The 111719-nt window shown below is 63.9% G+C and carries 107 protein-coding genes, 3 pseudogenes and 1 riboswitch (1 of these 111 cut by a window edge); of the genes and pseudogenes, 55 read left to right on the top strand and 55 right to left on the bottom strand.

What is annotated here, in order from left to right; translation table 11 throughout:
- Positions 1–123 precede the first annotated feature (123 nt).
- The 7 genes from AACG97_RS14535 (at position 124) to AACG97_RS14565 (ending at position 7216) form a co-directional block, all read left to right on the top strand.
- A complete protein-coding gene (locus AACG97_RS14535) occupies positions 124–603 on the top strand; it encodes a GNAT family N-acetyltransferase (RefSeq protein WP_029885123.1) in 480 nt (159 codons plus the stop codon).
- Positions 604–674: 71 nt separating this feature from the next.
- Positions 675–897: riboswitch (cobalamin riboswitch) on the top strand.
- A 93-nt stretch (positions 898–990) separates the two neighbouring features.
- Positions 991–1179: a CbtB domain-containing protein gene (locus AACG97_RS14540; RefSeq protein ID WP_009682288.1), complete on the top strand. Its 189-nt coding sequence runs from the start codon at positions 991–993 to the stop codon at positions 1177–1179.
- A gap of 10 nt (positions 1180–1189) precedes the next feature.
- A complete protein-coding gene (locus AACG97_RS14545) occupies positions 1190–1876 on the top strand; it encodes a CbtA family protein (RefSeq protein ID WP_009682289.1) in 687 nt (228 codons plus the stop codon).
- Complete coding sequence (locus AACG97_RS14550; protein ID WP_009682290.1) at positions 1876–2262, top strand: cobalamin biosynthesis protein; 387 nt, start codon at positions 1876–1878, stop codon at positions 2260–2262. The genes AACG97_RS14545 and AACG97_RS14550 overlap by 1 nt, the downstream gene beginning before the upstream one ends.
- Positions 2263–2295: 33 nt before the next feature.
- Entirely contained in the window at positions 2296–3048 is a 753-nt protein-coding gene (gene cobM, locus AACG97_RS14555) for a precorrin-4 C(11)-methyltransferase (protein ID WP_029885125.1), read from the top strand.
- Between the two features lie 273 nt (positions 3049–3321).
- Positions 3322–3936 carry a response regulator transcription factor gene (locus tag AACG97_RS14560; RefSeq protein WP_009682293.1) on the top strand — a complete coding sequence of 205 codons (615 nt, stop codon included), beginning with the start codon at positions 3322–3324 and terminating at the stop codon, positions 3934–3936.
- Positions 3937–3949: 13 nt separating this feature from the next.
- On the top strand, positions 3950–7216 hold the full coding sequence (locus AACG97_RS14565) for a transporter substrate-binding domain-containing protein (protein ID WP_197885253.1): 3267 nt from the start codon (positions 3950–3952) through the stop codon (positions 7214–7216).
- On the opposite strand, the gene AACG97_RS28055 is transcribed toward AACG97_RS14565, so the two are convergent.
- The 3 genes and pseudogenes from AACG97_RS28055 to AACG97_RS14575 form a co-directional block, all read right to left on the bottom strand.
- On the bottom strand, positions 7191–7685 hold the full coding sequence (locus tag AACG97_RS28055; RefSeq protein ID WP_370593812.1) for a methyl-accepting chemotaxis protein: 495 nt from the start codon (positions 7683–7685) through the stop codon (positions 7191–7193). The genes AACG97_RS14565 and AACG97_RS28055 overlap by 26 nt on opposite strands.
- Positions 7686–7727: 42 nt before the next feature.
- Positions 7728–8510, bottom strand: a pseudogene (locus tag AACG97_RS28060) (PAS domain-containing protein); the annotation flags it as partial.
- Positions 8511–8659: 149 nt separating this feature from the next.
- Complete coding sequence (locus tag AACG97_RS14575) at positions 8660–9679, bottom strand: LacI family DNA-binding transcriptional regulator (protein WP_054913263.1); 1020 nt, start codon at positions 9677–9679, stop codon at positions 8660–8662.
- A gap of 207 nt (positions 9680–9886) precedes the next feature.
- On the opposite strand from AACG97_RS14575, the gene AACG97_RS14580 reads away from it, so the two are divergent.
- The 6 genes from AACG97_RS14580 (at position 9887) to AACG97_RS14605 (ending at position 18307) form a co-directional block, all read left to right on the top strand.
- The gene (locus AACG97_RS14580) at positions 9887–10426 is read left to right on the top strand and encodes a gluconokinase (RefSeq protein ID WP_009682299.1); all 540 of its coding nucleotides are present in this window, start codon (positions 9887–9889) and stop codon (positions 10424–10426) included.
- Positions 10427–10535: 109 nt separating this feature from the next.
- Entirely contained in the window at positions 10536–11888 is a 1353-nt protein-coding gene (locus tag AACG97_RS14585; protein WP_029885131.1) for a GntP family permease, read from the top strand.
- A 94-nt stretch (positions 11889–11982) separates the two neighbouring features.
- Positions 11983–12285, top strand: a complete 303-nt coding sequence (locus AACG97_RS14590; protein ID WP_029885132.1) for a hypothetical protein — start codon at positions 11983–11985, stop codon at positions 12283–12285.
- A gap of 176 nt (positions 12286–12461) precedes the next feature.
- Positions 12462–13703 carry a multidrug efflux RND transporter periplasmic adaptor subunit MexE gene (mexE, locus tag AACG97_RS14595; RefSeq protein ID WP_009682303.1) on the top strand — a complete coding sequence of 414 codons (1242 nt, stop codon included), beginning with the start codon at positions 12462–12464 and terminating at the stop codon, positions 13701–13703.
- 12 nt (positions 13704–13715) lie between these two features.
- Complete coding sequence (locus AACG97_RS14600) at positions 13716–16895, top strand: efflux RND transporter permease subunit (protein WP_125854659.1); 3180 nt, start codon at positions 13716–13718, stop codon at positions 16893–16895.
- Entirely contained in the window at positions 16892–18307 is a 1416-nt protein-coding gene (locus AACG97_RS14605; protein ID WP_225786397.1) for an efflux transporter outer membrane subunit, read from the top strand. Before AACG97_RS14600 ends, AACG97_RS14605 begins: the two co-directional genes overlap by 4 nt.
- A 75-nt stretch (positions 18308–18382) precedes the next feature.
- On the opposite strand, the gene AACG97_RS14610 is transcribed toward AACG97_RS14605, so the two are convergent.
- Entirely contained in the window at positions 18383–19567 is a 1185-nt protein-coding gene (locus AACG97_RS14610) for a M20 aminoacylase family protein (protein ID WP_197885257.1), read from the bottom strand.
- 1 nt (position 19568) lies between these two features.
- The gene (locus AACG97_RS14615) at positions 19569–20870 is read right to left on the bottom strand and encodes an MFS transporter (protein WP_177433794.1); all 1302 of its coding nucleotides are present in this window, start codon (positions 20868–20870) and stop codon (positions 19569–19571) included.
- 333 nt (positions 20871–21203) lie between these two features.
- On the opposite strand from AACG97_RS14615, the gene AACG97_RS14620 reads away from it, so the two are divergent.
- Complete coding sequence (locus tag AACG97_RS14620; protein ID WP_125854656.1) at positions 21204–22334, top strand: porin; 1131 nt, start codon at positions 21204–21206, stop codon at positions 22332–22334.
- On the opposite strand, the gene AACG97_RS14625 is transcribed toward AACG97_RS14620, so the two are convergent.
- From AACG97_RS14625 to AACG97_RS14635, 3 genes are all read right to left on the bottom strand, one after another.
- Entirely contained in the window at positions 22311–23249 is a 939-nt protein-coding gene (locus AACG97_RS14625; RefSeq protein WP_125854655.1) for a LysR family transcriptional regulator, read from the bottom strand. The two genes, AACG97_RS14620 and AACG97_RS14625, sit on opposite strands and share 24 nt — an antisense overlap.
- A gap of 6 nt (positions 23250–23255) precedes the next feature.
- Positions 23256–23381 carry a hypothetical protein gene (locus AACG97_RS14630; RefSeq protein WP_263975082.1) on the bottom strand — a complete coding sequence of 42 codons (126 nt, stop codon included), beginning with the start codon at positions 23379–23381 and terminating at the stop codon, positions 23256–23258.
- A gap of 101 nt (positions 23382–23482) precedes the next feature.
- Positions 23483–23623 (bottom strand): hypothetical protein, encoded by a 141-nt coding sequence (locus AACG97_RS14635; protein ID WP_009682311.1) that lies wholly within the window; start codon positions 23621–23623, stop codon positions 23483–23485.
- A gap of 470 nt (positions 23624–24093) precedes the next feature.
- Here AACG97_RS14635 and AACG97_RS14640 point away from each other — a divergent pair, with 470 nt between their 5' ends.
- The 6 genes from AACG97_RS14640 (at position 24094) to AACG97_RS14665 (ending at position 30439) form a co-directional block, all read left to right on the top strand.
- Positions 24094–25077, top strand: coding sequence for a DUF1852 domain-containing protein (locus AACG97_RS14640; RefSeq protein ID WP_197885259.1), 984 nt, complete (start codon positions 24094–24096; stop codon positions 25075–25077).
- Between the two features lie 27 nt (positions 25078–25104).
- On the top strand, positions 25105–26142 hold the full coding sequence (locus tag AACG97_RS14645) for a methionine synthase (protein WP_029885138.1): 1038 nt from the start codon (positions 25105–25107) through the stop codon (positions 26140–26142).
- A gap of 361 nt (positions 26143–26503) precedes the next feature.
- Complete coding sequence (locus AACG97_RS14650; protein WP_029885140.1) at positions 26504–27913, top strand: circularly permuted type 2 ATP-grasp protein; 1410 nt, start codon at positions 26504–26506, stop codon at positions 27911–27913.
- 3 nt (positions 27914–27916) lie between these two features.
- On the top strand, positions 27917–28867 hold the full coding sequence (locus AACG97_RS14655; RefSeq protein ID WP_009682316.1) for an alpha-E domain-containing protein: 951 nt from the start codon (positions 27917–27919) through the stop codon (positions 28865–28867).
- A complete protein-coding gene (locus AACG97_RS14660) occupies positions 28864–29643 on the top strand; it encodes a transglutaminase family protein (protein WP_029885141.1) in 780 nt (259 codons plus the stop codon). The genes AACG97_RS14655 and AACG97_RS14660 overlap by 4 nt, the downstream gene beginning before the upstream one ends.
- A gap of 73 nt (positions 29644–29716) precedes the next feature.
- Positions 29717–30439: a proteasome-type protease gene (locus AACG97_RS14665; protein WP_029885142.1), complete on the top strand. Its 723-nt coding sequence runs from the start codon at positions 29717–29719 to the stop codon at positions 30437–30439.
- A gap of 102 nt (positions 30440–30541) precedes the next feature.
- On the opposite strand, the gene AACG97_RS14670 is transcribed toward AACG97_RS14665, so the two are convergent.
- The 10 genes from AACG97_RS14670 to pedF form a co-directional block, all read right to left on the bottom strand.
- Entirely contained in the window at positions 30542–32206 is a 1665-nt protein-coding gene (locus AACG97_RS14670) for a PAS domain-containing hybrid sensor histidine kinase/response regulator (protein ID WP_115294306.1), read from the bottom strand.
- Positions 32190–33353, bottom strand: a complete 1164-nt coding sequence (ercA, locus tag AACG97_RS14675) for an alcohol dehydrogenase-like regulatory protein ErcA (protein WP_009682320.1) — start codon at positions 33351–33353, stop codon at positions 32190–32192. The genes AACG97_RS14670 and ercA overlap by 17 nt, the downstream gene beginning before the upstream one ends.
- A gap of 88 nt (positions 33354–33441) precedes the next feature.
- On the bottom strand, positions 33442–33714 hold the full coding sequence (gene pqqD, locus AACG97_RS14680) for a pyrroloquinoline quinone biosynthesis peptide chaperone PqqD (RefSeq protein WP_029885144.1): 273 nt from the start codon (positions 33712–33714) through the stop codon (positions 33442–33444).
- A 52-nt stretch (positions 33715–33766) separates the two neighbouring features.
- Positions 33767–33838: a pyrroloquinoline quinone precursor peptide PqqA gene (pqqA, locus tag AACG97_RS14685; protein ID WP_003243383.1), complete on the bottom strand. Its 72-nt coding sequence runs from the start codon at positions 33836–33838 to the stop codon at positions 33767–33769.
- 258 nt (positions 33839–34096) lie between these two features.
- Positions 34097–35617: an acetaldehyde dehydrogenase ExaC gene (gene exaC, locus AACG97_RS14690; protein WP_054912999.1), complete on the bottom strand. Its 1521-nt coding sequence runs from the start codon at positions 35615–35617 to the stop codon at positions 34097–34099.
- Between the two features lie 119 nt (positions 35618–35736).
- Positions 35737–37524, bottom strand: coding sequence for a PQQ-dependent alcohol dehydrogenase PedH (pedH, locus tag AACG97_RS14695; RefSeq protein ID WP_173889374.1), 1788 nt, complete (start codon positions 37522–37524; stop codon positions 35737–35739).
- Between the two features lie 242 nt (positions 37525–37766).
- Positions 37767–38699, bottom strand: coding sequence for a quinoprotein relay system zinc metallohydrolase 1 (locus tag AACG97_RS14700; protein WP_115294305.1), 933 nt, complete (start codon positions 38697–38699; stop codon positions 37767–37769).
- Positions 38700–38737: 38 nt separating this feature from the next.
- A complete protein-coding gene (locus tag AACG97_RS14705; protein ID WP_197886643.1) occupies positions 38738–39505 on the bottom strand; it encodes a quinoprotein dehydrogenase-associated SoxYZ-like carrier in 768 nt (255 codons plus the stop codon).
- Positions 39506–39540: 35 nt separating this feature from the next.
- Complete coding sequence (locus AACG97_RS14710; protein ID WP_054905455.1) at positions 39541–40416, bottom strand: substrate-binding periplasmic protein; 876 nt, start codon at positions 40414–40416, stop codon at positions 39541–39543.
- 5 nt (positions 40417–40421) lie between these two features.
- Complete coding sequence (gene pedF / locus AACG97_RS14715; protein WP_009682327.1) at positions 40422–40883, bottom strand: cytochrome c-550 PedF; 462 nt, start codon at positions 40881–40883, stop codon at positions 40422–40424.
- A gap of 254 nt (positions 40884–41137) precedes the next feature.
- Between pedF and exaA the strand changes: the two genes are divergently transcribed.
- Positions 41138–43033 carry a quinoprotein ethanol dehydrogenase gene (gene exaA, locus AACG97_RS14720; RefSeq protein ID WP_054905457.1) on the top strand — a complete coding sequence of 632 codons (1896 nt, stop codon included), beginning with the start codon at positions 41138–41140 and terminating at the stop codon, positions 43031–43033.
- Between the two features lie 77 nt (positions 43034–43110).
- A complete protein-coding gene (locus AACG97_RS14725) occupies positions 43111–43770 on the top strand; it encodes a pentapeptide repeat-containing protein (RefSeq protein WP_225786399.1) in 660 nt (219 codons plus the stop codon).
- Between the two features lie 152 nt (positions 43771–43922).
- Here AACG97_RS14725 and AACG97_RS14730 read toward each other — a convergent pair whose 3' ends face one another.
- Together AACG97_RS14730 and AACG97_RS14735 are read right to left on the bottom strand one after the other, a co-directional pair.
- Positions 43923–44561 (bottom strand): response regulator, encoded by a 639-nt coding sequence (locus AACG97_RS14730; protein WP_029885149.1) that lies wholly within the window; start codon positions 44559–44561, stop codon positions 43923–43925.
- Positions 44561–45835 (bottom strand): sensor histidine kinase, encoded by a 1275-nt coding sequence (locus tag AACG97_RS14735; protein ID WP_029885150.1) that lies wholly within the window; start codon positions 45833–45835, stop codon positions 44561–44563. The genes AACG97_RS14730 and AACG97_RS14735 overlap by 1 nt, the downstream gene beginning before the upstream one ends.
- A 150-nt stretch (positions 45836–45985) precedes the next feature.
- Here AACG97_RS14735 and AACG97_RS14740 point away from each other — a divergent pair, with 150 nt between their 5' ends.
- The 6 genes from AACG97_RS14740 to AACG97_RS14765 all read left to right on the top strand — a co-directional run bounded on the left by AACG97_RS14740 (position 45986) and on the right by AACG97_RS14765 (position 51149).
- The gene (locus AACG97_RS14740) at positions 45986–47179 is read left to right on the top strand and encodes an ABC transporter substrate-binding protein (RefSeq protein WP_009681774.1); all 1194 of its coding nucleotides are present in this window, start codon (positions 45986–45988) and stop codon (positions 47177–47179) included.
- A 30-nt stretch (positions 47180–47209) separates the two neighbouring features.
- Positions 47210–48199 (top strand): YVTN family beta-propeller repeat protein, encoded by a 990-nt coding sequence (locus tag AACG97_RS14745; protein ID WP_009681773.1) that lies wholly within the window; start codon positions 47210–47212, stop codon positions 48197–48199.
- Positions 48196–48936 (top strand): ABC transporter ATP-binding protein, encoded by a 741-nt coding sequence (locus tag AACG97_RS14750; protein WP_009681772.1) that lies wholly within the window; start codon positions 48196–48198, stop codon positions 48934–48936. Before AACG97_RS14745 ends, AACG97_RS14750 begins: the two co-directional genes overlap by 4 nt.
- Complete coding sequence (locus tag AACG97_RS14755; protein WP_197886470.1) at positions 48933–49724, top strand: ABC transporter permease; 792 nt, start codon at positions 48933–48935, stop codon at positions 49722–49724. Before AACG97_RS14750 ends, AACG97_RS14755 begins: the two co-directional genes overlap by 4 nt.
- Before the next feature lie 140 nt (positions 49725–49864).
- On the top strand, positions 49865–50425 hold the full coding sequence (locus tag AACG97_RS14760; protein WP_047149590.1) for a PQQ-dependent catabolism-associated CXXCW motif protein: 561 nt from the start codon (positions 49865–49867) through the stop codon (positions 50423–50425).
- 58 nt (positions 50426–50483) lie between these two features.
- A complete protein-coding gene (locus AACG97_RS14765; protein ID WP_009681769.1) occupies positions 50484–51149 on the top strand; it encodes a response regulator transcription factor in 666 nt (221 codons plus the stop codon).
- 52 nt (positions 51150–51201) lie between these two features.
- Here the strand turns inward: AACG97_RS14765 and AACG97_RS14770 are convergent, their stop codons facing one another.
- The 9 genes and pseudogenes from AACG97_RS14770 to pstS all read right to left on the bottom strand — a co-directional run bounded on the left by AACG97_RS14770 (position 51202) and on the right by pstS (position 61237).
- Positions 51202–53097 (bottom strand): PAS domain-containing hybrid sensor histidine kinase/response regulator, encoded by a 1896-nt coding sequence (locus AACG97_RS14770; protein WP_182389278.1) that lies wholly within the window; start codon positions 53095–53097, stop codon positions 51202–51204.
- Positions 53066–54229, bottom strand: coding sequence for a nitric oxide-sensing protein NosP (gene nosP, locus AACG97_RS14775; RefSeq protein ID WP_009681767.1), 1164 nt, complete (start codon positions 54227–54229; stop codon positions 53066–53068). The genes AACG97_RS14770 and nosP overlap by 32 nt, the downstream gene beginning before the upstream one ends.
- 138 nt (positions 54230–54367) lie before the next feature.
- Positions 54368–55553, bottom strand: a pseudogene (locus AACG97_RS14780) (porin).
- A gap of 456 nt (positions 55554–56009) precedes the next feature.
- Positions 56010–56648 (bottom strand): HAD family hydrolase, encoded by a 639-nt coding sequence (locus AACG97_RS14785; RefSeq protein ID WP_223809593.1) that lies wholly within the window; start codon positions 56646–56648, stop codon positions 56010–56012.
- Positions 56648–57346: a hypothetical protein gene (locus tag AACG97_RS14790; RefSeq protein WP_125855743.1), complete on the bottom strand. Its 699-nt coding sequence runs from the start codon at positions 57344–57346 to the stop codon at positions 56648–56650. The genes AACG97_RS14785 and AACG97_RS14790 overlap by 1 nt, the downstream gene beginning before the upstream one ends.
- Positions 57347–57437: 91 nt before the next feature.
- On the bottom strand, positions 57438–58199 hold the full coding sequence (pstB, locus tag AACG97_RS14795; RefSeq protein ID WP_017148287.1) for a phosphate ABC transporter ATP-binding protein PstB: 762 nt from the start codon (positions 58197–58199) through the stop codon (positions 57438–57440).
- 78 nt (positions 58200–58277) lie between these two features.
- Complete coding sequence (pstA, locus tag AACG97_RS14800; RefSeq protein WP_009681761.1) at positions 58278–59171, bottom strand: phosphate ABC transporter permease PstA; 894 nt, start codon at positions 59169–59171, stop codon at positions 58278–58280.
- Positions 59168–60136 (bottom strand): phosphate ABC transporter permease subunit PstC, encoded by a 969-nt coding sequence (pstC, locus tag AACG97_RS14805; RefSeq protein ID WP_009681760.1) that lies wholly within the window; start codon positions 60134–60136, stop codon positions 59168–59170. The genes pstA and pstC overlap by 4 nt, the downstream gene beginning before the upstream one ends.
- A 69-nt stretch (positions 60137–60205) precedes the next feature.
- Positions 60206–61237, bottom strand: coding sequence for a phosphate ABC transporter substrate-binding protein PstS (gene pstS, locus AACG97_RS14810; RefSeq protein WP_054904403.1), 1032 nt, complete (start codon positions 61235–61237; stop codon positions 60206–60208).
- Positions 61238–61671: 434 nt separating this feature from the next.
- On the opposite strand from pstS, the gene AACG97_RS14815 reads away from it, so the two are divergent.
- Both AACG97_RS14815 and AACG97_RS14820 read left to right on the top strand, forming a co-directional pair.
- The gene (locus AACG97_RS14815) at positions 61672–62667 is read left to right on the top strand and encodes an IS110 family transposase (RefSeq protein WP_029887815.1); all 996 of its coding nucleotides are present in this window, start codon (positions 61672–61674) and stop codon (positions 62665–62667) included.
- Between the two features lie 358 nt (positions 62668–63025).
- Positions 63026–63406: a termination factor Rho gene (locus AACG97_RS14820; protein ID WP_125854316.1), complete on the top strand. Its 381-nt coding sequence runs from the start codon at positions 63026–63028 to the stop codon at positions 63404–63406.
- Positions 63407–63446: 40 nt separating this feature from the next.
- Here the strand turns inward: AACG97_RS14820 and AACG97_RS14825 are convergent, their stop codons facing one another.
- Positions 63447–63680, bottom strand: coding sequence for a hypothetical protein (locus tag AACG97_RS14825; RefSeq protein ID WP_009682142.1), 234 nt, complete (start codon positions 63678–63680; stop codon positions 63447–63449).
- 258 nt (positions 63681–63938) lie between these two features.
- Between AACG97_RS14825 and AACG97_RS14830 the strand changes: the two genes are divergently transcribed.
- Positions 63939–65165, top strand: a complete 1227-nt coding sequence (locus AACG97_RS14830; RefSeq protein ID WP_197886332.1) for an MFS transporter — start codon at positions 63939–63941, stop codon at positions 65163–65165.
- A gap of 56 nt (positions 65166–65221) precedes the next feature.
- Here the strand turns inward: AACG97_RS14830 and AACG97_RS14835 are convergent.
- The 3 genes and pseudogenes from AACG97_RS14835 to AACG97_RS14845 all read right to left on the bottom strand — a co-directional run bounded on the left by AACG97_RS14835 (position 65222) and on the right by AACG97_RS14845 (position 67922).
- Positions 65222–66193, bottom strand: a pseudogene (locus AACG97_RS14835) (biotin-dependent carboxyltransferase family protein).
- The gene (locus AACG97_RS14840) at positions 66190–67077 is read right to left on the bottom strand and encodes a 5-oxoprolinase subunit B family protein (RefSeq protein WP_054904401.1); all 888 of its coding nucleotides are present in this window, start codon (positions 67075–67077) and stop codon (positions 66190–66192) included. Before AACG97_RS14840 ends, AACG97_RS14835 begins: the two are co-directional and overlap by 4 nt.
- A gap of 86 nt (positions 67078–67163) precedes the next feature.
- A complete protein-coding gene (locus AACG97_RS14845; protein WP_197886327.1) occupies positions 67164–67922 on the bottom strand; it encodes a 5-oxoprolinase subunit PxpA in 759 nt (252 codons plus the stop codon).
- 121 nt (positions 67923–68043) lie between these two features.
- Here AACG97_RS14845 and AACG97_RS14850 point away from each other — a divergent pair, with 121 nt between their 5' ends.
- From AACG97_RS14850 to AACG97_RS14865, 4 genes are all read left to right on the top strand, one after another.
- A complete protein-coding gene (locus AACG97_RS14850) occupies positions 68044–68961 on the top strand; it encodes a LysR family transcriptional regulator (RefSeq protein WP_009682147.1) in 918 nt (305 codons plus the stop codon).
- Positions 68962–69067: 106 nt separating this feature from the next.
- The gene (treS, locus tag AACG97_RS14855) at positions 69068–71134 is read left to right on the top strand and encodes a maltose alpha-D-glucosyltransferase (RefSeq protein WP_225786213.1); all 2067 of its coding nucleotides are present in this window, start codon (positions 69068–69070) and stop codon (positions 71132–71134) included.
- Positions 71135–71259: 125 nt separating this feature from the next.
- The gene (locus AACG97_RS14860) at positions 71260–71889 is read left to right on the top strand and encodes a riboflavin synthase (RefSeq protein ID WP_009682149.1); all 630 of its coding nucleotides are present in this window, start codon (positions 71260–71262) and stop codon (positions 71887–71889) included.
- A 9-nt stretch (positions 71890–71898) separates the two neighbouring features.
- Positions 71899–72600 (top strand): YoaK family protein, encoded by a 702-nt coding sequence (locus AACG97_RS14865; protein ID WP_033690228.1) that lies wholly within the window; start codon positions 71899–71901, stop codon positions 72598–72600.
- Here AACG97_RS14865 and proP read toward each other — a convergent pair whose 3' ends face one another.
- The 3 genes from proP to AACG97_RS14880 form a co-directional block, all read right to left on the bottom strand.
- A complete protein-coding gene (gene proP / locus AACG97_RS14870; protein WP_009682151.1) occupies positions 72601–74103 on the bottom strand; it encodes a glycine betaine/L-proline transporter ProP in 1503 nt (500 codons plus the stop codon). It abuts the gene before it with no gap.
- A gap of 140 nt (positions 74104–74243) precedes the next feature.
- A complete protein-coding gene (gene hemB / locus AACG97_RS14875) occupies positions 74244–75218 on the bottom strand; it encodes a porphobilinogen synthase (protein ID WP_029887703.1) in 975 nt (324 codons plus the stop codon).
- 174 nt (positions 75219–75392) lie between these two features.
- On the bottom strand, positions 75393–76286 hold the full coding sequence (locus tag AACG97_RS14880) for a PA4780 family RIO1-like protein kinase (RefSeq protein WP_054881106.1): 894 nt from the start codon (positions 76284–76286) through the stop codon (positions 75393–75395).
- Between the two features lie 181 nt (positions 76287–76467).
- Here AACG97_RS14880 and AACG97_RS14885 point away from each other — a divergent pair, with 181 nt between their 5' ends.
- Positions 76468–77148, top strand: coding sequence for a response regulator transcription factor (locus AACG97_RS14885; protein WP_047149773.1), 681 nt, complete (start codon positions 76468–76470; stop codon positions 77146–77148).
- Entirely contained in the window at positions 77126–78517 is a 1392-nt protein-coding gene (locus AACG97_RS14890; protein WP_029887701.1) for a sensor histidine kinase, read from the top strand. Before AACG97_RS14885 ends, AACG97_RS14890 begins: the two co-directional genes overlap by 23 nt.
- A gap of 424 nt (positions 78518–78941) precedes the next feature.
- On the opposite strand, the gene cysS is transcribed toward AACG97_RS14890, so the two are convergent.
- Positions 78942–80324, bottom strand: coding sequence for a cysteine--tRNA ligase (gene cysS / locus AACG97_RS14895; RefSeq protein WP_009682157.1), 1383 nt, complete (start codon positions 80322–80324; stop codon positions 78942–78944).
- Between the two features lie 9 nt (positions 80325–80333).
- The gene (locus tag AACG97_RS14900; protein WP_009682158.1) at positions 80334–82037 is read right to left on the bottom strand and encodes a glutamine--tRNA ligase/YqeY domain fusion protein; all 1704 of its coding nucleotides are present in this window, start codon (positions 82035–82037) and stop codon (positions 80334–80336) included.
- 248 nt (positions 82038–82285) lie between these two features.
- On the opposite strand from AACG97_RS14900, the gene AACG97_RS14905 reads away from it, so the two are divergent.
- Together AACG97_RS14905 and AACG97_RS14910 are read left to right on the top strand one after the other, a co-directional pair.
- Positions 82286–82786: a peptidylprolyl isomerase gene (locus tag AACG97_RS14905; protein ID WP_009682159.1), complete on the top strand. Its 501-nt coding sequence runs from the start codon at positions 82286–82288 to the stop codon at positions 82784–82786.
- The gene (locus tag AACG97_RS14910) at positions 82783–83505 is read left to right on the top strand and encodes a UDP-2,3-diacylglucosamine diphosphatase (protein ID WP_197884958.1); all 723 of its coding nucleotides are present in this window, start codon (positions 82783–82785) and stop codon (positions 83503–83505) included. Before AACG97_RS14905 ends, AACG97_RS14910 begins: the two co-directional genes overlap by 4 nt.
- A gap of 100 nt (positions 83506–83605) precedes the next feature.
- On the opposite strand, the gene pvdQ is transcribed toward AACG97_RS14910, so the two are convergent.
- The gene (pvdQ, locus tag AACG97_RS14915; RefSeq protein ID WP_115294297.1) at positions 83606–85915 is read right to left on the bottom strand and encodes a bifunctional acylase PvdQ; all 2310 of its coding nucleotides are present in this window, start codon (positions 85913–85915) and stop codon (positions 83606–83608) included.
- A 196-nt stretch (positions 85916–86111) separates the two neighbouring features.
- Between pvdQ and AACG97_RS14920 the strand changes: the two genes are divergently transcribed.
- Positions 86112–86486, top strand: coding sequence for a hypothetical protein (locus AACG97_RS14920; protein ID WP_009682163.1), 375 nt, complete (start codon positions 86112–86114; stop codon positions 86484–86486).
- Between the two features lie 36 nt (positions 86487–86522).
- Here the strand turns inward: AACG97_RS14920 and AACG97_RS14925 are convergent, their stop codons facing one another.
- Complete coding sequence (locus AACG97_RS14925) at positions 86523–86711, bottom strand: hypothetical protein (protein ID WP_003248064.1); 189 nt, start codon at positions 86709–86711, stop codon at positions 86523–86525.
- Between the two features lie 151 nt (positions 86712–86862).
- On the opposite strand from AACG97_RS14925, the gene AACG97_RS14930 reads away from it, so the two are divergent.
- The 4 genes from AACG97_RS14930 (at position 86863) to AACG97_RS14945 (ending at position 89357) form a co-directional block, all read left to right on the top strand.
- Complete coding sequence (locus tag AACG97_RS14930) at positions 86863–87321, top strand: hypothetical protein (protein ID WP_197884957.1); 459 nt, start codon at positions 86863–86865, stop codon at positions 87319–87321.
- A gap of 249 nt (positions 87322–87570) precedes the next feature.
- Positions 87571–87951, top strand: coding sequence for a Mor transcription activator family protein (locus tag AACG97_RS14935; protein WP_029884845.1), 381 nt, complete (start codon positions 87571–87573; stop codon positions 87949–87951).
- 59 nt (positions 87952–88010) lie between these two features.
- Positions 88011–88718, top strand: a complete 708-nt coding sequence (locus tag AACG97_RS14940; protein ID WP_054904393.1) for a DUF2589 domain-containing protein — start codon at positions 88011–88013, stop codon at positions 88716–88718.
- A gap of 84 nt (positions 88719–88802) precedes the next feature.
- Positions 88803–89357 carry a DUF2589 domain-containing protein gene (locus tag AACG97_RS14945; protein WP_009682168.1) on the top strand — a complete coding sequence of 185 codons (555 nt, stop codon included), beginning with the start codon at positions 88803–88805 and terminating at the stop codon, positions 89355–89357.
- Positions 89358–89376: 19 nt separating this feature from the next.
- Here AACG97_RS14945 and AACG97_RS14950 read toward each other — a convergent pair whose 3' ends face one another.
- From AACG97_RS14950 to AACG97_RS14960, 3 genes are read right to left on the bottom strand one after another with little or no spacing between them, the layout of a single operon-like run.
- Positions 89377–93051, bottom strand: coding sequence for a translocation/assembly module TamB domain-containing protein (locus AACG97_RS14950; RefSeq protein ID WP_225786214.1), 3675 nt, complete (start codon positions 93049–93051; stop codon positions 89377–89379).
- Positions 93048–94790: an autotransporter assembly complex protein TamA gene (locus AACG97_RS14955; RefSeq protein WP_115294294.1), complete on the bottom strand. Its 1743-nt coding sequence runs from the start codon at positions 94788–94790 to the stop codon at positions 93048–93050. Before AACG97_RS14955 ends, AACG97_RS14950 begins: the two co-directional genes overlap by 4 nt.
- Before the next feature lie 52 nt (positions 94791–94842).
- Complete coding sequence (locus AACG97_RS14960; RefSeq protein ID WP_009682173.1) at positions 94843–95493, bottom strand: GNAT family N-acetyltransferase; 651 nt, start codon at positions 95491–95493, stop codon at positions 94843–94845.
- A gap of 162 nt (positions 95494–95655) precedes the next feature.
- Between AACG97_RS14960 and xthA the strand changes: the two genes are divergently transcribed.
- On the top strand, positions 95656–96468 hold the full coding sequence (xthA, locus tag AACG97_RS14965; protein WP_009682174.1) for an exodeoxyribonuclease III: 813 nt from the start codon (positions 95656–95658) through the stop codon (positions 96466–96468).
- Positions 96469–96537: 69 nt separating this feature from the next.
- Here xthA and AACG97_RS14970 read toward each other — a convergent pair whose 3' ends face one another.
- Together AACG97_RS14970 and AACG97_RS14975 are read right to left on the bottom strand one after the other, a co-directional pair.
- Positions 96538–97290 (bottom strand): anti-sigma factor family protein, encoded by a 753-nt coding sequence (locus AACG97_RS14970; protein WP_054881108.1) that lies wholly within the window; start codon positions 97288–97290, stop codon positions 96538–96540.
- Entirely contained in the window at positions 97287–97808 is a 522-nt protein-coding gene (locus AACG97_RS14975) for a sigma-70 family RNA polymerase sigma factor (RefSeq protein WP_009685428.1), read from the bottom strand. The genes AACG97_RS14970 and AACG97_RS14975 overlap by 4 nt, the downstream gene beginning before the upstream one ends.
- 128 nt (positions 97809–97936) lie before the next feature.
- Here AACG97_RS14975 and AACG97_RS14980 point away from each other — a divergent pair, with 128 nt between their 5' ends.
- The 5 genes from AACG97_RS14980 (at position 97937) to AACG97_RS15000 (ending at position 101740) form a co-directional block, all read left to right on the top strand.
- Complete coding sequence (locus tag AACG97_RS14980; RefSeq protein WP_054913653.1) at positions 97937–98983, top strand: catalase family peroxidase; 1047 nt, start codon at positions 97937–97939, stop codon at positions 98981–98983.
- Entirely contained in the window at positions 98980–99513 is a 534-nt protein-coding gene (locus tag AACG97_RS14985) for a cytochrome b (RefSeq protein ID WP_009685430.1), read from the top strand. The genes AACG97_RS14980 and AACG97_RS14985 overlap by 4 nt, the downstream gene beginning before the upstream one ends.
- Positions 99514–99585: 72 nt before the next feature.
- Positions 99586–100791 (top strand): MFS transporter, encoded by a 1206-nt coding sequence (locus AACG97_RS14990; RefSeq protein ID WP_115294293.1) that lies wholly within the window; start codon positions 99586–99588, stop codon positions 100789–100791.
- A gap of 81 nt (positions 100792–100872) precedes the next feature.
- On the top strand, positions 100873–101418 hold the full coding sequence (locus AACG97_RS14995) for a cupin domain-containing protein (RefSeq protein WP_003248033.1): 546 nt from the start codon (positions 100873–100875) through the stop codon (positions 101416–101418).
- Between the two features lie 4 nt (positions 101419–101422).
- Entirely contained in the window at positions 101423–101740 is a 318-nt protein-coding gene (locus AACG97_RS15000) for a DUF7693 family protein (protein WP_082437891.1), read from the top strand.
- Here AACG97_RS15000 and AACG97_RS15005 read toward each other — a convergent pair.
- Positions 101677–102291 (bottom strand): 2-hydroxychromene-2-carboxylate isomerase, encoded by a 615-nt coding sequence (locus AACG97_RS15005; protein WP_009685431.1) that lies wholly within the window; start codon positions 102289–102291, stop codon positions 101677–101679. The two genes, AACG97_RS15000 and AACG97_RS15005, sit on opposite strands and share 64 nt — an antisense overlap.
- 26 nt (positions 102292–102317) lie before the next feature.
- Complete coding sequence (locus AACG97_RS15010; protein WP_115295329.1) at positions 102318–103049, bottom strand: SDR family NAD(P)-dependent oxidoreductase; 732 nt, start codon at positions 103047–103049, stop codon at positions 102318–102320.
- Between the two features lie 89 nt (positions 103050–103138).
- Between AACG97_RS15010 and AACG97_RS15015 the strand changes: the two genes are divergently transcribed.
- Positions 103139–103699: a TetR/AcrR family transcriptional regulator gene (locus AACG97_RS15015; RefSeq protein WP_115294292.1), complete on the top strand. Its 561-nt coding sequence runs from the start codon at positions 103139–103141 to the stop codon at positions 103697–103699.
- Here AACG97_RS15015 and AACG97_RS15020 read toward each other — a convergent pair whose 3' ends face one another.
- Entirely contained in the window at positions 103700–104734 is a 1035-nt protein-coding gene (locus AACG97_RS15020) for a bile acid:sodium symporter family protein (protein WP_009685435.1), read from the bottom strand.
- 119 nt (positions 104735–104853) lie between these two features.
- Here AACG97_RS15020 and ampC point away from each other — a divergent pair, with 119 nt between their 5' ends.
- The gene (ampC, locus tag AACG97_RS15025) at positions 104854–105996 is read left to right on the top strand and encodes a class C beta-lactamase (RefSeq protein ID WP_029884830.1); all 1143 of its coding nucleotides are present in this window, start codon (positions 104854–104856) and stop codon (positions 105994–105996) included.
- Between the two features lie 300 nt (positions 105997–106296).
- Positions 106297–106629, top strand: a complete 333-nt coding sequence (locus AACG97_RS15030) for a hypothetical protein (protein ID WP_029884829.1) — start codon at positions 106297–106299, stop codon at positions 106627–106629.
- A gap of 46 nt (positions 106630–106675) precedes the next feature.
- Here AACG97_RS15030 and AACG97_RS15035 read toward each other — a convergent pair whose 3' ends face one another.
- From AACG97_RS15035 to AACG97_RS15055, 5 genes are all read right to left on the bottom strand, one after another.
- Positions 106676–106987, bottom strand: a complete 312-nt coding sequence (locus tag AACG97_RS15035; RefSeq protein ID WP_054904382.1) for a hypothetical protein — start codon at positions 106985–106987, stop codon at positions 106676–106678.
- Positions 106988–107116: 129 nt separating this feature from the next.
- Complete coding sequence (locus AACG97_RS15040; RefSeq protein WP_003253897.1) at positions 107117–107305, bottom strand: hypothetical protein; 189 nt, start codon at positions 107303–107305, stop codon at positions 107117–107119.
- Between the two features lie 138 nt (positions 107306–107443).
- On the bottom strand, positions 107444–107764 hold the full coding sequence (locus AACG97_RS15045; protein ID WP_009685439.1) for a YbjQ family protein: 321 nt from the start codon (positions 107762–107764) through the stop codon (positions 107444–107446).
- A 131-nt stretch (positions 107765–107895) separates the two neighbouring features.
- On the bottom strand, positions 107896–108780 hold the full coding sequence (locus AACG97_RS15050; protein WP_225786215.1) for an EamA family transporter: 885 nt from the start codon (positions 108778–108780) through the stop codon (positions 107896–107898).
- 252 nt (positions 108781–109032) lie between these two features.
- Positions 109033–109644, bottom strand: coding sequence for an FMN-dependent NADH-azoreductase (locus AACG97_RS15055; RefSeq protein ID WP_009685442.1), 612 nt, complete (start codon positions 109642–109644; stop codon positions 109033–109035).
- A 133-nt stretch (positions 109645–109777) separates the two neighbouring features.
- Between AACG97_RS15055 and AACG97_RS15060 the strand changes: the two genes are divergently transcribed.
- Complete coding sequence (locus AACG97_RS15060) at positions 109778–110680, top strand: LysR substrate-binding domain-containing protein (RefSeq protein ID WP_115294290.1); 903 nt, start codon at positions 109778–109780, stop codon at positions 110678–110680.
- Between the two features lie 8 nt (positions 110681–110688).
- Positions 110689–111033, top strand: a complete 345-nt coding sequence (locus AACG97_RS15065; protein ID WP_009685444.1) for an MmcQ/YjbR family DNA-binding protein — start codon at positions 110689–110691, stop codon at positions 111031–111033.
- A 32-nt stretch (positions 111034–111065) separates the two neighbouring features.
- On the opposite strand, the gene AACG97_RS15070 is transcribed toward AACG97_RS15065, so the two are convergent.
- Entirely contained in the window at positions 111066–111479 is a 414-nt protein-coding gene (locus AACG97_RS15070) for a DUF1294 domain-containing protein (RefSeq protein WP_115294289.1), read from the bottom strand.
- Positions 111472–111719, bottom strand: the end of a protein-coding gene (locus tag AACG97_RS15075) for an undecaprenyl-diphosphate phosphatase (RefSeq protein WP_009685446.1). It continues 583 nt past the right edge of the window; 248 of the gene's 831 nt are visible here — the last part of the coding sequence; the start codon falls outside the window, past its right edge; it ends in the stop codon at positions 111472–111474. The genes AACG97_RS15070 and AACG97_RS15075 overlap by 8 nt, the downstream gene beginning before the upstream one ends.

The raw sequence follows: 111719 nt of genomic DNA on the forward strand, positions 1-111719 counted from the left end.
TCCACTTTCATTGAGGGTGCTGCCACACTACCGGAGTCGTCCTCCTCGGCGACCAATACAGTTAAAACAAATTATGCAGATACACTTCACTGTACTGCCATCCTGGATCAAGGAAACCGTCTCATGAGCCTTTCCATTCGCCCTGCCGCGCCTGCCGATGCCGCGCAGATCCTCAACTTCATCACCGAGCTGGCCGAGTACGAGCGCGCGCGCCACGAGGTGGTCGCGACCCTGGCCGATATCGAGCACAGCCTGTTCGGTGCAGGCAGTACCGTGCACAGCCTGATCTGCGAACGCGATGGCCAGGCGATCGGCTTTGCCGTGTATTTCTACAGCTACTCCACCTGGCTGGGGCGCAACGGCATCTACCTGGAAGACCTGTACATCACCCCCGAACAGCGCGGTGACGGGGCTGGCCGCCAGTTGCTGCAGCACATCGCCCGCGAGGCGGTGGCCAACAACTGTGGGCGCCTGGAGTGGAGCGTGCTGGACTGGAACGAGCCGGCAATCGGCTTTTATCAGAAGCTGGGCGCCGAGGCCCAGGATGAGTGGGTACGCTACCGCCTGGACGGGGACAAGCTGGCGGCATTCGCGCGGGGCTAACGGTTGCTCCACCCGGCCCAGGCACATGCGCAGCCCACCGGGTAATTGACGCCAGGGCCGCCCCATGCTCTCCTTACGCCTCACGTTCAGGTGCCCCTTCATGGGGTGAAACGGGAAACCGGTGCGTCGCAGGCCCTGACCAGGGCCCGACAATGCCGGTGCTGCCCCCGCAACGGTAAGCGAGCGAAGCGTCTGTACCACTGTGCCATGTAGTGCGGCATGGGAAGGTGACGCTTGCCAGGAGCCCTGCTCCTCCTCGCAAGCCCGGAGACCGGCCTGGCGTTCATGAACAACCCGCGGTGGGCGGGCGCTGTTGCATTCCCCTGGGTAACCGCGCCCGGGGCTGCCGCGCCTGCCCATTGCCCACAAAAAGCAGAGGAACGCGTCATGCCCGTCGCCAGCACCAAGCCACACAGCCTTGCCACCCCCGCTACCCTCAGCCAGCGCGTCATCATTGCCGTCGGTGCCAGCTTGCTGGGCCTGTGCCTGGTCTACTTCGCCGGGTTCTCGCACATCGAGGCGGTGCATAACGCCGCCCACGACACCCGCCACAGCGCCGCCTTCCCCTGCCACTGAGTACGCCCCCATGATCATGCGCATTGCCCGCACTGCGGGTTTCAGCGGGCTGCTCGCCGCCCTGCTGCTGACCTTGCTGCAAAGCTTCTGGGTGGCCCCGCTGATTCTTCAGGCGGAAACCTACGAGTCCTCGGCACCTGCCGCGCACCATGAGCATGGCAGTGAAGTGCCTGCCCATGAACACAGCGCCGAGGCCTGGTCGCCGGAAGATGGCTGGCAACGGGTGCTCGCCACCACGGGCGGCAACCTGGTGGTTGCCGTCGGCTTCGCCCTTGTTCTCGCCGCGCTGTACAGCTTGCGCGCGCCCACCCGCGCCAGTACCGGTGCCTTGTGGGGGCTGGCCGGGTTCGCCGTGTTCTGCCTGGCCCCGACCTTGGGCTTGCCGCCCGAACTGCCAGGCACCGCTGCAGCAGACCTGGGGCAACGCCAGGCCTGGTGGGTCGGCACCGCCAGCGCCACCGCGCTCGGCCTGGCCTTGTTGGTGTTCGCCCGCCACGGGCTGCTGAAAGTGCTGGGCGCGGTGCTGCTGGTAATTCCGCATGTGCTCGGCGCCCCGCAGCCCGAGGTTCACCAAAGCCTGGCCCCGCAGGCCCTGGAAACCCAGTTCAAGCTGGCCTCGTGGCTGACCAATGCGGCGTTCTGGCTGGCCTTGGGCCTGCTCAGCGCCTGGTTGTTCCGCCGTTCCAGCCAGGCCTGATGGGCACTTTCTATGCCGGTTTTGGCTGCCGCCGGGGTTGCCCGGCGGCCACCCTGCACACCCTGTTGTGCCAGGCCCTGGCCAACCACGGCCTGGCACTGGCAGACCTGCGCGGCATCGCCAGCATCAGCCTGAAGGCTGACGAGCCGGGTTTGCAGCAGCTGGCCGAGCACCTGGGTGTGCCATTGGTGCTGTACCATAGCCAGCAACTGCACGCTTACCAGCCACTGCTCAGCCACCGCTCCGCCGCCGCCCATGCCCACACCGGGTGTTGGGGCGTGGCCGAGAGCACCGCACTGGCCCTGGCCGATCGGCAACAAGGCAGCCCACGGCTGTTGCTCAAGCGCCAGGTGCTCGGCCCGGCGACACTCGCCCTGGCCTGCTGAACGCGCCATACCCTTTTTTTGCAAGGACATTGCATGACCGTCTACTTCATCGGCGCCGGCCCCGGCGACCCCGAACTGATCACGGTCAAGGGCCAGCGGCTGATCCGCCAATGCCCGGTGATCATCTACGCAGGCTCGCTGGTGCCGGCTGCCGTGCTCGAAGGCCACCAGGCCAGTACCGTGATCAACAGCGCCGAACTGCACCTGGAGCAGATCATCGCAGCCATGCGCACCGCCCACGAACACGGCCAGGATGTCGCCCGCGTACACAGCGGCGACCCCAGCCTGTACGGCGCCATCGGCGAGCAGATCCGCCACCTCAAGGCACTGGGTATCGACTACCAGATCATCCCCGGGGTCACTGCCACGGCCGCCAGCGCTGCCCTGCTCGGCTGTGAACTGACCCTGCCGCAAGTGGCGCAGACCGTGATTCTGACCCGCTACGGCGACAGTTCGCCAATGCCACCCGGGGAACAGCTGGCCGACCTGGCCCGCCACGGCAGCACCCTGGCGATTCACCTGGGGGTCAAGCACCTGCCACGGATCGTTGAAGCGCTGCTGCCCCACTACGGCACCGAGTGCCCGGTGGCCGTGGTGCACCGCGCCACCTGGCCAGACCAGGACTGGGTGCGCGGCACGCTGGGCAACATCGTCGAGCGCAGCGCCGCCAAGCACTTCCGGCGCACGGCACTGATCCTGGTAGGCCATGTACTGGGGGATGCGCCGTTCGCCGAATCCGCCTTGTACCGTGCCGGTCACGCCCACCTGTATCGGCCTGGCGACTGAGCACGCCCAGGCTTGCCCTGCACAGGGTCGAAACCGCGCTGGCTGCGCCTGAGCGCCCTTTCCTGTCTGACATCACCACTGTGGCAGTGGTGATGTTTTTCCACTACTTGTAGGAATTTTCGACAAGTAATCCGGAAACTTTCAACACTTCTATACTCGGGATTACCAAACGTCAGGTTTGGCCGTATGGTGCTGCGCTTCCGATTAACCCGCTTGCAAACGTATTCCTGAGTGTTCCAGGAAGCGGACCACATCCTGACAGGAGTTTTCCCCATGACAACCGTGCTGATCGTCGACGACCACCCTATCGTGCGGTTGTCGTTGCGCCTACTGCTCGAGCGTGAGCGCTTCCATGTCGTCGGCGAAGTCGGCAATGGCAGCGAGGTGGCGCAGGTGGCCCGTGAACTGCGCCCGGACGTGGTGGTGCTGGATATCGGCCTGCCTGGCCTGGACGGCATGGAGGTCATCAAGCGCCTTCAGTGCCTGGAGCCAACCCCCAAGATCATGGTGCTCACTGGCCAGGCCACCGACTTGTACGTGCGCCGTTGCCTGGATGCCGGTATCGGCGCGTTCGTCACCAAGGAAGAGGACCACGAGGCCCTGCTGTTCGCCCTCAAGGCGTTGGTGAAGGGCTATTCGACGTTTCCGCAGATGTCGGTCAACAGCAACTCCCTGGAGAGCGAACCGGTGCGCCTGGCCAGCCTTTCCAACCGTGAGATGGAAGTGCTGCGGCGCCTGGCACGCGGCGAGAACAACAAGAACATTGGAACCTGCATGAACCTGAGCGCCAAGACCATCAGCACCTACCGGGGCCGCATCATGGAAAAACTCAAGACCGAATCGCTGGTCGAGATGGTCGACCTGGCCAAGCGCAATAGCGTCTACTGAGCGGCTGGCGAGCATGAAGTTCCTGCTGGCGAGCGCCTTCATGATCATCAGCCTGGCCAATGCCAGCGGGTTGCAGGCCAGCAGCGAACCCCGGCAGTTGTTGGCGCGCTCGGTCAGTGCTGCCGCGCCGCTGGCGCTCTCGGCCGAAGACCGCCAGTGGCTGCAGCAGCACCGGCAACTGGTGCTGGGCAGCTCGCGGCCGGACTACCCGCCCTTCGAGATCAATGTCAGCCCCCGTGACTACGAAGGCCTGAGCGCCGATTACGCCGGCCTGATCGGCGAGCAGCTTGGCATTGGCATCGAAGTGCGCCGTTTTGCCAGCCGCCACGAGGCCATCACTGCCCTGCATGAGGGGCGCATCGACCTGCTGGGCAGCTCCAACGCCTTCGAGGCAGCAGACGCCCACCTCAGCCTGAGCTCACCCTATGCCGACGACCTGCCGGTGGTCGTGACCCGGGAGGGGCGCAGCCTGAAGGGCACGCCCGACCTGGCCGGCCTGCGCCTGGCCATGGTTGATCACTACCTGCCCGCCAATACCGTACGCAGCCTGTACCCCAAGGCGCAACTGAGCCTGTACCGCTCCACCCTGGCCGGGCTGGCCGCTGTCGAACTGGGCGAGGCCGACGCCTACCTGGGCGACGCCATCAGTACCGACTTCATGATCGGCAAAAGCTTCCAGGGCACGTTGAAGATCGACCACTTTTCCCCGGCCGCCCCCGAAGCGTTCGCGTTCGCCCTGTCCAGCGACAACCTGCACTTGCGCCAGCTGGTCGACAAGGCACTGGCCCGCATCAGTGAAAGCGAACGGCTGAACATCCTGCGCCGCTGGAGCGGTGGCAATACCAGCCTGTTGTTGCAGCGCCACCTGACGGCCCTCAGTGCCGAAGAGGAAACCTGGATCGCCGAGCACCCCGTGGTCAACGTGCTGATCAACACATCACTGGCGCCCTTGACCTTCAACGACGCCCAGGACAACGCCAACGGCATCACCCTGGATCTGCTCAAGCAGATCGGCTTGCGCACTGGGTTGCAGTTCAAGACCGTTGAAAGCACATCGGCCTACCACATGGTCGAGCGGCTGAACCAAGGTGATGCGCTGATGATCGGCGCCTTGGGCTACGGCGCAGACCGCGCCAGGCAACTGCGCTACACCCGGCCTTACCTGGTCAGCCCAAGGGTGTTGGTCACCCGCAGCGACACCACCGCACCCGCCCCTTTGAAGGCCCTGGACGGCCAGCGTATCGCGGTGGTCAAAGGCTCGCCGCAACGCGCCTTGCTGCAGCAACGCTACCCGCAGGCCCGCCTGGTCGAGGTGGACAACCCGCTGGGCCTGATGGAGGCCGTGGCCAATGGCCGTGCCGACGTCGCCCTGAGCAACCACATCAATGCGGCGTACTACATCAGCCATGTATTCAAGGACCGCCTGCGCATTGCCAGTGTGCTCGATGAAGACCCGGCCCTGGCCGCCTTCGCCGTGGCCGCCGACCAGCCCCAGCTCCAGGCCATTCTCGACAAGGCACTGCTGAGCATTCCGCCTGAAGAACTGGCGCAGTTGATCAACCGCTGGCGCACCAGCTCACTGGTCAGCGACAGCCCGTGGCGCGACTACCGCACCCTCGCCCTGCAAGTGCTGGTGCTGTCGGCGCTGCTGCTGGCCGGCGTGGTGTTCTGGAACAGCTACCTGCGCAAGCTGATCAACCAGCGCACCGAGGCTCAACACGCCCTGCAGGACCAGCTCGCGCTGAGCCGCGGGCTGCTGGAGCAATTGCGCCAGGCCAAGGACGACGCTGAACAGGCCAGCCAGACCAAAAGCACGTTCCTGGCCACCATGAGCCATGAAATCCGCACCCCGATGAATGCCGTGATCGGGTTGCTGGAACTTGCGCTGGAGGACTGCCGTAGCGGCCGCAGCGATATCCATACGCTGCAGACGGCCCATGATTCAGCGCTTGGCCTGCTGGAACTGATTGGCGACATTCTCGATATTTCCCGGATCGAGTCCGGGCACATCACCCTGCAACCCGTGCCCACGGACCTGCGCGAACTGGTGCGCGCCACCTTGCGCGTGTTCGAAGGCAACGCCCGGGCCAAGGGCCTGCACCTGCACGGCGAACTGCCCGCTGAACCGGCCTGGGTGCTGGCGGACCCGCTGCGGCTCAAGCAAATCCTGTCGAACCTGATCAGCAACGCCATCAAGTTCACCGACCGTGGCGAGGTGCAGGCCAACCTGCTTCTGCCGGTTATCGCCGGCCATGACATGTTGCCGGTGGAGCTGGATGTGCGCGACACCGGCATCGGTATCAGCCCTGCCGACCAGGCCCGCCTGTTCAATGCCTTTGTCCAGGCCGACGGCCCCAGGGCCCGCCAGGGCGCAGGCTTGGGCCTGGTCATCAGCCGCACGCTTGCCGAGCTGATGGGCGGCACGCTGAAGCTGCAAAGCGTCGAAGGCGTCGGCACCCGGGTGCAAGTGAACCTGCAGCTGCCCACCTGCGCGCCCCCGGCAGCCGTGCCCGAGGACCCGGCCCAACTGGAAAACAGCGACGGCCCTTTGAATGTGCTGATCGTCGACGACTACCCTGCCAACCTGCTATTGCTGGAACGGCAATTGCACACCCTTGGGCACCAGGTGAGCCTGGCGCAGAACGGTGAAGTCGCCTGGGGCCGCTGGCAAGCGGGGCGCTTCGATGTGGTGATCACCGATTGCAGCATGCCGGTCATGGATGGCCATGAACTCACCCGGCGCATTCGCCAGTTCGAGGCCGAGCGCAGCCTGCCCAGGTGCCGGATTCTGGGCATCACCGCCAATGCCCAGGCCGAGGAACGTACCCGCTGCCTGGCCAGCGGGATGGACGTTTGCCTGTTCAAGCCGATAGGTTTGCGAACCCTCAAAGCCCACCTGCCCCAGGCCCGCCCACCTGCGCCAACAGCGCGCGCGGGCGGCTTGAACCTGGATGAGCTACGCCACCTGACTCAGGACGACGCGCAGCTCACCAGGCATTTGCTCGAGCAACTGTCGATCAGCGTTGGTGAAGACCTGGCGGCCCTGCATGCGCTGGCGGCGGACGCGCCAAAAGAGGCGCTGCGTGCCTTGGCCCACCGCATCAAGGGCGGTGCCAAGATGATCAGGGTACGCACCGTGGTCCAGGATTGCGAAGCGATCGAAGCGGCCCAGGCGCAAGGCTCGCCGACCGACGAGCCGCGCGCACGGCTGCAAGCCAGCCTGCAGGCCCTGCTGGACGATATGCGTGCTGCGCTCAATGCAATTGCAGCGTCGAACTGATCTGGCTGATGGCATCGACCACGTGCCTTGAGCCTTGCTGAATCTCCATGATCACCGTGCCGGCTTCATTGGCCAGCGCCACGCCATGGCCGGTGCGGTTCAGGCTTGACTGCATGCTGGCCACAGCCAGCAGCGACAGGTCGTGGTTCTGCCGCACCACATCGACGATTTCCAGGGTAGCCTTGCTGGTGCGCGCGGCCAGGTTGCGCACCTCGTCGGCGACCACGGCAAAACCGCGCCCGTGTTCGCCGGCACGGGCGGCTTCGATGGCCGCATTCAGCGCCAGCAAGTTGGTCTGGTCGGCGATACCACGAATGGTCAGCACAATCTGCCCGATCACATCCGACTGTTTGCTCACCGCATCGATGCTGCGCGCTGCGTCGTTGAGCTCCACGGAAATCTGCTCGATCACCTGCACGGTCTGCTGTACCACTTCGGTGCCTTTGCGCGCGCAGGCATCGGTCTGCACCGAACTGGCATGGGCCGCATCGGCGGCACTTTGCTGGGTACAGACCTGGTCGGTGATGTCGCTGGCGAACTTGACCACCTTGTACAGGCGGCCCTTGCTGTCGAAAATCGGGTTGTAGGAGGCTTCCAGGTACACCGTCTGGCCTTGCTTGTTCACCCGCTCGAAGCGGTGCGAGTGGTATTCGCCACGGTTCAGCGAGGCCCAGAACTGGCGGTACTCGGCCGACTCACGCTCGTGCGGCAGGCAGAACAGGCCATGGTGGCGGCCTACCACCTCGTCGAGCCGGTAACCCATGGTGTCCAGGAAGTTCTGGTTGGCCTTGATCACCCGCCCTTGCGGGGTGAACTCGATCACTGCCATGGCGCGGCTGATCGCCTTCAGCAGGCTTTCGCTTTCATGCTCAAGGGCGACGCGCTGACTGATGTCGGACGCCACCTTGATCACGCTGCTGACCTGGCGCTGGGCATCCAGCACGGGCATGTAGCTGGCCTCCAGCCAGACTTCACGGCCGGCCTTGTCGACGCGCTCGAATGTGCCGCTGATGGCCTTGCCCTGGCCGAGCTCATGCCACAGTTGCTGGTACTCGGCGCTCTGGGCATAGCCCGGCTCACAGAACAGCCGGTGGTGCTTGCCGCGCAGCTCTTCAGCGCTGTAACCCATGGCCTGGCAGAAGCGGTCGTTGGCGTCGAGAATGGTGCCATCCGGGGCGAATTCGACCATTGCCATGGAGCGACTGATGGCAGCCAGTTTGGCCTGTGCGTCGGCCAATGCCTGATGGCTGCGCTGGATCTCGACCAAATCGGATTTGCGATGGAAATCGAACATGACGCCGGGCCTCCTTTATGCGCGGTTTCATGAGCATAGATGGCCGTATGCGCGGTGCAAGCACAGTGCCATCGCTTTGTGATTACTCCATTTCTGTTACGCCGGCATGTCGCCAGGGCGTGGTCAACGCCATTGCACAGGGGAGCGAATCAGGTACTTTCCCGCACCATCAGCTCAAAACCCAGGTCCTGTTGGGCACTGGCCACCCGTTTGCCGTCCAGCAACGCGAGCAAGGCCTGGGCCGCGCCCCGACCGACGGCAGCCCGCGGGGTACGGATAGACGTGAGGCGCGGCACCATGTGCGCCGAAGCCGGCAGGTCGTTGAAGCCCACCATGGCCACCTGGCGAGGCACCTCCACACCTTGGCGCAACGCCTGCAAGACAGCGCCCTGGGCCAGGTCGTCGTTGCAGAAGAAGATGCCGTCCACATCCGGGGCCTGCTGCATCAGGCGGCTGAACAGTGTGCTGCCCAAGGCAATCGAAGAAGGCTCCGGGGCCAACACTTCCAGTTCCGCAGCGTGCAGGCCCGCCTCGGCCAGGGCCTGGCGGAAGCCCTCGGCCCGCTGCATCACCCGCGGGTCGAGTTGCGCGGCTATGAATGCCAGGCGCTTGCGCCCGCGCTCGATCAGGTGCCGCGCGGCAGCCCGCCCCGCCTGCTCCTGGGAAAACCCGACCGATACTGCCCCCGGCTCGCCCTTGAGCTCCATCATGTGCACGCAGGGTACACCGCTGGCGGCCAGCATCTGGCGGGCCGCATCGCTGCGCTCGAACCCGGTCAGCAACATGCCGCAGGGCTGATAGGCCAGGTAATTGCGGATCAGGTTCTCTTCTTCGGCCAGGTCATAGTGATAGTTGCCGATCAGCACCTCGAGCCCACGCGGGCGCATGACGTCGTGGATGGCCTCCAGGGTATCGATGAACAGCTGGTTGGACAGCGACGGGATCAGCACCACGACAGACTGGCTGCGCGCCGAGGCCAACGCCCGGGCCGCAGGGTTGGCCACGTAGCCCAGGCTGGCGGCGGCAGCCATGACCTTTGCGGCCAGCTCTGGCGCAACCGTGCTCACGCCGCGCAGCGCGCGCGAAGCGGTGATCGGGGAAACCCCGGAAAGCCTGGCCACTTCAGCCAGGGTAGGACGACCTGTGGTACGGGAGCCGGTGCGGGACATGGATGTTGTAATTTTACTACTTGCAAGGATGGGGAACGGCCACTAAGGTAGCGCTGTCTCAGGATGCAGGCAATGTAATCTTTGGTAGCTGCCGCTACACGCGTGCTGCCAGGCGTCCATACTGCGTAAGGACAAGACCAATAACACCGGGGAGGTGGCTGTTCGTCAGCGACGAGACAGCGCTACCTCACCCCGCAGGAGGTACTGATGAATTCTCCCCTGTCCGCCATCGTGGTGATGGGCGTGGCCGGTTGCGGCAAAAGCTGCATCGGTGCTGCCATCGCTGCCCGAAGCGGCGGTCGCCTGATCGAAGGCGACGCTTTCCACCCTGCCGAAAACATCCGCAAGATGAGCGCGGGCATCCCCCTGGACGACGCCGACCGCGCCGGCTGGCTGGTGCGCCTGGGCGAAGAGTTGCAAACCATCAGCCAGGCCGGCGAACGCCCGATCCTGACCTGCTCGGCGCTCAAACGCCGCTACCGGGAAACCCTGCGCCAGGCCATGCCTGGGCTGGTGTTCGTTTTCCTCGAACTGTCGGCTGCCGAAGCCGAAAAGCGCGTGCTGGCACGCCCTGGGCATTTCATGCCGGCCAGTCTGATCGACAGCCAGTTCGCAGCCTTGGAATCGCCCCGTGGCGAGCCCCTGACCCTGGCCCTGGACGCTACCCAGCCCATCGAAGCCCTGGCCGAAGCGGTAGACCGCTGGCTAAAGCGCTGCGGTGAGCAGGGCCTGGCGCAGACCGCCTGACCCAGCGGTTTACCGGCTCACCAAAGACAGCGCTACCCGACCCCGCGAAAGCGCGGAAAGTTCCCAAAACGCTACGCCAAAACAACGATAAGACCGAGGCCTTGAAACCATGTTCGGACTGGCTACTGATACCTTCCTGTTGCTCGACGCGCTCGTGACGATCGTCGGGCTGATCCTGCTGATCACCCACTTCAAGGTTCACCCCTTCGTCGCCCTTACCCTGGCGGCCGGCTTTCTGGGCCTGACCTCCGGCATGCCGGTGGCCAAGGTCATGAAGTCGTTCCAGGACGGCTTTGGCGGTGTGCTGGGCTTCGTCGGCATCGTGCTCGCCCTGGGCACCATGCTTGGCAAACTGATGGCCGACTCCGGCGGCGCCGACCAGATCGCGCAAACCCTGATTCGCGCCTTCGGCAAGAAGAACGTGCACTGGGCCATGATGTTCGCCGCTTTCCTGGTGGGCATTCCGCTGTTCTTCGAAATCGGCTTCGTGCTGCTGATTCCACTGGTGTTCATCGTGGCCCGGCGCTCCGGGGTTTCACTGGTGAAAATCGGCATTCCATTGCTGGCCGGCCTGTCGGTCGTGCATGGCCTGGTACCGCCGCACCCGGGCCCGTTGCTGGCGATCGGCATCTTCCACGCCGACATCGGCAAGACCATTTTCTACGGCCTGATCGTGGCGCTGCCTACCGCCATCATCGCCGGCCCGCTGTTCGGTAACTTCATCTCCCGCTACATTCCCGGCAACCCGTCGCAGGAGCTGATGGACCAGATCGCCAAGGAGTCCGACCAGGGCAACCTGCCGAGCTTCAGCATCACCCTGATCACCGTGCTGCTGCCGGTGGCCTTGATGCTGCTGAAAACCTTCGCCGACGTGGTGCTGCCTGCCGAGCACATCGTGCGCCAGTGGATGGACCTGATCGGCCACCCGATCACCGCCCTGCTCGCTGCCTTGCTGCTGGCCTTCTACACCTTTGGCTCGGCCCGCGGTTTCAACCGCCAGCAAATCATGAAAATGCTCGACCAGAGCCTGGCGCCAACCGCTGCGATCGTGCTGATCGTCGGTGCCGGCGGCGGTTTCAAGCAGATGCTGGTGGACACCGGGGTGGGCAATGTGATCGGGCAAATGGCCGTGCAAGCGGAAATTTCGCCGATCCTGCTGGCCTGGCTGGTAGCGGCGGTGATCCGTATCGCCACCGGTTCGGCCACCGTCGCGACCATCACCGGCGCGGGTATCGTGGCACCGGTGATCGACCTGGTACCGGGGGTGAACCGTGAGTTGCTGGTGCTGGCCACCGGCGCCGGGTCGCTGATCCTGTCGCATGTGAACGACGCCGGCTTCTGGCTGGTGAAGCAGTACTTCAACATGACCGTGGCCGAAACCTTCAAGACCTGGAGCATGATGGAGACGATTCTTTCCATCGTCGGCATCATCTTCATCATGTTGTTGTCGATGGTGGTGTAACCGCTGATCGGAACAATGAGCGCAACAATGGCACGTTAGCGCCACGGGTGGGGCCGAAAAGGAGTACGCCCCACCCGACGCAATGGAGACTGCCATGAACCGCTCAAGCGTGCTGCTGATTGCCCTGCTCGCCTCGCCACTGGCGCTTGCCGCCGGCACTGGCCCGACCTACCCCGACGACCCGCACAACAACGCGCCGCAGCCCGGCGTGGACAGCACCCTCAACCCGATCGAAAAACCCATGCCGCGGGATACCGACCCGCGCATCAAGGGCAATGACCCGGACAGCCCGCCAGCCCAGCAGAACGACAGTCGTGACTTGCCAGGCATGGACGGCACAGGGTCCGAAGGGACCGGTGGTGCCGACGCAGGCGGCGCTGGCGGCAGCCAACGCTAAGCCCGTGGCAGCGGGCCCTGGCACCGGCTTCGGGTGCAGGCCCGCACCCTCGATTCACCACCCGCTGATCCCGACCTATCATTCAGCGTGATAATAGATTTCGGCCCGTTCGATTCGTGCCTCTCGCGCAAGACACTCACACTCCGCCCATCACTAATACATTGGCGGAGTTCTCCATGGAACAATCACTCAAACCCTTGCGCTTCCCCCTCGCAGCCCTGGCTGTGGTGGTGATCAGCGCTTGCGGCCGAACCCCCGACGCCGTGCAGGCTCCCGCCGCGCCGAAAGTCACCGTGGCCAAGGTGATCGAGCAACCGATCAATGAATGGGACGAGTTCACCGGCCGCCTCGAAGCCCCGGAAACCGTCGAGGTGCGCCCGCGGGTGTCCGGCCAGATCGACCAGGTCGCCTTCACCGAGGGCGCCCAGGTCAAGAAAGGCGACCTGCTGTTCCAGATCGACCCACGCCCGTTCCAGGCAGAAGTCCGCCGCCTCGAAGCCCAGTTGCAACAAGCCAAGGCCACCGCCATCCGCAGCGCCAATGAAGCCCGCCGTGGTGAGCGCCTGCGCGACAGCAACGCCATTTCCGCCGAGCTGGCCGAATCGCGCAGCAGCGCCGCTGCCGAAGCCCGGGCCGGGGTCGACGCCATCCAGGCTCAACTGGACCTCGCCCGCCTGAACCTCAGCTTTACCCGGGTTACCGCGCCGATCAGCGGCCGGGTCAGCCGCGCCGCGTTCACGGCCGGCAACATCGTCAGCGCCGACGTGACCCCGCTGACCAGCGTGGTCTCCACCGACAAGGTCTACGCCTACTTCGACGCCGACGAGCGCGTGTACCTCAAGTACACCCAGCTGGCGCGCGAGGGCCAACGCGGCCAGAGCACCCCGGTGTACCTCGGCCTGACCAATGAAACCGGCACCCCTCACCTGGGCCAGATGAACTTCGTCGACAACCAGGTCAACCCGCGCACGGGCACCATCCGTGGCCGCGCCGTGTTCGACAACCGCGACGGCCAGTTCACCCCGGGCCTGTATGCCCGGCTGAAGCTGGTGGGCAGCGCCCAGTACGACGCCGTACTGATCAACGACGAGGCCGTGGGCACCGACCTTGGCAAGAAGTTCGTGCTGGTCATGGACAAGGACAACAAGGCCGCCTACCGCGCTGTGGAACTGGGGCCAAAACTCGAAGGCCTGCGCATCGTGCGCAGCGGCCTGGGCAAGGACGAGCGCATCGTGGTCAAGGGCCTGCAGCGCGTACGCCCGGGTTCGCCGGTAACGCCGCAGGAAACCCAGATGGCCAGCGAGCAGACCCTGGCCGCCCTCGCCCAACAGCGCCAGGCCTTGGAGGCCAGCAACCCGGCGCCCAAAGTGGCGGGCAACAACGTGAAAAACGCCAGCGCCCAGGCGCCACGCGGTTAAGGGACCAGACCGATGAACTTCTCCAAATTCTTCATAACCCGGCCGATCTTCGCCGCCGTGCTGTCGCTGGTGCTGCTGATTGCCGGCTCGATCTCGCTGTTCCAGTTACCCATCAGCGAATACCCCGAGGTAGTGCCGCCAACCGTGGTGGTACGCGCCAACTTCCCGGGTGCCAACCCGAAAGTCATCGGCGAAACCGTGGCTGCGCCGCTGGAGCAAGCCATTACCGGTGTGGAGAACATGCTGTACATGTCTTCCCAGTCCACCGCTGACGGCAAACTGACGCTGACCATCACCTTCGCCTTGGGCACCGACCTGGACAACGCCCAGGTGCAGGTGCAGAACCGCGTCACCCGCACCCAGCCCAAGCTGCCGGAAGAAGTAACCCGCATCGGTATCACCGTCGACAAGGCCTCGCCCGACCTGACCATGGTCGTGCACCTGACCTCGCCGGACAACCGCTACGACATGCTCTACCTGTCCAACTACGCCATCCTCAATATCAAGGACGAGTTGGCACGCCTTGGCGGCGTGGGTGATGTGCAGCTGTTCGGCATGGGCGACTACTCGCTGCGCGTCTGGCTCGACCCGAACAAAACTGCTTCGCGCAACCTCACCGCCAGTGACGTGGTCGCAGCCATTCGCGAACAGAACCGCCAGGTCGCCGCCGGCCAGTTGGGCGCCCCGCCCGCCCCGGGTTCGACCAGCTTCCAGCTGTCGATCAACACCCAGGGCCGCCTGGTCAACGAGGAAGAGTTCGAGAACATCATCATCCGCGCCGGCGCCGACGGCGAAATCACCCGGCTGAAAGACATCGCCCGGGTCGAGCTCGGCTCCAGCCAATATGCCCTGCGCTCGTTGCTGAACAACCAGCCGGCAGTGGCACTGCCGATCTTCCAGCGCCCAGGCTCGAACGCCATCGAGATCTCCGACGAAGTACGGGCAAAAATGGCCGAGCTGAAGAAGGACTTCCCCGAAGGCATGGACTACAGCATCGTCTATGACCCGACCGTGTTCGTGCGCGGCTCCATCGAGGCGGTGGTGCACACCCTGTTCGAAGCGCTGGTGCTGGTGGTGCTGGTGGTCATTCTGTTCCTGCAAACCTGGCGCGCCTCGATCATCCCGTTGCTGGCGGTGCCGGTATCGCTGATCGGCACCTTTGCGGTCATGCACCTGTTCGGCTTCTCGCTCAACGCCCTGTCATTGTTCGGCCTGGTGCTGGCCATCGGTATCGTGGTGGACGACGCCATCGTGGTGGTGGAAAACGTCGAGCGCAATATCGGCTTGGGCCTCAAACCCCTGGAGGCGACGCAGAAGGCCATGGCCGAAGTGACCGGGCCGATCATCGCCACCGCCTTGGTCCTGTGTGCGGTGTTCGTGCCTGCTGCCTTCATTTCCGGCCTGACCGGGCAGTTCTACAAGCAGTTCGCGCTGACCATCGCCATTTCCACGGTGATCTCGGCATTCAACTCGCTGACCCTGTCACCGGCGTTGGCTGCCGTACTGCTCAAGGAACACCATGCGCCCAAGGACCGTTTCTCGCGGTTACTGGAAAAACTCCTGGGCAGCTGGCTGTTCGCCCCGTTCAACCGCTTTTTCGACCGTGCCTCGCACCGCTACGTGGGCGGCGTGCGCCGGGTCATTCGCTCCAGCGGCATCGCCCTGTTCGTGTACGCCGGCCTGATGGGCCTGACCTACCTGGGTTTCTCGTCTACCCCCACCGGCTTCGTACCGGCCCAGGACAAGCAATACCTGGTGGCCTTCGCCCAGTTGCCCGACGCCGCCAGCCTCGACCGCACCGAGGCGGTGATCAAGCGCATGAGCGAAATCGCCCTCAAGCAACCTGGCGTGGCCGACTCGGTCGCCTTCCCTGGCCTGTCGATCAACGGCTTCACCAACAGCCCGAACAGCGGCATCGTGTTCACCCCACTCAAGCCGTTTGACGAGCGCAAGGACCCAAGCCAGTCGGCTGCCGCCATCGCTGCCGCGCTCAATGCCCAGTTCGCCGACATTCAGGACGCCTACATCGCGATCTTCCCGCCACCGCCGGTACAAGGCCTGGGCACCATCGGCGGCTTCCGCCTGCAGATCGAAGACCGCGGCAACCTGGGCTACGAAGCGCTGTACAAGGAAACCCAGAACATCATTGCCAAAAGCCACGAGGTGCCGGAGCTGACGGGCCTGTTCACCAGCTACCAGGTCAACGTGCCGCAGGTCGATGCTGCCATCGACCGGGAAAAGGCCAAGACCCATGGCGTGGCGATCAGCGACATCTTCGACACCCTGCAGGTCTACCTGGGCTCGCTGTACACCAACGACTTCAACCGCTTTGGCCGCACTTACCAGGTCAACGTCCAGGCTGAGCAGCAGTTCCGCCTCGATGCCGAGCAAATCGGCCAATTGAAGGTGCGCAACAACCTGGGCGAGATGATACCGCTGGCGACCTTCCTCAAGGTCAGCGATACCTCCGGGCCGGACCGTGTGATGCACTACAACGGTTTCATCACCGCTGAAATCAACGGTGCCGCAGCGCCCGGCTACAGCTCTGGCCAGGCCGAGGCGGCCATCGAAAAACTGCTGAAAGCGGAACTGCCCAACGGCATGACCTTCGAGTGGACCGACCTGACCTATCAGCAGATCCTGTCGGGCAATACCGCGCTGTTCGTCTTCCCGCTGTGCGTGCTGCTGGCCTTCCTGGTACTGGCTGCCCAGTACGAAAGCTGGAGCCTGCCGCTGGCAGTGATCCTGATCGTGCCGATGACCCTGCTGTCGGCGATCACCGGTGTGATCGTATCGGGTGGCGACAACAACATCTTCACCCAGATCGGGCTGATCGTGCTGGTGGGCCTGGCGTGCAAGAACGCGATCCTGATCGTCGAGTTCGCCAAGGACGAACAAGCCAAGGGCCTCGACCCGCTGGCTGCCGTGCTGGAAGCGTGCCGCCTGCGGCTGCGGCCGATCCTGATGACCTCCATCGCCTTCATCATGGGTGTGGTGCCGCTGGTCTTCAGCTCGGGTGCAGGCTCGGAAATGCGCCATGCCATGGGTGTGGCGGTGTTTTCCGGGATGATCGGCGTGACCGTATTCGGCTTGTTCCTCACCCCGGTGTTCTTCTTCCTGATCCGCCGTTTCGTCGAGCGTCGCCAGGCCCGCAAGGCCGAACGCGTGCAAGTGCTGGAGAACCACGCATGAACCTGCTCAAACCCCTGACGCCAAGCCTGCTGGCCCTGGCCCTGGCCGCCTGCGCGGTCGGCCCGGACTACCAGGCCCCCGCCACCGCACCTGCCCCGCTGGGCGCTGATGCGCAGGCCAAGGCCTATGACCGCAGCCACTTTGAAAGCTTGTGGTGGAAGCAGTTCGACGACCCGGTACTGAACCAGCTGGTGCAGGCTTCGTTGACCGGCAACCGGGATCTGCGCGTGGCCTTCGCCCGCCTGAAGTCGGCCCGCTCGATCCGTGAAGACGCCGAGAACGACCCGTTCCCGGTGGTCACCAGCCGTGCCAGCAGCGATATCGGCAAAGGCCAGGTTCCTGGCCAGACCGAGCAACGGGTGAACAGCGAACGCTATGACCTGGGCCTGGACATGGCCTGGGAGCTGGACCTGTTCGGCCGCATCCAGCGCCAGATCGAAGCCAGTGAAGCGCAGGAAGCGGCCGCTGCCGCCGACCTGCAGCAGTTGCAGGTCAGCCTGATCGCCGAACTGGTCGATGCCTATGGGCAATTACGCGGTGCACAGCTGCGCGAGAAGATTGCCCTGGCCAACCTCAAGACCCAGCAGCAATCGCGCAGCATCACCGAAACCCTGCGCGACGCCGGGGTCGGCAACGACCTCGACGTGGTGCGCGCCGATGCCCGCCTGGCCGGGGTCGAAGCGACCGTGCCGCAACTGCAGGCCGAACAGGCCCGGGCGCGGCACCGCATCGCCACTCTCCTCGGCCAGCGCCCCGACGCCCTCAGCGTAGACTTGTCGCCCAAGGCGCTACCGGCCATCGCCAAGGCGCTGCCGGTGGGCGACCCCGGCGAACTGCTGCGCCGCCGCCCGGACATTCGCAGCGCCGAACGCCAGCTGGCAGCCGCCACGGCCAACGTCGGCGTCGCCACCGCCGACCTGTTCCCGCGGGTCAGCCTCAGCGGTTTCCTGGGCTTTACCGCCGCGCGCGGGTCGCAGCTCGGCTCATCGGCGGCCAACGCCTGGGCCTTGGGCCCCAACATTACCTGGGCGGCGTTCGACCTGGGCAGCGTGCGGGCCCGCCTGCGCGGGGCCAAGGCCGACGCCGAAGGCGCCATGGCCAATTACGAGCAACAGGTGTTGCTGGCACTGGAAGAGTCGGCCAACGCCTTCATCGACTACGCCAAGACCCAACAACGGTTGCTGTCGTTGATGCGCCAGAGCGAAGCCAGCCGCAAGGCGGCGCAACTGGCCTCGATTCGCTATCGCGAGGGGACCGTGGACTACCTGGTACTGCTCGATGCCGAACGCGAACGGTTGAGTGCCGAAGATGCGCAAGCGCAAGGCGAGGTCGAGCTGTACCGCGGCATCGTTTCGATCTACAAAGCCCTGGGTGGCGGCTGGCAACCGCAGACCGTGGCCAGCGCGCACTGACCCCAGGCACGACCATGGCCTGTGGCGCCACCACCGTGTGGCCGCCACCGGCCAGGCGGTAGTACCCGGCCCGGCTCAGCGCAACGCGTCCTGCACCCACTTGACCCAGCAATCGGCGCCGATCTTCACCAACGCATCGTTGAAGTCATAGTAAGGGTTGTGCACCGAACACCCATGGAACTCGCCGGTGCCGTTGCCGAGCATGAAGTAACAGCCTGGCCGCGCCTGCAGCATGTAGGCGAAGTCTTCGGTACCCATGACCTTTTTCGGCAGCTTGTCCAGCAGTGCGCCATCGGCGAACAGCGGTCGCAGGCTCTCGCGCAGCAGCGCACTTTCTTGCTCGCTGTTGCACAACGCCGGGGCCAGCTGGGTAAACTGCACATCGATCTCAACGCCAAAAGCTTGCGCGTGGCCCCTGGCCAACGCCTCTATCCGGCTGTTGATCTTCTGCTGGGTCTCGGCCGTGTCGGTGCGCACGCTCAGCAGCATGCAGGCCTCGTCGGGGATGATGTTGTACACCGTACCAGCCTGGATCATGCCGATGCTGATCACAGCATGGTCGTCGACACTCAGGTTGCGCGACTTGATGGTCTGGATCGCACCGATCAGGCTGTGCAACGCCATTATCGGGTCTACCGACAGTTCCGGCATCGCCCCATGGCCACCTTTGCCGGTGATGCGAATGCTGACCCGCTGCGAAGAGGCCATGGTCGGCCCGGCCTGTACCACGCACGTGCCCACCGGCAGGCCGGGCATGTTGTGCAGGGCATACACCGAATCACACGGGAAGCGTTCGAACAGCCCGTCGTCGATCATCGCCCTGGCGCCGGCCAGGCCCTCTTCGTCCGGCTGGAAGATCAGGTTCAACGTGCCGTTGAACTGGCGGGTAGCCGCCAGTTGCGCTGCAGCCGCCAGCAGGATTGCGGTGTGCCCGTCATGACCGCAGGCATGCATTCGCCCGGGCACCTTGCTGGCATGGACGAAAGCGTTCTTCTCGGTCATGGGCAAGGCGTCCATGTCGGCACGCAAACCGATACTGCGCGGGCTGTCACCCACCTTCAGCACCCCCACCACCCCGTGCCCACCCACCTGCCGATGCACCGTATAGCCCAGCGCCTGCAGTGTGTCGGCTACCAGCGCCGCCGTTCCCGGGGTGTCGCCGCCTATCTCCGGCGCGGCGTGGATCTGCCGGCGCAGCATGACAAACGCATCGAGCGCTGCAGTTGGTTGCAACGGCTGATCACTCTGCAAAGTACCCATGTCACTCGCATCCTTTGTTTTCAGGGAAGTAGTTGAGGCAGACCAGGCTGACTGCACCACCGGCCAACAAGAAGTAGGCCGGGGCCAATGGCGTACCCAGCGCAGCGATCAGCCAGGTGGCCACCAACGGTGAGAACCCCCCAAACAGGGTTACCCCCAGGCTGTAGCTGACCGAAGTGCCGAAAGAGCGCTGCGCCTTGGGGAACCCCTCCATCATCAGGGCAAAGAACGCACCGGCGCCCATGCAGGTGGGCAGGATCAGCACCGCCACGCACATCATTGCCAGCCCCATGTGCTGGATATGCCCGAGCAGGTAGAACACCGGCAGGGTCAGCACCACCGGCGTGGCGACCGTCCATACCAGCAGGCGCTTGCGCAGTTGGTGCTTGTCGGCGAACTTGCCCGCCAGTGGGCAGATGAGCGCCATGCAGCCGCTGCTGATGCAGGCGATCGCCATCGCGCTGCCTGGCGGGTAATGCAAGGCGGTGGTCAGGTAGGTGGGCATGTAGAACACGAACAGGTACATGCCGATGGTCGAGCTGGCCATCAGGCCAATGCCCAGGGCGATTCGCTTGAGCAGGACGGCATCCAGCACCGGCTCGCCTGAACGCGCCGCTTCGGCGGTATGGGTTTCCGGCAACCGCGTGCGAATGTACCAGCCGACCGGGCCGATCAGCAGGCCGAAAATGAACGGGATGCGCCAACCCCAGCTTTCCAGCGCGTCCGGCTCGAGCCATTGGCTGAGCGCCAGACCGAACCCTGCCCCCACCAGGGCGGCATAGCCCTGGCTGGCCGCCTGCCAACTGACGCTCTGGCAGCGCTTGCCAACAGCGCTGGACTCCATCAGGAACACCGATGCGGTACCGATCTCGCCGCCGGCCGACAGGCCCTGAATCAGCCGACCGGCCACCAGCAGCAGCGTGGCGCAGATACCGATCTGCGCATGGGTGGGGGTGAACGCGATCAATGCCGTACCCAGGGTCATCAAGCCAATCGTCAGCGACAAGGCCGCCTTGCGCCCATGCCGGTCGGCGTAACGGCCAATGACCATGGCCCCGACCGGCCGCATCAGAAAGCCGACGCCGAAGGTGGCCAGCGACATCAACAGCGAAGCCATTGCCGAATCGGACGGGAAGAAATGCTTGCCGATCAATACAGCGAAAAAGCTGTAGATCGTGAAGTCGTACATTTCCAGCGCATTGCCCAGCGAGCAGGCAATCAAGGTTTTACGCGAGGACGATGAGTGCGCACTGCAAGGCGCATCCGCCTGCAGAACTGGCGGTGCGGGTAGCGGTGTTGTCATTGTTTTTCTCCGTTGGCGAATCGCGGCGTGCAACGAATATCGGCCAATCGGGCAGTCAATACACTTGCAGTTTCGGCAATTGGTTAACCCGGGGTTAATCAGCCCAGCGCCCTGGGGTCGGCACCCCGACAGGCATGCAACCGATGCTGCAGGCGTTGCCCGATGGCCGCAGGTCAGCCGTTGCCAAGGGCATGAGCACCGGTCATGCGCCACCGCAAAGGCGCCCATTGGCTTAACCAAACGGCATGCACTGGCCGAATAAGCAATCACACTGCAACGGGTTATTCACCGACGCTACAGCCACCCCATCATCGTGCTGGCCTGGAGTCGTGAATGAACACTCGCACTACATCGTTGCTGTTGATGATCCAAAGCGCTTGCCTGGCCGCTGAGGCACAGGCAGAGGGCTTTCCGGCACTCGCCCGGATCGCGCCTGGTTTCGGTTATTACGGGGTGGACTACGGCTTTGATGACACGTTCAAGGTCTACGGCACCGTGGACGCCTTTGCCAGCTACCACGACTCGCAGCGGCACGCGGGCTTCAGGCTGGCCGGCGGCGGTGCCTGGACCAACAAGCTTGGGCTGTATGCGCGCAAGGGGCTAAGCGCTGACAGCGCGCTGGAACTGATCGCCGAAGAAGGCTTCAACCTCAATGGCCAGGCACTGGAAGGCAGCTGGGACACTGTCGGCAGCCTGCGCCTGGCGGCTGTGGCCCTACGTTCGAAAAGCCTGGGTAAACTGGAGTTCGGCAAGACCTACAGCATGGGCACCCCCACCTACGCCGACCCGTTCCTGGCCACATACGGCTCGCCCTACACCTACCTGGCCCTGCCAGCAGCCGGCAAGGGCGCCTATTACCTGGACCTGCGCCCCAAGCACACACTGGCCTACACCACCCCGAACCTGAACGGTTTCAGCCTGGGCACGGCAGTGAGCCTTGGTTTCGACGATGCCGCCAGCCAGGGGCGCACCCTGCGAGGCGGTGGCGCGCGCCTGCAATACCGCAACGAGCGGGTGATGCTGCTGGGCTCCTACAACCTGTACTACAGCGACCCATGGGACGACGCTGGCAACACGCGCCAGACCGCCAACCGCTACAAGAGCCTGTCGGCGTTCTACGACTTCGGCCCGCTGGCCACCAGCCTGACCTGGCAACGCCAGGACGTGGACCAGGCCGGCAGCCCCAGCACCACGTTGATCACTGCAGGCGCAATGGTGCCGGTTGGCGAACGCGATGTGCTACGCCTGGCAATCATGCAACGCCAGGTCACCGCCAAGGACCAGGACGCCTTCGCGGCAATGGTTGGCTACGACCACTTCGTGACCCCGCGCTGGGCCGTGTATGGTCGGGTCGGCCTGATCGCCAACCAGCCCGCTTCGGCGGTCACCTACGCAGGTACCCCGCTCGAGCAAGCGGGCGACGACCCGGTCAACGTCGCGCTAGGCATGTACTACCACTTCTGACGCCCCTGCCCGGGCTTGCCTCAGCACCCGCCCGCGCAAGCTGTGATACAGCTCCTGCGCAGGTGTGGTGAGGCTATGGCGGTCGATGCAAACCAGGTTGATCGGGTAATCCGGGATCAGCTCTTGCACCGGCATGACCACGAAGTCGCTGCCAATGCCGTACCTGAAACTCTGGTCCACCGCCAGTTGGCTGATGGTCATCAGCGCCTCGGTATTCTGCAGCAGCTTGAGCGCCATCATTACCGAGGTGCACTCCACGGTATTTTGCGGCACGGGCAGGCCGTTGGCCTCGAACAGCTGGTGAAACTGCGAAGCCTGATCGGCCAATTCGTCTAGGCTGATCCAGTGGGCGTACTGCAATGTGCGCAGCGATTTGCTGAACTGCTGCTGGTTCGACACATGGCAGATCACGCTGCCCTTGATGCTGCCAAGCGCCTCCCAGTCCAGGCTCAGGCGGCTGAGCGGCTGCTGCGATGTGATGGCGAAGTCCAGGCTGCCATCGCGCAAACGTTGCAGGATCTGGCTAGGGCGCAGGTCGGTGATGGTGAGTTTGACCCGCGGGTATTTACGCCGGAACGCCAGGATACTTTCATCCACCCCGTCAAGCATGGCCGTGAGCGAGGTGACGCCGATCGACACCGCGCCCAGCGTGGCGTCCTGGATGCTCGCCGCTTCGAGCTGCAGGCGGCGAATACTTTCGACCACCAGGTTGGCATGGCGGATCACGCGCTTGCCTTCCTCGGTCAGGGCCATGCCCTTGGGTGAGCGTTGCAGCAAAGCGAAGCCCACCTCGCGCTCCAGCTCCTTGATCGAACGGCTCAGGGCAGGTTGGGTAATGTGCAGGAGCTTGGAGGCTTCGAGGATGCTACCGGCATTGTGAATGGCGACAAGCGCCCGGAGCTGGTGAAGTTTCAACCGTCTTTACCTTGTGCGCTGCTGGTGACGCTGGCCAATGGCAGAAGCGTTCGGGCCCTGGGTGCAGGCGCCAGCATGGTTGTTGGACGGGTACAGGTTCACGTCGGGCAGTCGCTCGCCAACTTTGCGCATTGCAGCATCCTGGGTCAGTGGGTGGCCGAGCGGCTATGATGCCGCAGGTCAGCCAGCCAGGTACACAACTGCCTGTACAGGCACCTGAGCGTCTGCGCCACTCACAGGCGCAGTATGGCGTGCTCATGGTCGATGGCGGGCACCGGCACCTGCCCACGCCGCACGACCAGCCATTGGCGCATGCGCTCAGTGTCGAAGATCTGCCCCTCTTCCATCATCAACAGGATCAGCGACTGGGACATTCGGTAACACCCGCATTGGGCACAGCGCCGCTCCTCCCATCCAAGGGTGCATTCGACGGAATCCGCGTGCCCTGCGCAAATCAGACAACTCATGTTAGCCCCCTTTCTTGTTCTTCCGTGGAGGTGATGGAGGTAGTGCAGTAGGTGGAGACTGGACTCCCGACTAACATGGGATATTCATGCCAACTTGAAAATTCCGTACCTTTAGTCTGGAAAGTTGCGAGCAAGATCACAGGGCCAACCGCCCGCGCTCGACCGCATACACAAGCTTTCCTTCCCGTTGCCTACTCCCGACACCCCAGCATCATGAGCGGTTCTAAATCATTAGTGATTTATCTTCAATATCATTCATGTAGGGATCCTGCCTAGAATACGGCCTGAACACGGACATCACGTCGCTCGCGCCATGGCAATAGTTGCCTGCTTGCACTACCCAACGGCACGAGCCAGGCATCAGGACACCGTACAACATGGCTTACGCACCGCAATTCACTGTGCAGCGCATCGCTTTCGACGAGCACTACCAGCCCGGCGAAAACACCCGCATCACCACCAATTTCGCCAACCTGGCGCGGGGGGAAAACCGCCAGGAAAACCTGCGCAACACCTTGCAGATGATCGACAACCGCTTCAACGCCCTGGCGCACTGGGACAATACTTATGCAGACCGTTACAGCGTAGAGCTGGATATCATTTCGGTGGAACTGCACCTGCACAGTGAACAGCGCAGCAGCGGCCTGCCGATGATCGAGCTGTTGCAGACCCATATCGTCGACCACACCACCAACCGCCGTATCAACGGCATGGTCGGTAACAACTTTTCCTCGTACGTGCGGGACTACGACTTCAGTGTGTTGTTGCTGGAACACAACAAGGGTCGGCCAAGCTTCAGCACGCCGGACAACTTTGGCGAACTGCATGGCAAGCTGTTCAAGTGCTTCATCAACTCGGCCACCTACAAGGCGCACTTCGACAAGCCGCCGGTCATCTGCCTGAGTGTGTCGAGCAGCAGGGTTTACCACCGCACTGAAAACCAGCACCCGGTGCTGGGCGTGGAGTATCACCAGAACGACCACTCGCTGACCGACGAATACTTCAGCAGGATGGGGCTCAAGGTGCGCTACTTCATGCCGCCCGGCAGCGTGGCGCCATTGGCTTTCTACTTTGCCGGTGACCTGTTGGCCGACTACAGCAACCTGGAGCTGATCAGCACCATCAGCACCATGGAAACCTTTCAGAAGATCTACCGCCCCGAGATCTACAACGCCAATGCGGCAGCCGCAATGGCCTACCAACCGAGCCTGCAGCACCAGGACTATTCGCTTACACGCATTGTCTACGACCGCGAAGAGCGCAGCCGCCTGGCGCTCGAACAAGGCAGGTTTGCCGAGGAGCGCTTCGTCAAACCGTACCAGACCACCCTGGAGCAATGGTCCGCTCAATACGCCGGCTGATCACCTCAACGCACAAGGTAACCGCTGATGAACACGCTACTTCCCACCTCCACTGCCGGCAGTTTGCCCAAGCCTACCTGGCTGGCGGAGCCTGAAACACTCTGGTCACCCTGGAAATTGCAGGGCGCGCAGCTGGCCGAAGGCAAACAGGACGCCTTGCGCCTGGCCTTGCAGGAACAGCAGCACGCGGGCATCGATATCGTCAGTGACGGCGAACAGACCCGCCAACATTTCGTGACCACGTTCATCGAACACTTGAGCGGGGTCGATTTCCAGCAACGCCAGACCGTGCGCATTCGCGATCGCTACGACGCCAGCGTGCCCTCGGTGGTGGGTGCTGTCGCGCGACAGGCACCGGTGTTCGTCGACGATGCCAGGTTCCTCCGCCAGCAAACTGCCCAGCCAATAAAGTGGGCGCTGCCGGGCCCAATGACCATGATCGACACGCTGTATGACAGCCATTACAAAAGCCGGGAAAAACTGGCCTGGGAATTTGCCAGGCTACTCAACCAGGAAGCACTGGAACTGGAAGCGGCGGGCGTCGATATCATCCAGTTCGACGAACCGGCGTTCAATGTGTTCTTCGATGAGGTCAACGACTGGGGCGTGGCCGCCCTGGAGCGCGCCGTTCAAGGGCTCAAGTGCGAAACCGCGGTGCACATCTGCTATGGCTACGGGATCAAGGCCAACACCGATTGGAAACAGACCCTGGGGGCGCAATGGCGGCAATATGAACAGGTGTTCCCGACGTTGCAGCAGTCGAGCATCGATATCATTTCGCTGGAGTGCCACAACGCCCATGTGCCGATGGAACTGCTTGAGCTGATTCGGGGCAAGAAGGTCATGGTCGGTGCCATCGATGTCGCCAACCCTGCCATCGAAACGCCCGAAGCCGTGGCCGACACCCTGCGCAAGGCGTTGCAGTTCGTCGACGCCGACAAACTCTACCCCTGCACCAACTGCGGCATGGCCCCACTGCCGCGCGCGGTCGCCAGCGGCAAGCTCAAGGCGTTGAGCGCCGGTGCTGCCATCGTTCGCCAGGAACTGACCGCCAACGCGGGTTGAGGTGTTGAACCGCCTGCCTAGCCTGGCCGGCATGGCGGTACGCACCAACTCGGTTCAAAAAACGCGGCTGCACACCAGGCGCCCTGTTTTGATGCATGCCGGCCGGTCAGCCGGCCGCCACCTCACCCCGCCTGGACCAGGCGCCGCCCAGCAAAACCGCTGCCCACCGCCCATTCCCTGGCCTGCCCGGCACTGCACCGGGTTTTCGGCACTTTCATTGCAATGCTGGTTGGTGAACGGAATGCACCCGCAACCCAACGCGACCGAGGCTGAAGACACCCCCACTTACCAGCAAGGCAGCACCCTGAAAGACGCAGATGAACGGCAATGAAGCTGCCGGTAACGGCGGCAAGGAGTGGGTATGTCCCGGGCTTTTTTCAATGAAATGTACGACGCGAACGGCAGCTGCCGCCCGCACTACCAAGAGTTCGCCCGCTGGCTGGCGAACACCCCGCTGGAGCTGCTGGAGCAGCGCCGGCGCGAGGCCGACCTGCTGTTCCACCGCGCCGGTATCACCTTTACCTTGTATGGCGACAAACAGGACACCGAGCGGCTGATCCCCTTCGATATCATCCCGCGCAGCATCCGCGCCAGCGAGTGGCGTACGGTCGAGCGCGGCTGTATCCAGCGCGTGCAGGCCCTGAACCTGTTCCTGGAAGACATCTACCACGACCAGCGCATCCTCAAGGCCGGGATCATCCCACCAGAGCAGGTCCTGGCCAACGAGGGTTATCAGATCGCCATGCAGGGCCTGGACCTGCACCGGGGCCTGTATGCGCACATCGCCGGCGTGGACCTGGTGCGCGATGGCGATGGCAGCTATTTCGTGCTGGAAGACAACCTGCGCACCCCCAGTGGTGTCAGCTACATGCTCGAAGACCGCAAGATGATGATGCGCCTGTTCCCCGAGCTGTTCGCCGCCCAGCGCATCGCGCCCATCGACCACTACCCCAACCTGCTGCTGGACACGCTCAAGAGCGCCAGCCCGCTGGATAACCCCACCGCTGTGCTGCTTACCCCAGGGCGCTTCAACAGTGCCTATTTCGAGCATGCCTTCCTGGCCCGCGAAATGGGCATCGAGCTGGTCGAAGGCGCCGATCTGTTCGTGCGCGACGAGCATGTGTACATGCGCACGACCGCCGGCCCGCAACGGGTCGATGTGATTTACCGCAGGCTGGACGACGACTACCTCGACCCCCTCTCGTTCAACCCCGACTCGATGCTGGGCGTGCCCGGGCTGATTTCGGTGTACCGCGCCGGCAACGTAGTGCTGGCCAACGCGGTGGGCACCGGCGTAGCCGACGACAAGTCGATCTACCCCTATGTCGCCGACATGATCCGCTTTTACCTGGGCGAGGAGCCGATCCTCAACAACGTACCGACGTGGCAGTGCCGCAAGCCGGCCGACCTGTCCCATGTACTGGCCAACCTGCCCGAACTGGTGGTCAAGGAAACCCAGGGCTCCGGCGGCTACGGCATGCTGGTCGGGCCCGCCGCCACTGCCGCGCAGATCGAGGACTTCCGCGCCCGCATCAAAGCGCGTCCACATGCCTATATCGCGCAACCGACCTTGTGCCTGTCCACCTGCCCGACCTTCGTCGACAGCGGCATCGCGCCGCGGCATATCGACCTGCGCCCGTTCGTACTGTCGGGCAGCGAAACCCGCCTGGTGCCAGGCGGCCTGACCCGCGTGGCGCTGAAGGAAGGCTCGCTGGTGGTCAACTCGTCACAAGGTGGCGGTACCAAAGACACCTGGGTGGTGGAGGACTGAACCATGCTTTCGCGAACTGCTTCTGATCTGTACTGGATGTCCCGCTACCTGGAACGTGCGGAAAACCTGGCGCGCATGCTCGAGGTCAGCTACTCGCTGTCACTGATGCCGCAGGCGGGGCGCAGCGACGGCCATGCCGAACTGGCCATGTCACTGTTGGCCTCGGGCACGCTCGACGACTACATCCGTCGCCACGCCGAGCTCGACACCGAGCGCATGCTGCATTTCTTCGCCCTCGATGCCACCAACCCCGGCAGCATCTACTGCTGCCTGCAGGCGGCCAGAACCAACGCCCATGCAGTGCGCGGGCGGATAACGGCGGACATGTGGGAGAACATCAACGCCACCTGGATCGAAATGCGCAACATTGCCAGCAACGGGCTGGGCCGCTACGGCATCAGCCAGTTCTGTGACTGGGTCAAGGAGCGCTCGCACCTGTTCCGCGGCGCCACCTCCGGTACCATCATGCGCAACGATGCCTACAGCTTCATTCGCCTGGGCACCTTCCTGGAACGGGCCGACAACACCCTGCGGCTGCTCGATGCGCGCTATGAAATGTTCGGCGAGGCCTCCGACGAGGTCAGCGACGACTCGGCCAGGGGTTTTTACCAGTGGAGTGCCTTGCTGCGCGCCCTGACCTCCTACGAAGCCTTCAATGAAATCTACCGCGCCGCGCCCAGTGCCGGGCCGGTTTCCGAATTGCTGTTGCTGCGCGTCGACGTGCCGCGCTCGCTGCATGCCTGTATCGAGGAGCTGGACCAGATCCTGGCCGGCCTGCCTGGCAGTACCGGGCGAGCGGCCCAGCGGCTGGCCGCCGAGCTCAACGCGCGGCTGCGCTACACCGCCATCGACGAAATCCTCGACGCCGGGCTGCATCCCTGGCTCAGCGATTTCATCGGCCGCGTCAACCAACTGGGCCAGGCGGTCCATCACTCCTACCTGGAGGTTGTATGAAACTGTCCATCCGCCACGACACCACCTACAGCTACGCCAGTGATGTGTCCAACAGCATTCAGTTCCTGCGCCTTACCCCGCGCAGCAGCGAACGCCAGCGCATCGTCGAATGGCAACTGGACCTGCCTTGCAAGGTGAAGAGCCAGATCGACCCGTACGGCAACATCCTGCATGTGCTGACGCTGGACAAGCCCCATGGGCACCTGGCCCTTACTGCCAGCGGCCAGGTCGAAATCGACCCGGCCTGCGAACAGGAGGCAGCCTGCCAGTCACCCCTGCCGTTCTTGCGTGGCAGCCACCTGACCCTGGCCGATGACGCGCTGGTGGCCTTCGCCGCCCAGCAATGCGGCACGCACCGTGACCGCGCCGCATTGATCGACCTGATGCAGGGGCTGGCCGAGCGCATGCCCTACAGCCCAGGGTCGACCTCCGTCGGCACTACGGCCAGCGAAGCGTTCAATGCCGGTGCGGGCGTGTGCCAGGACCATACCCATGCCTTCCTGGCCTGCGCCCGTAGCCTGGGGGTGCCGGCCCGCTATGTTTCCGGCTACCTGTGCACCGAGGATGAACAGCACCTGGCCAGCCATGCATGGGCCGAAGCCTGGGTCGACGACGCCTGGTACAGCTTCGACATCACCAACCGCCTGACCCGGCCCGAGCGGCACCTGAAGCTGGCCGTGGGCCTGGACTACCTCGACGCCTGCCCGGTCAGGGGCGTGCGCCGCGGGGGTGGCACCGAGTCCATGCAAGCCAGTGTTCACGTGCATCGCCAGTGACGCCTGGCCCTCAAGCCAGCCTTGCTGCGCGCCTGCAGCAAGGCCACTACCTCTGCCACACAAGGGAACTTGCATGACTTACTGTGTCGCCATGCACCTGCAAGACGGGCTGGTTTTCATCAGCGACTCACGCACCAATGCCGGTATCGACCAGATCTCCACCTTTGCCAAGTTGTTCGTCTTCAGCGTACCCGGTGAGCGCCTGATCGTGCTGCAGACGGCGGGCAACCTGGCAACCTCGCAGTCAGTGGTCAACCTGCTGCAGCAACGCAGCCAGGGCAGCGGCCCGCACCTGCTGAATGTCGCCACGCTCTACGATGCCACCGTGCTGGTGGCCGATACCCTGCGCGAGGTGGTGTGCCGCGACCGCAGCAAGCTGACGGCCGGTATCGACCTGAGCAGCTCGTTCATCGTCGGTGGCCAGATTGCGGGCGGGCCGATGGCGATCTACAACGTCTATGCCCAAGGCAACTTTTTCCAGGCCACGCGCGACACGCCTTTCCTGCAGTTGGGGGAAAGCAAATACGGGCGGCCCATACTCGACCGCAACCTGGAGTACCGCACCCCGCTGGATGAGGCGTTGCGCTGTGGCCTGATCTCGTTCGACTCCACCATCCGCAGCAACCTGTCGGTAGGCATGCCGCTGGACTTGCTGGTGTACCGAGCCGATGCCCTGGAGGCACCGCAGCCCATCCGCATCGCCAGCGACGATGCCTATTACCAGCAGATTCGCCGGCAGTGGGGCGAAGGCCTGAAAACCTTGCTGGCCGAGCTGCCGGCGCCGCCGTATGGCTGATGGGGGAATGGCCGGGAAATCCCGGCCAGCAGGCCCGGCCTTTTCGTGGATGAGCCCGCCCCCTCAAAGGGCGGTGCCGCCCCCCAATACGCCTCATGCCGCTCAGCCCAGCAACTGGCTCAATACCGCACGCAACTTGCCTGGTTTCACCGGTTTGTTCAGCAACGGTGCGCCAAGCTTGCGCAACGAGCGCCGGCACTGGTCACTGCGGTCGGCCGTGATGATGACCGCGGGTATGGCGCTGGCGTAATGTTCGCGCAACTGCCGCACCACCTCACAGCCCACCACGCCGTGATCCAGATGAAAGTCAGCCAGGATCAGCTCCGGGGCGCGCCCTTCAAGCGCCTGCAAGGCACCCTGCTGATCGGTGGCGGTGACCACTTCGCAGCCCCACTGCCCCAGCAACGCGCCCATGCTTTCGAGAATGCTCACTTCGTTGTCCAGCACCAGCAGGCGACGGCCCGGCAGCGGGTTGCCGGCAGTGGGCTGGGGCAGCGTGGGCTGCAGGAGCGGCGGCAGCGCCTGGCCAAGCGGTACCTCGATGCTGAACACCGAGCCACGCCCCGGCCACGAACGCACTTCGATCCGGTAGCCGAGAATCTTGGCGATCCGCTCGACAATGGCCAACCCCAGGCCTACACCCTTGCGGTCCGCTGCGCGGCCAACGTCCAGCTGGTTGAACTCCAGGAATATGGCTTGCAAACGGTCCTGGGCGATGCCGCGCCCGCTGTCCCATACCTCCAGGCGCAAGTGTTCGCCGCGGCGCCTTGCCCCCAACAGAACGCGGCCCTCGTCGGTGTAGCGGCAGGCATTGCTGAGGAAGTTGCGCAGAATGCGCGTCAGCAAGCGCAGATCCGTGCTGACGGCATAATCGGCAACCCTGGCGTGAAATTTCAGGCCCGCGGCATCGGCCACCGAGCGGAATTCTGAAATCAAAGGCGCAAACAGCTCATCCAGGCGATAAACCGCCACATCGGGCCTGACCGCAGCCTGGTCGAGCCGCGAGATATCCAGCAAATCGGTCAGCAGGTCTTCGGCGCCCTCCAGCGCCTGGTGTGTACGCTCCACCAGCACATGTTCGGCATCTGGCAGCGGCCGCTCACGCAAGGTGGAGATCAACAGGCGCGCGGCGTTCAGCGGTTGCAGCAGGTCATGGCTGGCAGCGGCCAGGTACTTGTCCTTGCTGCGGTTGGCGGCTTCGGCAGCATCGCGCGCCTCGATCAGCTCATCGGTACGTGCAGCAACCCGTTGCTCCAGTTCGTCATTGAGCTGTTGCAGGCGCTGCTGGGCCTGCTTGCGCTCGGTGATATCGGCCACGAAGCCTTCAACCAGGCCTTCGTGACCGGGCTTGAGCAGCAGGTTCATCAGCACGTCGAGGTGGCTGCCATCCTTGCGCCGCAGCCGGGTTTCATAGCCATGCAGGCTGTGCTCCCGGGCGAGAATCGCGGTAATCGCCTGCAGCTCTTGCGCACCGCCATCGAACAGGTGGGTCGCCAGGTCGGTCAGGGAAAACAGCACTTGCTGTGGGTCGTCATAGCCGAGCATACGGGCCAATGCCGGGTTGGCAGCACGCATGCCGTCCTGCAGGCTGGCCTGGAAAATGCCGTGCACGGCGTTCTCGAACAGCCATTTGTAGCGGTTGCGCTCGGCTTCCAGTTCATCCAGCCGGGCAGACAATTCCGGGTAGTGGCTTTTACGCGCCGAGTGGTCGCCCAGGCCTAGCAGCCCTGCCAGCGCCCGCTGCTGCTCGTCAGAGGGCCTCGCCATAGACCACCTCGACATCTCGCTGGCTCGACGCGCGCGGGTTGGTGAGGATGCACGGGTCATCCATCGCATGTTGCGACAGGAACGGAATATCGGCCGTGCGCACCCCGTGCAGGCCCAAGGTTTCATGGAAGCCGATGGCGTGCTTCAGGGCAATCAGGTGTTCCACCAGGCGGCCGCAGATCTGCCGGTGGTTGAGGCCGCGGCAGTCGATGCCGAAGACCTCGGCAATGACCTTGAAGCGCTCGGGCGCCGAACTGTAGTTGAACGCCACCACGTGCTCGACCAGCACCGCATTGCACAGGCCATGAGGCAGGTCGAGGAAACCGCCGAGGCTGTGCGACATGGCATGCACCGCGCCCAGGATCGCGTTGGAGAACGCCAGCCCCGCCTGCATGCTGCCGAGCATGATCTTCTCGCGCAGGGCAATGTCGCCGGGGTTGGCGATCATTTCCACCAGGTTGCCGTTGATCAGGCGCATGGCTTCCAGCGCATGGGGGTCGGTCAGCGGGCCATGACCGGTAGACACGAACGCCTCGATGGCATGCACCAGCGCGTCGATGCCGGTACAAGCCGACAGGAACGGGTCCATGCTCAACGTGGTTTGCGGGTCGATCAGCGACACGTCGGGCACCACCGCCTTGCTGACGATGGAGAACTTCATGCGCTCCTGCTGGTTGGAGATGATCACGAACTGCGACACATCGGCCGAGGTACCGGCGGTGGTCGGGATCAGGATCAACGGCGGGCTGGGCACGCGAATCATGTCCACGCCCTCGAACTCGAGGATGCTGCGCCCGTGGGCGACCACGATCCCAATGGCCTTGCCGCAATCCATCGGGCTGCCACCACCGACCGCGACGATCACATCGCAGTGATTCTGCCGGTAGATCTCGGCGCCGAGCATCACCTCCTCGACCCGGGGGTTGGGCGAAACGGCCGTGTACAGGCAATAGTCGATACCCTGCGCCTGCAGGCTGGCCTCGACGTCGGCCACCCAGCCAGCGGCAATCACCCCAGGGTCGCTGACCACCAGGACCTTGCGCGCACCAAAGGTCTTGGCGTAGTTGGCCACATTATGTCGGCAGCCGGCACCAAAGATGATTTCAGGCGAAACGAACTTGCGAAGGGGGCTGAAACTCTGGCTCATCGTAAAGCCTGTTCTTATTGTTCTGGAAGATAACCGCCAGCGTAAAGCATCCCGCGGCGAAAGCAACCAGACCAAAGCGGCACAGGCATCATTCGATCCACGCCTTGGCGCGGGCCACCTCAAGGAACGCCAGTACGTCCTCGCCAAGGCCGGGAACCCCGGGAAAACGCTGTGCCAGCTGGTCGATGATCGCTGCCGTACTGCGCTGGCCGTCCAGCAACTCCAGCACCCAGCCGGCACTGGCGTTGAGCTCGATGACGCCCCCGGGGTACAGCAGCACATGGCATGCCTGCAACGGGTCCCAGCGTAGCCGCAAGCCCTTGGCCAGGGCCAGTGTCTGCTGGCGGTCGATCAGTTTCACGGCAGGCACCGGGCGTGGGGATCCGGCCACCTTGACGGTGGCCGGGCAGGCATCAGCGGTTGGCGAAGTACATCGTCACTTCAAAGCCAATGCGCAGGTCGGTGTAGGCGGGTTTGGTCCACATGGGGCATGTCCTCTTCTTGTGCCGGGCGATTCCGGTAGAGGCATTAATGCATGGGCGGTGGTGAGGGCGAATGCTACTTTGGAACGAGTTTGCCGGGTGCATTGGTAGCAACGGGGTTGCCACACATTGCCATCAGGCCAGCCAGGGCGCCTGGGCAGGCGGCCTGGCATTCGCTGCACCGCTACAGCAATGAGGGTGGCTGCGCAGCCTGGCCGCGACAACAGGCCGCTGCGCCAACCGCGCAGGTTCATCAGGGGGTCAGAAGAAGCCCAACGGGTTGATGTCGTAGCTCACCAGCAGGTTCTTGGTCTGCTGGTAATGGTCGAGCATCATCTTGTGCGTCTCACGGCCCACACCCGACTTCTTGTAGCCACCGAATGCCGCATGCGCGGGGTACAGGTGGTAGCAGTTGGTCCATACCCGGCCGGCCTTGATGCCGCGGCCCATGCGGTAGGCACGGTTGATGTCGCGGGTCCACAGGCCGGCCCCCAGGCCGAACTCGCTGTCGTTGGCAATCGCCAGGGCCTCGGCTTCGTCCTTGAAGGTGGTCACCCCCACCACCGGGCCGAAGATCTCTTCCTGGAACACGCGCATCCGGTTGTGGCCCTTGAGCAGGGTCGGCTGAATGTAATAGCCGCTGGCCAGGTCACCCTGCAGGCGCTCGGCAGCACCGCCAGTGAGCAATTCGGCACCCTCCTCCCGGGCAATCTGCAGGTACGAGAGGATCTTGTCGTACTGCTGCTCCGACGCCTGGGCGCCAACCATGGTTTCGGTGTCCAGCGGGTTGCCACGGCTGATCTTGGCGATCTTCTTCATCACCTCGGCCATGAACGGTTCGTAGATCGACTCCTGGATCAGCGCACGCGAGGGGCAGGTGCACACCTCGCCCTGGTTGAAGAACGCCAACACCAGGCCCTCGGCGGCTTTCTCGATGAACGCCGGCTCCGCCTGCATGATGTCTTCGAAGAAGATGTTCGGCGACTTGCCACCCAGTTCGACGGTAGACGGGATGATATTCTCGGCCGCGCACTTCATGATGTGCGAGCCCACCGGGGTCGACCCGGTGAAGGCGATCTTGGCAATACGCTTGCTGGTGGCCAGCGCCTCTCCAGCCTCACGGCCATAGCCCTGGACGATGTTCAGCACCCCGGCCGGCAGCAGGTCGGCGATCAGCTCGGCAAAAATGGTGATCGACAGCGGCGTCTGCTCGGCCGGTTTCAGCACCACGCAGTTACCCGCCGCCAACGCCGGGGCGAGTTTCCAGGCGGCCATCAGCAACGGGAAGTTCCACGGGATGATCTGCCCGACCACACCCAGCGGTTCGTGCAGGTGATACGCCACGGTGGTTTCGTTGATTTCCGCCGCGCCACCTTCCTGGGCACGAATGCAGCCCGCAAAATAACGGAAGTGGTCCGCGGCCAGCGGCACGTCGGCATTCAGGGTTTCGCGTACGGCCTTGCCGTTGTCCCAGCTTTCGGTAACCGCCAGCACTTCGAGGTTCTGTTCGATCCGGTCGGCGATTTTCAGCAGCGCCAGGGCCCGCTCCTGCACCGAGGTCTTGCCCCACGCGTCAGCCGCGGCATGGGCAGCGTCCAGGGCGCGCTCGATATCCTGTGCGCTAGAACGTGGGAATTCGGCGATCGGTTGGCCGTTGACCGGCGAGCTGTTGGTGAAGTACTGGCCAGCCAAGGGCGCCACGAACTCGCCATTGATGAAGTTGCCATAGCGCGGTTTGAAGGAAACGACGGCGCCTGGGGTTCCGGGTTGTGCGTAGATCATGCTGAGCCTCTGCAGGTCAATGCCTGTCCCACGACAGGCGATATGCCGATGGTAAAAAGCCCCGCCTGCCAGGCGAATGCATCGTTGGCAGCGGGGCTCTCGTCATTTGGTAGTAGGGGTCAGGGTTTGGCGCTGGCGGTCTGCTGCAACTGCTTGGGCAACTTGAAGGTCCAGAGCATGCCGCCCTGGTTGAAGTCCTTGACCCGCTTGGCCACTTCGCCGCCCCACAGCGGCACCGCGCCGCCCCAGCCGGACACCACCGATACGTACTGCTCGCCGTCCATTTCCCAGGTCACCGGCGAACCGAGCACGCCTGAGCCGGTCTGGAACTCCCAGACCTTGTCGCCGGTCTTGGCGTTGAACGCCTGCAGGAAGCCTTCCGGGGTACCGGTGAACACCAGGTTGCCCTTGGTGGTCAGTACCCCACCCCACAGCGGTGCATAGTTCTTGTGGCGCCACACTTCCTTGCCGCTGACCGGGTCGATGGCACGTAGCACACCGATGTAGTCTTCGTTGAGCGGCTTGATGGTGAAGCCGGCGCCCAGGAACGCCGCCCCTTTCTTGTAGGCAATGCCCTCGTTCCAGATGTCCATGCCCCACTCGTTGGACGGCACGTAGAACAGCCCGGTGTCCTGGTTATAGGCCATCGGCATCCAGTTTTTCGCACCGAGGAACGCCGGGGCAACGAACACCGAGCTGCCCTTGGCTTCGCTGCCCGGTGCACCCGGGCGGCTGGCCTCGTTGTAGATCGGCCGGCCGTTCTTGTCCAGGCCAGTGGCCCAGGTGATTTTGTCGACGAAGGGGAAGCCGCGGATGAACTTGCCGTTGGTGCGGTCCAGCACGTAGAAGAAGCCGTTGCGGTCGGCAGTGGCAGCGGCCTTGACCTCTTTGCCGCCGTCCTTGTAGTTGAACGAGATCAGCTCGTTGACGCCATCAAAGTCCCAACCGTCGTGTGGCGTGCTCTGGAAATGCCATTTGATCGTGCCATCGTCCGGGTTCAGTGCCAGGCGCGATGAGGAATACAGGTTGTCCCCTGGGCGCAGGTGGGAGTTCCACGGTGCCGGGTTGCCGGTGCCGAACAGGATCAGGTTGGTTTCCGGGTCGTAGTAGCCGCCCAGCCACGGCGCTGCACCGCCGGTCTTCCACAGGTCGCCCGGCCAGGTCTTGCCGGCTTCGCCACCGGAAATACCGTTTTCGATGGCCTTGCCGTCCTTGTACACATACCCCATGTGGCCTTCCACGGTGGGGCGCATCCACAGCAGCTCACCGTTTTCCGGGTTGTAGGCCTGGATCTTGCCCACCACACCGAACTCGCCGCCAGCCACGCCGGTAATCAGCTTGCCGTTGACGATCATTGGCGCGGCGCTGATCGAATAGCCTTCCTTGTGGTCGGCCACCTTCTTGCTCCACACCACCTTGCCGGTGTCCTTGTTCAGCGCCACCAGCTTGGCGTCGAGGGTGCCGAAGAACACCAGGTTGCCGTACAACGCCACGCCCCGGTTGATCACGTCGCAGCATGGGCGGATGTCATCGGGCAGGCGCGCATCGTACTGCCACAGTTTCTTGCCGGTTCGCGCGTCCACGGCGAATACCCGCGAGTAGGAGCCGGTCAGGTACATCACCCCATCCTTGATCAGCGGCTGCGCCTGTTGGCCGCGCTGCTTCTCACCGCCGAAGGAAAACGCCCAGACCGGGCGCAGTTCCTTCACGTTGTTGGTGTTGAGCATGTCCAGCGGGCTGTAACGCTGGCCCTGCACGCCCAGGCCATTGGTCACGATCTGCTGGGGGTTCTTCGGGTCCTGGAGGATGTCTTCAGTGCTGACGGCGGCGTGGGCAGCGCCGGCCAGCAACATGGCGCTGAGCACCAGGCTCACGGCGAACGCGGGACGACGTGGGGATCGGGTCATGTCGGCTACCTTTGGTTTTTTTGTTGTGCCCGGGAAATTTTCCCGGTGTGCCGGGAATTCTTGGTCCCGGGGTGTTTGCCAACAATTGCTCGCAGTGTGGAGATTTCTAGTTCCTTGGTAGCAGCTGCCTTTTAAACGAAAGGGGCGCAAAGCGGCCCCTGGGTTGGTGTCAGCGGAAATTGCCGGCGCTGCTGCGCCGCCCTCTCGCGGCGCATGGCCGCTCCCACGCCGTAGCGTCTGGCTCAGGGCGTACTATCTACCCGCCGAAGTTGCTGGCGTTCGTACCGCGGGTATAGGTGGCTGACACTGCGAATAAGTTCGTAGCGCGTCAGGCTCAGGCCGGCGAAGCGTTCGGGTATCGGGCTGCGGATCATTTCGGCCATATCGTCGCCACGGGCGGCGCCGTCGCGCAGCAGGTTGTCCAGCCAGGTGAGGTAGTCGCGCATCTGCAAGAACGGTTGCGCATCACTGGCCAGCGGCCCGTGGCCGGCTACCAGCTGCTTCCAGGGCAGCGCCTGCAAGGTGTCGAGGTCGTGCAGCCACACATCGAGGCCCGGGCTGTTGGGGGTGGTCAGGGCACGCTGATAAAACAGCAGGTCGCCGGCAAACAGCACCCCGGTCGTTTCATCGAGGATCGCCAGGTCCGCACCGGTATGCCCGCGTAGCCCGAGCAGGCGCAGGCGGTGCCCGCCCACCTCGCGCACACCCGGCTCCACGACCCGGGTCGGCAGCACCACCTCGGTGCCTCGCATCCAGTCACCAACCAGGCGGTACATGTTTTCCGCCATGGCATCGCCTTGCTCGCGCAACAACGCAGCGGTGCCGGCCAGGGCACCGATGGGCACGTCGGTGAACGCCTGGTTGCCCAGCACATGGTCCGGGTGATGATGGGTCAGCAGCACTTCCAGCACCGGCTTGTCGGTCACCGTGGCAATCGCCTGGCGCAAGGCCTCGCCATAGCGTCTGGACGGCCCGCTGTCGATCACCACCACCCCCTCGTCGGTCACGATGAAGGCCGTGTTGACCACGTTGCCGCCATTGGCCTTGGCGAAATTGTCGGTACTGCCCTCCAGCAGCCAGGTACCCTCGGCAATCTGCCGGGGGGCGAGCCGGTAATCCAGGTTGGCCTGGGCCGGAAGGCCCAGGCACAACAGCAACAGCAGGATCCAACGCATGGCAGGCGCCTCGGTTCAGGGGTGGATGGCGACCGCGCTCAAGGCACTGCCGCCTCGAACTGGTTACCGCTGTTGTCCTGCAACAACAGCCGGGTCGGCCCGGGGCCCTGGATATCGAAACTCAGGTTCGGGTTCTCGCTGACCGCCGGGTACAGCGTCAGGCTGGCCAGGCGCTGGCCATCGGCGCCTTGCAACTCGGCATGGTTGAGGTAGAACTCGGGAATGCCACTGACCAGGCCGTTGTCCATCGGGTGCGCCACCTGCAGGCGCAGGCGGCTGCTGTCGCCACGCGGGTAGCGGCCCCCCAGCACCTCGCCGAGGTGCTCTTCCCAGCCGGGCTGGGTGCGCACCACGCTGGGGGCGGTACAACCACCGCCGGCAGCATCGATCAGGGTCGAGCCCACGTGCCACAGGCCGTCGCGCGTGAGCACCGCCGCGCGAAGTGGTGTGGCCTGCTCGATACGGATACGCAGCGATAACCACGGCAGTACCCGTTCGCCGGGCTGGAAGTCGACAATGCGCGGCAGCGGGTTGAGTTCGGCCCAGGCAATGATGCGCACCACCTCGCCAGTGAACGCGCGGGCATCGATTTCCAACGGCACCTGGCGTGCGTCCTCGGCAAAAGGTGGAGCCAGCAGCTTGACCCGCTCATCGAAGACGAACGCTGCCTGGTCGAGCAGTTGCTTGTGGTAGAAGTCCCACATCACCGAGGGCACCGGGTCCTGGTTGGCAGGCGGCTCGCTGGCCAGGGCCTGGCTTGCCCAAGGTAGCCAGCAGGCCAGCAGCAAGGTTGCTTTGAGGTTCATGATCCGCTCCCATTTACCGGGCTGCCGAGCCCAGGCTACTGGTACATGTCCGGCACCTGGTAACGCAGGCCGTACTGGGCATAGATCGCCTGCATGCGCCCCTCCCGTATCAACACCTCTAGCGCCTCCTCGACCGCATAGGCCAACTGCCGGTTGCTTTCATGCACGGCCATGCCGATGTCCCAGGCCTGCTTGCCCAGGTTGGGGTACGCATTTTCCGCCAACGCCAGCTGTGGGTTCGCGGCCTCATGCAGTTGCCAGTCGACCTCGCCGCGCATGGCCATCACCGCGTCTACCTCACCGGCCTGCATGGCGGCGAAGGCTTGCTGCACGCCGGGGTAATGGTGGGTCTTGGCGCTGAGCATGCCGTTGAGCACCGAGGTCAGGTAGAACGACGGCACGCTGTCGACCTCTACCCCAATCGGGTGCTGCTGGAATACCGCGACACTGGCCACCGAAGGCAACCGGCGGCGGTCATAGGCCACCTGCCAACGTTCTTGCTGATACGGGCCGAACATCACCACCTGAGCGTTTTCCAGCTCGCCCAGCTCGTTGCGCCTCTGCGCATAATCGTGGTCGTAGGGCACCCGCAGCATCAGGTCTGCCAATTGCTGATGACGCAGCGGGCTGCCGCGCCAGATGTAGTCCCGCAGGTCGTCGTCGAGCTTTTCCCCAGGCGGCGCCCAGATCAGTTTCAGGCGCACGCCCATCGCCTCGGCCAGTGCCTGCGCCAGGTCCACATCCACGCCCCGCGGCTGGCCGTGGTCCTGGAAACTGTAAGGCGCAAAGTCCTTGTACACCGCTACTTTGAGCTCCCCGGCGGCGATGATCGTGTCGTAGTTGCGCACTTGCGCCTGGGCCGCCGCACAGCACAGCAACAGGGCACTGAACAGCACCGCCATCAGGCGCATGGCCGTTACTCCTCGACGTGCACGCTGTCCAGGTATGTGCGCACCGCCCACAAGGCCTCCTGGCTCAGGTAGTCGGCCATTTTCGGCATGTACACGCGGCCGTCGCGCACCGCGCCATGGCGCACACGCTCGACGAACCATTCATCGCCGGCGTCGCCGGCATCGAGCAGCCGCAGGTCCGGGGCAATGCCGCCAGACTTGGCTTCCAGGCCATGGCAGGCCGCGCAGTTCTGGTTATAGGCCGAGGCGCCGATCTCGACTGCCTTGTCGTGTTCCGGCGAGCTACGGTAAGGGTTGACCGCCGCCCAGCCGTCTGCGTCCAGGCTCACCCCAGCGTCCTTGACTGGGGTCAGCCCCTTGGTCTCTACCGCCTGTGGGACTACATTGCCATGGGCCCAGGCCGTACCGGTCATTACCGCGCCGGCCAACAAGCCTGCAGCAAGCCACACATTGCGTTTTGTTGTCATTGTTATGCCCTCACCATTGCACGCAAAGCCTCAACCACAGAGGCCGTGTCGCCATCTTAAAAACACCCGGCATACGGCCGAATGCTGCTTTGGTGGTCGCGCCTTCCTCCCTTGGTAGTAGGGCTTGTGGCGAACGGCCAAATGAGGTGCCGACCGGGAACTCTTCCCGGCAATGGCGGGATTTTTTCCGTATCCGTAGAGCGCACCGGCGGCCCACCCTGTGCAGGCCAAAACCTCCACTGGGAACTGCAACCATGACAATAAGATCGCTACCCGCCCTTTCCCCTCTGGCCTTGAGCGTGCGCGTGCTGCTGATGGCCGGTAGCCTGGCCTTGGGCAGCGTGGCAACAGCGGCCACCCCCCCTGCGGCACCTGCCACCAAGAACGTCACCTGGGAAGACATCGCCAACGACCACCTCACCACCAACGACGTGCTGCAGTACGGCATGGGCACCAATGCCCAGCGCTGGAGCCCGTTGGCTCAGGTCAACGACAAGAACGTGTTCAAGCTCACCCCGGCGTGGTCCTACTCGTTCGGCGACGAGAAGCAGCGCGGCCAGGAATCGCAGGCCATCGTCAGCGACGGTGTGGTCTATGTGACAGGGTCGTACTCACGGGTATTTGCCCTCGATGCCAAGACCGGTAAACGCCTGTGGACCTACAACCACCGCCTGCCCGACAACATTCGCCCCTGCTGCGACGTGGTCAACCGGGGCGCTGCCATCTACGGTGACAAGATCTACTTCGGCACCCTCGACGCGCGGGTCGTGGCCCTGGACAAACACACCGGCAAAGTGGTCTGGAACAAGAAGTTCGGCGACCACAGTGCCGGCTACACCATGACCGGCGCGCCGGTGCTGATCAAGGACAAGACCAGTGGCAAGGTCCTGCTGATCCACGGCAGCTCGGGGGATGAATTCGGCGTGGTCGGGCAGCTGTTCGCACGCGACCCGGACACCGGGGAAGAAGTGTGGATGCGGCCTTTCGTCGAGGGCCACATGGGCCGACTGAATGGCAAGGACAGCACCCCGACCGGCGACGTCAAGGCACCGTCCTGGCCAGATGACCCCACCACCGAAACCGGCAAGGTCGAAGCCTGGAGCCATGGTGGCGGCGCCCCTTGGCAAAGCGCCAGCTTCGATCCGGAAACCAATACCATCATCGTCGGGGCGGGCAACCCGGGGCCTTGGAACACCTGGGCGCGTACCTCGAAAGACGGCAACCCGCACGACTACGACAGCCTGTATACCTCCGGCCAGGTCGGTGTAGACCCGAGCACCGGCGAGGTCAAGTGGTTCTACCAGCACACCCCCAACGACGCCTGGGACTTCTCCGGCAACAACGAACTGGTGCTGTTCGACTACAAAGGCAAGGACGGCAAGGTGGTCAAGGCCACCGGCCACGCCGACCGCAACGGCTTCTTCTATGTGGTCGACCGCAACAATGGCAAGTTGCAGAACGCCTTCCCCTTCGTCGACAACATCACCTGGGCCAGCCATATCGACCTGAAGACCGGGCGCCCGGTGGAAAACCCCGGCCAGCGCCCGGCCAAGCCGCTGCCGGGTGAAACCAAAGGCAAGCCAGTCGAGGTTTCACCGCCATTCCTCGGCGGCAAGAACTGGAACCCCATGGCCTACAGCCAGGACACCGGCCTGTTCTACATCCCCGGCAACCAGTGGAAGGAGGAATACTGGACCGAGGAAGTGAACTACAAGAAAGGCTCGGCCTACCTCGGCATGGGCTTCCGCATCAAGCGCATGTACGACGATCACGTCGGCACCCTGCGCGCCATGGACCCGACCACGGGCAAACTGGTGTGGGAACACAAAGAGCACCTGCCACTGTGGGCAGGCGTGCTGGCAACCAAGGGCAACCTGGTGTTCACCGGCACCGGCGATGGTTTCTTCAAGGCCTTCGACGCCAAGACGGGCAAGGAGCTGTGGAAGTTCCAGACCGGCAGCGGCATCGTATCCCCGCCCATCACCTGGGAGCAGGATGGCGAGCAGTACATCGGCGTGACGGTCGGCTACGGCGGTGCGGTGCCGCTGTGGGGTGGCGACATGGCCGAACTGACCAAGCCCGTTGCCCAGGGTGGCTCGTTCTGGGTGTTCAAGATCCCGAGCTGGGACAACAAGACCGCCCAGCGGTGATCGCCTGAGGTGGCGTATACCCGGGGCCGCGTTGCGGCCCCTTCACCTGGTGCTTACACCCACGAGAGCCATTCGCCATGAACTACCTGCCCATTGCCCTGTTGTTGGCGCTCTCGCCTGCCCTGGCCGCACATGCCGAAGACGCTGGCGACGATGCCCCACTGACCATCAACGGCTGCGTCATCGCCGAAGCCAGCCAGTGCCCGGGGGCCGACCTGCGCGGCGCCAACCTGGCTAACCAGGACCTGCGCAAGATGAACCTGGCCGGCGCCGACTTGCGCGACGCCGACCTGCGCCACGCCCAACTGGACCTGGCCAACCTGGAAAAAGCCCGCCTGCAAGGCGCCAACCTGACCCGCGCCAGCCTGCAGCAGAGCAACCTGCGCCTGGCCGACCTGAGCAATAGCCACCTGGTGGCCATTCAGGGCTGGGGCTTGTTCGCCCAAGGCGCGCAGTTCGAGAACGCCGACCTCAGCGCGGCCTATCTGCAGTTCGCCCGGTTGTCCGGGGCCAAGTTGCACAAAGCCAACCTGCAGGCTGCGGACCTCGAAATGGCCTGGCTCAGCAAGGCCGACCTGCAGGAGGCCAGGCTGACCGATGCCAACCTGCAGGAGGCCAAGTTCGGCCAAAGCAACCTGGCGCGCGCCGACCTGCGCGGGGCACGGCAGCATTACGGGAGTTTTCAGGAGGCCAACATGGAGGGATGCACAGGCTGCCCCGAAACCTGGGACAAATGACTGTTTGCCCCTGGCTGTAGGAGCGGCCTTGTGTCGCGATGGGCTGCAAAGCAGCCCCGGCAATTTGTGCACCATGCTGAAACCCTGGGGCTGCTTTGCAGCCCATCGCGACACAAGGCCGCTCCTACAGGCAGCCCATCGCGACACAAGGCCTACCCCGCTACCCGCACCAGCCCCAAGTCAATCCCCAGGTGCACCAGCTCGGCATGCGAGCTGACCTGCAGCTTGCTCTTGAGCAAGGTCAAATGATTGGACACGGTCTTGGCACTGATGCACAACTGCTCGGCAATCAGCCGCGCCGGCGTGCCCTTGGCAAGCATGACGAAAATCTCCAGCTCGCGCTGGGTCATGCGCTGCAGGCGCGGGTCGCTTTCATTGTGCGGGGTGGTGCAGGCCAATTGCGTGGCCAGCGGCTGTTCAATGTAGGCATGCCCGGCCAATACACGCTGCACCGCCTCGATCAGCACCTCGGGCGCCGAATTCTTGGTCAGGTAGCCCGACGCCCCGGCCTCCAGCGCCTGCCGCACCAGGGGCAACTCGTCGTGCATGCTGAAGAACAGCACCCGCAGCTGGGGCAGGCGCTGACGCAGCCGGCGGGTGGCTTCCAGGCCGCTGATGCCCGGCAGGCCGAAGTCCATGACCACCAGGTTGGGCACCTGCTCGTGCACCAGGGCCAGCGCCTCTTCGCCACTGGCCGCTTCGCGCACCTGGATGTCTGGCAATACCGCCCGCAGCAGGCTGGCATAGCCTTGGCGGACCACAGCATGGTCGTCGACCAGTACGATATTCATCACACCTCCTTGGGGATGTTCAGCGCCAACGCCCAACCGCCACCCGGGCGGCTGAAAATGCGTAATTCACCCCCCAGGCTGCGCGCGCGTTCGGCCATCGAGTGCAGGCCAACCCCAGGCCGGCGCGGTTGGCGCGCGCCGCACCCGTTGTCGCGCACGAACAAGCGCAACCCCTTGGCGCTGCGCTGCAGGCGCACCCGCACCTGGCTGGCGCCGGCATGCCGGGCGACATTGGTCAACGCCTCCTGCAGCAGCCGGTACAAGTGCGTCCTGCTCGGCGCGGGCAAGTCTGGCAAATGCTCGCCAACCCGCAGCCGGCAATCGATGCCCTGCCTGGCCTGCCACTGGCTCACCAGCAGGCCAATGGCCTGCGCCAGCGGCATGTGTTGCAGCGCCACCGGATACAGGTCTTGTACCAGGGCACGAAACCCTTGCTGCAAATGTTCGCAATTGAGTTCCAGTTGCTGTGTGGTCTGCTTGACCACAGCGGGCTGGTCGGCTGCCATGCGCAGCAGGCAGCCCTGGGCGCGGATACCGGCCAGGTATTGCCCAAGGTCATCGTGCAGGGCCTGCGCCAGCCGGGTACGCTCCTGCTCCTGCACCGCCAGCAGGGCCTGGGTCAGTTGCGTATTGTCGGCCCGCGCCTGCTCCAGGTTCGCCACCATCGCGTTGAAGTGCGCAGCCAACTGGCGTGCCTCCGGCAGGTTGGCCTCGCGCAAACGCACGGCCAGGTGCCCCGCCGACACCTGCCGCAGCGCCCCCAGCAATTCAGCCAGCAGCCCCATGGCCCGCCCGACCGCCCAACGGATGGTCACCAGGCTCAATACCAGCGCCAGGCCGCACAAGCTCAGCAATTGCACCAGCGACTCCCAGACTTCGTCGATTTCATCGCGGGCATCCACGGCAATCAGCACCCGCCGGCCGTCGCTCAGTGTCAGTAAACGGCCACCTGGGTGGTGTTGACCGAACAGCTGGCGGCCCAGCCAAGCATCCACACCGGCATCCCCCGGCAACAGGGCGGCATCGCCAGCTGCCAGCCAATGCACCCGCACATGGCGCAGGTTCTGGGTCAGGCCCGGCTGCAAACTGGCCGGGTCACGCTCGGCAGTCTCGGCAAGGTAGGTCACCACGGCTTCGGCAGACTGCAGCTCACGCTCCACGTCGGCCACAGCCTGGTGCAGCAGCACCCCGGCACAGGCTACCGTCACCAGGGCGAAGCAGCCGGTGACCCAAAGGTTGATGCGCCACAGCGCAGACAAGTTGAACAGGCGCATGGGAGCTCTCTTCAGGGGTGCCGAGGCCCATCGTAAAACCGTAGGTGGCGCGGGAAATTACTACCTTGGTACCGGCCGGGCGCTACTTTCTGCATATTTCCCGCGCCCGGCGGGGTTCCTATGCTGGCGCCATCTGCCGTGGAGTGTGTCATGCGCCAGCCTGCCCACCTTGCCTTGTTCTGCCTGCTGGCCCTGATCGCCGTGTTGTCCGCGCCCCATGCGTCGGCCGCTGCGGGCCAGGCCGACGCCCTATTGCACGTGGGCATCGGCTATTTGGGCTACCGGCCCGACCCGGGCCCGCTGCTGTCCAATATCATCCCCGAACCGGCCGACGCTGGCCTGCAAGGCGCCGAGCTGGCGATCGTCGACAGCAACAGCACCGGGCGTTTTCTCAAGCAACAGTTCCAGCTGACCCGCGCCAACGTGGACAGCCCCGAGGCGCTGTTGCAGGCGGCCCAAGCACAACACGACCAAGGCCTGCGCCTGTTCGTGGTCAACGCCCCGGCCACCAGCCTGCGCGCGCTGGCCGCGGCGCTGCCCGACAGCCTGCTGTTCAATGCCGGCAGCCCCGACGACAGCCTGCGCAGCAGCCAGTGCCTGGGTAACGTGCTGCACAGCCTGCCGGGCCGGGCAATGCTCGCCGATGCGCTGGTGCAGTTCCTGGTGCTGCGCAAATGGCAACGCGCGCTGCTGGTGGTCGGCCAGACCGCAGATGACCAGGCCTACGCCGCCGCCCTGCGCCGCTCGACTAAACGCTTCGGCGTGCAGCTGGTCGCGGAAAAAGCCTGGACCTTCGACAACGACCAGCGCCGCAGCGCCCAGGCCGACATGCCGCTGTTCACGCAAACCGCCGAGTACGACGTGGTGCTGGTGGCCGACGAACGCGGTGACTTTGGCGAATACCTGCCCTACCAGACCTGGTACCCGCGGCCAGTGGCGGGCACCCAGGGGTTGACCCCCACCGGTTGGCACAAGACCGTGGAAACCTTCGGCGCGGCGCAACTGCAAAAACGTTTCGAGGCCCAGGCCGGGCGCTGGATGAACGACCGTGACTTCGCCGCCTGGATGGCCGTGCGCAGCATTGCCAGCGCGGTCAGCAAACTGCGCCAGGCCGACCCACGGGCGCTGCAACAGCTGCTGCTCAGCGAGCAACTGCCCCTGGACGGTTTCAAGGGCCGCAAGCTCAGCTACCGGCCCTGGAACGGCGAGCTGCGCCAACCGATTGCGCTGGTACAGCCTCGCGCACTGGTCAGCACGTCGCCACAAGATGGCTTCCTGCACCCCTTCAACGAAATGGACAGCCTGGGCTACGACAAGCCCGAAGTGACCTGCACGTACCCCTGAGCCGACAACCACAACAATAAGGAATACGCCATGCGCCGCCCTCTGCTTTCCCGCGCCCTGCTCTACCCCAGCCTGCTGACGGGCGCCCTGGCGCTGGCCTGCGGGCATGCGCTGGCCGCCACTGCCTGGGTGTCCAACGAAAAGGACAACAGCCTCAGCCTGATCGACCTGCAGACCCTGGAGGTCACCGAAACCCTTGCGGTCGGGCAACGCCCTCGGGGGCTGCTGCTGTCGCATGACAACAAGCTGCTGTACATCTGCGCCAGCGATTCCGACCGGGTACAGGTGATGGACGTGGCCACCCGCAAGATCATCAAGGAACTGCCCTCTGGCAAGGACCCCGAGCAGTTCGCCCTGCACCCCAACGACCGCTGGCTGTACGTTTCCAACGAAGACGATGCGCTGGTGACCGTGATCGACACCGTGACCGACCAGGTACTGGGGCAGATCGATGTCGGTATCGAACCTGAAGGCATGGCCGTCAGCCCCGATGGCAAATGGGCGGTCAACACCAGCGAAACCACCAACATGTTGCATTGGATCGACACCAGCACCCAGACCCTGGCCGACAGCACCCTGGTCGACCAGCGCCCGCGCTTCGTCGAATTCAGCCAGGACGGTTCCAGGCTGTGGGCCTCGGCGGAAATCGGCGGCACGGTGACTGTCCTTGAAGTTGCCACGCGCCAGGTGCTGAAAACCCTGAACTTCCAGATCAAGGGCGTGCACCCGGACAAGGTCCAGCCGGTGGGCATCAAGCTCAGCGCGGACGGCAAGTATGCCTTCGTCGCCCTGGGCCCGGCCAACCATGTGGCGGTGATCGATGCCAAGACCTACGAGGTGCTCGATTACCTGCTGGTCGGGCGGCGGGTCTGGCAGTTGGCGTTCTCCCCCGACCAGCGCCGCTTGCTGGCCACCAACGGGGTCAGCGGCGATGTATCGGTAATCGATACGCAGAACCTCAAGGTGCTCAAATCGGTGAAAGTCGGGCGCTACCCCTGGGGCGTGGTGGTCACCCCATGAACGCCCTCGAGGTGGCCGATGTGAGCTTCGCCTACGGCCAGCGCGAGGCGCTGCGGCAGGTCGGTTTCAGCCTGGCACCGGGCCGTTTTGCCGCGTTGCTGGGCCCCAATGGCGCCGGCAAGTCGACCCTGATCGCCCTGCTGACCCGCCTGTACGACCTGCAGCACGGCGATATCCGGGTGTGCGGCTGCTCGTTGCGCGACACCCCGCGCCCGGCGCTGCGGCAGATGGGCGTGGTGTTCCAGCAGAGCACCCTGGATCTGGACCTGAGCGTGGAGCAGAACCTGCGCTACCACGCCGCCCTGCATGGCCTGTCACGGCGCCAGGGCAACCAGCGGGTAGAGGCCGAGCTGGCGCGCCAGGGCCTGGGCGAGCGCCGCCACCACAGCGTGCGCGAGCTGAATATCGGCCACCGCCGACGGGTGGAAATCGCCCGTGCGCTGCTGCACGAGCCACGCCTGCTGCTGCTCGACGAGGCCAGCGTCGGCCTCGACCCGGCCAGCCGCCTGGCACTCAACCAGCACGTGCGGCAGCTGTGCCGCCAGCAGCAGTTGAGTGTGCTGTGGACCACCCACCTGCTGGACGAAGTGCAGCCTAGCGACGACCTGCTGATTCTCCATCAAGGGCGCCTGGTGGCCAGCGGTACCGCCGATGCCCTGAGCCTGCAGCACGGCGGCGACCTGGACCATGCCTTTGCCCACCTGACCCGGCAGCCTTCAGGAGCCCACACCCGATGAACGCCTACTGGCAGTGTTTCAACGGCATCATGCTGCGCGAATGGCTGCGCTTCGTATTGCAGCGCACGCGCCTGCTCAGTGCCCTGGTGCGCCCGTTGCTGTGGTTGCTGGTGTTCGGCGCCGGCTTTCGGGCAGCGCTGGGCATCGCCATCATCGAGCCGTACGACACCTACATCCCCTACGAGGTGTACATCATCCCGGGGCTGGCCTGCATGATCCTGCTGTTCAACGGCATGCAAGGGTCCTTGTCGATGGTCTATGACCGGGAAATGGGCAGCATGCGCGTGCTGCTGACCAGCCCCCTGCCGCGGCCGTTCCTGTTGGCCAGCAAGTTGCTGGCGACCTCGCTCATTTCCCTGCTGCAGGTGTACGCGTTCCTCGCCATCGCCTGGGTGTACGGTGTGCAACCGCCGGCGGCGGGGTTGCTGCTGGCACTGCCGGCGCTGCTGCTGGTGGCGTTCATGCTCAGTGCCCTGGGGCTGCTGCTGTCGAACGCCATCCGCCAGCTGGAGAACTTTGCCGGGGTGATGAATTTCGTGATCTTCCCACTGTTTTTCCTGTCTTCGGCGCTGTACCCACTGTGGAAGATGCGCGAAGCCAGCGAGTGGCTGTACTGGCTGTGCGCGGTGAACCCGTTCACCCATGCCGTGGAGCTGGTGCGGTTTGCCTTGTACCAGCGCCTGAACCTGTTGGCGCTGGCGGTGTGCCTGGGCTTGACGGTGCTGTTCACGCTGCTGGCGATTGCCACCTTCAACCCCCAGCACGCAGCGTTGCGCAAGCCGCGATGATCCTGTGGCCTGACGCGGCCAAGGCTGACGGGCGGCGCTAAGCCATCTACTACTTTAGTACTGCATTTACTGTCTATCGTCGCATTCACAAAGCACCGCTACTGGCATGTAATGGGTTCATAACAAAAAGGAAGAACCCCATGCCATGTGCCCTGCCCCGGCTGCCACGCCCCTTGCTGGCGGCACTTTCAATGAGCCTGACGCTGGGCACCGCCCAGGCCGACACGGCGCCGCTGTTCTCTGCCGACGGTTACCGCATCACCCTTTACCGCAGCCCGACCCCAGCGCAGGTCGACGGCGGCCAGGTGGTAGACACCGCCACATTGCAACGCCTGCTCAGCCAGCAGCCGCGGCCGGTACTGATCGACGTGTACCGCCGCCAGTGGCTGCAGGGCCGCTTCATCGAAGACGAGCCGCACGCCAACCTTCCCGGCAGCCTGTGGCTGGCCAACACCGGCGATGGCGAGCTGAGCCCGGCCTGGCAGGCGTACTTTGCGCACAACCTGCAAAGCGCCACCGCCGGGCACCCCGACCAGCCTGTGGTGTTCTACTGCCGCGCCGATTGCTGGCTGAGCTGGAACGCGGTAAAACGCGCTAAAGCCCTGGGTTACCACAACCTGTACTGGTACCGCGACGGCGTTGACGCGTGGCAGCAGGCCAACCTGCCGCTGCAGCCGGCGCAACCGGTGCCTTTGCCCTGATCTGTTCAACTGCCACTGCGTGCCCTGCTCCATCCAATAAAAACAAGGTGAAAAGGCCATGTACAAAATTCTGATTGCCGACGATCACCCCCTGTTTCGCGAAGCCATCCACAACGTCATCAGCGATGGGTTCCAAGGCAGCGAGGTCATGGAAACCGCCGACCTGGACAGCGCCCTGGCGCTGACCCAGGCGCATGACGACCTCGACCTGATCCTGCTCGACCTGAACATGCCCGGCATGCACGGCCTCAACGGCCTGATCACCCTGCGCAACGAAGCACCGACCACGCCGGTGGTGATCGTGTCGGCCGAACAGGAGAAACAGATCGTGCTGCAGGCCATCACCTATGGCGCGGTGGGTTTCATCACCAAGTCCTCGCCGCGCGCACAGATGATCGAGGCGATCGAGCAGATCCTCAACGGTAATGTCTACCTGCCGCCCGACATCATCCGCGCGCAGAAAAGCAGCACCGGCCGGCGCCAGAACGATGCGCCGAGCTTCCCGCCGGAAATGCTCCAGGCCTTGACCCGCAAGCAGTTGCTGGTACTGGAACGCATGACCAAGGGGGAATCGAACAAGCAGATTGCCTACACCCTGGATATCGCCGAGACCACGGTCAAGGCGCATGTGTCGGCGATCTTGCGCAAGCTCAATGTGCACAACCGCGTGCAGGCCATTCTCAGTGCGGGCGATATCGACTTCGCCGACTACCTGCGGCGCTGACCGTCTCCAGCTTCATGGGGGCCGCGTTGCAGCCCCCATAGCACACCCGGCCCTAGCCTTGGGTGCCCAGCAAATGGCTCATTGCAGTCTTCAATTTCAACGGCCGCACCGGCTTGTGCATCAGGGTATGGCCCAGCTCACGGATCTGCTGCTTGAGGTCGTTGCTGTAGTTGGCCGTGATCATCAGCGCCGGTAGCGGCTGGGTGCGGCGGGCATTGATCCGCGCCACCGCGTCGAGGCCGTTGCAGTCATTGTCCAGGTGGTAGTCGGCAATCAGCAGGTTGGCCTCGGCGTGGTAATTGTCCACCTGGCGCGCCAGGTCTTCCTCCGACAGCGCGGTGATCACCTTGCACCCCCAGCCTTCGAGCAGCGTGCGCATGCCGGCACAAATGGCCGCATCGTTGTCCAGCACCCAGACTTGCGCACCACGCAGGCGTTCGAACATCGGCTCGCACACAGGCTGGCTCGGCTGCGCCTTGGGCGCAACGGTGCTCAACGGGACCTCGACGGCAAACACCGATCCCTTGCCCAGCCATGACCGCACGCGGATGCGATGGCCCAGGATACCGGCGATCTTCTCCACGATCGCCAGGCCCAGGCCCAGCCCGCGATCCTGCTCAGGGCGCTGCACATCACCGCGCCGAAACTCCTGGAACATTTCCTCCAGGTGTTCTTCGGCGATGCCGATGCCGCTGTCCCACACCTCGATCCGCAGACCGCCACGCAGGCGCCGGCACCCCAGCACCACCCGCCCGCTGCGGGTGTAACGGATGGCATTGCTGAGCAGGTTGCGCAGAATGCGCGCCAACAGCTGGATATCACTGCGCACCACCGCCGAACACCCCACGAAATGCAGGGCCAGGCCCTCGCTACGCGCGACCTGGGCATATTCGGCCGCCAGGTTGTCCAGCAGCTCGCTGAGCGCGAAAGGCGCGATATCGGCCTTGATCACGCCCGCATCAAGTTTGGAAATGTCGACCAGGGTGCCCAGCAGGCTCTCCACATCCTCCAGCGAGTTGCTGACATTGCGGACCAACTGGGCACTGTGCTGCGGTTCGCGGCTTTCCAGCAACGCGCTGGTGAACAGCCGCGCCGCATTCAGCGGTTGCAGCAAATCATGGCTGACCGCAGCCAGAAACTTGGTTTTCGACAGGTTGGCCTGTTCGGCCTCGCGCTTGGCTTCGCGCAGCCGCGCTTGCGCCTGGCTGCGCTCTTCGATTTCCCGCAGCAACTGGTCGTTGAGGCTGGTCAGCTCCGCCGTGCGCTCACGCACCCGCTGCTCCAGGTGCTGATAGGCCTGGTGCAATGCCTGCGCGGTATTGCGCCGCTCGGTGATATCGCGGATCAACACGAAGATACCCACCACCTCGCCGCTGGCCAGGCGGTTGGGGACATAGGAGCGCAGCATGTAGCGCTCCTGGCCCTTGATGTTGGTTTCGGCAAACTCGAAGGTCACGCTCTCGCCCGCCAATGCCCGCGTCACATAGGCCTCGAGGCGTTGGTAGTGCTGTTCGCTGTGGGCCTCGCGCAGGCTTTGCCCCAGCATCACGCCACGCGGCCAGCAGTACCATTCCTCATACACCTTGTTGGTGAATTCATAGACCAGGTCGGCATTGAGGTAGGCGATCAACGCCGGAACGTTGTCGGTGATCAGGCGAATCTGGTGCTGGTGCGCGGTCTCGGCCCGCTGCCGGGCCTCGCTGAGCAGGTGGTTCACTGCCTTCAATTCGGCCATGGCCTGGCTCAGCGCATCGGTGCGCTCGCGCACCTGCTCGGCCAGCACCACCGAATGCTGAAACGCCGCGTACGGGTCGTTGCCGCGGGTGACCCCGGACTCGACACGTTCGATCAGCGCACCATTGATGCGCTGCAGCTTATGGTTCTGCTGCTGCAGCCGGGCCACCTCGGCCTGCAGGTCAGCGACCGACAGGAGGCCGGTTGCGGGCAATGGCGACGCCGGTGAAGGTCTGGTTGATATGCATGCCATTGAACTGTTCTCCGTAGGTGTTGAACCCGATCACCCGTTGCTCGCGCAGAAACGCCCCCACCAGTTCCAGGCTGTGTTGCCCCTCCAGTTCCAGACGCCGCAGGAAGCAGTCGCAACCAATGGTCAACAACAGCGGGCCCAGGCGCTGGTGCAGGCCGTCGAACAGCTCATGCAGGTTCGGCAGCAACGGCCCTGGGGTCATGGCCGTGAGCACGATGCCGTTCTCCACGGCACAGTAGAAACTCAGGCTCAAGTCATCGTGCACACGCTGGACGGCGCGCATGTAGTACTGGTCGTGAATGCGCACGGCCAACGGGTGCGCGGCGAACACCCGGTAATCGAGCGCCGCCACCGGCACACCGATGAGCCGGGCATATTCCTCGGCAGCGGGTTCGGCATTCAGCTCGAATACCCGGCGCTGGCCGCTGTCGGCGCCAGTGACCACCAGTTTTTCCTGGCGCGGCTGGATGTGATGGGTGGTGAACACTTCGAAGTCGAGCCAGGTGTTGACCAGCACCACCACCGCTGCGCCGCTGTGGAAGGCGCCGCCGTGGTAGACATGCGTGCGGTTGAGGTAGTTGTCGTCGCCGGCCGAACCGCCGAAGTGCGGGATGTCCCCCAACGCCGCGCTGAGGGCAGCGAGGACCATTTCCTCCCGGCTGGACAGCCCGTCGAGCAGGGTCAGGGCGAAGCTGTGGCCCTTGATCGGCGCCAACGAATTGCTGCGGCAGGTGCCGACCAGGCGCTCGACCATCTGTTGCGCATCGATGAGGCTGAAGTGCTCCATTTCGTCGATCAGCCCGGTGGCGATGGAAAAGTGCCGGTGATCGAAGCCCAGCGCGGTCACGCAGTTGCGGCCGTACCCCTGCGGGGTGATTTCGCCGGCACTGGTGCACCCCACCAGGCGGATGCCGCCAAACCCCTGTTCCAACGCCTGGGCCAGTTCCTGCAGGTTGTATTCGGCGGAACAGAAAAACAGCACCAGGCCCAGGTGGGGGTGCAGGAGCTGTCGCGCCAGGTCCTGGGCGGCCAACCGGGCATCGGTGGCCTGGGACATGGCGCTGAGCACACCGTCGTTGAGGGCCTGTTGCATCAAAGTCTCCGGCGCAGGGCGGCTGAAGGTGCAGTGTACGAAGCCGGGTACGTGGGGCGAATGCTACTTGGGTAGCGGGTGGGCGGTTCCAAGGGTGTAAGTGCCAGCTTCACCTGCGCCTGCCTTGCCGCCCCGTGCTTACCAGGTCAGCACCGCGCCCACAGCCAAGGTATCGGTGTCTTCATTCTGCGCACTGCCCTCATGCCCATCGATGGAGAACTGGTTGTACTCGGCCACCAGCTTGAGGTTGTCGTTGACGTCGTGGAACAACGCTACGCCACGGGTCTTGTAGTCGGCACCGCTGCCCACCGCACCGTTGCCATCGTCCTTGGTCTTGCCATACGACAGCGCCACGCGGTTTTTGCCGAACTTGTAGGAGCCTTGTAACAGGTAGCCGTCGCTGTCCACATTACGCAACACCGGCTCGCCCGCGTTATTGGTGAAGAACGGGTTGATGCCCTTGGCCTGGAACCCAGAGCCGGTCAATGACCAGCCGCCCAGCTTCGCCTGCACCCCATAGCCGACCCCCTTGGAGGTGACGGACTTGACCGTCGAGTCGGTGTTGTCCGAGGTCTGGTAGCTACCGTTGACCCAGCTGTAGATCTGCGCCCCCGCCAGGTCGAACTGGTAGGTGATTTCGCTCTCGGTGCGTGGGTTTTCCTGGTAGGCCTTGCCGGTCGGGCTGCTGTCGTTGGTATCCACAGGGTCCATGATGCCGACCGCCACGCGCAGGCCGTCCATCACCGGCGTGCGGTAGGTGATCTGCGAGGTGGGAAACGGATAGGGATAACCGCTGCCGATGTTGCCGAACGACACCCCGCCGCCATCCACCAGGCCCAGCGTGTCACTGACCTGGCCATAACCGGCCAGCAGCTCGTCCAACAGGATGTTGGAGCGCGCGAACAGGCCAAAGTCCTTGCCGATCAGCACTTCGCCCCACTCAGGGTTGGCCACCGTGCCGTAGAACTGGCGCACGTCGATGGCGGTATCGGTGCCGTTGGTTTCGCTGTCGTTGATGGTGACCCAGAACGACGCCCGCGCCGAGTTTCAGGTCGTCTACCTGCTTGCCCATGTTGAAACCGATGTAGTTGGGCAAAAAGCCCATCTTCACCCGCGACTGGCGCCGGTCGAACTGCTCGCCCTCGCGGTCGACCTTGCTGTTGACATAGAAGGCGTTGATGTAGCCATCGGTAGAGAATGTCGTCTGGTCCTTGTCGTACAGCATGATCTCGGCTTCGGCGGCACCACTCAGGCCCAAGGCGGAAACACTGGCGAAGGCAGCAGCGAGAAAACGAGGCGGCAGGTGCTTTTTGTTGTTGTGCATGGCGCGCTCCAAACGGGGGACAGGATGTCGGAGGCGATTATCAGAAGCCGGCAGGCCACCCGGAACGCTGCTTTGGCGTGGGTTGGCGGGTGCTTTGGGGCGGAGGGTGTGGCGCGGTGATTTGGTCTTGGGACCTGCTGGGGTCGGGGGGGCAAGACTTAGGGTGTAGGCAGGCGTGGCAGGCGGGTATCAATACGCCTGAATGAACCGGGGCCGCCTTGCGGCCCATCGCCGGCAAGCCCACAGGGATCGCCTTAGGGCTGACAGGTGTTTGCCACAAGGTATGGCAGCGCCTGTTAGAGCGAGCGCCGCCCGCGCGGCGCAATCGCGAGCTGCGCTCGCTCCTACGTTTGTTTCGGGCCAATTATTCCTGTGCGATTCGCGCGCGAACGCCTTGGTGCATGCCTCAATATCGCGCCGTACAAACAAGGCGGCCGCGCGCGCCTGTCACAGGCGTTACTGGCCCGAAACAAACGTAGGAGCGAGCGCAGCTCGCGATTGCGCCGCGCGGGCGGCGCTCGATCTCACAGGCGCTTCGTAGCGGTGCGGCTGCTGCCGGGCCAGGCGGGCCTGCACGTCCACCGCTGCGGCTTTGACCTTCTGCGCCCAGTGCTTGTCCTGCGGGCACACCACCACAACGCGGAAACCATGGTCCACGCCTTCCAGCCGCACGCCTTCGGAGTCATCCACATGCAGGTCGATATCGAAGGCCGACGGCAGTTTGGACGGGGAATGCGCCAGCCCATTGCGCGCCAGTATGTGCTGGTGGCGGTCACTGTTGACCACCCCGTCGACATGAATGCCGTACAGCAGCAACCAGCGGCGGATGTACGCTGGGGTGCGCCCGGACGAGGTATAGATCCAGATGCTGCAGCCCTGGCGGCGCAGGTCGCGAATCAGCTCGCGGGTACCGCTGCGCAGGGGCTCACCGAGCCAGCGGTGGACGAAGCCCGGCAACCTGCTGTGCTCGGCGGCCGCGTGCTCAGGCTGGCAGGCCAGGGTGTCGTCGATATCGAACGAAATGCGCACCTGGCCACGCTTGAGCTTGCGCTCGATGGCCTGCCGCCCGCGCTCTATCAGGGTGAACGGTTGCATCAGCGCCCCCCCGCGCAAACAGGCACCGCGGTGGCGCCCAGGAAGAACTTGCCGGGCGCAGGCGCCTTGGCCTCGAGGAACGAGGCGTACTTTTTCTTGATCTTGGGCAGTTCGTACAAAGCCTTGACACCGTGTTTGGCGGAATTACGTATGACCGAGGACGGGTTGAAGTAGCCCTCGGCGTTGTCCAGCGACAGCACGAATGGCGGCAGCCCGGCACGCATCAGCAGGTAGCTGACGATGAGCGAGCCGGTGCGGTTGTTACCTTCGATGAACAGCTGTGGCTTGCTGAGGATACGTACGTACACACCGGCTGCCCGCTTCCAGATCGAATCGCTGCGGTAGGCGCAATACCAGTTATGCAAGTCCTTGATGCCACCTTCCACATTGTTGAAAAAATGCGCTTCGGTCGCCGCCAGGTGCGCCGCGAACTCCACGCGCCGGGCCGGGTCACGGCCACACAGCACCGTGGCATTGATTTCCAGCATCAGGTTCAGCTGTTGCAGGTCGAACAGGTCTATTCCGCGAGCGACATAGTCGTCAATCAGCGCGTAGCCTTCAACCACATTCAGCAGCACCTCGTCGGTGAACGGGTCCCGCGGTTCGGTGAAGTGTTGGCTCAGCTCGGCAAAACGGCCCTGCACCTCGCGCAGAGCGCGCTCTACCGCAGACAGATCTAATCGACGCATCGGTTGCATTGGAAATCCTGGGTAACACTTTAACCAAAGGTTGTGCGGGCGGTGCTGCCACCTCCCTGGTTGCAGCAACGCCCCCTTGTACAGCGATGGGTCAGCTGAACTTGCCGCTGATATAGTCACTGGTCAGTTGTTCACGCGGGTTCTGGAAGATCTGCGCGGTCGGCCCCATCTCGACCAGGTAGCCGGTACGGGTCCCCTGGGAAATGTCCACCGAGAAGAACGCCGTGGTGTCGGCAACGCGAATCGCCTGCTGCATGTTGTGGGTCACCAGGGCGATGGTGTAGTCCTTCTTCAGCTCGACCATCAGCTCTTCCACGCGGCGGGTGGCAATGGGGTCGAGTGCCGAGCACGGCTCGTCCAGCAGCAGCACTTCCGGCTCGGTGGCGATGGCCCGGGCGATACACAGGCGCTGCTGCTGGCCGCCGGACAACGACAGGCCGCTGACCTTGAGCTTGTCCTTCACTTCGTCCCACAGCGCAGCGCCTTGCAGGGCGTGTTTCACGCGGTCGCCCAGGTCCCCTTTGTAGCGGTTCAGGCGCAGGCCAAAGGCAACGTTGTCAAAAATGCTCATGGAAAACGGGTTGGGCTGCTGGAACACCATGCCGATATAGCGGCGCACCACTACCGGGTCTACGCCCTTGCCATACACATCCTGGCCCAGGAAGTGCACGTGGCCCTCGAAGCGGAAGCCTTTCACCAGGTCGTTCATGCGGTTCAGGCTACGCAGCACGGTGCTCTTGCCGCAGCCGGACGGCCCGATGAAGCCGGTAATCTCGTTCTTGCGGATCGGCACGTGGCTGTCGCGCACGGCCATGAAGTTGCCGTAGAAAATCTTGTCCAGCTTGCAGTCCATGACGATGGGGGTGGCTTCGCTGGCCACGGGAGCGGCACGTTGTGCGGTGGATACGTTCAAGATGGATGCTCCCTGTTCTCAATACTTGGGCTTGCCGAATACACGGCTAAGGATGTTGATGACCAGCACGATCATGACCAGCACCAGCGAGGCCGCCCAGGCGAGCTCCAGCTGGTTGTCGAACGGCATGCCGGAGAAGTTGTAGATCAGCACTGCCAGCGAGGCAGTGGGGTTCATCACCGCCAGGTCGCCGTTGTGGTAGATCCAGTAGTTGCTGAACAGCGCGGTGAACAGCAAGGGCGCGGTTTCACCTGCGGCACGGGCCACGGCCAGCATCACGCCGGTGAGAATGGCCGGCAAGCCGGTGGGCAGCACGATCTTGCAGATGACCTGGGCACGGGTGCAGCCCATGCCGTAGGCAGCGTCCTTCATGATCTTGGGTACCATCTTCATCGCCTCTTCGGCGGTCAGTACCACGATGGGCAGCATCAGCACCGCCAGTGCCACCCCGCCTGCCGGTGCCGAATAGGTGCCGGTAGTCATCACCACCAGGGCGTAGGCAAACACACCGGCCAGGATCGATGGCAGGCCGGTGAGCATCTTGGCGGCAAACCTTGCAGCGTTGGCCAGCTTGCTGTCCGGGCCCAGCTCGGCAAGGAACACCGCGGCCAGGATACCCACCGGCACCGCGATGGCGGCAGCGATGCCGACCATGACGAAGGTACCGGCCATGGCGTTGCCGAAGCCGCCGCCCATCTCGAACCCCGTCGGCGGCAGTTCGGTGAACACTTCCAGATTCAGGCGGGCACCGCCGCGGGTGATCAGCATGTACAGCACGGAAATCAGCGGCACACTGGCCAGCAACGCGGCCAACCAGGCCAGGATGGTCAACACCAGGCTGCGCAGGGCGCGGCCTTCGAGCCGGCGCTGCAGGCTGGGCAGCGCGGCGGCAGGGGTTGTCAGGTTGGTCATTGTTTATTCCCCCGCTGGGCGTAGAGCATGATCATCGAGCCAAGCACGTTCACCAGCAGGGTGATGAACATCAGTACCAGTGCCGCATACATCAGCACTTCGATCTCGTTCGGGCCGGCTTCCGGGAAGTTCAGCGCCAGCAGCGCCGCCAGGGTATTGGCCGGGGCGAACAAGGACACGGAAATGGTGTTGGCATTGCCCACCAGCATGGCCAGCGCCATGGTTTCGCCCAGTGCCCGGCCAAGGCCCAGCACCAGCGAGCCAAAGATACCGGTGGCCGCAGAGGGCACCATCACTTTCAGGATGGCTTCCCAGTGCGTGGTGCCCATGCCGTAGGCGGCCTGCTTGGTTTTCATCGGCACGCTGGTCAGCGCGTCTTGCGAAACGGCCGCAATGGTCGGCAGGATCATGATCGCCAGGACCAGTGCGGCCGGCAGCAGGCCGGGCCCGCTGAGGGAGGTGCCAAAAAACGGAATCCAGCCCAGCTCGCTGTTCAACCAGGTGGTCAGGGGGCGAATGGCCGGGATGACCACATAGATGCCCCACAGGCCATAGACCACGCTGGGGATGGCGGCGAGCAGCTCGACGATGGTGCGGAACACCGCGGCAAGCCTGGCCGGAAGGAAATCCTGGGTGAGGAAAATGGCCATGCTGACGCCGAAGAAACCGGCAATCAACAGGGCGATGAAGGCGCTGTAGAGCGTACCCCAGATCGCGGGCAGAATACCGTACTTGCCTTGGTTGACATCCCAGACACTGCCCAGGAGCACGTCGAAACCGTGCTTTTCAATGCCTGGCAGTGCCTTGCGGCCCACTTCGTAGACCAGCGCGAAAACCAGCGCCAGTACCAGCACCACCCCGATACGGGCAAGCGCACGGAAGGTGCGGTCGACCAGAAAGTCTTTCGTAGACGGTGGCTGGCACGCGGAATCGGGATTATCCGGTATGGCAAAAGGTGTGTTCATGGCGTATTCCGGGACAAGGGACAAACACCCCCGGCATGGCTTCATGCCGCTGCCGGGAGCGCCTGGGTGTTACTGGATGTTTGCAGACGCTTTGCGCACCTGGTCGACAACCGATGGCGGCAGCGGGATGTAGCCCATCGAGTCGGCAATCTTCTGGCCCTGGGTGAGGCCGTACTCGACCATCTCACGCATGGCCTTGGCCTTTGCCGGGTTGCCGTTGTCCTTGCGGAAGATCATCCAGGTGTAGGAGGTGATCGGGTAGGACTTGGCGCCTTCCGGGTCGGGCAGGTTGGCGACCAGGTTTTCCGGCAGTTTCACCGCTGCCAGGGCCTGGGCACCGCTTTCGGCATTCGGCACCACGTACTGGCCAGCCTTGTTTTCCAGGGCAGCGAAGTCCACCTTGGCCAGCTTGGCGAAGCCGTACTCGATGTAGCCAATGGCACCTGGGGTCTGGCGAACGGTAGCGGTCACCCCGTCGTTCTTAGGCGATTTGATGAACTTGTCGGTCGCTGGCCAGTTGACCGTGTTGCCCTCACCCAAGGTGCTCTTGAAGTCGGCGTTGATGGCCGACAGGTGCTTGGTGAACACGGCGTTGGTGCCACTGGAGTCGGCACGTACCACCACGGTGATGGGCAGGTCAGGCAGCTTCATTTGCGGGTTGGCCGCGGCGATTTTCGGGTCGTTCCACTGGGTGATCTTGCCGAGGAAGATGTTCGAGTAAACATCGCGCGGCAACTTCAGGCCCTTGGGGTTGCCGGGCAGGTTGTAAGCCAGGACGATTTCGCCGGCGGTCATCGGCAGCAACTGGACGCCCTCGGCAACCTTGGCGATGTCGGCTTCGCTCATGGCCGAGTCGCTGGCGGCGAAGTCGACGGTCTTGTTCAGGAAGTCCTGAACGCCCGCGCCACTCCCCTTGGATTGGTAATCAACGGTAACGCCCGCTGTGTTCTTGCTGAAATCCTTGAACCAGGTCAGGTAGATCGGTGCCGGGAAGCTGGCGCCGGAACCGGTCAGGCGTACGTTTTCAGCAGCAAATGCAGCGGAAGTGGCGCAAAGCGAAACGGCAACGGCGAGTGCAGCAGACTTCATCAGGCGAATCATCGAAAAGCGCTCCTTGTGATGGCCGGCACACTTTGCATCAGCTGTGTTACAGCTTTGTGACCATTGAAAGGCAGGCCGTTGGTTGATCCTGATTCGGACAGGTGTTTGCCACAAGGTATGCAGCGCCTGTGCGATCGAGCGCCGCCCGCGCGGCGCATCGCGAGCTGCGCTCGCTCCTTGTATGTTGTGACTGGCCTGGCGGGAGAAGTTATTCTCGTCAGGCTGAAGAAGCACTTCCGGGGAGGCCGATCGCTCCTGAAGGCAGGGTTTGCCCCTGACCTTGTACGTAGAGAGGCCCCCCGCCTCATTGCCCACCACGAAGAGTATCGAGAAGCCGACAAGTCGGACTTCGCATTACAAGGTTGCAGCGGCATGAAGTTCGAGGTCGGGGAACCGGAGGCCATTGTTACCTAATTCGCTTGGGAGAGGGAAGAATGAGTGTCTGGGTTGGCCTCGATATCGGCTCACGGACTTCGGTCGTTGGGGTGCGTAAAGATGGCCGCACTGCCGGTCAGTGGGATATCGCTCAAACCCCTGCCGGTCGCAAGGCTGCGGTGAAAAAGCTGCAGGCGCTCAAGCCTACGTCGATCGTGATGGAGGCGACCGGGATCTATTACCTGGACTTGGCCATTGAGCTGCACGCTGCTGACCTACCTGTTTCCGTGATCAACCCCAAGAGCTTCCACAACTTCGCCAAACTGATGCTGGTGAACAGCAAGACTGACGCAATAGATGCTCAGCTGCTGTCCGAGTACGGGGAGCGTATGACCCCGCGTTTGTGGACACCTCCAAGCACTGTACAGCTTGAACTCAGAGGCCTTGGCCGGCACATCAATCGTTTGGTGGGACACCGTATCAGGGCGAAGAACGAGCTGCATGCATTGCAGGCGACCGCCACGACTGCCTCGATGTTGATCGAGGATCAAGAAGAAGAGATTGCTTCACTAAGTAATCGAATCGAGCGCTTTCGTAAGGCAGGGCGCGAGTTAATCGCCCAATGTCCAAGGCTAACTCGACAGTACGAGCAACTCCTCGCAGGCCCTGGGATTGGAGAGGTCTCGGCGCTGGCCGCCCTGGCTGAGCTGACCACGCTGCCCGAAACGCTCAAGTCCTCTCAGGTCGCTCGTCATGCTGGCCTTGATGTTCGACAGACACAGTCTGGAACAAGCATTGATAAACCTGGTCGGCTCGGCAAAAGCGGGAATGCCTATTTACGGGCAGCCATGTACATGCCTGCGCTGACGGCGGTGCGCTGCGATCCTTATGCGAAGGCTTTTTATGAGTCGCTGATCAGCAGGGGCAAGAAAAAAATGCAAGCGATCGCCGCTGTCATGCGCAAGTACCTGACAGGCATCTGGGCGTGCATGAGCGGAGATGAGCCATTTGATACGGCCAAGCTTTTCAGCTCTGAACACCTCAGAAAAGCTTGACCGCCAACAGAGTATCTACGTTTGTTTCGGGCCAGTGAGGCCTGTGAGAGGCGCGCGCGACCGCCTGATTCATACGACGCGATATTGAGGCATGCGCCAAAGGGTTCGCGCGCAAATCCCCCAGGCATAATTGGCCCGAAACAAACGTAGGAGCGAGCGCAGCTCGCGATGCGCCGCGCGGGCGGCGCTCGATCTCACAGGCGCTGAAGATACTGCGGCTACCCTTGCCCGAAACCAGAGAATCTCCCACAGGGGCTGTTGTCGTCGATGCGCCCCCGCGGTGCCGCTCGTCCAGTGACCGGCACTCTCTGGCGGGGAGCGTTTCAACCGTTCAGGTACAACTGCAGGAGTGAACACCATGCCACGCGGCGACAAAGGCAAGTACACCGAAAAACAGAAGCGCAAGGCCGAGCACATCGAGCACGCCTATGAGGATAAAGGCCTGGCCAAAGAGGAAGCCGAAGCGCGCGCCTGGGCCACGGTCAACAAGCAATCCGGCGGCGGTGAAAAGCAAGGCGGCTCGGGGAGCAGCACCTCTGCCAGCGAGAAGAAAACCGCCCGCGCCGATTCGGCCAGGCGGGCAGCACACACCCGCCACGGGCACGCGCGCGCATCCGGCAGCTCACTGGATAGCCAGACAAAGGAAAGCCTGCTGAAGGAAGCCCGCAGCAAAGCCATAAAAGGCCGCTCCAGCATGACCAAGGCCGAACTGGTCGCCGCCCTGCGCAAGCACGGCTGATCGCTACCCTCACCCCTTGGTGAGGGCCCACCGTACGTGACTAGACCATGCCGGCGATCTCCGCAGCGTCGGCATCCGGGCAGCGGTTGCGACAGTCACACTCGAATTCCGCCTGGGCTCGGGTGGCAAAGTTCAGGCTCAACCGCACCTTGTCTTGCGTATCGTAGAGGTCGTAACCCTCGCCCAATGCAGCGGGAAAGCCAAGCCGCCGAGGCTGAACCTCTTTTTTCAGCGGCACTGCGGGAACCACAACGAAGCGTGTTTGCATGATCATCCCTCTGCGGCCGTGATTTAGTATTAGTACCGCTAGGTGAAAGCATCAAGAAGACTCATGCAATATTTTGGGTCAGCGGTCTGCACGCCGAGGCGTCATTCGCCAGCAATCGCTCTGCACCCGGCGTTTCATCGATGGCACTGATGTTCACTATCACGCCGTTCGCCTGTCGGCCGCCCACACCCACCCCTATAATCCCCGGCCAATCCCCCCTCCCGCGCCTGCTACAGGCGTCATCCCTCCTTGGAAGTCACCACCATGCCAAGTGCCAGCCAGGCCCCACGGGGCCGTCCTGAACATAATCAACAGAGTGTGACCCAGCAGTGGCTGGCGATCCTCTCGGTCGCCATTGGCGCCTTCGCCCTGGTCACCAGCGAATTTCTGCCAGTGGGCGTTCTCAACGATGTCGCCAGCGACCTGGGTATCAGTGCAGGCTTCGCCGGCCTGATGGTCACCCTGCCCGGCATCATGGCCGCGCTGGCCGCCCCGGCCATTTCCGTGGGCGTTGGCGCGCTGGACCGGCGCTACCTGCTGATCGGCCTGACGCTGATCATGATCATCGCCAACAGCATCGTCGCCTATGCGGGCGACTTCAGCCTGCTATTGCTCGGCCGGGTGCTGCTGGGTGTCAGCATCGGGGGCTTCTGGGCCACGGCCATCGCTCTTAGCGGGCGCCTGGCCCCTGAGGGCGTTGGCGTGGCCAAGGCCAACTCGATCATCATGGCCGGGGTGACCCTGGCGACGGTGGTGGGCGTGCCGGTAGGCACCTGGCTAAGCGGCCTGCTGGGCTGGCGAATGACCTTCCTGGTGACTGCACTGGTGGGCGTGCCTGTGCTCCTGGCGCAGGTGTTGCTGCTGCCGCGGCTGTTGCCCGAAAAAGCCATTGGTGTGCGCGACCTGCCGGCGCTGTTCATCAACCCGCAAGCGCGTGTTGGCCTGATCGCCGTGCTGTTGATTGGCCTGGCGCATTTTGCCGCCTACACCTATGTAGCGCCGTTCTTCAAACAGAACGCCGGCTTCGACGGCCCGACCATCGGTTCATTGTTGCTGCTGTATGGCGTGGCCGGGTTCATGGGCAATATCTTCGCCGGCTTCGCCGCCAACCGCAGTGTGCGCCATTCGCTGATGCTGGTGGCACTGCTGATCGCCGCCAGCACAGCGCTGTTTCCGTACTTCGCCACCGGCCTGACCGGCGCGGCGATGCTGATTGCGCTGTGGGGGTTCGCCTTCGGCGCGTTCCCGGCCTGCGCCAATATCTGGATGTTCGTGGTCGCGCCCAAGGATGTCGAGCGGGGCATGCCGCTGTTCGTGGCCTTGTTCCAGGTGATCATTGCCGTAGGCTCGTTCTTTGGCGGCCAAGTGGTGGACCACATGGGCAGCGCAGTGCTCTTGAGCCTGGCCACGGCCCTGGTGGGCTGTGGCTTCGTCACCGTGCTGGTGCTGGGGCGCAACGTCAGTAACGGTTTGGCCGAGCAACCTGCGTAAATGGCCGAGCGGGGTTGGCGGCCCTTGCCCCCCCGCATCGGCAAGTTGTCCTCCGTTCAGCTGAACAACCGGGCCAGGCACGCCAGCTTCTTCTTGTAAGAGCGGCGTGCCTCCAGTGCCTGCTCCAGGCTGACTTTCAGAAAGCGTGCCTGCTGATTCGGCTGCATCTGCCCGATAAGGTCGAGGTCGGCGCTGATCACCGTGCCAATCATGGCGTAGCCACCGCCCGATACGGCATCCCGGTGCAGGATGATCGGCTCCAGCCCGGCCGGTACCTGGATCGAGCCGATGGGGTAGCAGCTGTCGACGATGTTGGAAGGGTCCGAACCAGCACCGAACGGTTGCTCCCGTGGCTGGAAACTCAAGGCACTGCCGCCTTTGTAGCGGTAACCGATGCGATCCGCCTCGGAGCCTACCGTTCAGGCTTCGGTGAAGAAGCTTTGCGCAGCAGCTTCGGTCAGCCGGTGAAAATACAACCCCGGCACCACCCGCAGCACCACTTCGCCGCCCAGGGCCTGGCGCAGTGCCATCGGCAGGCTTGCGCCGGCGCGGCCGGTGCCGGTGGGCGTACCGACCGGCAACAGGTCACCGGCCAACAACTTGCGCCCCTGGAAGCCACCCAAGGCCCCAAGCGCGTAGGTCGATCGGCTACCCAGCACCTCGGCCACATCAATACCCCCCGCCACTGCCAGGTAGGCCCGCGCCCCCGCCGTCGGGAAGCTGAAACGCAGCACCTGCCCGGCGCGCACGGCAAATGCCGTGTCGGGCCGCTGCTCGCGGCCATCGAGCAAGGCGGGCATCTGTGCACCACACACTGCCACCAGCGCATCTGCCTGGAACTCAAGTTCAGGGCCGACCAGCGCACATTCCAGGCCGGCAGCGCCCGGCGGGTTGCCCACCAGGTAATTGGCTGCGCTCAGGGCATACTGGTCGAGCGCGCCAGATGGCGGAATGCCCAGGTGGTAATAGCCTTCGCGGCCCAGGTCCTGCACGGAGGTCGCCAGGCCCGGGTTGAGTACCTTGATCATGCCAGCACCTCCTGCAGCGATTTGGGGTAGCCGACCGGGTCGGCAAGGAATGCGTCCAGGGAAAACACCACCGGGCGAATGCGCAGGTCGAAACGGCCCTCCTCCACCTCAGCCACTGCCTGGTCATACGCGCGGCGGTCGATGGGTTTGAATTGCACGATGTCACCTGGGCGGAAGAACACCATGTGCTCCTTCAGGTAGCTCAAGGTCTGTTGCGGGTCGTAGATCGGTGCCGGGGTGACGCCGAACATCTGGTAACCGCCCGCGCCGCGCACCGAATAGATGCAACCGAAACAACCGCCATGGCCCAGGGTCAGGCGGGGCGTGTCGGTACGCGGCCGCAGGTACTTGGGCACTTGCAATTGCCGCTGGCGCTCGACCATCTGGAACATGAACGGCAGGCCAGCGACGAAGCCGACCATGGAAACGAACCACGGTGCACCGCTGTGCGCGGCAATGAACGCGTCGACATCGGCCAGGCCATTGATGCGGGCCGCGTACTCCAGGTCGGTGCTGGCCGGGTCCTGGTGGCGGTCACGGAAGCGCATCAAGGTTTCGTGGGTCCAGGGGTCGTTGTACAGCACCGGAATCTCGATGATGCGGGTATGCAACGAACGCTCGGCCACCGCCTGCGCTTCGGCGCCGCGCACCGCTGCCAGCAGGGCATCGGGGGCGATGCGGTCGGGGTCGAAACGCACCTGGAACGACGCATTGGCCAGGCACACATCCAGCACGCCGTCCAGCGCCAGGCGCTGTACCGCACGGGTGACGGCCATACCTTTGAAGAAGGCTTCCAGCGACATGCTCTCGCTGACCTCGGCAAACAGGTGCTCGTCGGCGCCGAAGCTGTAGCGGATAGGCGTTGTAGCAAGCGATTCGGCCATGACTGTTCCTTTTCTTGAAATCTTTATAGAAAGGCAGGCGAAAACAACATGATCAGGCTCCGGCCTGTGGCTGCCGGATGCCAGCGTCAGCGCGGTGCACGCACCACGATGCCAGCCTGGTCCAGCGCCTTGCGCGTGGCCTCGACCAGGTCGAGGGCGCCCGGCGTATCACTGTGCAGGCAAATGGAATCGAACTCGATGGCCAGGTCCTGGCCCTCGACGGTGCGCACCACACCTTGCCGGCAAGCCCGCAGTACACGCTCGGCGACTGCCAAAGGCTGGTAGCCCCTTACGTTACGGGTGAACACGATCGAGCCGCTCAGGTCGTACTCGCGGTCGGCATAGAACTCGCGCACCACCGGCTGGCCAAGCTCCTGGGCAATGCAGCAGATCACCGAGCCGGGCATGCAGAACAGCAATAACTGCGGTTCGATCAGCCGCAGGTTTTCCACCAGCAAGCGTGCAGCTTGCTCGTCACGGGCCAGGTGCATGTAAAGCGCCCCGTGGGGTTTGATGTGCTGCAGGCTCACGCCCTGGGCCCGGGCGATTTCACGCAGCGCCCCGAGCTGGTAAAGCATGTCGTCGACCAGTTCCTGCGCCGATGCGTTGATGTGCCGGCGACCGAAACCGACCAGGTCGCGGAACCCCGGGTGTGCCCCCACGGCAACCCCCAGGGCCTTGGCCCGCTCCACCGTACGGCGCATGGTGCCGGGGTCGCCGGCATGAAAACCGGTGGCGATATTGGCGCTGCTGATGTAACCCATCAGCTCGTTATCCACGCCGTCGCCAATGGTCCACGGGCCAAAGCCCTCGCCCATGTCCGAGTTGAAATCCACTGCTTGCATGACCGTATCTCCCTGGCGCTTGTGGCTGCATGCAAGCCACGTTAGATTCTCCCCTACCCCTTGGGAAGATCTATAAACAGAATGGGTGTCTTCGGAAAAACAGATACCCCGGGAGCCTGCCGTGTCACTTACCTTGCGCCAGGTGCGCTACTTTGTCGCCACTGCCGAAATCGGCCAGATCTCCCAGGCCGCCATCCACCTCAATATTTCCCAGTCGGCGGTCACCACGGCAATCAAAGAGCTGGAGGCCATGCTCGGCGTGCTGCTGTTCCAGCGCTCCGCCCAGGGCATGAACCTGACCGAAGCCGGCCGGCACTTCCTCAACCGCGCCTACGTCATCCTGCGCAGCGTCGACGATGCGCTGAACAGCCCGTTGCCGGACATACGCGCCAGCGGCCTGTTGCGCCTGGCAGCCAGCTACACGGTAATCGGCTACTTCCTGCCGCACCACTTGCAGCGCCTGGAGCACTGGCACCCCGACGTGACCCTGGAACTTTACGAACAGGAGCGCAGTGCCATCGAGCAAGGGCTGCTGGAGGGGCGCTTCGACATGGCGGTGGTGCTGACCGCCAACCTGACCCACCCGGCTATCGTTTCAGAAACGCTGTTCAACTCCGAGCGCCGCCTATGGCTGCCCGCGCACCACCCCCTGTGCGAACGCTCGGCCGTGAGCCTGGCCGATGTCGCCACAGAGCCGTTCATTTTGTTGACCGTGGACGAAGCCGAGCAAAGCGCCATGCGCTATTGGCAGCAGGCCGGGCAACGGCCCAGCGTGCGCGTGCGCACCAGTTCGGTGGAGGCGGTGCGCAGCATGGTCGCCAATGGCAGTGGCGTAGCGATCTTGTCAGACCTGGTGCACCGGCCATGGTCGCTGGAGGGCAAGCGCATCGAAACAGTCACCATCAGCGACCCGGTAGCGCCCATGAGCGTGGGGCTGGCCTGGCACCGCGAGCGGGCGTTCAGCCCGGCGATGCAGGCTTTGCGCAATTACTTCCACGGCGCCTTCCTGGCACCGCAGCAGTGGGCTGCACGGCGCTGAGCACGCTGTGCCAGGCATTTCGTGCAGGCCCTGGCTCCCAGCCGAACGATCCGACCGCTCTGCCGTCATAACCTGAGCCGGTGCCGACACGCAAAGAGGACGCGAAATGACCCAGCCCGACCCTGCATACGTGAAATGGCTCGAAGCGCGCGCCATGCTCAAGGCTTCCCAGGAGCGCGCCAGCCTGTACTCAGGCCAGTCGCGCCTGTGGCAACAACCCTACGCCGAGGCACAGCCCCGCCGGGCCACGGAAATCGCCTCGGTCTGGCTGACCGTTTACCCCGATGCCATCATCGCCCCAGAGGGCTGCTCGGTGCTCGGTGCCCTGGCCCATGAAGCCTTGTGGAAGCGCCTGTCGGAAATCGGCATTCAAGGCCTGCACACCGGGCCGATCAAGCTGTCTGGCGGTATTCGCGACCGCGAGCTCACACCTAGCGTAGACGGCAACTTCGACCGCATCAGCTTCGATATCGACCCGCTCTATGGCAGCGAGCCGGAGTTGATCCAGATGAGCCGCATGGCCGCCGCGCACAATGCGGTGACCATCGACGACCTGATCCCCTCGCACACCGGCAAGGGCGCCGACTTCCGCCTGGCGGAAATGGCCTACGGCGCCTACCCGGGCCTGTACCACATGGTGGAGATACGCGAGGAAGACTGGCACTTGCTGCCCGAGGTGCCACCCGGACGTGACTCGGCCAACCTGCTGCCCGCACAGTGCGACGAGCTCAAGGCACGCCATTACATCGTCGGGCAGTTGCAGCGAGTGATTTTCTTCGAGCCGGGGGTCAAGGAAACCGACTGGAGCGCCACCCCACCGGTCACCGGTGTCGACGGCAAGACCCGGCGTTGGGTCTACCTGCACTACTTCAAAGATGGCCAACCGTCGCTGAACTGGCTGGACCCCACCTTTGCCGCCCAGCAGATGATCATCGGCGACGCCCTGCATGCCCTGGATTGCCTGGGTGCACGTGGCCTGCGCCTGGATGCCAACGGTTTTCTCGGGGTGGAAACCCGTGCCAGTGGCACCGCCTGGTCGGAAAGCCACCCGCTGTCGCTGGTCGGCAACCAATTGATCGGTGGCATGATCCGCAAGGCCGGCGGCTTCAGTTTCCAGGAACTGAACCTGACCCTCGATGACATTGCGCAAATGTCCAAGGGCGGTGCCGACCTGTCCTACGACTTCGTCACCCGGCCCGCCTACCAACATGCCTTGCTGACCGGCGACACCGAGTTCCTGCGCCTGATGCTCAAGGAAATGCACGCCTTCGGCATCGACCCGGCCTCACTGATCCATGCCCTGCAGAACCACGACGAACTGACCGTGGAGCTGGTGCACTTCTGGACCCTGCATGCCCATGACATGTACCTGTACAAGGGCCAGACATTACCCGGCAACATCCTGCGCGAGCACATCCGCGAAGAAATCTACGAACGCCTGTCGGGCGAGCATGCGCCCTACAACCTACGCTTCGTCACCAATGGCATCGCCTGCACCACCGCCAGCCTCATCACTGCGGCACTGGGCATCCGCGACCTCGACCAAATAGGCCCGGCGGACATCGAGCAGATCCAGAAACTGCACCTGCTGCTGGTCATGTACAACGCCATGCAGCCAGGTGTGGTGGCGCTGTCGGGCTGGGACATGGTCGGCGCCCTGCCCTTGCCAGGCGAAGCCGTGGCCGAGCGCATGCTCGACGGCGATACCCGCTGGATTCACCGCGGCGGCTACGACCTGGCGGGGCTCGACCCGCAAGCGGACACGTCAGTGCGCGGCATGCCGCGGGCGCGGGCGCTGTATGGCAGCCTCGACAGCCAACTGGACAACCCTGACTCTTTCGCCTGCAAGGTGAAAAAACTGCTCGCGGTGCGCCAGGCCTACGGCATTGCCACCAGCCGCCAGGTGCTGGTGCCGGAGGTCAGCAGCCCTGGGTTGCTGGTCATGGTGCATGAGCTACCGGCGGGGCGCGGCATCCAGATCAGTGCGTTGAACTTCAGCCAGGAGGTGATCGCCGAGGAGCTACTGCTAACGGGCTTCACGCCAGGGCCGGTGGTGGACATGATCAACGAAACGGTAGAAGGCGACCTGACTGAGGATGGCCGTTTGCTGGTGAACCTGGACCCGTACGAAGCGCTGTGCCTGCGCATCGTCAACAGCACCGGGCATGTGTGAGCCGGCCAGCGCCCTGGGTGTGCCCGGCCGCATGCCTGGGCAGCACCAGGGCGCTGGCGCCTTGCTTTTGAGGCCGTACAGGCATAGCGTTCGGGTGTTTTCTTTTCGCGCCCAGGAGCAACACCATGTACACCGGCATCGTCCAGGCCGTCCGCCCACTGCTTGATGTGACCAGCTACCCGGGCCACAACCAGTTCACCATCGATCTCACCCCGGAACTGCTCGATGAGTTGAAGATCGGCGCCAGCGTTAGCGTCGAGGGCACGTGCTTGTCTGTCACCGAGATCGACGGCAGCCACGTCAGGTTCGATGCAATGACGGCCACCCTGGAACGCACCAACCTGCGCAATTTCAAGGCCGGCCAAGGGGTCAACATCGAGCGTTCGGCGAAGATGAACGCCGAAGTCGGCGGCCACCTCATGGCTGGCCACATTGCCACGACCGCAGAAATAGTCGAACTGTCGATCGAGCAGACCGGCGCCTTCATCCGTTTCCGCATGCCGCCGCCATGGGGCAAGTACGTGTTCCCGCGGGGCTTCATCGGGGTCAACGGCTGCAGCCTGACCGTGGCCGACGTGGAAGACAACCTGGTCACCATCAACCTGATCCCGGAAACCCTGCGCCAGACCACGTTCGCCAGCTACGCTGCCGGCGATTTGCTGAACATCGAGGTCGATCACCAGACCATGGTGCTGGTGGATGTGGTCGAGCGCACCATCAAAGGCACCCTGGCCCGCGAAAACCTGTTGCCCTGAGGCCTGCCCGTGCTACCCCATCCCCTTACTACCCGTACGGCCAGGCGCTTGCGCCTGCAGGTGCTGCGTGGCCGTGTCGGCCTTGGCCTGGTGGCCGGGCTGTCGGTGCTGGCAGGCATGACCGACGCCATTGGCCTGCTGGCCCTGGGCGACTTCGTATCGTTCATGAGCGGTAATACCACGCGCCTGGCGGTGGCGATCAGCCAGGCTGACCTGGCCCTGGTGCTGCGCCTGAGCGGCGCTTTGCTGGGCTTTGTCGCGGGTAACACATTGGGGGTAGTGCTGGCGCGCGGCTTCCGTCGCCGGGCCTGGCCCGTGCTGGTGGTCGTGGCGGCGTTGCTGGCCTGCGCTGCAGCGTGGCCACTGGCGGCCACCTTCCCGGCATTGCTGGCCGCGACCCTGGCCATGGGCATGATCAACGCAGTCGTCGAGCAAGTGAACGGCCTGCCAATCGGCCTGACCTACGTCACCGGTGCACTGTCACGCTTCGGCCGCGGCCTTGGGCGCTGGTTGCTGGGCGAGCGGCGCCACGGCTGGCGGGTGCAACTGGTGCCGTGGGCAGGGATGCTGCTGGGCGCCGCGCTGGGCGCCTGGCTGCAACACCACCTGGGCCTGCAGGCACTGGCCGGCAGTTGCGTGCTGGCGTGCCTGCTGGCCCTGGTGTCGCGGTTCATTCCCCGTGCCTGGCAGCGTGGCTACATGCCGCGCTGATCAATCGATGCGCGGGTGCTGCTGGACCAACAACTTGCGCTTGGCCTCGAGCTCGGCGATCTGCTCGTCGATGTCCTCGATCTTCTGCTCGATGTTGTCGTGGTGTTCCTGCAGCAGCTCGCGCGCCTCGTCGATGTCCGATGCCGCCGGTGCGGCACCGCGCAGCGGTTTATTGGCGGTTTCCTTCATGGTCAGGCCGGTCACCAGGCCCACCGCGGCGATCACCATCAGGTAGTAGGCGGGCATGTACAGGTTGCCGCTGCTTTCCACCAGCCAGGCGGCGATGGTGGGGGTCAGGCCGGCGATCAGCACGGAAATGTTGAAGGCACTGGCCAGTGCGCTGTAGCGGATGTGAGTGGGGAACATCGCCGGCAACGTCGACGCCATCACACCGATGAAGAAGTTCAGCAGCACGGCAATGATCAGCAGCCCCGAGAAGATCAACCCCAGCACACCGCTGTTGATCAGCATGAACGCCGGAATGGCCAGGGCGAACAGCCCGATACTGCCGACCACGATAAACGGGCGACGGCCGAACTTGTCGCTCAGCAGGCCGATAATGGGCTGCACGAACAGCATGCCGACCATGATCGCGATGATGATCAGTACGCCATGGTCCTCGCTGTAGTGCAGGTTGTGCGAGAGGTAGCTGGGCATGTAGGTCAACAGCATGTAGTAGGTGACGTTGGTGGCGATCACCACGCCAATGCAGGTCACCAGGCTACGCCAGTGCTTGGTCGCCACTTCCTTGAACGACACCTTGGGCCCCGACGCCAGGCCCTCGCGGTCACCCTGCTCCATCTTGTCGACGTGCTGCTGGAACGCGGGGGTTTCCTCCAGGGCGTTACGCAGGTAGAGGCCGATGATGCCCAGCGGCAATGCCAGGAAGAACGGCAGGCGCCAGCCCCACTCAAGGAACCTTTCTTCACCAAGCACCGTGGAAATCAGCACCACTACCCCGGCGCCCAGCACGAAGCCGGCGATCGAGCCGAAGTCCAGCCAGCTGCCAAGGAAGCCGCGCTTGCGGTCAGGCGCATACTCGGCCACGAAGATCGACGCGCCGGTGTACTCGCCGCCCACCGAGAAGCCCTGGGCCATTTTCGCCAGCAACAGCAGTATCGGCGCCCATATGCCGATACTGGCATAGGACGGTATCAAGCCAATGGCAAAGGTGCTGAGGGACATGATGACGATGGTGGCGGCAAGGATTTTCTGCCGGCCGAACTTGTCGCCGAGGGCGCCGAAGAACAGCCCGCCCAGGGGGCGAATGAGGAATGGCACCGAAAAGGTGGCCAACGCCGCGATCATTTGCACACTGGGGTCGGCGTTGGGGAAGAACACCTTGCCCAATGCATAGGCGACGAAGCCATAGACCCCGAAGTCGAACCACTCCATGGCGTTACCCAGTGCAGCGGCGGTGATCGCCTTCTTCATCTTGGCATCGTCGACGATCGTGATGTCCTTGAGGCCAATAGGTTTGACGCTTTTCCTGCGAGATTTCATGCCTGTATCCCTGTCGATCAATGCTCTATGGCATCTGATACAACGGGACACAAAATAATTCAGCGCTTAATGAATTTTTGTAGGGAATTGCGCTGGGGGCGGGTAAGCCCGCCCCCAGGCCAGGGGAGCTGCTTTGCTGCTCAAATGCCTTCGCGGGCCAGGTCCATGGCGAAGTAGGTCAGGATCAGGTCGGCACCGGCGCGCTTGATAGCGCCAATGCTTTCGCGCACCACGCGGCCTTCGTCGATGGCACCGGCAAGGCCACCGAACTTGATCATCGCGTACTCACCGCTGACCTGGTACGCCGCCAGCGGCAGGCGCGAGGCCGCACGAATGTCGGCGATCACGTCAAGGTAGGCACCGGCCGGCTTGACCATCAGCACGTCTGCACCTTCCTGCTCGTCAAGCAGCGATTCACGCACGGCCTCGCGGCGGTTCATCGGGTTCATCTGGTAGCTCTTGCGGTCACCTTTGAGCGCCGTGCCGCCTGCTTCGCGGAACGGGCCGTACAGCGACGAGGCGAACTTGGTCGAATAGGCCATGATCGCAGTGTCGTGGAAGCCTGCACCGTCCAGCGCGCTACGAATGGCCTGGACCTGGCCGTCCATCGCCGCCGAAGGTGCGATGAAGTCGGCACCGGCAGCGGCAGCGATCACCGCCTGCTTGCCCAGGTTGACCAAGGTGGCGTCGTTGTCCACGCCGTGGTCATGCAGTACGCCGCAGTGCCCGTGGCTGGTGTATTCGCAGAAACAGGTATCGGACATCACCACCATTTCCGGCACGGTGTCCTTGCAGATACGCGACATGCGCGCCACCAGGCCGTTTTCGTTCCAGGTGTCGCTGCCAACGGCATCCAGGTGGTGAGACACACCGAAGGTCATCACCGATTTGATACCGGCGCGGGCATAGCGCTCGATTTCCTGGGCCAGCCGCTTCTCAGGGATGCGGTTCACGCCGGGCATGCTGCTGATGGGCACGAAGTCGTCGATGCCTTCTTCCACGAAGATCGGCAGGATCAGGTCTTCAAGGCGGAATTCGGTTTCCTGGAATACGGTGCGCAGGGACTCGTTCTGGCGCAGGCGGCGAGGACGAACGGAGGGGAATTGGTTGGACATGACTGCTCCAGGGAATTTGAACGGCGTATACCTTATGCCTGTCAGGGGCCAGTGAAAAGGCCGGATGACGAGATATTGTCCTGCATCAAAGGTAATGGCCGCGCAGGGCACTGGCTGAGCCGGTGGCGCCCGCTTCGGGGGGGAACCTGCGAAGCGGGCTGCACCGGCAGCACATCATTGCAGCCAGGGCGGTGTCGGCTCCTCGGCCTTGGCCGGGCCGTTTTCCGCCTCGGCACGCGCTGCCCGGCGCCGGGCCTCGTCCAAGCGGGCGGCGTCGATTTCCCGCATTACCCCGCCAACGTCGGCCTCATGCTCGTCGTCCTGGAATACCCCGGTCAACACGGAATCGGGCAGCAACTTGCCAGCCTCGTACAACGCCCACATTTCCTGGGCATAGCGCGTGCTCTTCAGCTCTGGGGCAAAGCGCCCGAAGTAGTGGGCCATGTTGTCCACGTCACGCTGCAGCATGCTGAATGCGTGGTTGTTGGCGGCGGCGTCCACTGCCTGCGGCAGGTCGATGATCACCGGCCCGTCCGGGCCGAGCAGCACATTGAATTCGGACAGGTCGCCATGGACCAGCCCGGCACACAGCATCAGCACGATCTGGCGAATGACGAAGGCATGGAACACCCGCGCCTCCTCGGCCTCCAGGTGCACGTCGTTGAGCCGGGGTGCGGCATCGCCATCGGCGTCGGTCACCAGCTCCATCAGCAACACGCCGTCCTGGAAGTCATAGGGCTTGGGCACCCGGACCCCGGCGCCGGCCAGGCGGAACAGTGCCGCCACTTCGGCGTTCTGCCAGGCGTCCTCGGCCTCTTTGCGGCCGTACTTGCTGCCCTTGGCCATGGCCCGGGCCTGGCGGCTATTGCGCACCTTGCGGCCTTCCTGGTATTCGGCGGCCTGGCGGAAACTGCGCTTGTTGGCTTCTTTATAGACCTTGGCGCAGCGCACCTGGCTACCGCAACGCACCACGTACACGGCGGCTTCCTTGCCACTCATCAACGGCCGCAGTACTTCGTCGACGAGGCCGTCTTCGATCAGGGGTTCGATTCTTTTGGGTGTCTTCATCAGGCTGCGTTCGGGGTCCTGGCTGTGTTGACGGACATCCTCTCACAGCCTGCTGCGACATGCTCGTCTGTCTTCACAATGGGTGAACCCAGGTAGGTTGTGGCAAGATGAATTTTTCTTAAATCGCCGGTTGTCTATTCTTTGGCACAATCGAGTCTCCATTAGATGCCCAGGAACCAGCATGCCTCGCGTACTGACCATCGAAGACGACGCCGTCACCGGCCAGGAAATCGTCGCCGAACTTACCAGCCATGGCCTTGAAGTGGAGTGGGCCGACAATGGTCGTGAAGGCCTGGCCAAGGCCATTGCCGGCGGTTATGACCTGATCACCCTGGACCGCATGCTGCCCGAGGTCGATGGCCTGACCATCGTCACGACCCTGCGCAACCTCAAGATCGCCACGCCGATCCTGATGATCAGCGCCCTCTCCGACGTCGATGAGCGGGTGCGCGGCCTGCGCGCCGGCGGTGACGACTACCTGACCAAGCCGTTCGCCTCCGACGAAATGGCCGCCCGGGTCGAAGTGCTGCTGCGCCGCAACAGCGTGCCGATGACCCAGACCCGCTTGCAGGTCGCCGACCTGCAACTGGACCTGATCAGCCACGAAGCGCGCCGCGGCGACAACACCCTCAACCTGCTGCCCACCGAGTACAAGCTGCTGGAGTACCTGATGCGCCACAGCGGCCAGGTCATTACGCGGATGATGATTTTCGAGGAAGTGTGGGGCTACCACTTCGACCCGGGCACCAACCTGATCGACGTGCATATCGGCCGCCTGCGCAAGAAAATCGACTCACCCGGCCAGTCGCCGCTGATCCGTACGGTGCGGGGCTCCGGCTATGCCATTGCTGAACCCGTCTAAAGGCTGGAGTTCGTCCACCAGCCGGCTGCTGGCACTGTACAGTTTTCTGTTCGTAGCCTGGAGCAGCATCCTCATGGGGGTGCTGTACTTCGAGGTTTCCAGCTACCTGAACAAGCTCACCCGCCATTCCATGCTGCAGCGTCAGCACCTGTTCGCGCACATGAGCGGCAAGCAGCTGGACGACGCCCTGATTGCCAGCCAGGCTTTCGAGGAACGCAGCTTCGATGCCTATGGCCTGTTCGATGCACAACTCAACCCGCTGGGCGGCAGTGTTCGTGCCCTGCCCCCTGGGCTGCGGCTGGACGGCAAGATCCATGAGCTGAAGCGTTGCCTGGACGCCGATGATCCGCGCATGCCCCGCGACAGCTGCGATGCCGTGGCCATCAAGGTGCAGGATGGGCGCTGGCTGGTGCTGTTCCGCGATAACGGCTCATTGTTCGTCGTAACACGGATCATTCTCGATGCCTTGCTCTGGGGTATCTCCTTCACCCTGATCCCCGGGTTCGCCGGCTGGTACCTGCTGCGCCGCCGCCCCCTGAAACGCATCCGGGCCATTCAGGCCCAGGCCGAGCTGATTGTCGCCGGCGACCTCACGCACCGCCTGCCGCTGTCGGCCCGGCGCGACGAACTGGACATGCTGGCCGCCATCGTCAATGCCATGCTTGACCGCATCGAGCGGCTGATGCACGAGGTCAAGGGCGTGTGCGACAACATTGCCCACGACCTGCGCACCCCACTGACCCGCCTGCGCGCCCAGCTGTACCGCATACGCCAGCAAAGCGACAACGATTCCGCGCAAGCCGAGGCACTGGACCAGGCCATCGGCGAAACCGACACCCTCATGGCGCGTTTTCGTGGGTTGTTGCGCATCAGCGAACTGGAAGACCGCCAACGCCGGGCCGGCTTCGTGCAGCTTGACCCGCATGATTTGCTGGTAGAGCTGCACGACTTCTACCTGCCGTTGGCCGAAGATGGCGGCATTCACCTGGAGCTGCACCAACCTGGGCACTTGCCGGCACTGCACGGCGACCGCGAGCTGTTGTTCGAGGCGCTGGCCAACCTGGTAGGTAACGCGATCAAGTTCACCCCGGAAGGTGGGCAGGTGCGCGTGGCCGCCACCCAGGACGACGCTGGCGTGCACGTGGCCATTGAAGACAGCGGGCCGGGTATTCCGGAAGAAGAACGCACGGCCGTACTGAAGCGGTTCTACCGCAGTGATGAAGGCCACCGCCACGCCGGGTTCGGCCTGGGGCTGTCGATCGTTGCGGCGATCGTCGACCTGCATGGGTTCGGCCTGGAAATTGGCGAGAGCCCTTTGGGTGGGGCCAAGCTGGTACTGCATTGCCCATTGGCCGGGCTGGCCAAATAACCATCGGGGCTGCTTTGCAGCCCATCGCGACACAAGGCCGCGCTGTAGAAGCAACTGTCTTTCTCAAAAATTTGAAAAGCCTGCGCGATTCACCTGTGGGAGCGGGCAAGCCCGCGAAGCAGGCGACGCGGAGTCTGGCACCGGCTTTGCCGGTGTTCGCGGGCATGCCCGCTCCCACAGGGGGTCTGCGCTGGCTTGGAGTTGCCGCCGTACTTGCAGGAGCAACTGTCTTTCTCCAAATTTGAAAAGCCGACGCAGTAACCTGTGGGAGCGGGCATGCCCGCGAACACCGGCGCAGCCGGTGCCATGCAGCGCGCTGGTTTCTTCGCGGGCACGCCCGCTCCCACAAGAACCGTGTAATCTTCGAGTCCTGCATTGCGGCCTTGTGTCGCGATGGGCCGCAAAGCGGCCCCAGTTGCACCGATCAGTCAGCCAGACGCCAGGTAGTGGCACCCTTGCTGTCTTCCAACACCACGCCCATGGCGGTCAGCTGGTCGCGAATGCGGTCGGACTCGGCCCAGTTCTTGTCTGCCCGCGCCTGCAGGCGCGCCTGGATCAAGCCCTCGACCTCGGCCGCATCGACCTTGCCTTCGGCGCCCGCACGCAGGAAGTCATCGGCGTCCAGCTGCAGCACACCCAGCACATCACCCAGCTCCCGGAGGCGACCGGCCAGGCCGGCAGCAGCGTCTACATCGCTGTCGCGCAGGCGGTTGATCTCACGCACCAGGTCGAACAGCACAGCGCAGGCCTCGGGCGTGCCAAAGTCGTCATTCATCGCCACGCTGAAGCGCTCGACAAAGGCCTCGCCGCCCTTGGCCGCCACGCGCGGCAGGCCGCGCAAGGCATGGTAGAAGCGCTCCAGAGCGCCCTTGGCGTCGCGCAAGCTGTCTTCCGAGTAGTTGATGGCACTGCGGTAGTGGCTGGCCACCAGCAGGTAGCGAACCACCTCCGGGTGGTACTTTTCGAGCACATCACGGATGGTGAAGAAGTTGTTCAACGACTTCGACATCTTCTCGCCATTGATACGGATCATGCCGCAGTGCATCCAGGCGTTGGCGTACTGCTTGCCGGTGGCCGCCTCGCTCTGGGCAATCTCGTTCTCGTGGTGCGGGAACTCCAGGTCGCTGCCGCCACCATGAATGTCGAAGCTCTCACCCAGGCAGCAGGTGGACATCACCGAGCACTCGATGTGCCAGCCCGGACGGCCCGGGCCCCATGGCGACTCCCAGCTTGGCTCGCCCGGCTTGACGCCCTTCCACAGCACGAAATCGAGCGGGTCTTGCTTGGCCTCGTCGACCTCGATGCGGGCGCCGATGCGCAGGTCTTCGATCTTCTTGCGCGACAGCTTGCCGTAGCCCACGAACTTGCCGACGCGGTAGTACACGTCGCCATTGCCCGGCGCGTAGGCATACCCCTTGTCGATCAGGGTCTGGATCATCGCGTGCATGCCGGCGATATGGTCGGTGGCACGCGGTTCCTGGTCTGGCGGCAGGATGTTCAGGCGGCGCTCGTCTTCGTGCATCGCGTCGATCATGCGCGCCGTGAGGGCGTCGAAGCTTTCGCCGTTCTCGTTGGCCCGGTTGATGATCTTGTCATCGATGTCGGTGATATTGCGCACGTAGGTCAGCTCGTAACCGCTCTTGCGCAGCCAGCGGGTGACCAGGTCGAACGCCACCATGCTGCGGCCGTGGCCCAGGTGGCAGTAGTCGTACACGGTCATGCCGCAAACGTACATGCGCACCTTGTTGCCATCCAACGGCTTGAAGGTTTCCTTGGCTTTGGTCAGGGTGTTGTAGATGGTTAGCACGGCGGTTCCTCAGCTGCCCCAGGAGTCACGCAGGGTGACGGTGCGGTTGAACACCGGACGGCCCGGCTGGCTGTCTTTCAGGTCGGCGCAGAAGTAGCCTTCGCGCTCGAACTGGAAGCGGTCCTCGGGCTGCGCCTGGGCCAACGACGGCTCGGCACGGCAACCGCTGAGCACTTGCAGCGAGTCGGGGTTGATGTTGTCGAGGAAGCTGCCGCCCTCTTCGGTCTTTTCCGGGTTGGCCGAGCGGAACAGGCGATCATACAGGCGCACTTCGCACTCGACGCTGCCTTCGGCCGGCACCCAGTGGATCACGCCTTTGACCTTGCGGCCTTCCGGGTTCTTGCCCAGGGTGTCCGGGTCGTACGAGCAATGCAGTTCGACGATGTTGCCGTCGGCGTCCTTGATGGCTTCGTCGGCACGGATCACGTAGCTTCCCCGCAGGCGCACCTCACCGGCTGGCTCGAGGCGCTTGTAGCCCTTGGGCGGAGTTTCCATGAAGTCGTCGCGGTCGATGTACAGCTCGCGGGAGAACGGCAGCACACGCACGCCCATGTCTTCCTTCGGGTGGCGTGGCAGCTCCAGTTGCTCGACCTGGCCCTGCGGGTAGTTGGTAATGACCACCTTCAGCGGGCGCAGCACGCACATGGCACGCGGTGCGGTGCGGTCCAGGTCGTCACGGATGCTGAACTCGAGCATCGACATGTCGACCACGCCATCGGACCGGTTGGTGCCGATCATTTCGCAGAAGTTGCGGATCGAGGCCGGGGTGTAGCCACGGCGGCGGAAGCCGGACAAGGTCGACATGCGCGGGTCGTCCCAGGCGTCGACGTGCTTTTCGTCCACCAACTGCTTGAGCTTGCGCTTGGAGGTGATGGTGTAGTTGAGGTTCAGCCGGCTGAACTCGTACTGGCGCGGGTGTGCCGGCACGGGCAGGTTATCGAGGAACCAGTCGTACAGCGGGCGGTGGCCTTCGAATTCCAGGGTGCAAATCGAGTGGGTGATGCCCTCGATGGCGTCCGACTGGCCATGGGTGAAATCGTAGTTGGGGTAGATGCACCACTTGTCACCGGTCTGGTGGTGGTGGGCATGGCGGATGCGGTACAGGATCGGGTCGCGCAGGTTCATGTTCGGCGAGGCCATGTCGATCTTGGCCCGCAGCACGCGCTCGCCGTCCTGGAATTCACCGGCTTTCATACGGGCGAACAGGTCGAGGTTTTCTTCCACGCTGCGGTCGCGGAACGGGCTGTTCTTGCCTGGCTCCTTGAGGTTGCCGCGGTATTCCTTGGCCTGCTCGGGGGTGAGGTCGCAGACATAGGCCTTGCCCCGCTTGATCAGCTCGACCGCCCAGTCGTGCAACTGGTCGAAGTAGTCGGAGGCATAGCGCACATCACCGGCCCAGTCGAAACCCAGCCATTTCACGTCGCGCTGGATGGCGTCGATGTACTCCTGGTCTTCCTTGGCCGGGTTGGTGTCGTCGAAACGCAAGTGACAGGCGCCACCGAATTCCTTGGCCAGGCCAAAGTTGACGCAGATCGACTTGGCGTGACCGATGTGCAGGTAGCCATTGGGCTCCGGCGGGAAGCGGGTGACGATGCTGCTGTGCTTGCCCGAATCCAGGTCGGCCTGGATGATCGGCCGCAGGAAGTTCGCAGGGACAGCGGGGGCGCCTTTGGCAGCGGCGTTGGGCGCGTTGTCGGCAGTGGGCTTGCTCATAGGATCCTTGAATGCACGTGTCCGGCCTGGGTAGGCCGATTGAATCAAAGGGCCTATCATAGCCGAAGCAGTCAAGCTGCCGACAGTCGGGCCCGGATAAACTGGCGTGATTTATCACGGCTTTTTGCCGCGGCGTGGCAAAATGGCCAATGCGCGCCATGTGTCGCGAGCGCCCGAGCCTGCGTCAGGTGTAAGCACGCGCCCTGCGCGCCCTCATTCCCGTATGCCTTGAAAGAGCGAATTTCAGCATGTCCAAAGTCAAACTGAGCACCAACCACGGCGATATCGTCCTGCAACTGAACGCCGAAAAAGCTCCGCAAACTGTTGAGAACTTCGTTCAATACGTCAAAGACGGCCATTTCGACAACACCGTGTTCCACCGTGTGATCAAAGGTTTCATGATCCAGGGCGGTGGCTTCGAGCCTGGCATGAGCCAGAAGAAAACCCGCGCCAGCATCCAGAACGAAGCTGACAACGGCCTGAAGAACACCAAGTACAGCATCGCCATGGCCCGTACCATGGAGCCGCACTCTGCCTCGGCCCAGTTCTTCATCAACGCCGCCGACAACGACTTCCTCAACCACAGCGGCAAGAACGTGCAGGGCTGGGGCTACGCTGTGTTCGGTGAAGTGATCGAAGGCCGTGAAGTGGTCGATGCCATCGAGAAAGTCGCCACCGGTTCCAAAGCCGGCCACCAGGACGTGCCGAAAGACGACGTGGTCATCGAGAAAGCCGAGATCATTGAGTGATTCTGCTGATCTCTGATCTGCACCTGCAAGAAGAACGCCCGGACATTACCCGGGCGTTTCTTGATCTGCTCGATGGCCGCGCGCGCCACGCCCATGCGCTGTACATTCTTGGCGATTTCTTCGAGGCCTGGATAGGCGACGATGCCATGACGCCGTTCCAGCAGTCGATCTGCCGTGCCCTGCGGCAGCTGGGCGACAGCGGCACGGCCATCTACCTGATGCATGGCAACCGTGACTTCCTGCTTGGCCAGCGCTTCTGCGAGGCGGCCGGCTGCACGTTGCTCGACGACCCCTGCGTGATCGAGCTGGGCGGTGAGCAGGTATTGCTGATGCACGGCGACACCTTGTGCACCCGCGACGTGGGCTACATGAAAATGCGCCGCCTGCTGCGCAACCCGCTGAGCCTGTGGGTTCTGCGCCACCTGCCGCTGTCGGCTCGCTACAGACTGGCACGCAAGCTGCGCAGCGAAAGCCGCACCCAGGGGCGGATGAAATCCACTGAAATCGTCGACGTCACGCCAGAGGAAGTGCCCAAGGTAATGGCGGCGCATGGCGTGCGTACCCTGGTGCATGGCCATACCCATCGGCCAGCGATTCACAAGCTGGTCGTGGACGGCCAACCGGCCCGGCGCATCGTGCTGGGCGACTGGGACCGCCGGGGCTGGGCCTTGCAGGTTGACGAGCAAGGGTTTCAGCTGGCGCCGTTCGACTTTTCCTGAAGGCAACGTCGCCGGCAAGCCGGCCCCCAATTCCCACCAGGCCTTCAATACGGTGGGGAGCTTGTGGACGCTGGCTCGCCGGCGATCGAGCCAAACGCCCTTAGTGCTGTGCCACTGCGCCCTTGTCGGCTTCACTGATCACCACTTCGCGGTACTGCGGGTCAGCCTTGATCTGCGCCTCGGTAAAGGGAATTACCGCCAGCTGCTTGGCCGCAAAGGCCTTGGTCTGGTCACTGGCGTGTGCCGATGCCGCCTCGCTGGACTGCGAAAACGCCAGTAACCCGCGGGCCTCTGGCCCTTTGTCGGTGAAACTGACCAATTGCAGATAACTGGTACCACTGACCACCAGGCGCTTGCCCTGCCCGTGCGGCACACTGTACATCGCGTTGTACACCCCCAAGGCCTGTGGGCCGCCCGGCACCGGCGTGCCATCGACTGCCTGCTGCACCTGCCCCCACTTCACCTGTGGCGCCATACCGCTCTCGGCCACCTGCTGCAGTGAGGCCAGTGCCGCCTCGTGCACCCGCTTGCGCACGGCCGCCTGCTCCACGGCCAGCCCGCGCGGGGTGTGTTGCGGGTCGGCCGGGTCGAACGCAACCCGCCAGCTGTCCGGGTGCTCAGCCAAGGCGGTGAGCAGGTTGTGGAAATGCACCAGGCCCACGCCGCTCTCGAGGTCGGCCTTGCCATCCCAGTTCGCCAGGCTGGTGCATAGGGCCTGCACGTCTGCACTGGCGCCCTGGCACCATTGCAGCAAGTCGGGCAGCACCAAGCTGGCCAGGTAGACTTCGTCGTCGGTGACCATGCGCTGCAGGTCATCGACGCCCAACCGCGCTTTGCCCTGCAAACGCTGCAGGGCAAAGCGGCCGCGCATGCCCAGCGGCTGGTCACTGCGGCTGACCAGCGGCGAAAACCCGGTCAGGGGCTGCGCCGGGTTGGCCAGCCAGGCCGGGTCGTTGGAGTTTTGCACGTAATCGTCGCGCTCGAGGCTTGGCAGCAGCCTTGCCGGGAAAATACCCGGTTGTGCCGCCTGCGCATCGACCTTCCACTGGCAGGCGCTGCGTGAGCCGTCCAGCACCACCAGGCTGCCCGGCGCTTGCGGATTGCTGCAAGTGTCGAGCATCTGCTGGTCCACATAAGGCACCACTGACTGGTTCAGGTACAAGGCCCTGCCCGCCTGGTCCACCGCAATGGTGTTGACCCACGGGATACCCTGCAATTGCTCGACCGAGCCGCGCAGGGCCGCCAGGCTTTCAGCGCGGTTGATCTGGTTCCACTGCTGCAGCACGCGGGTATTGTCCAGGTTGGCGTCACGCAGGCTGTAGGCCGCATGCGTTTCCCAGTCCAGGCGGCCAGGCCATTGCACCACCGGACCGAACTGCGAGCTGTACACCTCACGCTGTACCTGGCTCAGTCGCCCATCCTCACCTTTGACTGCCACGCTGACGGTTTGCCGGGCCAGCGGCAATGACTTGCCGTCGAGCAGGTAACGGGTCGGGTCCTTGGGATCGAGCTGCAGGCGATAGAGGGTGAAGTGCGTGGAGGTATCGACGGTATGGGTCCACGCCAGGTGCTGGTTGAAACCGATATTGATCAGCGGCAGGCCTGGCAGCGCCGCGCCCATGACATTCAGCTGGCCGGGGATGGTCAAGTGCATCTGGTAGAAGCGCATGCCACCCATCCACGGGAAATGCGGGTTGGCCAGCAACAGGCCATGGCCATTGGCCGAGCGCTGGGCACCCACCGCCACGGCATTGCTGCCACGCTCCGTGGCAAACCGCGCCTGCCGGGCCAGGGCGGTGGCATAGCCAGCGGCCGCGAGCTGGCTGCCGGCCCCTGGCGGTTGCGCCCCCGCCAGTGCCTCCACGAACTGCCCAACCCCGCCTTCGGCCAGCAAGCGGCGGGTCAGCTTGACCAGGTCCTGGCTGCTGATCGGCCGCACCCACTCACCCGTTCCGCACTCGGCAGGCAAGCCCTGGCGGCGGCGCTCGGCCAGCGCGCGGTTGTAGCCACTGGCATAACCGGCCAGCAGTGCCTGTACTGGCGCCGGCTGCGCCTGGAGGAACGCGTCGACAGCGGCCTGGCTGTTGAGCCAGGTGAAGAACAGGTCGCTGCTGAGGTTGTCGCGTTGCTCCAAGGTCTTGCCCGTGGCGCCGAAGTGCCGGGAGCGCTCGCCATTGACGGTCAACACTTCGTTGGCCAGCAGGCACAAGTTGTCCTGGGCATAGGCATAGCCGACACCGTAGCCCAGGCCGCGCTCGTCCCTGGCCACGATGTGCGGCACGCCGAAGCTGGTGCGGCGGATCTGGGCGCTGGCGTCGGCTGCAGCAGGTTGCGCCAGCGCAGTGGCGCTCCAGGCCACCAGGGCGGCCGCCAGGCTGGTGCAGGTCATGGGACGGGACAGTGAAAACACGGGCATTCCTCGGGTTCGCGGGTTATCCCGTTCAGACGAATGGCCAGATGAAAATTTTACGTTTTACAGGGCGATGGAACGTCTTGATGAAAAACAGCCATTTTTTTAACGCGTGCGTTGCAGTTTTTGCGATCTCATTCGTCCTAGTAAGTGAGGCAACCACATTTCGGGTTCGTCCACGAAAAGGAGCATTCACATGTACAACCCGCAACCCTCATTACTGGCTGGGCGCGCCCCAGGCAAGGCGCCCAAGGGACAGGACGCATTTGCTGACGAGCGCACCGGCAACGAGCAGATCCGCGAATTGCTGCGCACCTTCGGCCTGCGCACCAGCCTGATCCGCCTGAAGGTGATCGACGCCCTGCACGCCGCCGACCGCAATGGCCGCAGCATTGGCGTGCGTGGCGTGCACGCGCAACTGGAGCAACTGGATATTCCGCTGTCGTTCCTCAGCGTGCGCGAAGTGCTCAAGCGCCTGTGCAGCGAGGGGGTGATCCAGCTGGGCAGCGACAAGTGCTACAGCCTTGCCCCCCAGGCGCGCGCCATACTGGAACAAGCGCCCGCGCGCTGAGTGCCTGGCCGGCCAGGCTTGGCCGGCCCGCGCAGGTCAAGGCTTGACCTTGCGCCGCAGGATGCCATTGATCACCACCACCACCACGGCAATGGCGATGGCCAGCATCTGGAACGTCTGTTCACTGATAGTGCCCTGCTTCTGCAGGTGGGACAGGCCCAGCATCAGGCCCAGTACGACCAGTATGATCAGAAGTGAATATTTGAGGCGCTGCACGTGTGTCATCGAAGGTTCCTTGCAACATCAGGGGCAAATGGCTCGCAATGAGCCGCGGCAATGATACAACGGGCACCGCCCCCGGCGCTGCATTTCCTGCTGGGTCAGGCGGTGACAGCCTGAAAGCATGAAACCTCCAAGCACCCATGCCGGAGGCACCGTGTACAAACCCTTGCTCCTCACTTCGCTGTTTTTTTCCCCCGTCTACGTTCACGCCCTGGATACCCAGCAGGTACCCGCCGAGCACCTGCTGGAGCTGGGCCGCGAGCTGGCGACCCACGCCGGCACTAGCCAGTGGCAGCAACTGTGGCAACGGGTACGCCAGGCCGGCTACCTGGGCGGGGACAACAGGCCGCTGAACTTCACCGTGCCCACCACCCGCCTCCCCCACCTGGCCCGGGAAACCCTGGCCCAGGCCGACCAGGTGCAAGCCGTACGCCAGACCCAGGCCCTGTACCGGCGCAGCTTTGACGGGCAGATGATCGGCCAGCGCGATGGGCAGCCCCTGTACACCCTGTGCCTGCTGGTGGATTGGCGAACGTTGCCTGCAAGCATGCGAACGGCGCCCCAAGCCTACCTGCACAGCGCCAGCTTGCTGAGCAGTTTTCCCTGCGACTAAGGGTTCAGCACCCTTTCGTTGAGAACGGCAGTGAGCGAGCGGGAAATCACCCTATGCAGCCTACCAGCAACGCCATTTCCTACATGCGCGGATATTGCTGCCTGCAAAACCTGTTCACCGAAGCTACAGCCGCCAACCCATATGCCGCCTAGCGACACGCCTCGGCTGTCGCACAGAATTTGCTCACACCCTCCGACATAACGCCACGGGTGATCGGGTCGCAAATCCCTTATCCCGAAGGAGCGCCACATGCAAACGCCAGACTTGAGCCAGATCGATATCAGCCAATTGCCCCACTCGTTGCAGGCACTGATCACCTGCATCGGCATCGACAACGCCTACCAGCTGACCTGCGCGTTCGGCGGCAGGCCCAAATACATCCCCAAGCACCGCGAGCGCACCAAGCTCGCCGACGTCCTCCCGCCCGAAGCGCTCGATGCGCTGATCAAGCGCTTTGCCGGGGTAGCCCTGGAGATCCCCAAGGCGGACCACTTCCTGCGCCAACTGCGTAACCAGCAAATCCAGAAAGAAAGCGCCAATGGCCTGTCCCGCAGCCTGCTGGCCAACAAGTACGGCCTGAGCCTGCGCCAAATCGGCAACATCCGCCGCCAGGAGGCGTGCGCCCGCTGACCCCCCTGCCGCCCAGAGCACCCTCGGCGGCCCCAACCCACTAGAAAGAGCATCCCACTATGTCGATAGACAACAGCCTCATTGGCTCGGTCATCAATGCCCTGCCCATGGATCGCATGATCGCCGGCCCCTTGCAAGCCATGGTCCAGGCGCAGGTTACCGCGAGTAAATCGTACGCCGACTTCCTGATGCAGGTCTGCATCCAGAACGGCAAGGCCGTAGCCATCCAGTTCGACTATGACGAAACCATCGTCGACGAACAGGGCGAATACAAAGGTGTGGTCAGCAAGACCATGAAGGTGCCGCTGCTGGCGGCCATTACCCACCCGAACATTACCATCGAGGAGGGTAATGTCGAGTTCGAGCTGGTCATCAACCAGATGTCGGAGGACGTGACCAGCAAGGACATGAACGCCACCGCCAGCGGCTCGATCGGCTGGGGGCCGTTCAAGCTCAACGTCAGGGGCAGCGTCAGCCACAAATCCACGCAAACCCGCAAGACCGATACCCGCGCCCGTTATGCATTCAATACCACACTCAAACGCCAGGAGCCGCCGGAAGCGGTCATGCGCTTGATCGAGTTCCTCACCGACGCTGCGACCAAACCTACGGTGGTCAAAAACGCCGCCCTGGAAAGCCCCGACCAGATCTCGCAGCGCGATACCCTCAAGAACCCGGCAGCCGACACACCGGGGCTCAAGGTGGAAAACGACAAAGCACCCGGGGCTGCAAACAAACCCACGGACAAAGCTGACAAAAAAGGTTGAACCAGACCTTGATGTTTTTCGCTCACTTCCGCCTGGCCCCTTGATGAGCAACAAGGGGCCATTCTGGCCTGAGGAACCCACGCAATGGACAAGGCCCCCGCGCCCATGACTTCAATCGACCTGCGCGAGATCACTCGCGGCCTGCAAGAAGCCGCCAGTGCCACCAACAGCCTGATCGCGCAGCAGTACATCAACCTGTTCGACCAGTTCTTCGAGTGTGACAGCGAAGCGTTGGGCGCCCCCATGAAAGCCAAGATGGTGGAAGTGGCCATGGACGGCCAGCACATCATGCGTGTACCGCTGTTCGCCCTGGTGTCGCCCAAAGGCCTGGCGCTGGAGCGCATGCAGGTTGACCTGTCGGTGCGTGTCAAAGGCACGGAAGCACAGCCAGCATTACTGCCTACCAGCGAGAACAAGGCCGCCAGCTTCAAGGTCACCATCGGTGGCCAGGGTCGCCAAGGCGACAGCCGAGACCCTGACGAAGTGCAGATCCGCATGCAGTTCCAGGCCAGTGAGCCGCCTGAAGCGCTGAACCGGCTGATCGAGGAGTACACCAGCCTGATCACCCCGGTACGCGCCCCCACCCCGCCACCCTCACCCGACAGCAATGAGTTCATCGACGCGGCCACCGTCCGTTGACGGCGCCGCCGCGTTCAACCTAGAAGTCGCGCTTGTAGAAGATATCCAGGGAGCTGGCCAAACCGCTGGCCGCCTCCAGGTAGACCTTCTTGCTCAACTTGTAACGCAAAGCGATGGTGTTCGCTGGCTCGAACACCCCTACCCCGTAACGAAGGCTCAGCTTCTCGGTGAGGTTGCCACTGGCGACCACGCTGGTGGTATTGCCCGAGCCTTCGGTATCCAGCTGGAAGTCGTCGATGCCCAGGCTGGAGGCCAGGCTACCGGTGATACCGGCGCTGCCTGCCAGGCCGAGGCCCAGTGCCGCTTCGGCGAGCATGTTGTTGTCCTCGCCGGAGGTGCCCAATGGCCGCCCCAGCACCAGATAGGACAAGGCCTGCTCCTGGCTCATGGCCGGCTCCGAAAACACCTGGCTGGTCGGCTGTTCGGCACTGCCACTCAAGCGAATACCGGCAATCACATCGTCTACCTTGCGGATGGCTTCGATGTCCAGGTAAGGCTGGTCGATCGGCCCGGCGAACAGCAGGCGCGCGCGGCGGATGGTCAGGCGCTGGCCGTAGGCGCGGTAGCGACCGTCTGCCAGGCTCAATTCACCGCGGGTGTCGAGGTTGTCACCGATGTGCACATGGCCAAGCAGGTTGGCGGTAAGGCCAAAGCCGGTGAACGACAGCTTGTCCTGGCCCACTTCGACGTCAATGTCCATGGCCATCGCCATGGGTGGCTTGCCCTCCTCGGTCTGGCGGCCAACGATGACCGTATCGTCCGAGACCTTGACGGTAGAAGGCGGTAATTCGCGCACAGTGATCTTGCCTTTGGGCACCAGTACTTTGCCGGTGACCGCCAGTTTGTCGTCGATCAGGCGCAAGGTCAGGTCCGGGGCGACCTCCAGCGTGGCGTAGGGCTCCACCGTGATCGGCAGTTGCTGGCCTTGCAAGCGCACGTCCATGCCCAGCGCCTGGCCCCAGGTGAGGTTGCCGCTCAACTGCCCGCGCCCTGCTTCGCCACTGCGCCAATTGCCTTCCAGGCGCACCTGCTCACCGGCGATCTGCGCCTGCACAGACAGTGCCTGCAGGCTGGCTGGCAGCTCCGCGCCGCTGACTTCGCCGCCACTGAGCGCCAGGTTGCCGTTGACCTGCGGTGCCAGCAAGGTACCCGAGAGCTGGCCGCTGCCATTGAGCTGGCCGGCCAACCGCTCGACCATCGGCACGAAGGGCCGGGCCACCGAGAGGTCCAGGCCAGCCAGGCGGAAATCACCCGACAGCGGCTTGTTCTTGCCCAGCGGGTCGAGCCGGGTGTTGACGTTCAGCTCACCCAGCCGCTCGCCACGGAATACCAGGCGCGTGTCGATACGCCGCGGTGCCAGGGTACTGTCCAGGCGCAGGGCCTGATACGGGAAGTCGATCCAGCGGCCTTTGTCGCGCACGCGCAGGGTGCCGCCACTGGCATCGACCACCGCGCTACCCTTGGGGCCACTGGCCGGTATATCCAGGCTGATGTCGGCGTTGAGCAGCCCCTGCCAGGCGAAGTCCTTGGGCAGCCACTGCGCCAGGCTGCCCAGCGGGAACTGCTTGAGGTGGTAGCGCAAGCGTGGCTCCGGCGCCAGGCGTTGGTCATCGCCACACAGGCTGGCCTGGCCAGAGCGCCAGCAGTGGGCACCGAAATCGAGCTGGCCGTTGGCCAGCCGCTGCAACCGCGCCGGGGCCTGCAACTGCCAGTCCTGGCCACCGGCCTGGACTCGCCCGCTGGCCAGTCGCCCGCGCCAGTCGCCCTTGCTCAACTGGCCATCCAGCCCCAGGTCAAGCTTGAGCTGCGGGCCGTCCAGGGCCAGGTTCAGAGCCTGCTGGCGAATGTCACCCTTGCCGCTGGCCTGCAACGTGCCCAGTGCCGTGTCACCCAGGTGAATGCCGGTGGCCTTGAGCTCGACCACCCCACGCTGGGCGCTGTCGAGTTTGGCATCCAGGTTCAGTTGTTGCAGGCGGTTCTCAGCCTGCGCCAGGCGCTGGCCCTGCAACGTCAGGGTGCCTTGCGGCGCCTGCAGCGTGCCGGCGACATCCACGCGCCCCTTGACCTGGCCTTGCAGCCGGGGCCACAGCTGGCCCAGGCGGGGCAAGTCGAGGTCGATGCGCCCGGCCAGGCGCTGCTGCAGGCTGCCACTGCCATTGATACGGTTGTCCCCCAGCTGGATCGCCAGCGCACCCAGTGTCCAGCGCTGCCCGGCCCCTTGTGCCTCGGCCTTGAACACAGCCGGCTGGCCGCGCAAGCGCCCCTTGAGGTCAAGCTGGGCATCCAGGCTCAGCACGTCATCCTTCAGCTCGCCTTTGGTACGCAATGGCCCCGCCAGGGTGCCAGGCAGCTCGGCCAGCCAGTAGGCCGGGTCGAGTGCAGACAGTTGCAAGTCGACATCCCACGCCAGGGTATCGGCAAAGCGCACTGCAACACTGCCGGCAGCCTTGCCCTGGCCGGCGGTGAGCGCCAGTTGTGGCAGCCTGACCTGATCCAGGTCGCCTTCGAAAGGGCTGGCCAGGGTGAACGCCCCCGCCGGGCCGTCAAGATCACCGGCGAAGGTCCCCTGATACTTGCCATCACGGTAATGCACACGGGTATTGAAGCGCTTGAGGGTAACCTGTGGCGGCGTTTCCAGCGGATACAGGCGCAGCCAGGGAAAATCCTGCCAGTCCAGCTGAGCATCGGCGGTCAGGCCTTGCTGCCAGTCTGCCGTGGCTTGCAGCTTGACGCGCTGGGTGTCGCTGGCGGTAAGGTCGAGGGCATCGAGCCTGGCCCCCTTGCTGTCGACCAGGCCGGACAACGCCAGGGCGATCGGCGTTTGTTCTGCGGGCAGGTTGGCGGTACCCGACAGCTGGTAGCCCTTGAGCAGGTCGCCCTTGGCTGCCAGGTCGAGCTGGTTCAACTGCAAGGTGTCAGGCAAGGAAGCGGTCGGCTTGAACGCTTCGGAACGGATCTGCAGCGTCGCAGGCAGGTGCTCGGCCAGGGCCTGCAGCGTGCCGCTCAACGTGGCGTCCAGGTAGCCGCTGCTGGCTCCCGTGAGGTTCAAGGTCTTTTGCAGTTCACCCTCGGCGTTCAGCGCCAGCTGCCAGGGCTTGCCCCCTACAGCCGGCAGCTGCAGTTGCGCCTGCAGCGTTGTCGGCCAGTCGCCTTCGGGCTGGATATGGCCTTGCAGGTTCAGCAGCAGGTCGTCGCGCTGCAGGTGCAGGCTGTCGATCTGCATCCCGCCGCGGGTCCAGTGCGCTGCAAGCTGCACGTCGCCCAGCAGGTCACTGCCGTCCAGGCGCAGCTGCCCGACCTTCACCTCGCCCAGTTCGATGGCCACCGGCAGGCGCAGTGCCGGCAATTGCAGGGGGCCGCTGTCGGCCGGCTCGGTGCTAGGGGCAAAGGCCATGTCGATGCGCTGTGCCTGCAAGCGGTCGATGCACAAGGTGGCGCGCAGCAGGCAGGCAGGCGACCAGGCCAACTGCGGGGCCTGCAGCTCGACCTTGCTGCCGGCGTCGGCCCAGCTTACCCGGCTTGCTTGCCAGCTGCCCCCCAGGCGGCCCTGGAAGTCGGTGACCTGCAAACCGGGAACCTTGCCCAGCGCCCAGCGGCTGCCGGCCTCGGTACCCAGCAGCAAGCCGAGGGCCAGGCCCAGGCCCGCCAGCAATCCAGCCAGGCCCAGCAGGGTATATCTGATTACGCGTTTCACAACTCGGGCCCCATGGAAAAGTGCAGGCGAATGCCACCGTCGTCATCCAGCGCCTTGGCCAGGTCCAGGCGCAGCGGCCCCACCGGCGACACCCAGCGCACACCAAAACCGACCCCGGTTTTCAGGCTGGGCAATTCCAGGTCGTTGAACGAGTTGCCTTGGTCGACGAATGTGGCAAGCCGCCACTTCTCGGTCAGCGAGTACTGGTACTCGACACTGCCGGCCACCAGGTAACGCCCGCCAATACGGTCACCGTCGCTGTTTTCGGGCGACAGGGTCTGGTAGTCGTAACCGCGCACGCTCTGGTCGCCGCCGGCGAAGAAGCGCAGCGACGGCGGGATATTGTTCTTGAAACCGTTGGTTGCGCTGCCGCCGAACTGCACGCGGCCAAGCAAGCGGTGGTTGTGGCCCAGGGTGGTCAGGCCCTTGAGCAGCACGTTGCCGTGCAGCAGGTTGGTGTCCGACACCAGCCCTTCCTTGGCCACCTGCACATCGAATTGCAGGCGGTAGCCATTGTGCGGGTCGATGCGGTTGTCACTGCGCAGGAACGAGTAGCTAACGCCGGGCATCAGCAGATTACTCAACCCGCTGTCGTCGCCCAGGCGGTACTCTTCGCGTTGGTATTTCAGAGAGATCACCCGTTGCCAACCGCTGGGCAGCTTGCTGTGCCACTCGGGGCCCACCGTCAGCAGCTTGCTGAGGGTGTCGGTACCGGCAAGCTCTTCATTCTGATAGCCGCCGGCAAAGCGCAATTTGTCGGTCAACGGCGGATCGAGGGGAATGTCGTACCACAATCCCACGTTCTGCCGCGGCGCCGACAGCTCGGTTTCCCAGCCATAGCTGTGGCCGTGGGGGTTGACCCAGTGGCGGGTCCAGTTGGCCTTGCCGCGCGGCCCGACGTCGGTGGAGTAACCCAGGCCCAGCCCCATGGTGCGGGGTTTGCGGGTTTCCAGGCGCACGTCCACCGGTATGTCTTCACCCACCGCGGCGGTGGGCGCCGCATCCACCCGTACCCCTTCGAAATAACCGCTCGACTGCAGGTCGTTGTTCAGTTCGGCGATCAGCTCCGAGTCGTACGGGGTACCTGGCTTGAACGGCACCATGCGCTGCAGCAGGTCTTCGTCCAGCGGCGTGTCGCCGCCAAAGGTGACTGCGCCAAGGCGGTAGCGCGGGCCACTCTGGTAGACCAGTTCGATATCGGCCACCCCGGCCTGCGGGTCCACCGCCAGGCGCTGGCGGCTGAAGCGCCCGCTGAAGAAGCCGTAACGCGACGCCTGGTTCTGGATCAGGCGCTTGGCATCCTCGTAGGTACCGTGGTTGAGCTGTTCACCCGGGCGCAGCGCCCGGCTGTCGGGTACCCGAAAGGCCTTCATGTCACTGGCCGGGCCCTCGATGCGCACCGTGACGTTGCGCAGCCGAATCGGCTCGCCCGGGTTGATGCTGAGGATCAACTGCGGGGAATGGTCGGCATCGCTGGCAGGCTTGACCTCGCTGTCGATCTGCGCCTGATAGTAGCCAAGTGCCTGCGCGGCTTTGCGCGCCTGCTCCTCTGCACCACGACTGAAGCGCAACAGTGCTTCTTCATCGCGGTCACCCAGTGAACCTATATAGCCTTCGACATTGGCCTTGAGCGCCTTGTTGGCCGGTTTCACCTGCACCAGCAACTCGCTCTGGCCCCATGCTGCAAAACTGGCGGCCCAGATAACCAAGCCCCAGGTCAATCTTCCTGAATACGTCATGCGGCGAATGCTACCAGACCCGAACGCTCAAGGGAGCCGCCTTGCGGCCTGTTCAGGCCAAAGCGGATGTCGAAGCCACCGGGTTGGGGTGAAAGAATACCCGTTCCCGGATCGGCCCTATGGCCACCTCACCAATTTCCTCGTAACCCTGGCGCTGGTAAAACGCCAGATAGTGCTCATTGCCCGTGTCCAGCACCACGCCTTGGGTGCCGGGGTCTTCGGCGCACCAGTCATGCACAGCTTGTAACAATTGTTCGCCGTACTGCTTGCCTTGAAACTGCGGGTGCACCCCCAGCAGTGGCAGCACATGCACCTGATCACTGGGCAGGCAGGTCGACAAAGCGGCCTGGTAGTCCATGTAGCGCCGCGTGCAGCGCAGGCCGGTGCCGAGCATCATGCGCAGGCGCCAGGCCCAACTGTCCGCCACACCCAAGCGGCGCAGCGGCGGCACGATCAGGGCCACGGCCACCAGGCGATCGTCCACCAGCAAGCCGATCGCAGGCAGTTGCAGGTAGAAGTGCTGGCGTACCCATTCACGCACCATCACCCGCAGGCGCCGTTCATAGCCTGGGCGCTGGGCTTCGAAGATATAGGCAAAAGTGGGTTCGTGCCGGTAGGCGTTGTACAGCAGGGAACGTACCTCGCGGCTGTAACCATCATCGAGCAGGCAGACACGGGCCGGAGCGGCTGTGGTTTCGGGCATTGCGGGCAGACCTCCTGGAATGGGCGTTCAGAGCCTTGGAGGTTGCGCTCCGCGCTTCGTTCCACCCTTACAGCACGTTAGCAGCAGGCCTCCTGCCCCGCCACGCTGGTGATCGCCGGCGATGTCCGCTAGCATCGCGCCTTTTACCGGGATTGTCTTTCCATGAAGATCGTCTGTTTCAACATCAACGGCCTGCGAGCCCGCCCGCACCAGCTGGCAGCGCTGATCGAAAAGCACCAACCAGACGTGATCGGCCTGCAGGAAACCAAGGTCAGCGACGAGCAGTTCCCGTTGGCCGACGTACAGGCGCTGGGTTACCACGTGCACTACCACGGGCAGAAGGGCCACTACGGCGTCGCCCTGCTCTCGCGCCAGGCGCCGCTCAGCCTGCACAAAGGCTTTGCCGGCGATGAAGAAGACGCCCAGCGCCGCTTCATCTGGGGCACCTTCGCCGACGCCCAGGGCAACCCGATCACCATCATGAACGGCTACTTCCCCCAAGGCGAAAGCCGCGACCACCCCACCAAGTTTCCGGCCAAGCAGCGCTTCTACAGCGACCTGCAGGTACTGCTGGAAAGCCAGTTCCGCAACGACCAGCCAGTGCTGGTGATGGGCGACATGAACATCTCGCCGCAGGACTGCGACATCGGCATTGGCCCGGACAATGCCAAGCGCTGGCTGAAGACCGGCAAGTGCAGTTTCCTGCCGGAAGAGCGCGAATGGATGGAGCGCTTGAAAGGCTGGGGCCTGGTAGACAGTTTCCGCCACCTGTACCCGGACGTGAACGACCGCTTCAGCTGGTTCGACTACCGCAGCCGCGGCTTTGAAGACGAGCCCAAGCGCGGCCTGCGCATCGACCTGATCATGGCCTCGCACGCGCTGGTGCCGCGGATCAAGGCAGCAGGCGTGGATTATGAACTGCGCGGGATGGAAAAGCCGTCCGATCATGCACCGATCTGGCTTGAGTTGAGCTGACCGTGTGAGCGCAACATGTCTGCCGGGGCGGCTCGATCGCGACACAAGGGCGCGCCGGCAAAGCCTGGGTTACAAGCCCAGGCGCAGCACCTCGCCTACCCCCGCCCCACGCACATCGTCCGCCGCGCTGACCAAGGCAAAGTTGTACGCCCCATGCGACCAGTACCGCGCCTCCAGCTGGCCATCGACCCGTTGCCCGTTCGGCATGCGCCGAAAGCCTTCGCTGGGTGAACGCATGAACAGGCTGATACGCTGGCCCTTGCCGTCCTCGAACACCAACAAGGCTGCGGGCCCTTGCTCGTTGCTGAGCAACCGCGCCCCCACCGGCCTGAAGCCATAGCCCGCCAGGTCTGGCAACTGCCCGACACGGTTGAAGTGCCGGCCCAGCCAATCGCGCAACTGGGCCGGGTCGCTGGCCTGAATATCCAGCGCCTGGCTGGCGGCGAACAACTTGTGCGCCTGCACGGCATCGGCCATCGGCAGCTCGGCATTGGCCAGGGTGGCATCGCGGGCCTGCCAGCCGCCCAAGCCCCCTACACCCAGGGCCAGCACCATGGCCGCTGCCGCGGCCCAGCGCCGCTGCCGGCGTTGGCGCAGTTGCCGCCGCAGCTGGCCCAGCTCAAGCGCGGGGGCACCGGCTGGCTCGCCAAGCCCGGCCAGCGCCGTGCGCAGCCGCCGGGCATCGGCGCGCCAGCCTTCCACACGTGCCGCCGCCTGCGGGTTGGCCGCCAGCCAGGCCTGCACCTCGGCGCGCCGCGCCGGCTCCAGGCGCTCGTCGACGTAAGCGTGCAGTTCATCTTCGGTGGGGATAAGGCGCGTCATTTCAATCTCCGCAAGGCCGGTGGCTGGGGTGAGCCTTCGGTCAGTTCACGCAAGGCATTGCGCGCCCGCGACAGGCGCGACATTACCGTGCCGATAGGAATGCCCAAGGCCTGGGCGGCCTCCTTGTAGCTCAGGCCCTCGACGCTGACCAGCAGCAGCAAGGCACGCTGCTCGGCACTCAGCCGGGAAAACGCTTGCAAGTCGGCCTGGGCCAGGATGATCGCTTCAAGGTTGTCACCAACGGGTTCGTCATCGCGCTCGGCACGGCCGAACCAGGACAGCCAGCGCGCATGCAGGCGCTCACGGCGTTTACCGTCCAGGTACAAGCGATAAAGGATGGTGAACAGCCAGGCACGCAGCGCCTGCGCGTCGCGTTGCTGGTCTCGTCGGCTCAGCGCGCGCTCGACGGTAGCCTGCACCAGGTCGTCGGCGCTGCCCGGTTCACGGGTCAGCCATACGGCAAAGCGGCGCAAGCGGGCGAGCAGTTCGCGCCACTGCTGGTTGTCCAGGTCGTGCATGGTCAGGTCCGGCCTATGGGGCAGTCAGTGTAAGGGGCAGACGCGTGCAGGCCTATTTTATTCCCCCGTGGGAATAAATAGCGCGCTACCCCGTCGTACTGGCACCTTCACTGAACCGGACGCACACCATGAACTCACCTTTGCACGGCCCGGCCAAGGCCCTGCGCCTGGCCGCCATCGGCGCCGTGATGCTGGCCGCAGGTGCCGGCTTCGCGTATGCCGCTGGCTGGCTGGGCCAACCGCAGTTGACCCCGCAACGCATCATCGACACCTTCGAAGCCCAAGCCGGGCACTACCCCGGCTACCGCAAGAACCACGCCAAGGGGCTTTGCGTCAGTGGTTACTTCCAGCCCAGCGGCCAGGCAGCCAGCCTGTCCACGGCACGCGCATTCAGCCAGCCGCGGGTGCCGGTCATCGGCCGTTTCGCCATCGGCGGGGCCAACCCGTTCGCCCCGGACACCAGCATACCGGTCCGCAGCCTGGCAATTGAGTTGAGCACCGATGACGGCCAGGTCTGGCGCACCGGCATGAACAACCCGCCGGTGCTTGCCGTCAGCAACCCCCAAGGGTTCTACGAGCAGGTGCTGGCCAGCGCACCGGTCAAGGCCACCGGCAAACCCGACCCGGCCAAGCTGCAGGCGTTCTTCGCCGCACACCCGGAAAGCGCAGCGTTTCGTCAATGGGCGGCCAGTTACAAACCCAGTGACAGCTTCGCCAGCACGCAGTACCACAGCATCAATGCCTTCCGCCTGATCGACGCAGCCGGCGCGGCCCACCCGGTACGCTGGCAGCTGGAGCCACAGGCGCCGTTCGCCGCGTTGCCTGGGCAGGTCGACGACAAGTTGTTCCTCCAGCACGACTTGCAGCAGCGCCTGGCCCAAGGCCCGTTGCGCTGGACCCTGCGCCTGGTGCTGGCGGAACCGGGCGATGCGGTGGATGACCCGGCCCGCCCCTGGCCTGCCGAGCGGCGCAGCGTGGACGCCGGCACCCTGGTGCTGGAGCAGGTCGATGGGCCCGAACAAGGGGCCTGCCGCGACATCAACTTCGACCCCCTGATCCTGCCGCAAGGTATCGAAGCCTCCAACGACCCGATCCTCGCCGCCCGTTCCGCCGCCTATTCGGAATCTTTCAACCGCCGCAGCCGTGAATCGCTCGGCACCGGAGCCCGCCCATGAAGCCCGAAGCCTTCCACCCCCTTGCCCGCGCGCTGCATTGGTTGATGGCCGTGCTGATCCTGGCCATGCTGTTCATCGGCGTGACCATGGTTGCCGACCTGTCGTTGCGCCACCCTGTACTGATCAGCCTGCACAAGGCCACCGGCCTGGCGTTGCTGGTGCTGGTCGTGCTGCGTATCGGCGTGCGCCTGGCCGTACCCCACCCGCCGCTGCCTGCAGACCTGCCAACCGTGCAGCGCTGGGCTGCCGGCGCATCGCACCTGGCGCTTTATGGCCTGATGCTGGCGATGCCGCTGCTGGGCTGGGCCATGCTGTCTGCCGGCGACTACCCGCGCCCGCTGGGCCTGCCCGCGATCGCGCCGCACAACCTGCAGCTGTATGCCGTGCTGCGCCAGGCCCACGGCTGGGCAGGCTACTTGCTGTTCGCCACCGTATTGGTGCATGTCGGTGCGGCGCTGATGCATGCCTGGGTGCGCCGCGACGGCGTGTTGCGTAGCATGTGGCCTGGCCCCCTGCGCCGCAATCAATGACCTGAGGCAGCCCAGGGCGGTCGACCTCCATCAATGACCGGCTGTCACCGGCCCTACTGCCCTGGAAACCCCATGACCCTCGCAAAGGATCCTGCAACGCTCAGCCCAGCCAGCACCCTCGATCTACGCCCGCTGCTGCTGGCCAACATGGCCTGTACGATGTCGATGATGGCCTTCGTCGCCTTGATCGGCCCGATCGCCCGCCAGTTGGGCATGGCCACCTGGCAAGCCGGCGCCGCCATTACCGTGGCCGGCGTGGTCTGGGTATTGCTGGCCCGCCCTTGGGGCCGCGCAGCTGACCGCCTTGGCCGTCGGCGCGTATTGCTGCTGGGTAGCGCGGGTTTCACCCTGGCCTACTGGCTGTTGTGCCTGTTTGTCGAAGGTGCACTGCGCTGGATGCCAGGTGCAACAATGGCCTTCATCGGCCTGATGGTCGCACGCGCTTGCATCGGTGCCTTCTATGCCGCCATTCCGGTCGGCTGCAACGCCCTGATCGCCGACCATGTCGGGCCGCAGCAGCGGGCACGGGCCATGGCTTCGCTGGGGGCGGCCAACGCCGTGGGCCTGGTGGTCGGCCCAGCCCTGGCAGCGCTGCTGGCGCGGCATAGCCTGAGCCTGCCGTTTCTGGTCATGTCGCTACTCCCTGCCAGTGCCTTCGTGGTGCTGCTGTTGGCCCTGAAGCCACAGGCGCTTGCACACAGCCACGCGCCCACCCCGGTCAGGCTCAACGACCCCCGCCTGCGCCGGCCGTTGCTGGTGGCATTCAGCGCCATGCTGAGTGTGACCGTGTCGCAGATCACCGTCGGCTTCTTCGCCCTTGACCGCCTGCACCTGGGGCCAGCCCAGGCCGCCCAGGCTGCCGGCATTGCCCTCACCACCGTGGGTGTGGCGCTGATGCTGGCCCAGGTCCTGCTGCGCCAGCTGCAGTGGCCACCGCTGAAGATGATCCGGGTCGGTGCCACGGTTTCGGCGCTGGGCTTTGCCAGCGGCGCGCTGGCGACCACCGCCCCTTGGCTATGGGCCTGCTACTTTGTGGCGGCGGCGGGCATGGGTTTTGTATTCCCGGCGTTTTCGGCCCTGGCCGCCAATGCCATGCAGGCCGGCGAGCAAGGCGCCACGGCCGGCTCCATAGGTGCAGCCCAGGGCATGGGCGCGGTCATCGGCCCGCTGGCCGGGACCTTGGTCTATGCCGTGGACCCGCGCTTGCCATTCCTGGCCGTGGCAACGCTGTTGTTGCTGGTCGGGCTGTGGCCAATCCCGCGTGAACAAAGGCGTTGAGAAGCACAGCGCGCAACGCGGCAGAGTATGTTTTAATGCGCATCGCTCGTTATTTTAAACACCTCTGATTACAAGGCGGCTATGGACACGGGGACGCGACTCAAACTGGTGCGGGAACGCAACAACCTCTCCCAACGGGAATTGGCCCGCCGTAGCGGGCTGACCAACTCGACGATCTCGCAGATCGAACAGAACCGCGTGAGCCCTTCGGTCAGCTCCTTGAAAAAGCTCCTCGAAGGCATTCCCATGAGCCTGGCGGAGTTTTTCAGCTTCGACGAGCCGGTACGTGAAGAGCGCTATGTGTTCCGCGGCGGCGAACAGCCAGACCTGGGCCGTAACGGCCTGCGCATGCTGTTGGTCGGTGCCAGTGTCGAAGGCCGGCAGATGCGCATGTTGCGTGAGCTGTACGCGCCGGGCGCAGACTCCGGCGAACCGATCGTGCATGCCGAAGGCGAAGAATGCGGGCTGGTCACGCGGGGGACCGTGGAGCTGTGGGTCGACGGCCAGGTCAGCGTGCTCAACTCGGGTGATGGCTACTACATCCCCACCACCCTGCCGCACAGCTTCAAGAACATCGGCCCGGACGAGGCCGAGATCATCAGCGCCAATACCCCGGCGAACTTCTGACGGCATGAACAGCCGGGTGGTCTATCAACGCCTGCGTGACGCAGCGCTCGGTGTCCATACCCTGTCGATAGCCCAGCGCCATGACCACGCCCTGGTGGACGTGATCGTCGACGGCTGGCAACTGACCCTCGCGCTGGACAGCGAGGGCCTTGCCCAGTGCATCCACTGCACGGCCCCGTGCGGGGCGCAGGCGGGGCTCGATGCCTGGCAACGGTATGGCAGCAACCCCTGCGATCTGCTCAGCCAGTGGGAACGCACTCAGCTGGAAAGGCTGCTCGCCCCCTGCTGCAGCGCTGCCTCGACGAAGTCCAGGCGGTCCTGACCGAAGAACATGTCTTCGCCGACAAAGCACGTCGGCGCACCAAATACCCCCCGCTGCACCGCCACCTCGGTCGCCTGCCGCAGTGCTGCCTTGATTTCGTCATCTGCTGCCAGTGCGTGAAACGCGTGTGGGTCAAAGCCGCCTTCAACCAGGGTGGCGTCCAGTACCGCCACATCGCTCAGGTTGCGCTGCTGGGCAAACAAACCCTTGAACAACACCGCCAGCAGCCCCTCGAAACGCTCCGGCGCGCGTAACTGCGTACCCATGACGCCTCGCATCAAGTGCAGCGTATTGACCGGAAAACCCGGTGGCAGCCCAAACGGCACCCCGTAGCGGGCGGCAAAGCGCGCCAGGTCGTTGAACATATAGCGCCCTTTGGCGGGGATCATCGCTGGCGAAGCGTTGCCCGTGGCCTGGAATACGCCGCCCAGGAGCATTGGCCGGTAGTGCAGCGTTGCCCCGTGGCAGGCGCATAGCGCCGGCAGCTGGGTCCAGGCCAGGTAACTGGCTGGGCTACCCAGGTCAAAGTAGAAATCGACGTGCTTGTGCATGGTCATGTCCTTACAGGGAAAAGGGTTTACCAGCCTTCCATCCAGGGCCGCAGGTCCAGCTCGAAGGTCCACGCGTCGCGGGGCTGGGCGTGCAGGAACCAATAGCTGTCGGCGATGTGTGCAGGGTTCAGGATGCCACCCTCACCCTTGAGGGCGTAGCGCTCGGGGAAGCTGTCGCGAATGAAGGCAGTGTCGATGGCCCCGTCCACCACCACATGGGCGACATGAATATTGCGCGGCCCCAACTCGCGGGCCATGCTCTGGGCCAATGCGCGCAAGCCATGCTTGGCGCCGGCGAAGGCGGCAAAACCGGCCGCGCCACGGGTTGCGGCGGTGGCGCCAGTGAACAGCAGCGTGCCGCGCTCGCGCCGGACCATGCGCCGTGCTACCGCCTGGGCAGTCAGAAAGCCGGCGAAGCAAGCCATTTCCCAGATCTTGAAATACTTGCGTGGGGTTTCGTCCAGAATGCTGCATGGCATATTGGCGCCAATGTTGAACACAAAGGCTTCGATCGGGCCGATATCGCACTCGATGGTTTCGACCAGTTCCGCCACGTCGTCTTCCTTGCGCGCATCGGAGCCGAACCCGTAGGCCTGGCCACCGGCAGCGCGTATTTCTTCCAGCAACGGCTGCAGCTTGTCAGCCTGGCGCCGGGTGACACAGGCGATATAGCCCTCGCGGGCAAAACGCTTGGCAATCTCGCCGCCGGTGGCATCCCCCGCACCAATCACCAGCACGACTTTTTGTTGTTCCGACATGCCTGCACCCATTGGTAAATGATCGTTTAGTAAACGAACGCTATGCTACGATGCCGGCTTTCGTCAAGCCGTCTTGCAGAGGCACGCCCATGCGCTACCCAAACGAACACAAGCAGCAAACCCGTGAACGCTTGCTCGCCAGCAGCGGTGCGCTGGCCAAGCGTGGGGGCTTTGCCAGCACGGGCGTTGCCGGCTTGATGAAAGCCATTGGCCTGACCGGGGGAGCGTTCTACAACCACTTTCCGTCCAAGGATGACCTGTTCACCGAGGTGGTCCGGCAGGAACTCTGCAACAGCCCACTCGCCCGGCTGGCCAACCAAGGTGCCAGCCGCGAGCGCCTGGCCCGCTGCCTGCAGCAATACCTTAGCCTGGCGCACCTGCACAACGCCGAGCAGGGTTGCCCGTTGCCGCCGCTAGGGGTGGAGATAGCCCGCGCTGACACGCCTGTGCGGGAAGTGGCCGAGCACTGGTTACTGCAGCTGCACCAGGCCTGGAGCGCCACCCTGGAGGATGAGCAGTTGGCCTGGGTATTGATCAGTCAGTGCGTGGGCGCGCTGCTGGTTGGCCGCATGCTGGTCAGCGAAAGCGTGCAAGGCCAGGTGATTGGCGCCAGCCGCGCGTTTGTCGAACGCGCGCTGGAGGGCGACTGATCACGGGTTGGCTGGGGGTTGGCGGGGGCCCGCCGCAGCACGTTCAGCGCCTGCCAGAGCCTCTGGCAAACCTTGCTCACGGCTGGCATAACGCTGCGCCAGCACCGCGCACACCATCAACTGGATCTGGTGGAACAGCATCAGCGGCAGGATCATCGCGCCAATGCCACTGCCCACGAACAGCACCTGCGCCATGGGTACACCGGTGGCCAGGCTTTTCTTCGAGCCGGCGAACAGAATGGTGATACGGTCCTCGAGGTCGAAGCCCAGCGCCTTGCCCAACAAGCGGGTAGCGAACAACACCACCGCCAGCAGAATGCCGCATACCGCGAACAACCCCGCCAGGTGCTGCGACGAAACCGTGTGCCACAGGCCGGTCACCACTGCCTCGCTGAAGGCGGTATACACCACCAGCAGAATCGACCCCTGGTCGACCACCTTGAGCCAGCGGGCATTGCGCTTGACCCAGGCGCCAATCCAGCGCCGCGCGATCTGCCCGGCCACGAATGGCACCAGCAGTTGCAAGGTGATCTTGAGGACCGCATCCAGGCCGGAGCCAGTATCGCCACTGGCGCCCAGCAACATCACCACCAGCAATGGGGTGAGGAAGATACCCAGCAGGCTGGACGCCGCCGCACTGCAGATGGCCGCCGGCACGTTGCCGCGGGCCAGCGAAGTGAAGGCAATGGCCGACTGCACGGTTGCGGGCAAGGCGCACAGGTACAGCACACCCAGGTACAGCTCATTGCCTACAAGTGGCACGAACAGCGGCTTGAACGCCAACCCCAGCAGCGGGAACAGCACGAACGTGCAGGAGAACACCAGCAGGTGCAGGCGCCAATGCCCGGCGCCTGCGATGATCGCCTCACGCGACAGCTTGGCACCGTGCAGGAAGAACAGCAGGCCGATGGCAAGGTTGGTCAGCCAGCCGAAGTACATCGCGCCGTCCCCCGAACAAGGCAATACGGTGGCAATGCAGACCACCCCGAGCAAGGCCAGGGTGAAATTGTCGAACAGCATGCGCAAATACTTCATCACGGCTCCCGTCTTGTCATTGTGCAAGGGCAGACGATAAGGTTTCCGGCTTTTCAGCGCTAACGCCGGAACCCCCTGGGGTATCGCTCAACGGACACCATGCACACAAGGAACCGCTCATGCCGCGCTTGCGCAAGGCTTTGATTGCCACCACCATCACGCTTGCCCTGGGCCATACCACCGCCCAGGCTCACGACCCGTTGCAGGCCAAGGTCGACCAGGTCGTCCGCCCACTGATGCAGGAGCAAGGCATCAGCGGCATGGCGGTGGCCATTTATGCCCACGGCCATGCGCACTATTTCAGTTACGGCGTGGCCAGCAAGGCCGACAACGTGCCGGTAAGCCGCGACACGCTGTTCGAAATCGGCTCGTTGAGCAAGACCTATACCGCCACCTTGGCCGCGCTGGCCAGCGCGCAGGGCAAGCTGGACCTGTCGGCGCCGGCCAAGCGTTACCACCCGGCGTTGGCAGGCGCCCCTATTGGCGAGGCGTCCGTTCGCGACCTCGGTGCCTACAGCGCGGACTGCCTGCCGCTGCAGTTCCCGGATGACGTCCAGACGCCGCAGCAGGTCGTCGATTTCTTCCGCCACTGGCAACCACGCGCCAAACCCGGCACCCAGCGCTGCTACTCCAACCCTAGCCTGGGCCTGTTCGGCGACCTGGCCGCCCGCGCACAACAGCAATCGTTTTCGACACTGATGAGCGAAGGGCTGTTGGCACCGATGGGCCTGCGCGCCACCTATCTGCAGGTGCCCGCCAGCGCCCAGGGCCTGTACGCACAAGGTTACGATGCCGCCGACAAGCCGGTACGCGTCGGCCCCGGCCCCTATGCCGACGAAGCCTACGGGATCAAGACCAGCGCCCGCGACCTGCTGCGCTACGTGCGCCTGCACCTGCAACCGCAGGGCCTGCCACCAACGCTGCAGCAAGCCTTGAGCATTACCCGCCAAGGCTACTTTCAGGTCGGCGCCATGACCCAGGGCCTGGGTTGGGAGCGCTACCCCTACCCGGTCGCACTGGACACGCTGGTCGATGGCAACAGCCCAAGGCTGATCCGTGAACCACAGCCAGTCACGCGCTTGCAGCCAGCCCAGCCGGCGCTGCCTGCGGCCTGGTACAACAAGACCGGCTCCACCAATGGCTTTGGTGCCTACGCTGCGTTCGTGCCCGCCGAACAGCTGGCGGTGGTGTTGCTGGCCAACCGCAATTACCCCAATGAGGCCCGGGTCCGTGCCGCCTTTGCGATCCTTTCCGGCCTGTAGAAAGGCTGCGGATTGTCGAACAAATCGACACTATGTAGTGAAAAAAAATATTCACTACAAAATGGTTGACGCCGTTCATCGCCCTTGTGCATGATGAAGCCGTCCCCCTGATCGGGGGCGGTGGCAAGGGTATTCCAGACGGTCTGCGCGGTAACGCGGGCCGTTCGTGGAGCGGGAAACTGTCCAAAAGGCAGCGTGAGAAAGCCCCTGTTGCGATGCTGCTGTAGCAGCGTTGGTAGTGCGCTACACCGTGGTAGCGCCAACTGTGAAAATCACCTACGAATGGGTAATGGGGGCTTTATGATGAACTTGAACAACAATCCGACCATCGACCAATTGGCCCAGCTGTTCGCCGGCCGCAAAGACAGCCTCGACGACCACCTGCTGTGGGTCAGCCAAACCGGTGAAGTGCGCCTCGATCGCCTGCCACCGAATACCGTCGAAGCTGAATTTGAAGAGCACCTGCCCAGCATGCGTGCCCGCTTCAAGGTCTACCGTCGTGGCCAAGGCTACGTTGGCAAGAAGGCCGCCGCCGACACCGAGTTCGTTGGCCGTGTGCTGCAGACCCTGCAACAGGAGTGGCCCGCTGCCCGTGAGCAGCAGGCAGTCAAGGTGATCGAACCGCTCAATTGAGGTTGCCACCGTTAGCAAAGCCCGGCCTGAACAGGCCGGGCTTTTTTCATGCCTGGCGCCGCTGGCGGCGGGCTGGCGGCAACGGCAATGCCCCTGTCGCCATGGCCCTGGCGCGGTCGACACCCCAAACCATGGCACGGGTCATGGTCTCGCCCGGCCGCGCGGGGTAATACTCCTCCACCAGCGCCCGCCCATCCCCGGCATACAACCCCAGGAACAATTGCGTTGCGCCCAGGCGCGACAAGCGCACCTGCACGTCCAGTGTGGTGCCATCGCTGAGCGCTTCGTCGTGGCTGCGGCTGTGTAGTTGGGCGTCCGCCCAGTGCCAATAAGTCTCTTCCCTGACGCGCATGAGCATCCAGTCCTCCGTTGCTCGAATGTGGCGTCAGCAAAGCACAGGCTTGGCGATCCGGCGAGTGTTACCCAATCATTTCATGAGGCGGGTCAACGAATGGCCATAAAAAGTCCGCCGTCGGGCAGCGCGGGGTTACTTCTTCAGCGGCACCCGTGGCATGAAGCGGCCCTTTTTGCTGCGCTGCAGATGGGCAGGCTGAAGCTGCTCGGAATCATCCAGGGTCATGTGGGCGAACCCCAGCCGGAATGCCGCCTGGCCGCAACGCACCTGGCTGTTGATCGGAAACGCATCGTTAAGGTCTTCGAAAAAAGATTCGCTCATGCCCTGTCTCCCTTCAGCGGTAACGCGCCGGCAACCAGAAAAGCTGCCAAGTGACGCGGCCTGTAAAAGTGAGACTAGCCGGTCATTTACAGACCAGTCGGGCAAAACCCAGGCAGCCGACCAGTGGCAAACCGGCCTTCAGCGCAGGCGCACTGCGGTGCCGGTGACAAACACGACGACCATGCCGCCTTGTACCGAAGGCATGCTGATCTCGTAATCCACACCGACTACCGCGTCGGCTCGCAACTGCTGGGCGCGCGCCTTCAGCTCTTCGGTGGCCTGCTCGCGGGCCTCGCGCAGGGCGCTTTCCAGGGTCTGCGAGCGACCACCCAGCACGTCGCGAACACGGGTAAAGAAATCGCGGACGAAATTGATGCCCTGGACCGATTCGGCGCTGACCACGCCGAGGTATTCGGCAATCGGGCGGCCTTCAAGTTGACTGGTAGTGGAAATGATCATGCAAACGCTCCGTTGGCCTGGTCTCGAACAATGAGGCCGAGTCTAACAGAGCCGCACCTGAGCAACCGGCAATGGGGCCTTACCACCCGGTCAACGCTTCAGCCGTCACCACGCCCCCCACTAACCTCCTGTCAGGCGCTGGCCGCACGCAAGCGCTGGCCGATCCGCGCGCCGAATACGTTCACCAGCAGCCCGGCCATCACCAACACGGCGCCCCAGCCCTGAATTGCGGTCAGTCGTTCGCCCAGCAGCAATGCCGACGAACTCAAGCCGATCACCGGCACCAGCAGCGAAAAAGGCGCGACCTTACCGGCCGGGTGGCGCGACAACAGCTTGCTCCACAGGCTGTAGCCGATCATGGTGGCGACAAAAGCCAGGTATGCCAGCGCCAGCACCGAGCTGAGGCTGATGTTGGCAAGCGCATGGCCAATACGCTCTGGGCCTTCCAGCCACCAGGACAACGCCAGGAACGGCAACGGCGGGATCAAACCACCCCAGATCACCAGCGCCACCAGGTCGACCGAGCCAAAGCGCCGGGTAATGATGTTGCCCAGCCCCCACATGGCACCGCCGCACAATGTCAGCAGCAGCGCCACCATCGGCACGTGGCCACCGTCTTCGCTGCCGATCAGGGCCAGGCCACTGGCCGCCACCATTAGCCCCAGCACACTGGCCAGGCGCAGCCGTTCACCGAGGAACAGCGCGGCGAAGCCGAGCGTGAAGAATGCCTGCGATTGCAGAATCAGCGAAGCCAGCCCTGGTGGCATGCCGCTGTACATGGCCTGGAAGAGAAAGGCGAACTGGCCCAGAGAAATGGTTGCGCCGTAGGCGATGATCCAGCGCCAGGGCAATTTGGGGCGCCTGACCAGCAACACCGCGGGAAACGCCACCAGCAAAAAGCGCAGTGCCCCCAACAGCATCGGCGGCAAGCCGTCGAGGCCAACCTTGATGACTACAAAGTTTACTCCCCAGGCAACAATCACCACCAGGGCGATGAGTAGGTCCTTGAGCGGCACGGCAGCTTCCTTCTTCAGGCGTTCTAGACATATTTCGTTACAGCATAAGGCTATAACTCTGAAGAGGACCAGCACAGTTGTGGCCTAGGCTGGCGCAACAGTCCGACTGTTGCGTCAACCTGTAACGTTGATGCATAACGCAGAAAACCCGCGAACACTGCGTATTCGCGGGTTTCCAGTACCCTTGAGCAGGGCACGATCAGCAGCGCGGACTTGCCGGCACCTCAGCCTTGCAAACCTTATCGCTGTGCATCAAGCCGCTGCAAACAGCTCATTGGCGATCTGCGCCTGTGCGGCGTCAAGCGCCTGTGTACGCTGCTCCGGGCCGTAGGCCAAGCCGTGAGCGCGCACGATTTCCAGGTCGGTGACACCAATGAAGCCCAGGAACACCTTGAGGAAGTCTTCATGCCCAGCACCCGTTGGCTGGCCAGCGTGCAGGCCACCCGCGGTGGAAACCAGCACTACTTTCTTGTTACCGCAAAGCCCCTCAGGGCCCGCCTCGGTGTAGCGGAAGGTCTTGCCGGCCACCGCAACGCGGTCGATCCAGGCCTTGAGCTGGGTCGGCACGCTGAAGTTGTACATCGGCGCGCCTATCACCACGGCATCGGCGGCCAGGAATTCTTCCAGGGTCTCGGCGCTGAGCTTGGCCTCGAATGCCTGGGCGGCGTCGCGTACATCTTCCGGGGTGCCAGCGGCTACCAGCGTAGCAGCAGAGAAGTGTGCAATGGCATCGGCAGCCAGGTCGCGGTACACCACTTCAACGCTGGGGTCTGCGGCTTTCCAGGCTTCGACCACCTCGCGGCTCAACTGGCGGGATGCGGAATTGTCACCCAGGATGCTCGAATCGATGTGCAACAGTTTCATGGGACTCTCCTGTGAATGAAGACCGCATCACTTGGCGATCACGATGGGTAGAATCCTACCGGAGTGATTAATGACTGATAAGCTGCAGAAAATGCGTTAGTTTGTCTCATGAGTGGAACAATGAGACCTGTTCATGCAAGACCTCAATGACCTTTTCTATTTCGCCCGCGTAGTGGAAGCCGGCGGTTTTGCTGCAGCGGGGCGCCAGCTGGGCATTCCCAAGTCACGCTTGTCCCGGCGCATCGCCGAGCTCGAAGAGCGCCTGGGCACCCGCCTGCTGCAGCGCACCACCCGGCAGTTGAAACTCACCGCAGTGGGCGAGCGCTATCTGCATCACTGCCAGGCCATGCTGCTGGAGGCCGAAGCCGCCGATGAAACGGTGGCCAGCATGAGCAGCGAACCACGCGGGCGCTTGCGTGTGTCCTGCCCCGTGGCGCTGGCCCACGCGTTTCTGCCGCAGGTGATCAGCCGCTTTCTCGAGCAGTACCCGCTGGTGCAGTTGGACATGGTACTGCTCAACCGCCGGGTGGACCTGATTTCCGAAGGTATCGACGTTGCCCTGCGCGTGCGCGACCTGGGCGATGAAGACCCGGCCTTGGTCACCCGCCGCCTGCGCCAGGCGCAAATGCAGCTGGTTGCCGCCCCAGGCTTCGCCGACCACATCCGCGACCCTGACGAACTGGCGACGTTGCCGGTACTGGGCGCCGCCGAGGCAGACCGGCTGGTGCACTTTCGCCTGCTGGGCCCCAACGGCAAGCAACAGGACCTGGCCCTGGAGCCACGCCTGGCGATCGACGATTTCGTAGTACGTAATGCCGCTGTACGGGCTGGCTTGGGCTTTACTGCATTACCCAGCATGTTTTGCGAGGCGGAGCTGGAACGCGGCGAGCTGGTACGCCTGCTGCCTGAGTGGTCGCTGCCAGGTGGCTACCTGCAGGCGGTGTACCCGCACCGGCGCGGCCTGTTGCCGGCTGTACGGGTGTGGATCGACCATCTGGCGGCATCATTCGAGGCGTGTGGGGAGCGATACGTATGAACGCGAACATGAGCGAAGCCGAAGTAGCGGCATTCTGCCTGGAGCTGCCGGGTGCCCAGGAAGACTACAAGTGGGGCGGTATCCGGGTTTTCTCGGTGGCCGGCAACAAGATGTTCGCGGTACTCGACCTGGCCGGCGCAGGGCTGTCGTTCAAGGTGGCCGACGATTTGTTTCTCGGCTATTGCGACCGCCCTGGAGTGCGACCTGCGCCTTACCTGGCACGGGCACGCTGGATCAGCATGGCGCCGCCCTACCCCATGGGCCGGGACGAATTGCGTGACTTGCTGCAGCGTTCGCACCAGCTGGTGGTGCGACGGTTACCGAAGCGGTTACAGGTGGGTTTGCTGCTGTAATACCGCCTGCCCCCCCGCTTCGGGACCGCACTTCACCCTAAAGGCAGAAAGCGCCCACCGAAAAACAGCCAGTCGACCCAGAACACCTGGTGCAACAGCACAATCGCCCAGAACAGCAGCTGGTACGAAAGCTTGCGCGTCTTATGCCGGAACAGCTGCTGCGCCAGCAACGCACCCGGCCAGCCACCCAACAGCTCGCTGGCATGCAGCACTTTCTCGGGCGTGCGCCAGGCCTGCTGACGTGCCTGGTGTTTGTCCTGCCAGTACAGCATGACGCTGACCAGGCTCATCGCCGGGTACAGCGCCAATGGCCACCAGGCCTGGTCGAGCCAGGCCATGCGAGCCGCGCCCAGCCCTGGCAGCACGCACAACACGGCCAGCACCAGCAGTTTCAGGCGCAGGTTGCGTACCCCGTCCAGCGGCGCGGCACGCCGTAGCTCAGCCATGAACCGAGGTCCAGTTGACCCAGCCGAACTGCCAGGTAGCCAGGATGAACAGGCCGAACACGATGCGATACCAGGCAAACGCGGCATAGCTGTGGTTGGCAATGAACTTGAGCAGCGCACGCACGGCGATCATGGCGAAAATGAACGACGTGACGAAACCGATGGCGAACACCGGCAAGTCATCCGGTTGGAACAGGTGGCGGTACTTGTAGCCCGAATACACGGCCGCGCCGATCATGG

Origin of the sequence: Pseudomonas sp. Nvir (assembly GCF_963778085.1) — a bacterium.
Taxonomy (GTDB): domain Bacteria; phylum Pseudomonadota; class Gammaproteobacteria; order Pseudomonadales; family Pseudomonadaceae; genus Aquipseudomonas; species Aquipseudomonas juntendi.

What these genes read in the sequence shown, in the direction of transcription:
- AACG97_RS14535 (WP_029885123.1), top strand. Translation starts at nt 124, where the DNA reads ATGAGCCTTTCCATTCGCCCTGCCGCGCCTGCCGATGCCGCGCAGATC.
- AACG97_RS14540 (WP_009682288.1), top strand. Translation starts at nt 991, where the DNA reads ATGCCCGTCGCCAGCACCAAGCCACACAGCCTTGCCACCCCCGCTACC.
- AACG97_RS14545 (WP_009682289.1), top strand. Translation starts at nt 1,190, where the DNA reads ATGATCATGCGCATTGCCCGCACTGCGGGTTTCAGCGGGCTGCTCGCC.
- AACG97_RS14550 (WP_009682290.1), top strand. Translation starts at nt 1,876, where the DNA reads ATGGGCACTTTCTATGCCGGTTTTGGCTGCCGCCGGGGTTGCCCGGCG.
- cobM (WP_029885125.1), top strand. Translation starts at nt 2,296, where the DNA reads ATGACCGTCTACTTCATCGGCGCCGGCCCCGGCGACCCCGAACTGATC.
- AACG97_RS14560 (WP_009682293.1), top strand. Translation starts at nt 3,322, where the DNA reads ATGACAACCGTGCTGATCGTCGACGACCACCCTATCGTGCGGTTGTCG.
- AACG97_RS14565 (WP_197885253.1), top strand. Translation starts at nt 3,950, where the DNA reads ATGAAGTTCCTGCTGGCGAGCGCCTTCATGATCATCAGCCTGGCCAAT.
- AACG97_RS14575 (WP_054913263.1), bottom strand. Translation starts at nt 9,679, where the DNA reads ATGTCCCGCACCGGCTCCCGTACCACAGGTCGTCCTACCCTGGCTGAA.
- AACG97_RS14580 (WP_009682299.1), top strand. Translation starts at nt 9,887, where the DNA reads ATGAATTCTCCCCTGTCCGCCATCGTGGTGATGGGCGTGGCCGGTTGC.
- AACG97_RS14585 (WP_029885131.1), top strand. Translation starts at nt 10,536, where the DNA reads ATGTTCGGACTGGCTACTGATACCTTCCTGTTGCTCGACGCGCTCGTG.
- AACG97_RS14590 (WP_029885132.1), top strand. Translation starts at nt 11,983, where the DNA reads ATGAACCGCTCAAGCGTGCTGCTGATTGCCCTGCTCGCCTCGCCACTG.
- mexE (WP_009682303.1), top strand. Translation starts at nt 12,462, where the DNA reads ATGGAACAATCACTCAAACCCTTGCGCTTCCCCCTCGCAGCCCTGGCT.
- AACG97_RS14600 (WP_125854659.1), top strand. Translation starts at nt 13,716, where the DNA reads ATGAACTTCTCCAAATTCTTCATAACCCGGCCGATCTTCGCCGCCGTG.
- AACG97_RS14605 (WP_225786397.1), top strand. Translation starts at nt 16,892, where the DNA reads ATGAACCTGCTCAAACCCCTGACGCCAAGCCTGCTGGCCCTGGCCCTG.
- AACG97_RS14610 (WP_197885257.1), bottom strand. Translation starts at nt 19,567, where the DNA reads ATGGGTACTTTGCAGAGTGATCAGCCGTTGCAACCAACTGCAGCGCTC.
- AACG97_RS14615 (WP_177433794.1), bottom strand. Translation starts at nt 20,870, where the DNA reads ATGACAACACCGCTACCCGCACCGCCAGTTCTGCAGGCGGATGCGCCT.
- AACG97_RS14620 (WP_125854656.1), top strand. Translation starts at nt 21,204, where the DNA reads ATGAACACTCGCACTACATCGTTGCTGTTGATGATCCAAAGCGCTTGC.
- AACG97_RS14630 (WP_263975082.1), bottom strand. Translation starts at nt 23,381, where the DNA reads ATGCGCAAAGTTGGCGAGCGACTGCCCGACGTGAACCTGTACCCGTCC.
- AACG97_RS14635 (WP_009682311.1), bottom strand. Translation starts at nt 23,623, where the DNA reads ATGTCCCAGTCGCTGATCCTGTTGATGATGGAAGAGGGGCAGATCTTC.
- AACG97_RS14640 (WP_197885259.1), top strand. Translation starts at nt 24,094, where the DNA reads ATGGCTTACGCACCGCAATTCACTGTGCAGCGCATCGCTTTCGACGAG.
- AACG97_RS14645 (WP_029885138.1), top strand. Translation starts at nt 25,105, where the DNA reads ATGAACACGCTACTTCCCACCTCCACTGCCGGCAGTTTGCCCAAGCCT.
- AACG97_RS14650 (WP_029885140.1), top strand. Translation starts at nt 26,504, where the DNA reads ATGTCCCGGGCTTTTTTCAATGAAATGTACGACGCGAACGGCAGCTGC.
- AACG97_RS14655 (WP_009682316.1), top strand. Translation starts at nt 27,917, where the DNA reads ATGCTTTCGCGAACTGCTTCTGATCTGTACTGGATGTCCCGCTACCTG.
- AACG97_RS14660 (WP_029885141.1), top strand. Translation starts at nt 28,864, where the DNA reads ATGAAACTGTCCATCCGCCACGACACCACCTACAGCTACGCCAGTGAT.
- AACG97_RS14665 (WP_029885142.1), top strand. Translation starts at nt 29,717, where the DNA reads ATGACTTACTGTGTCGCCATGCACCTGCAAGACGGGCTGGTTTTCATC.
- AACG97_RS14670 (WP_115294306.1), bottom strand. Translation starts at nt 32,206, where the DNA reads ATGGCGAGGCCCTCTGACGAGCAGCAGCGGGCGCTGGCAGGGCTGCTA.
- ercA (WP_009682320.1), bottom strand. Translation starts at nt 33,353, where the DNA reads ATGAGCCAGAGTTTCAGCCCCCTTCGCAAGTTCGTTTCGCCTGAAATC.
- exaC (WP_054912999.1), bottom strand. Translation starts at nt 35,617, where the DNA reads ATGATCTACGCACAACCCGGAACCCCAGGCGCCGTCGTTTCCTTCAAA.
- pedH (WP_173889374.1), bottom strand. Translation starts at nt 37,524, where the DNA reads ATGACCCGATCCCCACGTCGTCCCGCGTTCGCCGTGAGCCTGGTGCTC.
- AACG97_RS14700 (WP_115294305.1), bottom strand. Translation starts at nt 38,699, where the DNA reads ATGCGTTGGATCCTGCTGTTGCTGTTGTGCCTGGGCCTTCCGGCCCAG.
- AACG97_RS14705 (WP_197886643.1), bottom strand. Translation starts at nt 39,505, where the DNA reads ATGAACCTCAAAGCAACCTTGCTGCTGGCCTGCTGGCTACCTTGGGCA.
- AACG97_RS14710 (WP_054905455.1), bottom strand. Translation starts at nt 40,416, where the DNA reads ATGCGCCTGATGGCGGTGCTGTTCAGTGCCCTGTTGCTGTGCTGTGCG.
- pedF (WP_009682327.1), bottom strand. Translation starts at nt 40,883, where the DNA reads ATGACAACAAAACGCAATGTGTGGCTTGCTGCAGGCTTGTTGGCCGGC.
- exaA (WP_054905457.1), top strand. Translation starts at nt 41,138, where the DNA reads ATGACAATAAGATCGCTACCCGCCCTTTCCCCTCTGGCCTTGAGCGTG.
- AACG97_RS14725 (WP_225786399.1), top strand. Translation starts at nt 43,111, where the DNA reads ATGAACTACCTGCCCATTGCCCTGTTGTTGGCGCTCTCGCCTGCCCTG.
- AACG97_RS14730 (WP_029885149.1), bottom strand. Translation starts at nt 44,561, where the DNA reads ATGAATATCGTACTGGTCGACGACCATGCTGTGGTCCGCCAAGGCTAT.
- AACG97_RS14735 (WP_029885150.1), bottom strand. Translation starts at nt 45,835, where the DNA reads ATGCGCCTGTTCAACTTGTCTGCGCTGTGGCGCATCAACCTTTGGGTC.
- AACG97_RS14740 (WP_009681774.1), top strand. Translation starts at nt 45,986, where the DNA reads ATGCGCCAGCCTGCCCACCTTGCCTTGTTCTGCCTGCTGGCCCTGATC.
- AACG97_RS14745 (WP_009681773.1), top strand. Translation starts at nt 47,210, where the DNA reads ATGCGCCGCCCTCTGCTTTCCCGCGCCCTGCTCTACCCCAGCCTGCTG.
- AACG97_RS14750 (WP_009681772.1), top strand. Translation starts at nt 48,196, where the DNA reads ATGAACGCCCTCGAGGTGGCCGATGTGAGCTTCGCCTACGGCCAGCGC.
- AACG97_RS14755 (WP_197886470.1), top strand. Translation starts at nt 48,933, where the DNA reads ATGAACGCCTACTGGCAGTGTTTCAACGGCATCATGCTGCGCGAATGG.
- AACG97_RS14760 (WP_047149590.1), top strand. Translation starts at nt 49,865, where the DNA reads ATGCCATGTGCCCTGCCCCGGCTGCCACGCCCCTTGCTGGCGGCACTT.
- AACG97_RS14765 (WP_009681769.1), top strand. Translation starts at nt 50,484, where the DNA reads ATGTACAAAATTCTGATTGCCGACGATCACCCCCTGTTTCGCGAAGCC.
- nosP (WP_009681767.1), bottom strand. Translation starts at nt 54,229, where the DNA reads ATGCAACAGGCCCTCAACGACGGTGTGCTCAGCGCCATGTCCCAGGCC.
- AACG97_RS14785 (WP_223809593.1), bottom strand. Translation starts at nt 56,648, where the DNA reads ATGCAACCGTTCACCCTGATAGAGCGCGGGCGGCAGGCCATCGAGCGC.
- AACG97_RS14790 (WP_125855743.1), bottom strand. Translation starts at nt 57,346, where the DNA reads ATGCAACCGATGCGTCGATTAGATCTGTCTGCGGTAGAGCGCGCTCTG.
- pstB (WP_017148287.1), bottom strand. Translation starts at nt 58,199, where the DNA reads ATGGACTGCAAGCTGGACAAGATTTTCTACGGCAACTTCATGGCCGTG.
- pstA (WP_009681761.1), bottom strand. Translation starts at nt 59,171, where the DNA reads ATGACCAACCTGACAACCCCTGCCGCCGCGCTGCCCAGCCTGCAGCGC.
- pstC (WP_009681760.1), bottom strand. Translation starts at nt 60,136, where the DNA reads ATGAACACACCTTTTGCCATACCGGATAATCCCGATTCCGCGTGCCAG.
- pstS (WP_054904403.1), bottom strand. Translation starts at nt 61,237, where the DNA reads ATGATTCGCCTGATGAAGTCTGCTGCACTCGCCGTTGCCGTTTCGCTT.
- AACG97_RS14815 (WP_029887815.1), top strand. Translation starts at nt 61,672, where the DNA reads ATGAGTGTCTGGGTTGGCCTCGATATCGGCTCACGGACTTCGGTCGTT.
- AACG97_RS14820 (WP_125854316.1), top strand. Translation starts at nt 63,026, where the DNA reads ATGCCACGCGGCGACAAAGGCAAGTACACCGAAAAACAGAAGCGCAAG.
- AACG97_RS14825 (WP_009682142.1), bottom strand. Translation starts at nt 63,680, where the DNA reads ATGATCATGCAAACACGCTTCGTTGTGGTTCCCGCAGTGCCGCTGAAA.
- AACG97_RS14830 (WP_197886332.1), top strand. Translation starts at nt 63,939, where the DNA reads ATGCCAAGTGCCAGCCAGGCCCCACGGGGCCGTCCTGAACATAATCAA.
- AACG97_RS14840 (WP_054904401.1), bottom strand. Translation starts at nt 67,077, where the DNA reads ATGGCCGAATCGCTTGCTACAACGCCTATCCGCTACAGCTTCGGCGCC.
- AACG97_RS14845 (WP_197886327.1), bottom strand. Translation starts at nt 67,922, where the DNA reads ATGCAAGCAGTGGATTTCAACTCGGACATGGGCGAGGGCTTTGGCCCG.
- treS (WP_225786213.1), top strand. Translation starts at nt 69,068, where the DNA reads ATGACCCAGCCCGACCCTGCATACGTGAAATGGCTCGAAGCGCGCGCC.
- AACG97_RS14860 (WP_009682149.1), top strand. Translation starts at nt 71,260, where the DNA reads ATGTACACCGGCATCGTCCAGGCCGTCCGCCCACTGCTTGATGTGACC.
- proP (WP_009682151.1), bottom strand. Translation starts at nt 74,103, where the DNA reads ATGAAATCTCGCAGGAAAAGCGTCAAACCTATTGGCCTCAAGGACATC.
- hemB (WP_029887703.1), bottom strand. Translation starts at nt 75,218, where the DNA reads ATGTCCAACCAATTCCCCTCCGTTCGTCCTCGCCGCCTGCGCCAGAAC.
- AACG97_RS14880 (WP_054881106.1), bottom strand. Translation starts at nt 76,286, where the DNA reads ATGAAGACACCCAAAAGAATCGAACCCCTGATCGAAGACGGCCTCGTC.
- AACG97_RS14885 (WP_047149773.1), top strand. Translation starts at nt 76,468, where the DNA reads ATGCCTCGCGTACTGACCATCGAAGACGACGCCGTCACCGGCCAGGAA.
- AACG97_RS14890 (WP_029887701.1), top strand. Translation starts at nt 77,126, where the DNA reads ATGCCATTGCTGAACCCGTCTAAAGGCTGGAGTTCGTCCACCAGCCGG.
- AACG97_RS14900 (WP_009682158.1), bottom strand. Translation starts at nt 82,037, where the DNA reads ATGAGCAAGCCCACTGCCGACAACGCGCCCAACGCCGCTGCCAAAGGC.
- AACG97_RS14905 (WP_009682159.1), top strand. Translation starts at nt 82,286, where the DNA reads ATGTCCAAAGTCAAACTGAGCACCAACCACGGCGATATCGTCCTGCAA.
- AACG97_RS14920 (WP_009682163.1), top strand. Translation starts at nt 86,112, where the DNA reads ATGTACAACCCGCAACCCTCATTACTGGCTGGGCGCGCCCCAGGCAAG.
- AACG97_RS14925 (WP_003248064.1), bottom strand. Translation starts at nt 86,711, where the DNA reads ATGACACACGTGCAGCGCCTCAAATATTCACTTCTGATCATACTGGTC.
- AACG97_RS14935 (WP_029884845.1), top strand. Translation starts at nt 87,571, where the DNA reads ATGCAAACGCCAGACTTGAGCCAGATCGATATCAGCCAATTGCCCCAC.
- AACG97_RS14940 (WP_054904393.1), top strand. Translation starts at nt 88,011, where the DNA reads ATGTCGATAGACAACAGCCTCATTGGCTCGGTCATCAATGCCCTGCCC.
- AACG97_RS14945 (WP_009682168.1), top strand. Translation starts at nt 88,803, where the DNA reads ATGGACAAGGCCCCCGCGCCCATGACTTCAATCGACCTGCGCGAGATC.
- AACG97_RS14955 (WP_115294294.1), bottom strand. Translation starts at nt 94,790, where the DNA reads ATGACGTATTCAGGAAGATTGACCTGGGGCTTGGTTATCTGGGCCGCC.
- AACG97_RS14960 (WP_009682173.1), bottom strand. Translation starts at nt 95,493, where the DNA reads ATGCCCGAAACCACAGCCGCTCCGGCCCGTGTCTGCCTGCTCGATGAT.
- xthA (WP_009682174.1), top strand. Translation starts at nt 95,656, where the DNA reads ATGAAGATCGTCTGTTTCAACATCAACGGCCTGCGAGCCCGCCCGCAC.
- AACG97_RS14970 (WP_054881108.1), bottom strand. Translation starts at nt 97,290, where the DNA reads ATGACGCGCCTTATCCCCACCGAAGATGAACTGCACGCTTACGTCGAC.
- AACG97_RS14975 (WP_009685428.1), bottom strand. Translation starts at nt 97,808, where the DNA reads ATGCACGACCTGGACAACCAGCAGTGGCGCGAACTGCTCGCCCGCTTG.
- AACG97_RS14980 (WP_054913653.1), top strand. Translation starts at nt 97,937, where the DNA reads ATGAACTCACCTTTGCACGGCCCGGCCAAGGCCCTGCGCCTGGCCGCC.
- AACG97_RS14985 (WP_009685430.1), top strand. Translation starts at nt 98,980, where the DNA reads ATGAAGCCCGAAGCCTTCCACCCCCTTGCCCGCGCGCTGCATTGGTTG.
- AACG97_RS14990 (WP_115294293.1), top strand. Translation starts at nt 99,586, where the DNA reads ATGACCCTCGCAAAGGATCCTGCAACGCTCAGCCCAGCCAGCACCCTC.
- AACG97_RS14995 (WP_003248033.1), top strand. Translation starts at nt 100,873, where the DNA reads ATGGACACGGGGACGCGACTCAAACTGGTGCGGGAACGCAACAACCTC.
- AACG97_RS15000 (WP_082437891.1), top strand. Translation starts at nt 101,423, where the DNA reads ATGAACAGCCGGGTGGTCTATCAACGCCTGCGTGACGCAGCGCTCGGT.
- AACG97_RS15005 (WP_009685431.1), bottom strand. Translation starts at nt 102,291, where the DNA reads ATGCACAAGCACGTCGATTTCTACTTTGACCTGGGTAGCCCAGCCAGT.
- AACG97_RS15010 (WP_115295329.1), bottom strand. Translation starts at nt 103,049, where the DNA reads ATGTCGGAACAACAAAAAGTCGTGCTGGTGATTGGTGCGGGGGATGCC.
- AACG97_RS15015 (WP_115294292.1), top strand. Translation starts at nt 103,139, where the DNA reads ATGCGCTACCCAAACGAACACAAGCAGCAAACCCGTGAACGCTTGCTC.
- AACG97_RS15020 (WP_009685435.1), bottom strand. Translation starts at nt 104,734, where the DNA reads ATGAAGTATTTGCGCATGCTGTTCGACAATTTCACCCTGGCCTTGCTC.
- ampC (WP_029884830.1), top strand. Translation starts at nt 104,854, where the DNA reads ATGCCGCGCTTGCGCAAGGCTTTGATTGCCACCACCATCACGCTTGCC.
- AACG97_RS15030 (WP_029884829.1), top strand. Translation starts at nt 106,297, where the DNA reads ATGATGAACTTGAACAACAATCCGACCATCGACCAATTGGCCCAGCTG.
- AACG97_RS15035 (WP_054904382.1), bottom strand. Translation starts at nt 106,987, where the DNA reads ATGCTCATGCGCGTCAGGGAAGAGACTTATTGGCACTGGGCGGACGCC.
- AACG97_RS15040 (WP_003253897.1), bottom strand. Translation starts at nt 107,305, where the DNA reads ATGAGCGAATCTTTTTTCGAAGACCTTAACGATGCGTTTCCGATCAAC.
- AACG97_RS15045 (WP_009685439.1), bottom strand. Translation starts at nt 107,764, where the DNA reads ATGATCATTTCCACTACCAGTCAACTTGAAGGCCGCCCGATTGCCGAA.
- AACG97_RS15055 (WP_009685442.1), bottom strand. Translation starts at nt 109,644, where the DNA reads ATGAAACTGTTGCACATCGATTCGAGCATCCTGGGTGACAATTCCGCA.
- AACG97_RS15060 (WP_115294290.1), top strand. Translation starts at nt 109,778, where the DNA reads ATGCAAGACCTCAATGACCTTTTCTATTTCGCCCGCGTAGTGGAAGCC.
- AACG97_RS15065 (WP_009685444.1), top strand. Translation starts at nt 110,689, where the DNA reads ATGAGCGAAGCCGAAGTAGCGGCATTCTGCCTGGAGCTGCCGGGTGCC.
- AACG97_RS15070 (WP_115294289.1), bottom strand. Translation starts at nt 111,479, where the DNA reads ATGGCTGAGCTACGGCGTGCCGCGCCGCTGGACGGGGTACGCAACCTG.